Below are 115,343 nucleotides of genomic sequence, written 5' to 3'. Positions count from 1 at the left end.
CTGTATTACCATTTAAATTTACCGGCAATCGAATAGGTCCAACTAGATAAATCGAACTTTCATCAGTCTTAATAACTTTAATTTTATCTTTTAATACATTTACTACATCATTAGATATTTCTTTCACATTTGGCATTCTATATCCTCATTTCTCCAAAACATAATAGTATCTCTATAGTATTCTTAGTAGATTACTTTTCGTAAGTAATTATATTTTAGTAATCAATATTTGTCAATTACATTAGACTAAAAGAGCCTTGCAACTAATGCAAGGCTCCAATTGCTATTTAGTTCATCGAAAGTTTTTCAAATACTGTATGGAATGCTTGAATTGTTTTTTCTATATGCTCTACAGTATGTGCGCTCGAGAGGAATAATCCTTCAAACTGAGAAGGTGGTAAATAAATTCCTTCTTCTGCCATAAGACGGAAATACTTAGCGAATAATTCTAAATCAGACGTTTTCGCTGTATCAAAGTTTACCACATCTTCATTTGTTAAGAAGAAACCGATCATTGAACCTGCACGATTCACTGTATGTGGAATATTATATTTTGTCGCTGCTTCACGGAACCCTTTTTCAAGTATATCCCCTAGCTCGATAAAATAATCATATGTTTGTTCATTTAAACGTGTTAATGTCTCGTAACCAGCTGTCATAGCTAAAGGATTACCTGATAATGTACCTGCTTGATAAACTGGCCCAGCTGGTGCAATCATTTCCATGATTTCACGTTTACCGCCAAATGCCCCTACAGGAAGTCCTCCACCTATTACCTTGCCTAAACAAGTTAAATCAGGTGTAATACCATAATAGCCTTGTGCACAGTTATATCCTACACGGAAACCGGTCATCACTTCATCAAAGATTAATACAGTTCCGTTTTTCTCCGTTAGTTCGCGTAATCCTTCTAAGAATCCTTCTACTGGAGGAACAACACCCATATTACCAGCTACAGGCTCTACGATTACAGCTGCCAAGTCGTCTCCAAAGTTTTCAAAGACATGACGAACGCTTTCTAAATCGTTAAAAGGTACGGCTATTGTATTTTTAGCCACTGACTCCGGAACACCAGGACTATCAGGTAAACCTAGTGTTGCAACACCAGATCCCGCTTTTATCAGTAAGCTATCTCCATGACCATGATAACTACCTTCAAATTTCAAAATTTTGTTGCGACCAGTAAAACCACGCGCTAAACGAAGTGCACTCATCGTTGCTTCCGTACCAGAAGAAACCATTCGAACCATCTCGATGGATGGAACACGATCCATTACTAGTTTAGCTAATTTATTTTCGATTAAGGTAGAAGCACCAAAGCTTGTTCCTGTTTCTGCAACCTGTTGAATTGCTTTCACAACATTTGGTTCCGTATGTCCTAAAATAAGTGGTCCCCATGATAACACATAGTCAATATATTCATTGCCATCGATATCTTTTATAATTGCACCTTTTCCACTCTCCATGAAAATAGGATCCATATCGACGGATTTAAACGCACGTACGGGGCTATTTACGCCACCGGGCATTAATTCCTTTGCTTCTGTAAATGCCTGTTTAGACTGCTCATATGATTTTATCATTATTTCCCCTCCAACCAACGGGCAACATCTTTAGCATGATAGGTTAAGATCATATCTGCTCCTGCACGTTTCATTCCTGTTAGTGTTTCAAGCACTGTTTCTTTTTCGTTGATCCAGCCATTAATTGCCGCTGCTTTTACCATTGCATATTCTCCAGATACATTGTAAGCAACAATCGGTGTAGCAAATGTATTTTTTACATCACGAATAATATCTAAGTATGCTAATGCTGGTTTTACAATTAGGAAGTCTGCTCCCTCTTGTACGTCGGATGAAGCTTCACGTATTGCTTCCATACGATTAGAATAATCCATTTGATACGTTTTGCGGTCACCGAATTTTGGTGCTCCGTCTGCCGCTTCACGGAAGGGTCCGTAATATGCCGATGCATATTTTACCGCATAAGACATAATAGGTATATCCTTATACCCTGCTTCATCTAAACCAAGGCGAATTGCAGCTACAAAGCCGTCCATCATATTGGATGGAGCAATAATATCTGCACCAGCTTCTGCTTGGCTTATAGCAGTTTTTGCTAACAAATCAAGCGAAGGATCATTTAAAATACGTTCGTTTTCATCTACTACTCCACAATGTCCGTGGTCTGTAAATTCACATAGACAAGTATCTGCTATTACTATTAATTGCGGATGACGCGCTTTAATTTGACGAATTGCTTCTTGTACAATTCCGTGATTATGATAAGCCCCAGATCCAACTGCATCTTTTTCCGCAGGTAGCCCGAATAAAATAACAGATGGAATTCCTAAGTCTACTACTTCATCTACTTCCTCATTTAAACGGTCAAGAGAGAATTGGAAAACGCCTGGCATTGAAGATACTTCGTTTTTAATATTCTCGCCTTCCATTACGAATATAGGATAGATTAAATCTTCCTTATGTAAATAAGTTTCCTTAACCATTGCTCGAATTCCAGCTGATTGTCTTAAACGACGATGACGTTGAAAAAATAATTCAGTCATTGCACTCTTCCTTTCCATTCCGCTAATTTAACAATTACATCTTTTAAGGTATAAGTTTCTGGCATAACCTGCACAGTTACATTTATAGATTCTAAATAATTCTTGGTAATATGGCCAATTGCACATACAGTTGTATGATTATACCCAAAGGAAGCCCCAATGCTGCGATGATACACTTCGGCGGTAGAAGGACTTGTGAAGATAATTGAACATTTTTCCTTGTTCTTTAATAGATTCTCCACTTTTTCTTTGTTTTCCTCTAACTCAACTGTTTCATAAATAGTCCATTCCTGTACATGATTGGACAGACCATTTTTTATTGTATCTTTTGCAAGATTTCCTTTAACAAATAAGCATCGCGCAGTGGAGGATACAACTTCCGGAAACTCCTGCACAAAAACATCTGCACTAAATATAGTAGGAGTAAAATTGACTGAAAGACCTAAGTCTTCAATGGCACTTGCAGTTTTTGTACCAACTACTGCAATTTTAGCTGTAAAAAAACTGGCATCTAGTTGGTATTTTACCATTTTCGAATGAAATGCCTTTACACTACTTTGACTAGTAAAGATAAGCCAATCATATAAGTTACAACTCTGTAAAAGGCTCAAATCATGAGAACTAACTATTTCCTTTGTAGCAATCATCGGAGCAATAACTGCATTCCCACCAAATCTTTTCACAAGATCTGATGCTTCCGTTGATCTAAGAATGCCAGTAAAAATGACATTCTCGCCTATCAAAGGAGTTTTATTAGACATTCAAATCGGCCTTCACTTGTTGGATTAAATCGTATGCTCCTTGTTCGGTCATAATACTTGCAAGTTCTTTCCCAAGTCTAGCTGCATCCATTCCAGTTAATACTTCTTTGAATACGACGGATGCATCCGGTGCTGCAATTAGTCCAGTCATCGTAATTTTACCATCACTAATTGTTGCATGGCCTGCGATTGGCACTTGACATCCACCGTCCATTGCAGATAAAAATGCACGCTCTGCTTCTATTGCAACCCATGTATCATGGTCAGATAGTTTGCCAAGCTCATCGATTAATTCTTGATCATCCGCGCGACATTCAATACCTAGAGCCCCTTGTCCAACTGCTGGGATGCAATCCTCCGTAGTTAAGTATTCTGTAACGACCTCATCGCTCCAGCCTAAACGTTTTAAACCTGCTGCAGCTAAAATAATCGCATCATACTCGCCATCTTGCAATTTTTTCAAACGTGTCTCTACATTACCACGAATCCATTTAATCTCGATATCTGGTCTTAACAACAATAACTGAGCACTTCTTCTCAAACTACTTGTTCCTACTACCGCTCCTGTTGGAAGGTCAGCGAATTTCACATGTCCTGTAGATATAAAGGCATCCCGTTCATCCACACGTTTTGGAATACATCCCATTACTAAACCTTCAGGTAATTCAGAAGGCATATCTTTCATACTATGCACTGCAAAATCGATCTCTTTGTCGTAAAGAGCTTGTTCTATTTCTTTTACAAAAAGTCCCTTACCTCCAACTTTAGAAAGCGTAACATTTAAAATTTGGTCACCCTTTGTCACAATCTCTTTCACTTCAAACTCAAAAGGTGCCCCCATATCTTTCATCTGTTGAATGAACCAATTTGTTTGAGTTAATGCTAACTTACTTCGTCTAGATCCTACAATAATTTTACGCAAAAATGCCGCTTCCCTTCTTTAATACCAAATATGGAATTGTGATAATCGACTACCTAATAAGAAATTTATCAAAACAAATAGAAAGGCATAAATATGTATCCAAGCATAATTTGTCCCTATAATCTTTGCTGACTTTCTTATCAATAAAACAAGAATATAAATCACTAACACTATAAAAGAATTGACTATCTTTATATCATAAAGTGGAAAACCCTCTAATGATATATATGCCCATTCTAACCCAAGAACTAAACTTACAAACAATAATGGAATTCCTGTTAAAATGGACAGACTCATTCCGTTTGCAGCTTGTTGCAGTGAAGGCAATCGTGTGAATTGTTTTGTCCATTTTTTTTGTTTTAGCACTTTATATAAGATTAAGTATAATGTCGAAAAAACAAATGATAAAGCAAAAGCTGTATAAGCTAATAATCCAAACATAATATGGATGAATAATAATTCCGATTTAAGATTATCTCCTACTAACGATTGAGACATCGGATTTGGTGCAAACGTATGTATCGTCATAAAAATAAACCCAATCAAATTCATAAAGAATGCTGGAAGGTCCAATCTAAATCCTAACTGTAAAACAAGCGAGAGCATAATGATGAGCCAAGCATAAAAGTATATCCCTTCGAACAACGAAAGAATTGGAAAACGCTTCATCTCTACCATATACATAACTAAAAACATTGTTTGTAATGTACCAACCGCAAAAAGCAACCATACAGCTAACCGATGTGCTCGTTGATCCTTTTGTAAGTAATCTATAAAGTAAAAGACAAGGCTTATAGCTTGAAGAATGACCATAATCTCATGAAGCCTTGTCATCGTCAGATCAGTCATGTTATTCTCCTTTTACATAGTAAAAAGGCGTTTGTAATATCTATTTGTCTCCATACAGATATTAAAACGCCTCCTTTACTTAGTTATATAATAAATTCTCTTTTAAATTTTGCGAATCCATTAAAGTTTGCTTTAAATTGATTTTTGCTTTTTCTGCTTGCATAGCAACTTCCTTTTGTACATCTTCTTCTATACCAAAGATTTGTTGGAATAGTTGAAGCTGTGCAGCAGGATCTTTTGCTACTGATAATTCTTTTACTTGTAAAATTGGTTCTTTTAATAGCTGATTGACAATTGATTTAGTATGCTTATTTAATATTTTACGTTCACGATCCGTTAAATTAGGCATTTTGTTTTCAATTGACGCCATAGTTTCAGACTGAATCGTATTCGCTTTTTGACGTAAAGCCGAAATAATAGGTACTACTCCAAGCGTCGTTACCCAGTCATTAAACTGTTCAATTTCCGTTTCGATCATGAGATTAATCTGCTGAGCAGCACGTTCTCTTTCAGCTAAGTTAGCTTCCACGATTCCTTGTAAATCATCAATATCATACAAGAACACATTAGCAAGATCGCCTATACGTGGATCTAAATCACGTGGTACAGCTATATCTACCATGAACAAAGGCTTCCCTTTACGAAGACGCTCTACAAATTGCATTAGTTCAAGATCAATTACAAATTCAGTTGAACCAGTTGAACTGATAAGGATATCAGCTTCTAATAATGCACATTGAAGCTCGTCCATCGGTTTAGCATTGCCGTCAAACTTAGAAGCAAGCTCCTTAGCTTTCTCAAAAGTACGATTAATCACCGTTACCTTTTCAGCTCCGCTACCATGAAGATTTTGGATCGCAAGCTCGCCCATTTTCCCAGCACCTAAAATTACGACGTGCTTATGATTTAGTGAACCAAATATTTTCTTCCCTAGCTCTACTGCTGCATAAGAAACGGAAACAGCGTTTTCTCCAATTGCAGTCTCTGCATGTGCACGTTTGGCAAACGTGACTGCCTGTTTAAATAATTGGTTGAAAACAGTTCCTGTAGTTCCGTTTTCTTGTCCATTTAGGAAGCTTTTCTTCACTTGTCCTAATATTTGTGTTTCCCCAAGTACCATCGAATCGATGCCCGCTGTAACGCGGAACAAATGATTATTCGCTTGGTCATCCTCGTGAACAAATAAATAGGTAGATAAACTTTCTAACGGAATATCAAACCAATTCGCTAAAAATTGCTTTACATAGTATTTACCCGTATGAAGTTGATCTACAGTAGCGTAGATTTCCGTACGGTTACAAGTAGATACGATGACATTTTCTAATATACTTTTTTGGTCTTGTAGTGCCTGCATCGCATTAGGTAACTCCGCTTCTACAAACGACAGTTTCTCCCGAATTTCGACAGGAGCAGTACGATAATTGACACCAACCACGATTGTATGCATGGAATAGGTCTCCCCTTCACGTTCAATTCATTAATCCAATTATATCATAGCTTCACGCTAGTTCCTTGCTTATTTGTGAACAACGTATGAAATCTTATTTAGAATTATTATAAATTAATAATAACAAACAATATTCGTCAATTCAAACATTCTGATTCAAATAATAAAAGTAGGACAATTCAAACAATATAAACGAATGTAAGCTTGGTATTCCCTGAATGGATAGTTTTTAATCTTTCATCTATGTACTTTCATAAAGAACTTAATAAGGTAGAAATTCCAATTAGGTAGATCTATGCCATTTAAGTTCTCTATCTTAATGTTAGGTGAAACAACCAAGGAATCTTTTGGTGGCTTTTAATGTCCTTAAAAAAGCAAGTCCTTGATCGACATATATCGCTCAAGAACTCACTCACTAAAATTCAATACTATTATTTATAAAGATAGTTACTATACTATCCATTAACCGGAAGTAGTCTTAGTCTAAAATTCTACTTTCAATCTCAGCCCAAGCTGCATCGAAACCTAAACCAGTGTCAGAAGAAAAAACAATTAATGGATCTGTTTTATCCATTTGCAGTTCATCTTTCACTATTTTTTTATGCTTATCCCATTTCCCTTTAGGAATTTTGTCAGCCTTTGTAGCAATAACAATACAAGGAATATTATAGTGCTTTAGGAAATCATACATCATACAGTCATCACCTGTAGGTGGATGTCTTAAATCCACTATTAAAACAACTGCTTTTAAAATGTTGCGAGAGGTAAAATAAGTTTCAATCATTTTACCCCAAGCAGCACGTTCTGTTTTCGATACTTTAGCATAACCGTAACCAGGTACATCGACAAATATTAAAGACTCTTCCAATTTGTAAAAGTTCAATGTTTGTGTTTTACCTGGTTTAGATGAAATTCGGGCCATACTTTTTCGACCAATCATCTTATTGATAAAAGATGATTTTCCTACATTCGACCGTCCAGCTAAAGCTATTTCAGGTAAATCACCCTCTGGATATTGCGCTGGTCTTACTGCACTGATTAATAATTCTACATTATGAATTTTCATAATTATGCCTCCTCTAGAGCCAGTTGAAGCACCTCTTCAGCATCGGAAACAAAATGGAACGTCAATACTTCGCGAACACTTTCTGGTATATCTTCAATATCGCGCTCGTTGTCTGCCGGACAAATAATAGTCGTCAAACCTGCACGATGTGCACTTAGTGTCTTTTCTTTTAAACCGCCAATCGGTAATACTCTACCTCTAAGCGTTACTTCTCCTGTCATACCTACTTCACGTTTAATAGGTCGCTTAGACAATGCCGAAACAAGAGCTGTAACTATAGTAATTCCAGCTGAAGGTCCATCCTTCGGAACAGCACCCTCCGGAACGTGAATATGGATATCCTTGTTTTTATAAAATGTTGGATCAATTCCAAACTCTTCTGCTTTTGAACGTACATAAGATAATGCAGTCTGCGCAGATTCCTTCATCACATCACCTAGCTTACCAGTCAATTGGAGCTTGCCAGTTCCAGCAGATAACGAAACCTCAATTTGAAGAGTATCACCACCAACAGTAGTGTAAGCAAGCCCTGTTGCTACCCCTATTTGGTTCTCTGTTTCCGCTTGACCATACCTAAATTTACGTTTACCGATAATGTTTTCAAGATTTTTCGTTGTAATAGAGACTCTCTTTTTATCACCTGAAACAATTTGAAGAGCAGCTTTACGACAGAGATTTGCAAGTACTCGCTCTAAACTACGGACTCCCGCTTCTCTTGTATAATGTCGGACTACATCTAGTAAAGCATCGTCTTTCAGTTGTAGTTGACCTTTTGTTAGACCATGCTCTTTTAACTGTTTAGGCAATAAATGATTCTTTGCGATAGAGAGCTTTTCTAACTCCGTGTAACCAGCAATGGAGATAATCTCCATACGATCACGTAAAGGCCCAGGAATAGTACTTAAATCATTTGCAGTAGCGATGAAAAGAACATTTGAAAGATCGTATGTCTCTTCGATATAATGATCACTAAAAGAATTATTTTGCTCAGGATCTAATACTTCTAGCATCGCAGCGGAAGGATCTCCTCGGAAGTCATTCGACATTTTATCGATTTCATCCAGTAAAAACAGCGGGTTAATCGTTCCTGCTTTTTTCATCCCTTGAATAATGCGACCTGGCATTGAGCCTACATAGGTTCTTCGATGTCCACGAATTTCCGATTCATCTCGAACACCACCAAGTGAGATACGCACAAAGTTACGCCCTAAAGACTCCGCAATGGATTTTGCCAAGGAAGTTTTACCAACACCTGGAGGACCTGCTAAACAAAGAATTGGACCTCTTAAAGATTTAGTTAACTGTCTAACAGCCAAATACTCTAACACACGCTCTTTGACAGATTCTAATCCATCGTGATCTCTATCCAATATTTTTTCAGAACGCTTTATATCTAACTGATCTTCCGTTGATTTAGACCAAGGAATAGAAACGATCCAATCGATATAGTTACGTATAACCCCACTTTCTGGAGCCTGCGTAGGAAGTTTTTCATAGCGATCTAATTCTTTTAACACATTCTTTTTCGTATCTTCAGGTAAACCTGCTGCTTCAATACGCTTTTTGAGTTCGGCTACTTCCCCGGTTTTACCTTCTTTATCGCCAAGTTCGGTTTGAATCGCTTTCATCTGTTCACGAAGATAGAACTCTTTTTGTGTTCTTTCCATCGCATTTTTGACTCGTGTATTAATCTTCTTTTCCAAGTCTAATATTTCTTGTTCATTGTATAAACGACTTATTAACCATTCTAAACGTTCTTTTACATCCATTATTTCTAATATTTCTTGTTTACCAGAAATTTTCAATGGCAGATGTGAAGCTACCATATCCGCCAAACGACCTGGTTCTTCAATATCAGTTACTGAATTGAACGTTTCTTCGGAGACACTCTTAGATGATTTTGAATACTTTTCAAAATTATGTACTAGCGTACGCATAAGTGCCTCGTCTTCTTGATCCACTTTTTCTGGCTCAATAAATGCAGTAACGGCAACCTCGTCGAATGTATCAAGATGATTAAAATCATCCCAAATACCACGTTGTAATCCTTCTACTAAAACCCGCATTGTACCGTTTGGTAATTTCACCATTTGTTTTACTTTTGCAATGATACCTACATCATACAGATCTGCCATATCGGGTTTTTCGATGGTCATATCTCTTTGAACAGATAGAAATAACTTTTCCTCTCGAATCATCGCCTCGTTGAGTGCAGCTATAGAACGTTCACGTCCTACGTCTATATGTAAAATCATCGTAGGATAAACAAGTAAGCCTCTAAGAGGCAACACTGGATAAAATACTTTATTTTCTTTAGTCATTTGGGTAGTCACCTCCAACTTATTCTGTCCGTAGTTTCATCAATAATGCTTGTTATAAAAAAAGTTCCTTTGAAGTTGAAAAAGCTGACATCCTTGCATGCGCTAAGCACGCGCAGATGGAAGCCAGCTTTTTCAATGGCTAATTAAGCCGATGTTTTTTCATTATCTTTATCTAATTCTGTACCATCCTCTAATAATAACTTAGGTTTGGCTTTATCTGTAATAGATTCTTTCGTTATGATACATTCGACAATGTCATCTCTAGATGGCAATTCAAACATTACATCTAGCATGATGTTTTCAATGATTGAACGTAGACCACGTGCACCAGTTTTACGTTCAATTGCCTCTTTAGCAATAGCTATCAATGCATCATCTTCAAATGTTAACTTCACATTATCCAACTCAATCATTTTTTGATATTGCTTAGCAAGAGCATTTTTCGGTTCTGTTAGAATTTGAACTAATGCACTCACATCTAACTGCTCTAAGCTTGCAAGTACTGGCAGACGTCCGATGAATTCTGGTATTAAACCAAATTTCAATAGATCCTCTGGTATTAATTGCGAAAGTACTGAACCTTCAGCAACTTCTACTTTGTTCGGATCAGCTCCGAAACCAATAACTTTTTCACCTAAACGACGTTTGATAATTTGTTCGATACCGTCAAAAGCTCCACCCACAACGAAAAGAATATTCGTTGTATCAATTTGTAAGAACTCTTGGTGCGGATGCTTACGGCCGCCTTGTGGAGGTACGCTTGCAACAGTACCTTCTAATATTTTAAGAAGTGCTTGTTGTACACCCTCACCAGAAACATCTCGTGTAATAGAAGGATTCTCTGATTTACGAGCTACTTTATCAATTTCATCTATATATATAATTCCTTTTTCAGCACGTTCGATATCATAATCAGCTGATTGAATTAGTTTTAAAAGGATATTCTCAACATCTTCCCCTACATATCCTGCTTCTGTTAACGAAGTTGCATCTGCAATTGCAAATGGTACGTTAAGAATTCTTGCAAGTGTTTGGGCTAGCAATGTTTTACCACTACCAGTTGGACCTATTAATACTATATTTGATTTAGCTAATTCTACTTCGTCAATGACACTATTGGAATTAATGCGTTTGTAATGGTTATAAACTGCAACTGCAAGTGATTTTTTTGCTCGTTCTTGTCCAATTACATATTCATCTAATATAGCTAAAATTTCTTTTGGTTTTGGAACTTCTTTAAACTCTACTTCTTCTTCAATTCCTAGCTCTTCTTCTACGATTTCAGAACAAAGGTCGATACATTCATCACAAATATATACGCCTGGTCCTGCTACTAGCTTACGAACTTGTTCTTGTGGTTTACCACAAAAAGAACATTTTAAGTTCCCTTTTTCATCATTGAATTTGAACAAAATATTCACCCCTATTCAAGCAATTATGTTACAAGATTCTCATCAAGTAATCAAATAATACGTTTAAGTATGTTTTTAATATTGAAAAATCTATGTATATGATAGAACAAGGCACAGTTCTGAATGCTGTACCTTGTTCTATTAGTATTAACAACGTATGAATTTAAAATTAAGAAATCTTAGCGTTTTCCACTAAGAATTCAACTGTTTTTTGGAAACGTAAGTCGTTTGCAAGAACGTCTGTACCACCAAGTGCACGTTTAATATCTTCAAGCTTCATATTGAACTGTGCGCTCATTTTTTCAAGTTCTGCATCGATATCTTCTTCAGTTGCTTCAATTTTCTCTGCTTTAGCAATTGCTTCAAGTGTCAATGAAACTTTTACGCGACTTTTAGCATCTTCTGTCATTTGAGTACGTAATGCTTCTTCGTCTTGACCTGAGAATTGATAGTAAAGATCCAAGTTCATACCTTGTTGCTCTAAACGTTGACCAAATTCTTGTAACATGCGGTCCGTTTCAGATTTGATCATTGCTTCAGGAATATCAATTGTTGCATTTTCTGCAGCAGCTTCTACTAATGTATCACGTAGTGTTTGAGCAGCTAATTGTTTTTTCTCTTCAGCAGTTGCTTCTTTTAGCTTAGTACGTAAAGCGTCGATACCTTCTACTTCAGCATCTACTTCTTTAGCAAAGTCATCATTAAGTTCAGGTAATTCTTTACCTTTAACTTCTTTAACAGTTACTTTAAATGTAGCAGATTTCCCTGCTAACTCAGCAGCATGGTATTCTTCTGGGAATGTTACTTCAACATCTTTTGCATCTCCAGTTTTAGCACCAACTAATTGTTCTTCGAAACCAGGAATGAAAGAATTAGAACCGATTTCTAGTGGATAATCTGTTCCTGCTCCACCTTCAAAAGCTTCTCCATCAACGAATCCTTCGAAGTCGATTACTGCAGTATCGCCATCAACGATGGCATCTTCTTTTACTACTAATTCAGCTAAACGAGTTTGATTACTTTTTAATTGCTCGTCGATTTCTTCGTCAGTAACAGTTTCTTCTAGTTTAGTTACTTCAAGACCTTTATAGTCTCCTAGAGTTACTTCTGGTTTTACAACAACTTTAGCAGTGAATACTAAAGGTTGTCCTTTTTCCATTGTTACGATATCGATTTCTGGTTGGTCTACTGGATCAATTCCAGCATCTTCAACAGCATGGCCATATGCATGTGGCAAGATAATATCTAAAGCTTCTTGGAATAATGATTCCACACCATACATTTTTTCGAACATTTGACGAGGCATTTTCCCTTTACGGAAACCTGGTACGTTAATTTGTTTAACTACTTTTTTAAAGGCTTGATCCAATCCTTTTGATACTTCTTGTGCAGTAACTTCTACAGTTAATAAACCATTATTACCTTCTTGTTTTTCCCATTTTACAGTCTGATCCATTGACATATATTCTACCTCCAAATAATAATTTACAATAATTTAGCACCCTGCATATACTTATACAGCGCAGTTTTTCACTAATTATATTGACAACTTGTATATTATAGCATAGATGAATAGAGTTTCAACATTATTCCTAACTCAAAACTTCTACTGATTTTTCCAGTTCAATGAGTAACTGAAAGAACTCATCAGGCTCCAATTCACTATTCCCAAATAATGCATCTACATATTCCATGTATTTATTAGCTACTGTTTCATTAGTATATCCTACCCAGTCAAACGGAAACAAGGTATAAGCATGGCGATGAACCATTTCCAAGGTCATTTCAAGCTTAGTGGGATCTTTGGATAAGGAGTTCTCCATATATTGTTTGATAGATTCTACTCGATCAACCGCTGTGCTTTCTGGAGGTGCTGTCGGAATAACCGTTTCCTTAAACCCGAACTTTTCTACGGTAACCTCAGTTTGTACTCCCGCTGCTCCAAGAAGTAAAAGAGCTAGTGATTTAATAGTAGGAATGATATCAGAGCTTTCGATGATTGTAATGATATCCTCCGATATGACCATTACATCTGTTTGGAATGCCATTTGTAATAATTGTTCTTGTTGTCCATAAGGTAGTTTTTTAAAGTTCACTAATTTAAACTGGTCGTTGTCCATTTGAATGTGGACCTCTTCATCTACTGAGAAGGTTGTGTCTGATAACATCTTGATGCTTAGTTCTTTAAGCTGTTTAAAATTTTTCTTCTGCTGAAAAGTATAGGTGGAATCCTTCATTAATCCATCTAATACTTCGTTTAACTGATTGTATTCTTTTAGGTCAAGTAATATTGTCAAATATAATTCTATAACCTGTTCAAAAAAAGGAGACTTTTTTTCGTAAAGAGTTTCACATATTTTCTTTGCGTCTGTAGCTCTTCCTGTTTCTAGCAAAGATAAAATGTAGACACTTTGGACCATGTCACTCAGTTCCTTATATTTGTTAGCCTCGTCAAAACAAGAGACCGCTTCCATAAAGTTATTCTCTTCCGCAAATTTAAGTCCCTTTTCAACATAGTTTTCGATCATTCCAGGGAATAAAATGACGTTTTCATCCTTCATAATCGGATGATTCTTTTTTTTCATTATAATTCGCCACCTTCACTAGCTTATGTATGTACTCAATTATATACACTATATCATTTATTCTAGATACACCGATACAATCTTATTGAAATTTTGAATCGAACAAAGAAATGCGCCTAGTCGGGAAAGGATCTAGGGAATTCAATTTCTTTTTTTACTTCATCATTTTTACTTGCTTGCTCTTATGTAGTGATGAATCTTCAGCCTATCGTTTCTCTTCATTTTTGGTTAGTCATTTGTTTACTCTCCTTTTGTTCGTATTTAATAACTTGCCTTACTTAATAGATTCCCGATACTTATAGTTATAAACAATCTAAAAGTGTTGACCTTGCACGAGAGTATATTTAAGTCTCTCCATTTATTTCATATTCAAAAGGACAAACCGCATTTCCACGATTTGCCCTTAGTATTAAGCTATTTATAACTTTCTTTTTTTACCTTATCCTCATAAAACACATTAAAGTCAGGATCAACAATCCCTATATTTAAGTACCTTGCTTTATAATCACGAAGCAGTTCAAAGAATTTTTTACTTAAGAAGAGTATTACTATTAAGTTAACAAACGTAGGGATGGCTGTCGTAATATCAGCAAAATACCAAACAGCTTTCCCAGGCATATCATTCATTACTGCATAAATTACCATTAATGACCCTGGAATTGGATATAACCATTTAAATAAGGTTAAAATTTTGTACTTTAATGCAAGCTTCTTTTCATTATTAAATAAATGCCTTAATATTATTTCATAATACGTATACCAACCTGTAGAGGTTGTTAGGCCGAATAAGAAAATGGAGATAGTTATTATATATCTACCAATTTCCCCAATTCCAATCTCAAATGCAGATAATGTTAGAGCTGCTCCATCCAAACCTGAAGACCAAACACCTGTTATGATTATCGTAAACGCAGTGATAGAACATACAATCATCGTATCTGCGAATACCTCCATAGCACCCCACATTCCTTGCTTTATCGGATGGGAAGTTTTTGCGGTTGAGTGAATCATTGGTGAAGTACCCCAACCAGCCTCATTACTATACACGGCACGAGCAACCCCCATGCGAATTACCTGAGCAATGGCTGCCCCTGTAAATCCTCCTACTGCAGCCATACCAGAAAATGCGCTATCGAATATTAAAGAAAAGACCGGAATAATTTCTGTATAATTTTTAAAAATAATATAAAGTCCAGCAATTACATAGAACATACACATAAACGGGACTAGCAAGGAAGCAATCTCACCTATCCGTTTAATGCCTCCATAAATAATAATATATATAATAGTCAAATAGATAAAGGAGGCAGGAATCATCCCAATATTGAACGTGGAGCTAACTGCTTCTGAAATCGTATAATTTTGAAGGGTTATAAAGAAAGTTGTGAAAATACCTACACCAAATAGAATGGCAGGAACCTTCCAAAATTTAAAGTTCTTTTCCTCTCCAAGCCCTTTTTCCATATAATAAGTTGGTCCGCCATAAGGATTCCCTTTTTCGTCCGTATTTCGGTAGTACACAGATAAAGTTACTTCCACTGTTTTTGTTATCATACCTAGTAGTGCAGTAATCCACATCCAGAAAACGGCTCCAGGTCCACCAATTGCAATTGCAGTAGCAACACCACCGATATTCCCTACCCCAACACTTCCACCAATGGCTGTAGCAACAGCTTGAAATGGTGTTAATATCCCTTTGGAATCCTCAGATTTTTCTTTCTTACCAAAAAGCTTACCAAATGTTTCTTTAAAAATATGTGGTAAATAACTAAATTGAAACAATTTACTTCCAATTGTAAAATAGAGCCCTACAAAAAGAACAGTAAATATGAGCGGTAATCCCCATAACCAGCCAACAATGGTCTCCAGTAATGCATCCAACAGTACAACCCCTCTCCAATTTTTTAGTACTTATTTTTGATACTTTATTTCTCCACCAATAACGGTCATTTCAATTTCGGTTGTTAATAATTGATCAGGATTTTCCATTCGAAATGGATCATGGGATAAAACGGTCATATCACCTAACTTTCCCCGTTCCAATGTTCCTTTCACTAATTCTTCATTGGTTGCATAGGCACCTCCAACCGTGAACAGTTTAATAGCTTCGTATATAGTCAGCTTTTCTTTCACATTATAGCCGTCATGACTTTCTCCAGACTTCCTTCTAGTTAAAGCAGCATGAATACCCAATAGAGGATTTAAAGGTTCAATTGGAGCATCTGAACTACCTGCACATATTACACCTGAATCTAATAAACTTTTAAAAGGATACGCAAATTTTGCTCTTTGTTTTCCAATTCTATCTTCAATCCAAGGATAATCACTAGATACAAATTTAGGTTGCACATCGACTATTCGATGACTATTGCTTAACCTTTGTATTAATTGTTCATTTAATAGGGAAACATGTATCAGCCTATCGCGGTATTTGGTCGTTTTAAATTGATCTAATATATTAAGGACATCCACTAATGCTTGATCTCCTATCGTATGTATTGCTACTGGCATTTCTTGCAGTCTAATGTTCCGTATAAGTTGGAATAAGACTTCATTATCATACATTGCGTTTCCAACGTTATCGGGATCATCTATATAAGGCTCCGATAGATGTGCAGTCCTTCCACCTAATGCACCATCTGCAAATAATTTTATAGCACCTATCATCACCTTGTTATTTCCAAATCCGGTGGACAATCCGATGTTTTTCATTTCCTCCAAATAATCATAGTCTATTAAAAGATTACTACGAGGTCCGATTCCATCATGATTTATAAGTTCATCAAATAATTTGTAGGTTTGTTGGGCTCCTCCAAGATAATTTGGATCATTCGTATGAATACTCGTTAACCCGAAACTTATGGCCTTTTGTAAGCCGCATTTTAAGGCAATTTTTAACTGCTCATAGCTTTTCTTTGGAATATGTTTGGAAACAATGGTTGACGCAGTTTCTAGCAATAATCCGTTAGGCTTTTTCGTAGTAGAATTTAGAACGACCGTCCCCCCATAAGGAATAGTCATATGTGGGTGATAACCACTTATTTTGAAAGCAGTACTATTAACCAATGATGCATGTCCACAAATACGAGGCAAATAAAGTGGAATATTTAACGAAACATAATCGAGCTCTTCAATAGTTGGTATTCTTTTATCTAGAAAGGTATTTTCATCCCAGCCTCTTCCTAAGATCCACTCACCAGGTTTCATTTTAGTTGCCCAATTCTTGATGGAATCCAATAATTCATCTGCAGATCTTACATGAGTAAGATCTAGTTCTTGAGAATTGATACCAACACTAGAAATATGCAAATGACTATCTATTAAGCCAGGCAAAACTGTCCGCCCTTCCAAATCGATAATCTTAGCTCCATTTCTTCCCCATAGTAGTAATATCTCTTCATTGGATCCCATATCAATTATTCGTTCATTATTCATTAGGATTGATTGCACCATAGGTTCTTTCGGATTCATCGTATATATCTGACCATTGATAAAAATAGTTTTCACTTTCATCTCCTCCTTCTTTTACTATATATTATAAAAACATTTTAATAAATCAAAATATTCGGTCTTATATAAAGGGATTATATGAAGTATTTGAAGAATGTAGAACCACTCTAATTAAGCCAGATAACAGGTTGTCCATTTGAGCATGAACGTCTTTAAAACGTAGTGGTAGCATCTTAACAGTAAAGATTTTCACATATTTTCTTGCGCCACTGCTACGATCTTCAGAGAAACTTTGAATTGAACAAAGAAAATGCTCCTAATCGACAAATGATTAGAAGCATCTCTTATAACATCTCTATATTATCTACGTAAGTTACTATCTTCTTGTGTACTAATTGTATCTTCTTTGTAGTTTCCTTCTTCTTGCTTTTCATGTTCTTTTTCTTTTCTTTTATCTATTTCTTCAATTTTGCTTGGCTGCTCTTGAGTAGTGTTTGGATCTTCATCGTTTCGTATTTCGCGGTCTTGGTTAGTCATTTTTTATTCTCTCCTTTTTACAAAATTAATAAATGATTATATCTAGTAGATTCCCTGTATTTATAGTTATAAACAAAATAAGAGCATTTTTTAGTAATGCAATTATTATTAAATAATTTTAATTGCGTTGCCTATCACTAATTGCATTAGAGGAATTACCCACACCAGATTTATTAATCACTGACTTAGAGACAGCTATTTATACATCTGATTGCATAAAATGAAAAAAGGCAATCCCAAACGATACTTAGGATTGCCTTTTAACTATGCTGTTTTTACATCTTGGTTTTCTGACAGAATCTCGTATCGTTTTAAATCCGCTAAATATAACCTTTGATAAGACGTTAAACAATGTTTTCTTACGTTGCTTAAAGTAGAATGATCTACAAAATTAAAGTCTGCGTTAAGTCGTTCTGCATTCCTCCACGCTGTCTCTTCAAATATAATATTCATCTCATGTTCTTCCATTATCATACTAAGTAATTCTCTATCGTTATAGATTTCACTCACTAAATTACTATTTTTAGTACGAAAGATTTCAATTGTCCGCTCCAATGATTCAAGCAATGCTGCTCGATCCACTGCATGACCTAATTCATGAATTGTTAATGTTTTTATATATGAATCCAAGGAAAGAGGCGCCTCTATTTCTTCCCAAGCACTTATTAAGCGAGTAAAATCGACACCTATATAGTGTCCAATGAAATTGTAACTCATATTTATACCAGATTCGTCCGGCCTAATTTCCAAATCAATATTAACCGTTGTCATAATGTATTGGATAATCTCTTTTATATAATCATTAGTGTATCTATTTAACATTTATCTTTTTAACTGCTCCTTGCTCTGTCTGGTTTTACTCTTTCAACAAGATACACTATAGAACAATAGGGATCTAATTTCAATTGAAAAGTTTAAGAAAATATAAAAATGCACAAAGCCAAATGGACTTTGTGCATCGCCTAAATTGTATTTTCAATTTCAGTAATTATGATTATTAAAAATTATATTTGTCTGCATCTCTTTGTTTGTTTTCTCTTTCAGCTTCCTCAAAAACACTATCATCAATCTCAATTGGTCTTTTCCGAGCTTCTCCGCCCTTACGACCTAATTCTTCATAAAACTTATAGTCTTGATTATTGGAGGTTGCTTCCCCGCCGTTATGTCCCGCATCATTAACTGACCTATTTGGATTACTGTTTTTGTTGCGATTGTCCTGGTTGTTTGGCATTTTTATAATTCCTCCTTTAATATTTTCGAGTTTTTTAGGCTCACTCCTTACATTCCCATAAAGAAATGAATTAAACCTAAAATTCTTTATTTTATTGTACATATCTATGAAAGTTAAGGTTCTTTTAATAGAGGTCTTTTTTCAGAGGCATTGTAGTCCCATTTTTTCCTCCACCCAATAATAATGAGGTAATGGACTACTTTTTAAAAAAATTACTTCCCTCAAATTGGTTTTGGTGATAAGATACGAAGGTAGGTAATTTCGGTGCGTAAATTAGTATGATCGAATCTTAAATACATAAGTACAATAATCATGCACCCTATTTGGGTAATACAGGTCTCAGTAGCTCAGCTGGATAGAGCAACGCCCTTCTAAGGCGTCGGTCGGGGGTTCGAATCCCTCCTGGGACATACAATAACAAAAAAGAAGTCCAAAATTGGACTTCTTTTTTTCTAACTAAATATATTCTTTAGATGCCACTTGAAATATGGCTTGTTCTCTTCATATCGAGCAATTTTCTTTTTAGGTGAGATATTGTATATTAAATAATCTTCTTCTGGAATGGAGGAGGATATATGTAATCTGCCTTGTCCATCGAACGCAATATATCCTTTACTATATAAAGCATCATGATTACAACAAAGGAGTATACCATTAAAAGGATTTATCCTTTCAATATGAGTACTATCTTTCCATGGTTTAGAGTGACTTGCTTGAAGTAAAATAGGTAATTCAATATCGCACAAAGCACATTTATTCGCCCATAATGGTAATAAGTCTTTCCTAAACTTTTCATGACCTTTTCGAATCATTAATTTAACTTCAGATTCCATTTCCGCAATCATGGGAATAAAGTTATTATGCTCGGTTCGACGTACAGTTCCAATGGCTAATTCCAGTTGCTCCACATCTACACGGTATATGTTTAGATCACTAATAAGTTCTAGTAATTTTATTACAAGTTGCTCATTACATGGATATAAATAGCCTGGGTTTCCATTACCATCTTGTTGAAAAGGTGAATACTTAATCGGAAGCAGTGGTGATATCTCATGAAAGTTTGATAGTACATTTAGAGGCTCTTCTAATTCATAGTAATCCAGCTCTACTAGATAGTCGTTATCAGACGTGTTCTTTTGACTTTCTATATCTAACGTTTTAGATATTACATGACAATCCGTTTTAGCCACACTAATTGCCACAATATAACCTTTGACATAATGAAAGATTCTGTCCCCGACGTTTATCTCCTTCATCCTTAGCCAAGAATGAGGTTCTTGGCCTCCACTATCTTTTTGTGGAGATGTGATAATACCTAGTTCTCTTTCCACTTGATATGTTTCTCCTTGCATGACAACAAAGCTTTGCATTTATTCTACACTCCCTATAATACAGTCCAATTCAAATCTCACAGTAAAACCCGTTACTATTCTTAATGTACATCATTTCATTTCAATGGATTCTTAATCCAATTATAGCATTTCGACTATGATTGAGTTACTTTTTATAAAATGTTAGAAATAAAAAAAGGGTTCAAGTCACTTGGACCGAAGCCCTGACATAATCCCTTCCTAATTACAAACCCCTATTTCCACCTATTTACATATGTCCCATGTATACTTATAAGTATTCGCTGAAAGTTGATTTTACTAGGGTTTATAGTTTAATTCTATATTTAGATTTATTTATTTTTAAATATATGAACCCGATGAACAATTATATCTTGTCTTGCACTCTATTTACAAATTTTGTATTTTTAACTATTAAGAAAAACAGATAAATCCAAAGCTATCAAAAATACTCCCATATCTAAAACTAAAACTAATTCCAAAAAGTCACGGGTAAGGGTTATTTCATTAATAACCCAGTACTTCTTATATAATGTGCAACATTTTAATCGAGTACTTTTAACCTGGAAATAACTGGGCATTTTGTTCTATCGGAATATTAAAGCTACAGAGCTTATTGAGTAAAATCTGATATCTTCCGAATCTCATTCAGCTCTTCAAGTCGTGTGGAATCTTCTTCGAAATATTGAACAAGATTTTCAATTTTTATTATAGAACTCTTACTCATATGATGCTCGATTCCTTCAACATCCTTATATATATTTTCTTCATTAACCCCAATAATTCTTAAAAATCTTTCTAACAATTCGTGTAGGTGTACTAGACGTTTCCCCATATCGGTTCCTTTTAGAGTTAATATTAAGGGTTTATATTTTTCGTAGACTAAATATCCCCCTTTATCGAGTCTTTGAACCATTTTTGTGACTGATGAAGGATTAACCGACATAGCCTCGGCTATATCTGAAACTCGCGCGTAGCCCTTACTTTCGATGAGCAAATAAATTTCTTCAAGATAATCCTCCATGCTTGGTGTCGGCAATACAGGCCCTCCTTTACAATTGCACCATCAAAATTTCACTCTATTGTATGATTTCTTTTTGAAACTATAAATTAATTGTCCCTTGTACGGAAATCATATCAATATATTTTCATATGCTTATTTTTTATTTTTCTGTTAATCCACTTAAAATAATATCAATATTCCATTCCATCATTTTTATATAGGTGTCTCCGTCCTCCCCTGGTTTACCAATGGAGTCAGTAAAAATCTTCCCAAAAATCGGTACTCCGGTTTCATTAGAAACCATTTCCATGCTACGAGGGTCTAAACTTGTTTCAACAAATAAGACAGGGTTTGTTTTCGAACGGATAAAATCAACAACAGCCTTTACTTGCTCAGGTGACCCTTGGTTTTCTGCGTTAATTTCCCAAATGTAGGCAGCTTCAAAACCATATGCTTCAGAGAAATATTTAAATGCCCCTTCGCTTGTAATCAATAGTCGTTGCTCTTGGGGAATTTTACTAAAACGTTTAACAGCCTCCTGATGTAGTTTCTCCAGCTTCAAGATATATTCTTTCGCATTTTTTTCATAAACATCGGCATGTTCTGGGTCGACTTTTATCAACCCATTTTTCACATTCTGGGCATACTTAATACCATTACGAACGTCTAACCATGCATGCGGATCTTCTTCTGATTCTTTTCCCTTGGATGTCAAATGTTTCGGCTCTACTCCTTCACTTAAACGAAATACCGGTGCCTCAATTCCCGTTTTACCTGCAGTAAGCAACAACTTTTCAAACCAGGAGTTCCCTCCTTCTAAATTTAGACCATTGTAAAAGACCGCATCTGCATCCGTTGTTAGTTGTACATCCTTTGGAAGTGGATCATATTCGTGTGGATTAGAACCAACTGGAGCCAAGGTATGAACTTCTACACGATTCCCACCAACATTCTTCACGATATCGTAGATAATTGAGTACGTGGCAATAACGTGAATTTTATCATTTTTATCTTTCACTGAATTCACGGATTCTTTTCCACAGGCTGCAAGAAAGAACACCAAGGCAAGACTCATAATAAATGGTAAAATTTTAAAAAATTTCATCTATATCCTCCATTTTATATTATTAACGAGATAGCATTTCTCTTTTTCTAATGTTCTTAATAGCACGCCACACCAAGCCTTTTTTTGGTGAAAATACAAATGCAAGAATAAATAGTACTGTGGCTGCAAGCACTATTGCGGCACCTGATGCTAAATTATAGGTATAGCTGAAATACAATCCTAATATGGACGATAACACTCCGATACCAGCCGAGAGGTAGAGCATAACCCAAAGACGATTTGTCAACAAGTATGCAGCCGCAGCTGGAGTGATGAGCATTGCTACAACAAGCACAATCCCAACTGTTTGGAGGGAAGCAACTGTTACCAATGTCAAAAGTGTCATTAAGAAATAATGAATAACTCTTGTTGGTAACCCATATGCCGCTGCCATAGTTGAATCGAACGAACTGACAAGCAGTTCTTTGTAAAAGGCATACACGCATACTATAACAAAAATTCCGATAAGCAATGTTGACCACATTTCCGATGGTCGAACCGCAAGGACGTTTCCGAATAAAATATGATACAAATCCGTACTACTTTTCATAAGTGTAATCATAATAATCCCAGACGCAAATGCAGCAGTGAACATAATTCCAATAGAAACATCATTTTTAATCCGACTGTTCTGACTTATAAAACCAATACCAAGTGAGGTCAACACCCCGGTAAATACAGCTCCAAAAAAGAAGTTAATACCAAGCATATAGGACAACGCAACACCTGGTAGTACGGCATGAGAAATCGCATCTCCCATCAGAGCCATCCCTCTCAAAATAATAAAACAACCGATCACCCCGCAAATAACACCTACCATAATGGAGGTAGTAAGTGCTTTTTGTAAAAAGCCATAATACATAAGTGCATCAATAAAATTTATCATGCTTTCGCCTCCAGATTTGTCAAAGGGGAAAATTGAATGTTATAAGCCTTTTCTAGTACTTCTGGTTGAATAACTTTCTCAACCACTCCGAAGTCAATGAGTTCTTTGTTCAAAAGGATTAGTTCATTGAAATATTCCTTGGCTTTTCTTAAATCATGATGAACGACAACAACGGTTTTTCCAAGATCACGAAGTTGCTTCAATATCAATATAATCGTTTCTTCACTCGTAACATCGACACCAACAAATGGTTCATCAAGTAAATAGATTTCAGGCTCTTGTGCCAATGCTCTTGCAAGAAACACTCTTTGTTGTTGACCACCAGAGAGTTCTCCAATTTGCCGATTGCGAAATTCTGTCATTCCTACTTTTTCCAAACATTCATATGCAAACGCTTTGTCTATTTTCTTCGGGCGTTTAAATACACCTAATTTTGGATATGTGCCGAGTAGCACGGTATCAAAAACAGTAATAGGAAAATCCCAGTCAATGCTGCTTCGTTGTGGAACATAAGCTACTTTTGTCCTCATTTCCTTAATCGTCTTACCTAGAATAGCAACCTCACCTTTTTCCTTTTGAATAAGGTTTAATAACGCTTTTAATAATGTCGACTTTCCTGCACCATTTGGTCCAATAATACCTACTAACTTTCCTTCTTCAACTGTGAAACTGACATTTTTCAAAGCCTCGCTACCGAAGTAGGACACATATAATTCTTTTACAGCAATGGCTGTCTTCACAAATAACCCCTCCTACGCTAATGTTTAATACTCGAAATTTGCACAAGGGCAATTTTCTTTACGCAATATTCTTTCCCTAAGGAAACTTTTAGACTAAAAAAAAGCAAACTATTTGTTAATGATGTTTGGAAAGTACATTTTTATCTTTTAAGTATATGAAGCTCAACTCATATTAGTTCCTCCAATACTAATATTAAAAAAATAAATACACTATTTTAAGAAAATGATCGTCGTCCCATTTATTAAGCGTACGAATTTTTGTTTCCATAAAGACTATTCCAGCTTAAATATTGTTACCAGTTACCAATTTTTTTACTAATTATGACTACCGATGCTTTATCAATTATTCTTGAATTAACCCTCTGTTTACCGTTTGATCGTGAAATAACATAATACTAGCTAAACCAATATTCACATCAAACGATCTTAATTTTTGTCATAACAAAAAAATCTCCATTCAATTGAAAGATAATACCATATTTTACTTAGCATAAAATAAGTGAGATAAAAAAAGGGATCAAGTCTCTTGGACCGTAGTCCTGACTTAATCCCAAATTCTATTTACTATGTATTTCTACTCTAAAATATTATGTCCCAGGAGGGATTCGAACCCCCGACCGACGCCTTAGAAGGGCGTTGCTCTATCCAGCTGAGCTACTGAGACAAGTACTCCCCCACCTAAACTGATAGGAAAGACAAGATTTATTATATAATGATAATGAAGTTAAGTCAATACTATTTCAAAAAAATTATAAAATAACTTTTTCAAGCAATTTATGTTCATCCGAATAAAACAAAACGGTCCAAATTTCCTCATTTCTCTCAGCAATTGCGTAGCTCTTTTCTTTCCGTCCACGGGGTTGCTGAAGACTGCCTGGATTGATAAATAGAATACCTTGCTGCATTTCTGCTCCTAATAAATGCGAATGTCCAAAGCACACGACCGATGCTTGTACCTCTTGCGCTCGATAAAATAGTGGCATTAAAGTAGATTTCACATTGTATTTATGACCATGAACGACTAATACTTTAGTATCCTCAACCGGAAATAAATCCTCTAAAGGAAAACGATCGTCTATATCACAATTACCACGAACAATATGCACTGGGTTGTCAGTAAAATAATTCGCATTTAACTCGCTATCTCCACAGTGGATAATTGCATCTACCTCACCTTGATGGCGCTCAATTACCTGTTCCATTATTTTGGTAGCACTATGGGTATCGCTCATAATCAACAATTTCATTTTACTCACCTATCCTTCAGAAATTATATCTTCCAAAACGAAAGAAAGTTTTTTTATTGCATTGCCGCGATGAGAAATAGCTCCTTTTTGTTCTGCTGTAAGTTCCGCCATCATTTTTTGTTCAGAAGGCACATAAAAAATTGGGTCATACCCAAATCCATTTGTTCCTTTTCTTTCAGTCCCTATAAATCCTTCACACGTCCCTCTGACAGTGAAAGGTTCTTTGTTTGGGGAAGCAACAGCGATTGCACATACAAATCGAGCTGTTCTTTCTGATTCTTTGGTGCCTTCTAGCTCTTTTAGCGCTTTATCTATATTTGCTTCATCACTTTTCTCTTCACCAGCATAGCGAGCCGAATAGATCCCTGGGCGTCCATCTAGTGCATCAATTTCTAATCCACTATCATCTGCGATAACCATTGACTGTAAATGGTTTGCTAGCGAAGTAGCTTTTAATAGTGCATTTTCTTCAAAAGTCGTACCCGTTTCTTCTATATCCATTTCTTCCGCCACATCATGGAGTGTTTTAACTTCATATCCAAGCGGGTTAAACAATGCTTCAAAGTCTTTGGCTTTTCCTTTGTTTTTTGTAGCTATAATAATCTGTTTCATTTGATATCTCGTCCTTTTTTATAAATTTGTAAGCAGCTTCCATTCTTGTAGCACGATATTAGCTTCTTTTGTATAACGCCCAATAAGCAAAAGAAGACCCCGCTATTCGAGGATTCTCAAGCTAACAGGGTCATTTAAATGAAATTGTTCGAATATCTACATTCGGTATTTCTAACCATTTTTCTACAATCGTCTTAAAAATAGGTACAGAACCAGTTGTGTAGAAAATTGGTGTTTCCTTTTGTTGATCCGGATTATTCAATTTATGATATTGTAAATACTCTTGAACATCATGCGCAGTTTCTTCTGCAGATGAAAGTACCTTCACATGTTCTCCAACTGCCTCTTCAATATGCTTTTGCAACAGCGGATAATGTGTACAACCTAAAATGACAGTATCAAACTGCTCTTTTTTTAATGGTGATAATGTTTCCATCACCATATTCCGAGCAAAATCACCTTCGTATTCATTACTTTCCACAAGCGGGACAAAAGTGGGACATGCGAGTGGAATCACTCTACTAGAGGAATTTAAATGCGCAATTGCCTCCTCATATGCACCACTTTTAATCGTACCGCTTGTACCTAGCACTACTATTTCATTACTTTTTGATGCTTTAATCGCCGCTCTAGCTCCTGGGAAAATTACACCTATTACAGGAAAAGGCATCTTCTTACTTAACGAATTAAGAGCGACTGCAGTTGCGGTATTGCATGCAATTACAAGCATTTTAATATTCATCTTCGCAAGAGCATTTGCCAATTGCCACGTAAATTTACGAACTTCTTCACTTGTTCTAGGTCCATACGGGCATCTAGCAGTATCACCAATATAAATTATTTTTTCATTTGGTAGTAGTTGCATAATTTCTTTTGCAACCGTTAATCCACCAACTCCAGAGTCTATAACACCAATTGGGGCTTTCACGTTAATTCCTCAGTTCTTCATCTCTTGATGTAATTTTTCTAATAATATTGCTAAATTTGCAACTTCAGCCTGATCGAAATGTTGAAGTACATCCTCTAAATACTGTTGTCGTTTATCTATAACCTCTTCTATGATTCGAGCGCCCTCTTCTAATAAATGTATACGAACAACACGACGGTCTTGTTCATCTCTTATACGCTTTACAAGTTCACTTTTTTCCATACGATCGATTAAATCCGTTGTTGTACTAAAAGCTAAATACATTTTATTGGATAAATCACCGATAGTCATATCACCCAACTCTAGTAACCATTGAAGCGCTACAAACTGTGGAGGCGTAATAGTATAAGTACTTAGTATTTCTCTACCCTTTTGTTTAATGATTCCAGATATATGTCGAAGCTCTTTTTCTAAAAAAGCAACTTGATCCTGGTCTAACATTGTCTTATTTATATCTTCTGCCATCTATTCCTTCACTCCTCAAAACAATAACCCTATTTCTATTATTGTGACGTGTTATGAGGAAAATGGCAAGGAATCATATCAATTTAACGATAGTTCACCTAATCGTAATAATTCTACAATCGCCTGTGACCTACCTGAAACGCCCAGTTTTTGTATTGTATTTGAAATATGGTTCCTTACTGTTTTTTCGCTTATCGTTAACAAAGTTGAAATTTCTTTCGTAGAATTATCTTCTACTAATAATTGAAAAATTTGACGTTCTCTACTTGTTAAAATCGAACGATGCTGTTTATTGTCGTACAATGCCATAGCCCCCTATCCACTCTCCTACTAACGTATGTAGCATGGGGATGGTAGGTGACGGCTAGTTAATACTCTTTTGAAAAACTTCTCGTTCCTCTTCAGACCACTTTGCTGCACGACCAGTTTTCTTCTCAATTTGAACAATAGAACCACGTCCAGTAAAGACGATTTCATCCTTATCGTTCTTGGCCATATAATGGATATCCACTGAAGAAGAGCCTATAGAATTTGCCTTCACATAAATGCGGAGCTTTTCGTCAAAGAATACTTGTTTTACATAATCACATTGCAAGTCAGCGACGACTGGTATTTTTTCTCCCTTTGGATTTAACCAATCATTCATAAGCTGTATATGCTTGAAGTATTCAATACGAGCATATTCAAAATAAGCAAAAGTCACCGTATTATTTAAATGACCATACATATCTGTTTCCGAAAAACGCACACTTACTTCCGAATAAAAATGGAAATCAGATTCCCATAACTCCATATCTTCTATGTATTTAGCTCTCATATAATTACCTCTCCTTTAAAATGAATGAATATTCATTTATTGTAACAGAGATAGAAAAAATCTGCATAGAATAAAAATATTCTACACAGATTTCCTGATTTTATCTATTGTCTAGCTTCAGAGCCTTCCCCTCATGGTTAAATGGGAATCTTTTCCGTCCAAACAAGTTGGACTGCAAATCTTCCCATTTACTTGTCGGAGGCCCACAGGAAGCGGGTCATGCAGTCGTTGCGACAGGATGTCGAGTACTTAGACTGTATACCTCTCAAAGGCGCTTACGCATTTCTATTAATCAACCATACGGTCGCTTCCGAAGAAGTCTTTGAACATTTGAACAGTTGTATCACGGTTCAAAGCAGCGATGGAAGTTGTTAGTGGAATACCTTTTGGACAAGCAACTACACAGTTTTGTGCGTTACCACAGTTTGCAAGACCACCGTCTCCCATAATTGTATTTAGACGCTCATCCTTGTTCATAGAACCAGTTGGATGTGCGTTAAATAAACGTACTTGTGAAAGTGGTGCTGGTCCCATAAAGTTAGAACCACTGTTTACGTTCGGACAAGCTTCTAGACATACACCACAAGTCATACATTTAGACAATTCATATGCCCATTGACGTTTGCGTTCTGGCATACGAGGTCCTTCTCCAAGATCGTATGAACCATCTATTGGAACCCATGCTTTTACTTTTTTCAAAGAATCAAACATGCGCGAACGGTCTACTTGTAAATCACGTATTACTGGGAATGTTTTCATTGGTGCCAATTGAATCGGTTGTGTCAGTTGATCGATTAAAGCCGAACAAGATTGACGTGGACGACCGTTTATAACCATTGAACATGCTCCACATACTTCTTCTAAACAGTTCATATCCCAAGTTACAGGACTAGTAGCTTTCCCATCTACATTTACCGGATTTTGACGAATTTCCATTAATGCAGAAATAACATTCATATTTGGACGGTAATTTACTTCAAATTTTTCAAAGTAAGGTGTAGATTCAGGTGTATCTTGACGTAAAATTTCAAATTTCACTTTTTTTGTTTCCGTTGCTGTAACCATTATTAATTATCCCCTTTCGCAGAATAATCGCGTTTACGAGGTGTAATAAGTGATACATCTACTTCTTCATAATGGAATACTGGAGCTCCTGTAGCTGGATCAAATTTAGCCATTGTTGTTTTCAAGAACTCTTCATCATTACGTTCCGGAAAATCAGGTTTGTAATGTGCTCCACGGCTTTCATTACGATTAAGCGCACCTAATGTAATAACGCGTGCTAAATATAACATATTTTTTAACTGACGTGTAAATGATGCACCTTGGTTAGACCATTGTTGTGTATCATCCATATTAATATTTTCAAAACGTTCAAGAAGTTCTTGGATTTTCTTGTCTGTTGCTTCAAGTTTGTCGTTATAACGAACAACCGTTACGTTATCTGTCATCCACTCACCAAGCTCTTTATGAAGTAAGTACGCATTTTCCGTACCTTTCATAGACATAACCTTGTCCCACTTCTCTTGTTCCAATTTAAGTTCAGCTTCAAAGATAGAATCATCCATGTCAATAGCATGAGTTTTTAAATGACTCATATATTTAACTGCATTCGGTCCTGCAACACTTCCGCCGAATACGGCAGAAAGTAAAGAGTTAGCTCCTAAACGATTAGCTCCATGCTGTGAAAAATCACATTCACCTGCAGCAAATAATCCAGGAATATTAGTCATTTGATTATCATCTACCCACAGTCCGCCCATAGAATAATGAACTGCTGGGAAGATTTTCATAGGTACTTTACGAGGGTCATCACCTGTGAATTTCTCGTAAATTTCAATGATACCACCAAGTTTAACATCTAGTTCATGTGGATCTTTATGTGAAAGATCTAGATAAACCATGTTTTCTCCGTTGATACCAAGTTTTTGGTTAACGCATACATCAAAGATTTCACGTGTTGCAATATCACGAGGAACCAAGTTACCGTATGCAGGGTATTTTTCTTCTAAGAAGTACCAAGGTTTGCCGTCTTTATAAGTCCAAATACGACCACCTTCACCACGAGCAGATTCAGACATTAATCGTAATTTATCGTCACCAGGAATGGCAGTTGGATGAATTTGAATAAATTCTCCGTTCGCATAATATGCTCCTTGTTGATATACGATTGATGCAGCAGAACCAGTGTTGATAATAGAGTTAGTAGTTTTCCCGAAAATAATCCCAGGGCCACCAGTAGCCATAATTACAGCATCACCACGGAATGCTCGAATTTCCATAGTTAGAAGGTTTTGCGCTTTAATACCACGACATACGCCTTCGCTGTCTTTAATTATTCCAAGGAATTCCCATCCTTCGAATTTCGTTACTAAACCATCCACTTCAAAACGACGAACTTGTTCGTCCAGCGCATAAAGAAGTTGTTGACCAGTTGTTGCACCAGCAAATGCTGTACGGTGCATCATTGTCCCACCAAAACGGCGGAAATCTAATAATCCTTCAGGTGTACGGTTAAACATAACACCCATTCTATCAAACAAACTTATAATTCCAGGTGCTGCATCTGTCATCGCTTTAACTGGTTTTTGATTTGCTAAGAAATCTCCACCATATATAGTATCATCTAAATGTACTGCAGGAGAATCGCCTTCACCTTTAGTATTTACAGCTCCGTTAATTCCGCCTTGTGCACAAACAGAGTGTGAACGTTTTACTGGAACGATAGAAAATAGGTCTACGTGCGTGCCATCTTCGGCAGCTTTCATTGTTGCCATTAAGCCAGCTAATCCACCGCCGACAACAATCAGTTTACTTTTTGCCATGCTATTCTCACTCCTCAATTTAATAGTAGTTGAACGACTTTAAAGTTTCTTAAACGAATGCTAGAAGAGCTTGTACGCCAACTACAGATAACGCTAAGAAGATAATTAATGTTACATAAGTAACAATTTGTTGTGATCTTGCAGATTGTGTAATACCCCAGCTAACTAAGAATGACCAAATACCATTAGCTAAATGGAAAGTGGCTGAAACAACACCTACAATATAGAAACCTAACATCCATGGGTTAGATAAAATCTCTGCCATCATGTTAAAATTAACTTCTTTTGCTCCAATAGCAGCTTGGAAACGTGTTTCAAAAACATGCCAAGCGATAAATACAACTAAGAAAATGCCAGTAAATCTTTGTAATATAAATAAATAGTTTCTCAACGTTCCAAATTGCTTCGGATTATTTTTTGCAGTAAATGCAATGTAAATTCCGTAAAATGCATGGAACATTAATGGAATATAAATTACGAAGATTTCTAACATTAATCGAAATGGTAGACTCTCCATGAAGTGAGATGCACTATTAAATGCTTCTGCTCCTCTTGTAGCAAAGTGATTTACTACTAAATGCTGCGCTAAAAACAGACCTACCGGTATAATACCAAGTAAGGAATGCAGTCGACGCCAATAAAATTCGCGATCGTTCGACAAAACAATTACCCCCTCAAATTTCTGACTGAAAAGAATGAAAACTATCTCAAAAAAGCAAAAGTTCTCAAAAATTTCACATCATCAAGTTACGTATTTATGACATATCCATTGTACTCTCATCATTTTGGAGCGTCAAGGTATCTTTCCTTATTTTAAAATGGATTCCTTTACCTTTTTCGGATAATAAATTGTTAAATTAATCACAATCTAATCAAGTCCCCATTTGTAATTTTTTTATGATAAAATAAATAGGCAATATTGATTTTTGGAAAGAAGGGTTGCTACTTGAATGAAAAGGAACATTCACATGTAACTTCCTTTGGATATGAGTTACTAAGAGACCATGTGCTTACTTCTATTCTCGGAAAACATGAAAAAGATATATTATATTGGGCAGGGAAAGATTTAGCCCGCAAATTTCCCCTATATTCATTGGACGAAGCTATCACTTTTTTCAACGAAGCTGGCTGGGGCACTTTACATTTAGAAAAAACTACAAAAGACTCCGCTTTCTATACGCTAAGTACATATAATCTACCTCAGAGTGGTCAAAGTAGAAGTCATCGATTAGAAGCAGGCTTTTTAGCTGAACAACAACAAAAGATTACTGGTTTTTTAACCGAATGTTATGACGAAGAAGTAAAAAAGAATGGCCTTGTCTCTTTGCAAATAAAATGGGATTCTAAAACAAAAGGGTAACGGGATAGTCGCATACGACTTTTCCTGTTACCCCTCTTTAATAGTGAAACTATTGTGAAAACCTTTTTAACAGATTCAAATAGTTAATAGAAAATGAATTTTAACATAAAAATATTATACGGATTGATGAGTTAGTGCAAGTTCAAATTCATCATGTAAGGCATTTGCTGCTTCGATCATATTTTGTTGGGGTACAACGACTGACACTTTTATCTCTGAAGTACTTACCATTTTCACAGGAATATTTTCTTTTCTTAATCGATCAAACATTTGAGCTGCTACCCCGGGATTCGATACCATTCCCGAACCGACAATAGAAACCTTTGAAAGACCAACTTCAAAATCTGCGAAAGTAAAGCCTAGTGCTTGTTTGTGTGTCTCTAAAACTGTTATCGCTTCAGACAAGGATTCCTTTTTAATAGAAAAGGATACTGCAGGTTTCACCCCTTCTACTATCGACTGCACAATAATATCTACGTTTATATGATTTGCTGCTAAAGTCGTAAAAATAGAAGCGAGAGAACCATTAAAAGGTATTTCGTATTCTATAGTCAATCGGACGATATCTGATTCAAATGCCACTCCACGAACTACTAAATTATTTTCCACATCTACTTCCTCCTTCAAAATCGTTCCTTCTCCATCTTTAAAGCTCGGGCGCACTCTTAATGGAACCTTATAATTTTTAGCAAATTCAACTGCACGTGGATGTAATACTCCCGCACCTAAATTAGCGAGTTCCAACATTTCGTCATATTCAAGCTGTTCCAGTTTACGCGCACTTTCAATATAGCGAGGATCAGACGTGTAAATACCGTCTACATCTGTATAAATATCGCAAATTTCTGCTTCAATAGAAGCAGCAATAGCTACAGCAGTTGTATCAGATCCTCCTCTGCCAAGTGTAGTAATCTCTCCTGCTTCAGATATTCCTTGAAAACCAGCTACAATAACTACTTTATTCGCTGCAAGTAATCCATCAATTTTTGAAGGATCCATTTTCATTACTTTTGCATTTCTATGTACACTATCTGTTATCAGACCTGCCTGAGCACCTGTGAGAGAAATGGCTTCTACTCCAATTGCGTTTAACTTGAGAGAAAGCAATGCCATTGTAACTTGCTCCCCAGAAGATAAAAGCATGTCCATTTCACGTTTGGACGGTGAATCTGCTAATTCGAAAGCCAATTTTGATAATTCATCTGTCGCTTTACCCATTGCGGATACAACAACCACAATATCATGACCATTTTCTTTTTCACCTTTTACCCGATTAGCAACATCTGTAATCTTTTCAGTTGATTCAACCGAAGTACCGCCAAATTTCATTACAATTTTAGTCATGATCATCCGCTCCCTTATTAACTGAAAGGATTAAAAAATGCTTTTCACATATTGTGAAAAGCATTGTCTCATACACGGTCCAAAAAATCTGTCCATGTGAGATAGCCCTCCAGAATATCAAATTCTGACAATCCTACATCTATTAAATGCAGAACCAACAACAGAATAGGAAAAGCTATTCTATGTTTCGGCGAAAAACCCTTTCTTCAGCTATTCTAGGAACTTTCCTTCCTCCTGCTGAGTACTGATGTCTAATCGCACCTCTATCTTCACTTATAATAGTGAATATTAAATTGTTACAACCATAACATATGATTATTCAGAAGACAATACATTTTTCTGATAATGGTCAATTACTAAATCTGCTTGCTTACTCGGTAATCCTGCTGCCATTAACTCTTCTTTGCTAGCAGCTTGTATTTTCTTTAAAGAACCAAATTGTTTTAGTAATAACTTTTTCCGTTGAGGACCAATCCCTTCAATACCATCTAGAGAAGATGCAATTGTGTGCTTTCCACGCTGTTGTCTATGGAATGTTATAGCAAAACGATGGACTTCATCCTGAATTCGTTGGAGCAAATAAAAACCTTCGCTAGTCCGCTTCATCGGTATTATCTCCAAAGGATCACCATAAATAAGTTGAGAAGTCTGATGCTTGCCGTCCTTTGCAAGCCCAGCAATCGGTATATCAAGACCTAGTTCATCCTCAATAATTTCGCGCGCTGCCTCTATTTGCCCTTTTCCACCATCAATGATTACTAAATCGGGTAGTGGTAAATTCTCCTTCAAGACTCTTGTATATCTTCGCCGTACAACTTCACGCATAGCACCATAATCATCATGTTTGGCAGCCGTTTTTGTCTTGTATTTACGATAATCTTTTTTGCTTGATCTACCATCAATAAATACAACCATTGCAGATACAGCATCTGTACCATGAATATGCGAGTTATCGAAAGCTTCTATACGCATTGGAGGTGCAATCCCCATGGAATCACCAAGCTGTTCAACTGCCCCAATCGTTCTCTCTTCTTGTCTTTCGATTAAATGAAATTTCTCCGTAAGAGCTATTTTTGCATTTTTTTCTGCTAACTCGACTAGATTTTTCTTTGTGCCTCGTTGTGGAACGAAAACTTTCATTTCTAGAAGATTTGAAGCTAAGTCAAGATCCGTAGTTAATGGAACATAAATTTCTTTTGGTTTAATATGCTCTGGCTTCGCATAGAACTGACCTAAAAATGTGATGAATTCCTCTTCTGGATCCCGGAAGATCGGAAATAATGACACATCTCTTTCGATAAGCTTTCCTTGTCGGATAAAAAATACTTGAACACACATCCAACCTTTATCAACATGGAAACCAAATATGTCTCTGCTCGTGAAATCATTCATCGTCATTTTTTGTTTTTCCATCACTTGTTCGATATGTGAAATCTGATCACGATACTCTTTTGCTCGTTCGAATTCAAGTGTCTCAGCAGCTGAATTCATCTTTTGAACCAATTCTTTTTTCACTTGCGTATGCCCACCATTTAAAAAGCTGGCTATTTCTTGAATAATTGTCTCATAAGTATTCTCTTCTACTTTTTTCACACATGGCGCTAAACATTGTCCCATATGGTAGTATAGACAAACTCTATTCGGCATTTTTTGACATTTTCGAAGTGGATATAGACGATCTAGAAGTTTTTTTGTTTCATGTGCCGCATGAGAGTTGGGATATGGACCAAAGTATTTACCCTTATCTTTTTTCACCTGTCTTGTAATAATCAGACGAGGATCTTTTTCAGCAGTAATTTTAATGTATGGATACGTTTTATCATCTTTTAACATAATATTGTATTTTGGATCATGCTTTTTAATAAGGTGGAGCTCCAGTATTAAAGCTTCCAACTCAGATGATGTGACGATATATTCGAAGTCAACAATTTCTTGCACTAATCGGAGTGTTTTACCATCGTGTGCTCCTTTAAAATATGAGCGTACACGATTTTTTAATATTTTAGCTTTGCCGACGTATATAATAGTTCCTTGTCGGTCTTTCATCAAGTAACATCCTGGTTCATCCGGTAGGATGGAACATTTTTGTTCGATCAAATTATTCATATTATCACCTGTTTAAAAAAACCGGGTACTATGTAGCACCCGGTTTTAGATTATGCGTTTTTTTCTACAAGTTGTACTAATGCTTCTTTTGGTTGGAAACCTACTGCTTTATCAACAGGTTTTCCATCTTTAAATAATACTAATGTTGGAATTGACATAATACCGAATTGACTAGCAGTAGCTTGGTTTTCATCCACATCTACTTTTACGATTTTAACTTTATCGCTCATTTCAGCATCCATTTCTTCTAGTACAGGAGCAATCATTTTACAAGGTCCGCACCATGTTGCCCAAAAATCTACTAATACTAAACCTTCTTCTATATCTGTGTTAAATGTTTGATCTGTTCCATGAACAATTGCCATATTAAAATTCCTCCTTTATCTACTATGTAATGATTATAACAGACAGAAATACCAACATCTACATATTAGCTTGAAAGTAAATCTTAGCATACCAGAAACAGTCAAAACATTGGAACAAAATTGAAACGACTATAGCTCCATCGAATTGTGGAAGAGTTTTTATACAAGAGAAAACAAAATAAATATATAAAAAATTTCAACTTTGACAAGCACAATATTTTAATCAGTTTTACACAAAAAGGCTGCCCAAAAGTTTTTCTTTTGGACAGCCTCATCTATTATTATGCGTTTACTTTAAGTTTTTTGAACTCTTCAGTAAGCATTGGAATAACTTCGAATAAATCTCCTACGATTCCGTAGTCTGCAACTTTGAAAATGTTTGCTTCTGGATCTTTGTTGATCGCTACAATAATTTTCGAGTTAGACATACCAGCTAAATGCTGTATCGCTCCAGAAATACCTGCTGCAATATAAAGGTCCGGAGTAACTACTTTTCCAGTTTGACCGATTTGTAATGAATAATCACAATAATCCGCGTCACAAGCTCCACGAGAAGCTCCAACTGCTCCACCTAATACATCTGCAAGCTCTTTTAAAGGTGCAAAACCTTCTTCACTCTTTACACCACGACCACCAGCAATAACAACTTTTGCCTCAGATAAATCTACACCTTCAGTAGATTTACGAACTACTTCTTTAATAATCGTACGCAGGTTTGTAATGTCTACAGACATAGATGAAACGTCCGCTGACTTACTGTCATCTTTTGCAAGTGGAGCAATATTGTTAGGACGGATAGTGATAAATTCAATACCATCCTTCACTTTAACTTTTTCAAAGGCTTTACCAGAATAGATCGGGCGGATATATACAGCAGCATCGCCTTCACCCTCGATAGAAGTTACGTCTGATACCAAACCAATTTGAAGCTTGCTTGCAATTTTAGGAGATAAATCTTTCCCAAGTGCTGTATGACCAAAAACAATTGCCTCTGGATTTTCTTGCTCAATCACCGCTAACAATGCTTGACCATAGCCATCTGAAGTATATTGTTTTAAATGTGGATGCTCCACAGTAATTACACGATCAGCGCCATATTTACCAAGCTCAGTAGCTAGTTCTCCCACTGAATCTCCTAATAGAACACTAACAACTTCTCCGCCGCTTGAAATTTGTTTAGCAGCAGCGATTGCTTCATATGATACATTACGAAGAGCACCTTCACGTGCTTCTCCTAATACTAATACTTTTTTAGACATGCTATTTTCCTCCTAATATTAAAATTAATTCGATTCAAATATGCCTTGGCATATCTTTTGTGTACAAAATAATCTCTTCTGAATAAGTTAAACGACTTTCGCTTCTGAGTGTAGTAAATGAACTAACTCTTTTACTTGATCAGCTAGCTCGCCTTCTAATACTTTTCCAGCTTCCTTTTTAGGAGGTAGGTAAATTTCAATTGTTTCTGTTTTTGCTTCTACATCATCTTCATCTATATCTAAGTCATCTAATTCCACTTCTTCTAAAGGCTTTTTCTTTGCCTTCATAATTCCTGGAAGAGATGGGTAACGAGGTTCATTTAGACCTTGTTGCGCAGTAACTAATAATGGTAAAGAAGTTTCTAATACTTCTGTATCTCCTTCAACATCACGTTTAATCGTAACAGTAGTACCATTAATCTCTAAGTTTGTGATAGTAGTTACATAGTTAATACCTAAACTTTCAGCAACACGTGGTCCTACTTGTCCAGACCCTCCATCAATCGCTACATTACCTGCTAATATTAAATCTGCATTTTTATCTTTTAAGTATTCCGAGATAATATGTGCAGCTGTAAATTGATCTAACTCTTCTACATCATCTTCAATATTTATAAGAACCGCTTTATCTGCGCCCATTGCTAATGCTGTACGAAGTTGCTTCTCAGCATCCTCTCCACCCATCGTAAGAACTGTTACTTCTCCACCTTGAGCGTCACGAACTTGAATTGCTTCTTCAATTGCATACTCATCGTATGGATTAATGATGAACTCGGCACCATCTTCTTGAATTTTTCCCCCGCTAACAACGATTTTCTCCTCAGTATCAAACGTACGCTTTACTAATACATAAATGTTCATTTAGATATCCTCCCAATGTAAAATATTATTTACCTTTAAATACAGGTTCTCTTTTTTCAATAAATGCAGAAATACCTTCTTTCGCATCTTCTGAAACAAATACAGTTCCAAAAGCATTTGCTTCTGCTTTCACACCTTCATAATAAGATGCTGGTTTAGCAAACTGAAGCATTTCTAATGCGTTTTTGACAGCAATAGGGCTCTTCTTCGCAATTTTCACTGCAAGCTTGCTTGCCTGCTCGAATAATTCTTCTTCTGGGTAAGCATGATTAGCAAGTCCTAACTGAGCTGCCTCTTTACCACTAATCGGATCACTTGTTAGCAACATTTCTGCTGCTTTCGCAAACCCAACATAGCGAGGTAGTCGTTGTGTTCCTGCAAAGCCTGGTATTAAGCCTAACTGTAACTCAGGTAATCCGAGCTTCGCATTATCAGCTACAAGTCGAATATGACAACTCATCGCAAGCTCCAGTCCTCCACCAAGTGCAGCACCATGAATTGCTGCGATTACAGGTTTCGAGAAAGTTTCCACTCTTTCGAAAATTGTTTGCCCACTTGCAGCAAGCTCAGAGAATGCAGCTCCTGATGTAATAGAAGTGAATTCTTTAATATCAGCACCTGCAGAGAAAAATCTACCTTCCCCTTTGAGCAAGATTGCTCGAACGGCATCATCATTTTCTACTGCATCTAGCAGCTCATTTACTTCTAAAATAACCCCTCTTGCTAAAGCGTTTGCTGGCGGACGATTCAGAATGACGGTAGCTACGCCGTCTTCTATAGTCCATGATAGAAATTCCATCTTCCCACTCCCCTTCGTTAACCTTTCACACCATTTAACAATAGACGATGTACTTTACCGGTCAGATCAACTAAGTTGTATTTATGCTCGTTCATGACCCAAGTAGTAGTCGTCTCATCAATTGTACCAAAAACCATTTGTCTTGCTAAGCGAATATCAATCGTACGATCAAATTCGCCTTGCTCTATTCCTTCCTTTAAAATGGTATCTAACAATACTAAGTAATTTCTTAAAACTGCATTTATTCGTAATCTCAACGCTAAATTGGCTTGTCTCAATTCCAACTGGGTGACCGTCGCTAAATGATGATCACTTGATAACACTACGAAATGATTTTCAATCATTTTATATAGCTTTTCGGAGGAACTAATTTCCTGTTGAATAATTTCTTTTAAATTGTGTGCAAATATCTCCATTTTTTCTTCAAAAACCGAGACTAAAATTTCTTCTTTGTTTTTAAAATACAAGTAAATTGTCCCATCAGCTACTCCAGCTTGTTTAGCTATTTTAGAAACCTGTGACTGGTGATATCCATTTTCAGCGATAACAATAATTGCCGCGTCAATAATTTGCTTATACTTTGGTTTGTCCTTCTTCATTATGAATTCACCACCAATTGTTCAATTACCTCAAAGAATTATTCGTCTAGATTTTGAAATGTATAAGGTCTGCATATACAGTTAAATAGCTATTGTCGTATGAATACGGTTCTCGTCCTTTTCCAATGACTCCAAAATCTCTGACATTCTTCAGAGGCTTTTACTTTATTTAGATAGTTTAAACCTTTATTTAAATAAAATAAAAATATGAATGATGATTCATTCATATTTTTATATTATATTCAATTTTGTCGATTGTCAATAATCAATTAACTTTGTACCGTTACTTTTTGTTTCGCTTTCTCTTCTTCTATTAAAGTTCTTCTCAAAATCTTACCTACTGCAGTTTTCGGAAGTTCCGCTCTGAACTCGTAAATTCTTGGTACTTTAAACGCTGCTAAGTTTTCACGACAAAAAGTATTTAACTCCTCTTCTGTCACAGAAGCTCCCTCTTTAAGTACGATAAATGCTTTTACCGTTTCCCCTCTATATGGATCTGGCACTCCAGCAACAACACATTCTTGAATTGCAGAATGTTCATATAGAACTTCTTCAACATCCCTCGGATAGATATTATAACCACCCGCAATGATTAAATCTTTTTTGCGATCAACTACATAAAAGTAACCGCTTTCATCCATATACCCCAAATCACCAGTTAAGAACCAACCATCACGCAGAGTCATTGCAGTATCTTCGGGACGATTCCAGTATCCCTTCATCACTTGAGGCCCTTTAACTGCTATTTCTCCAATTTCCCCAAATGGTAATGGTGTTGTTGAATCGACTGCGAAAATCGCTGCTTCTGTATCTGGCCAAGGAATTCCTACTGAGCCTTTAATACGATCTTCTGCATAAATTAGGTTCGCATGTGTCACTGGAGAGGTTTCTGTTAAGCCATATCCCTCTACCAATCTACCACCAGTAACTTTTTCAAACTTTTCTTGTACCTCTAATGGTAAAGGAGCAGAGCCACTTAAACAAGCTACAATTGAAGATAAATCATATTTTTGTATATCTGGATGATTCAATAATCCAATATAAATCGTTGGAGCTCCTGGGAATATCGTTGGTTTTTGCTTATCAATTGTTTTTAGTGCAGTTTCTACATCAAATTTAGGTAACAATACCATTCTATTACCTAGCATAACAGAAAAGATTAATACAGTAGTCATTCCATATACATGGAAGAATGGAAGAACTCCTAATATACTTTCTTCGCCTTCTATTGCCTTGTAATTCCACGCCGTACACATAGTAGTATTTGTTACTAAGTTTTTATGCGTAAGCATAACTCCTTTTGGAAATCCTGTTGTACCACCAGTATATTGTAAAAGTGCTATATCCTCGTCAAAATCAAAAGACATACTAATCGGTTCAGCTTTTCCAACTTTCATAATTTCAGTGAATAGATGATTGATGCCTCGATGCTCTACCTTTACACTAAACCCATATTGTTTCTTCTGGATAAAAGGATAAACAAGATTTTTAGGAAATGGCAGGTAATCTTTAATACCAGTAACAATAATATTCTCTAGGCTCGTATCTTTTAAAACTTTTGTAACCCGTGGATATAATATATCCATAGCTAAAATAACTTTTGCACCAGAGTCCTTCATTTGATAAGCTATTTCTCTTTCCGTATAAAGAGGATTTGTTTGAACAACTATTGCCCCCGCATATAGTGCTCCATAATATCCGATTACCCCTTGTGGACAGTTCGGTAGCATAATTGCTACTCTATCTCCTTTTTGAATGCCAATGGATTGTAAATAGTTAGCAAATTTTAAAGAAGACTCATATAGCTCTTTGTACGATAAATCTCTCCCCATGAAATGTATCGCAATTTTTGTCGGAAATTTCTTATACGCTCTCGTCAGATATTCTTGAACAGGAATGTGTTCATAGTCAAGCGTATGTGGAATTTCTGGTGGATATTGTGCTAACCACGGCTTTTCAGTCATATTAATGCCCCCTTTGTTTTTAATAGCGTGAATATTCCTATTTTTAATTATAGAGAAAAATGAATGACAATTCAATTCTTTATTGAAAAGAGTTTTCAAAGTTTTCTAGTCTAATAGTTTTATCTGCTTTTTAAAAAACTAATCCTTCCTTACTACAATATAAATACCTTACTTAAACGCACTTTTGACCGTCTTTTTCTCGTTTAAAACAGATATTTCTTTCTCACGCTTAACATAAAATATAAAAAGACTGCAAAGTTCACTTCTTTATCAATAAGATGAAAAGTGTTACATCACAGTCTTTAAATACGTTATTAAGTTATTATATTAATTTGTTACGACATATATTATACCTACTAAGACAAAAAGTAAGCCAACAGCCAATAAAATTTTCGACAATTTTTCCATTTCAACCGCTCCTAAGAAATACTTGCACCAATAACAAATGATAGCCCAACAGAAATAACTAGTGAAATAAATCCAATTGAACGATTATCGTTTTCGATTTCCTTATCAACATTAAAGGTTGGCGTTAAAAATTCAAACAATAAGTAAGCAATTATTAATAGTGTAAAACCAAATAAACCCCAACCAACCATTTCGAATAATGAGTTATGTTGTTCAATGGAATACCTAAATATATTACATACACCAAAAATTTTCCCACCAGTAGCAAGTGCAACTGCTACATTACCTTTTCTTATTTCTTCCCAATTTTTATACTTCGTGACTAATTCAAAAATAACCATCGAAACGAGTAAGCATAAAATTACCACACTAAAATAACCTGCAGACTCTACGAGTGGGTTTGACCAAAAACTGGATAGAAGCATGTTTAAAACCCCTTTTACACTTTCCCTTCTATACGGAGAGCCCGCAAAAAAGTTTCATTTTTTCTACTTTATTTTAGTTCAACAACCGTTACACCATGCCCACCTTCACCAGCTTCACCGAAACGATAACTTTTCACGCGAGAATGGTTTTTCAAAAACTGTTGTATTGCTTGTCTTAACACACCTGTGCCTTTTCCATGAATAATAGAGATTCTTGGGTAGTTTGAAAGAAGTGCATCGTCTAAATACTTTTCTGTACGCATGATGGCATCCTCATAGCGTTCTCCTCGAAGATCTAACTCTAATTTTACATTAGTGTCTCTTCCACGGATTGAATTCACTGAGACAGTTTGCTTTTGTTTTTCAGGTTTTACAAACTCAAGGTCAGATTCGTCTAATTTCATTTTTAGCATACCAATCTGAACAGACCACTCTGTCTTAGACAATTTCTCAAGTAGAGTCCCTTTTTGTCCGAAGCTCAATACTTTCACTTCATCTCCAGATTTCAACTCTTTTGCCATTTCGTTTAATTTCTTTTGCTTCTTCAATACTGGATTATCTGGTAAAGCAGCATCTAAACGCTTTTTAGCATCGATTAGTTCATGCTCTTTAACGAAGTTATGTGTATTAGACTGCATTTTCCGCAGTTCACTTATGATATCTTCTGCTTCTCGTCTAGCTTCATCTACAATTTTCTTCGCTTTATCTTTTGCTTTTTGTTCTAGTTTTTCTTTGCTCTGTTCTAGTTCTGCTAATCTCAGTTCAACATCCGCTTTAACTTTACGTGCTTCTACTAAGTGGGCTTCCGTTTCTTCTGCATCTTTTTCTGCTTGTCGACGACTGTTCTCCAGAGATGCAATCATAGAGTTCACTTCACCACGATCTGTCCCTGTAAAAGTTTGTGCTTGGTTAATAATATATGCTGGTAACCCAAGTCGCTCGGAAATTTCAAAAGCATTACTTCTACCAGGCACTCCTATTAACAGTTTATAAGTTGGACTTAACGTTTCAATATCGAACTCAACGCTTGCATTAGCAACGCCAGGTCTATTGTATCCATAAGCCTTTAGTTCAGGATAATGTGTTGTAGCCATTACTCGAGCTCCGGTCCCATGTACTGCATCCAATATAGAAATAGCAAGTGCAGCACCTTCTTGAGGATCGGTTCCTGCTCCAAGTTCATCAAATATGATTAATGATTTATCGTCATACTTTTTTAAAATATCCACAATATTAACCATATGAGAAGAAAAAGTACTTAAACTTTGTTCAATAGATTGCTCATCTCCGATATCTGCAAAGACCGATTCAAATAATGCCACTTCTGAGCCATCCAACGCAGGAATAGGTAGTCCACTTTGCGCCATTATTGTACAAAGTCCAACTGTTTTCAGAGTAACTGTTTTACCCCCAGTATTCGGCCCAGTGATGACAATAGTGGTAATGTCTTTGCCGAATTCAATCGTATTTGGCACCGCTGTTTCCAGTGGAATAAGTGGGTGTCTAGCCTTTACTAAACGAATATATCCCTCGTTATTGATGATTGGCATCGTACATTTTTGGGCTTGACCATATTTTGCTTTAGCTAAAATAACATCAATTTCTCCTAGTACACTTACTAATACAAAAATATCATGACCAACTATTTCTACTTCAGCTGTCAATTTGATAAGGATACGATTAATCTCTTCCTGTTCTTTCACTCTTAAACTTCTGATATCATTATTTATTTGCACTACTGCTGAAGGTTCCACAAACAATGTTTGTCCAGAAGAGGATTGGTCATGGATAATTCCACCGTAATGACTACGATACTCGGATTTTACAGGAATCACATATCGATCATTTCGGATAGTAATAATCGAATCTGATAACATTTTCGCAGCATTTGCCCCTCTAGTATAACTTTCTAGCTTTTCACGCACACGACTTACTTGAATGCGTAATTGTTGGCGAATAGAACGCAAAGTACTACTTGCGCTATCTAACACTGCGCCGTTTTCATCAATACAATCATTAATCTCATGTTCAAGGGCTGTTAAAATCGGAATAGCCTCTTTTTTCTCTATAAAGTGGGGGATCTTCACATCTTCGGATTCCGCTACATTTTCTAAAAATTGGCGTAAGATTTTACTAGCTCTAATAGTACTTGCGATCTCCATTAGTTCTGTTGGACTAAGCATACCCCCAATTTGGGCACGTTTAGCATGAGGTCGAATATCTGTCATCCCACCCATTGGAACATTGCCACGTAACCGAAGTATTGTCATTCCTTCATCCATTTCCTCTAACAACTTTTTCACTACTGTAAACTCAACGGAAGGAATTAGATTATCTATATGGCTTCTCCCAATAGATGAAGTACAATAATTGGAAACTTCATCTCTAATTTTAAAATATTCTAATGTCCTTAATGCTCTTTCAGCTATCAACTGAGTCACCTCCTAATTATTTCTGTATATATTCTTTAAACTTCTCCAACGACCAAGTGTTCACTATATTTTCTTTGTGTAACCAGGCTTTTTGTGCATAACGTACACCAATATCCATATATTTTAGCTGATCGATATGATGCGCATCTGTGTTTATCGCTATTGGTACGCCTTTTTCTTGGGCTAACTTTAAGTATTCCGTATTCAAATCGAGACGATAAGGACTAGCATTTAACTCTAAAATCTTACCGTTTTCCTTAGCCCATTTTATCAGTGTAGGAACATCTGGATTATAACCATCTCTTTGTTCGATTATTCTTCCCGTTGGATGGGCAATCATGTGTACATATGGGTTTTTCAACGCATTTAAGAGTCTTTCCATAATCTTTTCTTGCGGCTGGCTAAAACTTGAATGGATAGAAGCTATAACAAAATCTAGTTGTGAAAGCACATCATCTTCAAAATCGAGTGAACCATCTGGTAGTATGTCCATTTCGGTTCCCGTAAATATTTCAATATCAGTGTACTTTTCGTTTAGAGAGTGAATAATATCTATTTGGTTTAATAATCTTTCCTTCGAAAGTCCGTTAGCAACTTTGAGATAATTAGAGTGATCAGTAATCACCATATGTGAGTAGCCTTTTACTCGGCAAGCTTCAACCATTTCTTCTATAGAATGAGCCCCGTCCGACCAAGTGCTATGCATATGAAAATCGCCTTTTATATCATTTAACTTCACTAATGAAGGCAGCTGATCTAATTTGGAAAATTCCGATCCATCTTCTCGAACTGTTGGAGGTATGAAAGGCAAATCAAAGTAAGCATAAAAGTCTTCTTCCGATTCAAAATGCTCTACACTTCCATCCGCTAATTCCACACCATATTCACTAATTTTCTTTCCTTGGTCTTTAGCAATTTGACGCATTTTTATATTATGGTCCTTTGAGCCAGTGAAATGATTTAATGCAGAAGCAAATTGTTTTAGTTCCACTAGTCGGAAATCGACATCTATTTCGACTTCTACATCTAGCGTGACAGAAACTTTCGTATCTCCAGCTGCAATTATTTTCTGTACAGGAAGTATTTTTAACAATTCTTCTCTAACTTCTTGAGGAGAACTTGTAGCGATGATAAAGTCAATGTCCTTACTCGCTTCTTTAACTCTTCTATAAGACCCGGCAACAGAAAACTTATCAATTAAAGCTATAGAAGCCAATTTGTGTTCGATAAGATCTACGATAGGTTCAATTTGCCATACAGCAGTTCTTTCTGGTTTAGACTGAAGGTTCACTATTTCTAGTAATATTTTTTCTTCAGTCTTCTTAGCAAATCCAGGAAGACTTTGGACTTTACCTTCTTCACATGCAAGCTTTAACGCATCAATGGAATCGATATGTAATTCCTTGTATAGCTTGGCAATTTTTTTACCACCAAGTCCAGGTATTTTAAGCATCGGAAGTAATCCACTAGGAACTGTTTGTTGTAATTCTACAAGCAAAGAAGATTCTCCTTTAGTGATTAAATCCTCTATTACAGCTCCTGTTGCTGCTCCAATCCCTTTTAAGGAGGAGATATTATCCATTTCAGAAAGGCTTCGGTCATCTAATTCCAACACCTGTGCAGCCTTTCGAAAGGCAGATACTTTAAAAGGATTTTCACCTTGCAATTCCATATATAAAGCTATTCTTTCTAATGTTTTAATAATCGTCTTCTTATCCAACGAAAACACCTCTTTCTTCTCAATTAACCAATATAGCTAACTTCAAAAAAACTTCCCTCTATTGAGAGAAGTTACTTTTCAATATAAATATACCACCAATTTTTAACCATCTCCGACAGGATAGGCGTGTGTTCTAACATCCATCCAGTTAAAACTGAACCTGATATTAAATTTTGAATCATATCGATTGGTAAAAGAGCAAGTACATACAATAAGACAAACATAATAAAATAAAATTCAATAAGTCCTAAAACTGCACCCACCATATTGCTTATAAACCCTAAAATCGGTAAATACTTCAAAAAATCAAACATAGATGCAATCATTTGCAAGGCGAACTTCACCACGATAAAAATGAGTGCAAAAGCAATAATCCGATAAAAAGTTTGTGCTAAATCTAAACTCTCCACGGCGATTGTCAATTTAGCACCAGCCGTTACAGCAGGAAACGGAATCCATAAAACAAATTTATCTGCAAGTGGTTTATAATAAGAATAAGCCACTACTAATGCAATGATAAAGCCAGTCATGTGGATTAGTTGAACGATTAACCCTCGTTTTGCGCCAGTGATTAAACCACCGACAAGTAATATTAATATAATTATATCTAACATGTTTTCAGTCCTTTAATCTTTTCAATTCTTCTTCTAAGAGTTCTAATTGTTCTTTTACTTTTATGTAATCATTTACAGCATTCACAGCTGTGAGTACAGCAAGTTTTGCAATATCTAGTTGACTATTATGTGAATTTATTTCTCTCATTTTATCATCAACCATTGAAGCTACTAGTCTCATATGGCCTGACGATTCAGAACCTACCATTTTATAATTCTGTCCATATATATCAACCGAAATTCGTGTTTTTTCTTGTTCTGACAAAGCCATAACCCTCCTCAGAAAATCCTAATACTAATAATAACACGAAATAGATTGCTATGTGAAGAAAGGAACGAACGAATGTCAAATACAGTCTTATTATTGAAACCAAACGAAATCGAAAAAGTTAAATCGCATTATATGAAATTTAAGGTAGAGAGGTCTGCTCCTGGGGTTATTTTTGCAGCAAAGCTTGCAGATACAGCCATTACTATTTATAAATCTGGCAAGGTGATGTTTCAAGGAAACGGTTCTACGCGCGAAGCTTCCCTTTGGGGTACAAGTTCGACTAAAACTACAACAACTGGTGCGAAGGGAGATCTTTTACCTCCTAACTTTGCAACCTTATCGGTTCTAGGTTCAGATGAAACTGGTACTGGAGATTATTTTGGTCCCATTACAGTTGCAGCATGTTTTGTCAGTTCAGAACAAGTCGAGCTAGTTAAAGCTTTAGGAGTGAAGGATTCCAAAATGCTTACAGATGACATAATGCGTAAAATGGCACCTGACTTAATGGCGACTTTAACACATAGTGTCCTCGTATTGAAAAACGAAAAATACAATGACATACAGTCTCGTGGGTCGTCTCAAGGTAAGATAAAAGCACTTATGCATAACCAAGCATTAAAGCATGTACTGAAAAAAATGGACTCAGAAAAACCGGCATATATATTAATCGATCAGTTTGCGGAGCGCGGTATTTACTATAATCATATTAAAACGGAGAAAGAAATCGTCCGAGAAAATGTTTTGTTTTCTACAAAAGCAGAGCAACTTCACGTATCTGTTGCAGCAGCATCAATCATAGCGAGATATGCTTTCTTGAAGGAAATGGATCGTCTGACCGAAATAGCGGGTACGACGATACCTAAAGGAGCAAGTGCTAAGGTTGATGAAATAGCAGCGAAAATTTATTTGAAGCATGGAGAAGAGTTTCTCAAGTCTATTACAAAGTGGCATTTTGCCAATACTGGGAAAGCGATTAATATGGTGAACAAGAAACGATTTTAGCTTGGGAGTTGTACAACATGAAAGTTATTGGGGAAACAGAGCGATTATATTTATGTGTATTTGAACAATCACATGTGGAAGCCGCTCAGCAATTTTGGGGGGACGAAGAAGTCATGTCACTATGTGATGGGCCTTCTGCACATGAATTACTTCCCAAAGTTATAGAGGGATATCGTAAATTACATGAAGATAGAGGTCTATCCGTTTATGCAGTAATAGAAAAAGAATCGGATCTAGTAATAGGAGCAGCTGGTTTTAATCCAACTGATTCGACGGGAGTAATAGAGTTAATTTATCATTTTAGTAAGAAATCTTGGGGAAAAGGTTTTGCAACAGAAGCAGCTGCAGCTTGCCTTAAGCTAGCTAAAAACAAAGGAAATATTAGAATAATCACTGCATCAGCAGATCCACAAAACATAGGTTCATTAAAGATTTTAGAAAAAATCGGGTTCACCTATGTGAGTATGAAGTGGTTTGAGGATACAAAACAAGAAGAGCCTTATTATGAATATTTAATGTAATCTACAATTTATACAAAGTAAATTTGGGTAATTTTAAATAATAAATTTAGATAACACAAAACCATTCAAATGCATAACATGTATAAGTGCGTGTTTAAATAGCGATGGAGGTTTGAGTATGGTAAATTTTCAAGCTTTTCAGGGTACCGTTACCAGGATTAGTGATTTTATGATAGGGGCTAATGGTGAAGGCGAAGGTTGTTATACATTAATGTCGGTTGATAATGGCAACGGAAATTCAGTAAATTTCGTGGTGTCCCCCGCTACTTATTTTGTAGACCATGCGGTGGTAGCAGTGGGTGATAGGGTAACTGGATACTATGATGGAGATGCCCCTGCTCCTCTGATTTACCCACCACAGTACCAGGCACTTATTATAGTAGAAGAAAATACAAATCGAAATGTTAAAGTGGACTTCTTTAATAGCCAATTGGAAAGCAGTGATGGACAGTTAAGACTAAATGTAACACCATATACTCCAATATTATTGACTAATGGTCAGCCTTTTACGAAAAGTCCTGCGAATCGAAATTTAATTGTTATTTATGGTCCAACTACAAGAAGTATACCTGCCCAGACCACACCATATGAAATTATCGTTTGGTGTTAAACTTTCTGGGGAAAATCTGGATCCAATTTTTTTTGCACGAAATGTTAATTACATTTCGTGCTTTTCCTTTTCACAAAGATACTTTAGGAATACTTTTATACCAGTGGAGTGCTTGTTTTTCAATCTCTTTGGCTAATTTATCTTTCCCATTAATATAAGCGTCAATGTCATATGGAAATTGCTCTGCTAGTGCTTCTTTTAAATCTCCGTACTTTCTTGCAATAATAGAATGTACTCTTAAAAAGTCCCGAAACACAAGATGTCTTTCAATTTCAGGATTACCCAATTCATACATATGGACATGATGCGTTCGATTATCTCCACCTTTTTGGAAGTATCTACGACCAGGAAGTCCATTTTCACCTTTAGGTTCATAACCAATCGCAATCATTGCGCTGTTATAAGCGTCAATTTTTCTTATATCTCGGACTATAGGCATCATATCGATAATTGGTTTTGAACTCAATCTTTCTACAGACGTGCTTCCAATATGATGGATAATTTGAATCTCCATGCCGAAAATATGTTGAAGAAGAATTGCTTCCTCATCAAACTTTTTCTTCCAATCCTCTGAATATGCCACTACCTCCACTTTACGCATTTAAATCTCTCCCTTTTAAAGAAGTTTCGTTAATAGTTCCTTGTGAACTGAGGAATAATTAAGTAAGCCAAAATTATTTCTTACAACACTAGTAGTAATTTCATTTGCTTGATGCCATGCCAAGTTGTACATGCTTTGATCAACCCAACCGTTTATTAATGCCTCTTCCAGTTCATCTGCATCCTGTTGAATAATCTCTCCCGTAGGAAATACGATAATATCTAAAAACAAGTCATCCCACCATGGAATATTATGCTCTATTCCTATTTCGTTGCAAATATCGATATACCACTGAATCACTTTCCCATTAGCATCAAACATAGTAGTTACAGAATAATGTTTTCCTTTAGGAAAGTGTTGTAACCACATAAATCCATCATCTACAATGCACACACTTTTTTCATCATACTTCACCCATAAGGGCTCCGCCACCAGAACCATGTTAAGAAGTGTTATATATCCAGTGAATTCCTCTTTATCCACATAAGATTGTGCATACTCTCTCTTCTTAATCCGCTGCCAATCTGAACGATCCCCATATCTTCGTTTTAACATGCCTACCCCCTAATCAATTCAGACAAATTAAGTACTTAACTTCTCTTTTAATAGAAATTATAGCAGATTTATTATTCTAACTTATTAGTTAATTTAAATTCCATAGTTTATTCTATTAAAAACGGCTATTTACCATTTAAATCAGTTACAATAATTAAGTTAATAATTGAAATCATATTTTATTTGTTTTTTAGAAAAGGAGAATTCTTCTTGAAGGTACATGTTTTATTAAAGGGATATAATTTTTTGTTTTTTGGTTTGCTTGCAGTTTTTATACCGTTCTTGCCTGTGTATTTAGGGGAACAAGGATTATCTACAAGTGAAATAGGGATTATCGTAGGTACTGGGGGTTTTGTAACTTTAATAGCCCAACCGTTGTGGGGGTTCGTCAGCGATAAAACAAAAACAATTCGCAAGGTGATGTTGCTACTTGTTGGATTGACTGCTATTTCGGGTTATTTTTTATTTAACTTCGATAACTTTGTATTACTAATTATTTTTGCGTTGTTAGTTTATTTTTTCCTTATGCCACTTGATCCATTAACGGAGAGTTTAAATTTTACTGTTTCAGAGATGGCCCGTATTAGCTATGGATCTATCCGTACATATGGTGCACTTGGCTATGCCATTTTGTCTTTAATTGCTGGGTTTACAATGGATTATTTTGGAGTGAGTAGTCTATCTATTTTATTTGTACTCTTGGGGCTTCTCTCATTTGGAATTGTTTGGTTTATGCCGGATGTGCAAGCTTCCCCAAAACCTGTGACGATAAAAGGATTGAAACAAGTATTACGTAACAAAGAGATGCCTCTATTCTTAGCATTAGTATTCATAAGCTCTGTCCCTGCACGTATGAACGATACATTTCTAGGAATACATATCAAAGCACTGGGAGGAGATACATCCTTAGTAGGGATTGCTTTTTTCTTAGCAGGTGGTAGTGAAATCATTATTTTTGCACTCAGCTTTTGGTGGCTTCGAAAAGGTAAAGAGTTGGAGATTATTACGATCGCTACCTTCTTTTACTTCTTACGTTTTTTTATATCAGGCTATGTCACAAACCCTGTTACTCTAACTGTCCTACAAGTATTACAAATGTTAACATTCCCTATTTTCTACACCGCCGCTATTCAATATTTATATAATATTATGCCTAAGGAATGGCGAGCTACTGGACAAACTGTTTTAGCATTATTATTCTTTGGCTTATCTAGTATTATTGCGTCATATGCAGGTGGTTTCCTCTATAAAGAATTTGGTGGGCAGTCTTTTTACTTTATCATTTCAGCAATGTCCTTCATCGGAGTCTTATTTGGAATACTACTGACTATACGGAAACATAAAATAAACGGATGATTATTTTATGTGAAAATGGGTATTAAACATATATAGAGTTGAAATTAGTACCTTTTACTAAACTTTCTTTATGGAAAGAGATTTTGGTGGGAGGTGATTAATTGAGAAGAGCCTATGGAGTTAAAAAGCTATCTTTATATTTAGATACCGTAGGATATCCACTTACTGAAGAGGAAATCGACATACTAATTATAAAAAGAGAGATTCCTCATTTAAAACCAATGGCAAATATGATCGTTTTCAATTTAGATCATGTGGATTGGTGGATTAGTCATAATCTACCTCCATCCAAATGATAAGCCCTGCGAAAGCAGGGTTTTTCATTTGGATGGAGGTTTTTTCCACCTAACTAATCATTGTTTCTTTCGAAGGTAAAAATTTCGAGAAAGCTATTGTCATAATAACTGATGCAAGGACACCCCATAATATTCCTATTGTTAAAGAAACAACTGCTCCAGCCAAAATACCAGTACGTGCTCCCCAAACAGAAACACGACTATTTCTTGTTCCCATTTCAAAGGCAGAGGTTTTCTTATTCTTCCATATTAACCCTACTATTAATACCGGAACAACTCCACCACCGGCCATCGAATATGCAAGAGAAAATAAGTCAATAATAGAATCTGCCCAAATAGCAGTAACTATCGTGAACATACCAAACACAACCACACTAACTCTTGTTAACTTAAGATAAAATGCATCTTCTTTTTCTTTCATATTTGGAATAACCAAATCATTGATGATTACAACAGCAGCAGAATGAAGAAGAGATGAAGCGCTAGAAATGGCAGCCATGAAAATCATGATAAAGAAAGCCAACGCTGCAAATTGCGTCATTTCTTCTAATATCAACCACGATATAGCATTTTTGGCATCGAGCGTGGGATTTTGAATCTTAACTATCAACCCACTAATAGTTGCTAGAATCGTAAAGATAATTGCAACAACCCCACTGATAAGCATGGCACGACTTGCTGACTTAGAACTTTTAGAAGCAAAGCAACGTTGCCAATACACTTGTGCAGCTAAGACACCCAACGTTCCTGTCACAAACAGCGTTAACACTTCCATTACAGATAAATTCATTTGAATTAGTTCACCCGATCCAACATCTGCTAAACCCGATTTAAGAGTCGAATAGCTAAAATCAATTCGATTAAATACTTGAAAGTAAAACCACACTGCTATTGCGATAAGAATTGCTCCTTGAATAAGGTCTGTCCATACCACTGAATACATACCACCTACAGCTGTGTAAATGATAAACACTGCCGAGAATACTAATATCATTAGAATAGGATCAGCCCCTGTAAAAGTCGAGAACAAGGCACCCATACCCATAGCCTGGCCACTGACCCAAGCAATCATAATAGATGAAGTCAAAATGGCAACTAGACTTCGAGTGATACGATCGCGTACGATTAAATCATTCATCATTTCTGCTAATGTTTTGTATGTAAATTTTGCAGCAAATCCCGCAAATACGAGAGCAAATATGATTTTGGCTCCTTGCTCACCAATAACAAAAGGTATATTAGCTATCCCAATCTCATATCCCTTAGATGAATGACCAACAAAATTTCCAACGCCCATAATAGTAGCAATATCAGTAAATAATAATAAGAAAAAAGGCAGTGTCCCTCCAGCTATCGCATAATGAGCAAAACTTGCGTCCGCCTTCTTTTTAAAGAAAAACGACATACCAATAAAGAACAAAGATAATATAATGGTTATCGTCCATGTCCAAAAACCTAATCCCATAAAACCCCTCCCCTTTTTTCTATTCCCTATGCACCGCACAATTCAAACACTATTCTGAATTATTTTTAATTGATAAAAAAAGAGCAGCACCATTTGGCACTGCTCTAAATGTATTCATTATCCTCTTAACTCTGCTCCTGCTTTTTCAGCAAGTGCTTTTAATACTTTGTTATGAGCATTTACTACTTCTTCATCTGTAAGTGTACGCTCTGGATCGAAATATGTTAGGGAGAATGCAACCGACTTCTTGCCTGGTTCCATTTTTTCTCCTTCATATAAATCGAATAGATGTACATTTTTAAGTAATCTACCACCAGATAAATGGATAATTGCTTGCAGTTCTCCGGTAGCTTTTTCACTATCTACGACTAATGCAATATCACGTGAAATGGACGGGAATTTAGAAACTGGTGCATAATACAATGCTTCAACTTCTTTGTTTAGCACTTTGGCTAAGTTCAATTCCAATACATAGGTTTCTTTTAAATCACGAGTTTTTTGCTCTGATGGATGTAATTGAGCGATTAACCCAATTTCCTCTCCAGCTAATTTGATAGAAGCAGTACGTCCAGGATGTAACCCGTCTACTTCAGTACGTTCAAATACAACTTCTTTTGAAAGACCAAGAAGTTCCATTAATCCTTCTACAATTCCTTTTAACACAAAGAAATCAACTGCTTTTTTCTCACCCTGCCAGCTATGATCTAACCATTTACCAGAAATTACTGCTGCTAGATGCTCTTGCTCATGAGGTAAACCTGATTCTGTTTCACCTAAGAAAACAGATCCTACTTCATAAAGCGCAACTGTATCTGCTTGGCGCGCTGTATTATATGTTACTGCTTCTAGTAGATGTGGTATTAAGCTTTGACGAAGGATACTACGATCTTCACTCATTGGCATTAATAACTCGGTTACAGGAGCAGTTTCTAAAGCAAATTTTTGAGACATTTCTTTAGAAGTTAATGAATACGTAATCGCCTGGTAAAGACCTGCACCTTCTAAATAGGCACGTACTTGACGACGTTTTGCTTGGTAAGATGATAATCCGCCTGGTTTAGATTCCTCGACTGGTAAAGTCATTGGGATTTCATCATAGCCATACATACGAGCAATTTCTTCTATTATATCTTCTTCAATTTTAATATCTTGACGACGAGTTGGCGCTTTAATGTACAAAAGACCATTCGCTGCTTGGTAGTCAAATTTCAATCTAGTTAAAATTGATGTCATATCCTCTAAGGATATTTTCATCCCTAAACGGTTATTGATGAAGTCCGGAGATACAACCACTTCAGCTGGAGTTTTGTCTAGCTCATCAACCATTACTGAACCAGCTAACACTTCTCCTCCTGCTAACTCTGCAAGAAGACTTGCTGCACGTTCTGCCGCAAGAATTACACGGTTAGGATCGACACCTTTTTCAAAACGCGCACTCGCATCACTGCGTAGGTTGTGATCTTTTGAAGTTTGACGAACTGATCCGCTAGCAAAGTATGCTGACTCGATAACTACCGTTGTCGTATCATTATGAACTTCCGAATTAGCCCCACCCATTACACCGGCAATGGCAATTGGCTCTTTACCGTTTGTAATAACTAAATGATTTGATTTTAATGTACGTTCTTGATCATCAAGGGTAACAATTTTTTCCCCTTCACTTGCAAGACGAACAACAATTTCTTTCGTTTCTAGACGATCATAGTCAAATGCATGTAGAGGCTGACCGTATTCCATCAATACATAGTTCGTAATATCTACTACATTATTATGTGGACGAACACCTGCAGCCATTAAACGATGTTGTAACCAAAGTGGTGATTCTTTCACTTGAATATTCTTCACAACTTTTGCAATATACATTGGATTTTCTTCCATTGCCTCTACTTTTAAGTTCAAATAATCAGAGGCTTTTTCATTGCTTTCCGAATAAGATGCTTCAGGATACTGCATATCCTCAGATAAAATTGCACCAACTTCATAAGCTACTCCGAGCATACTTAATGCGTCCGAACGGTTAGGCGTTAACCCAAGTTCTAAAACTACATCATCTAAGCCTAGTAATGGGAGTACACTTTCCCCTGGAACTGCTGTTTCCGGAAGAACATAAATTCCATCCGCATACGCTTTAGAAACAAGGCGTCCTTCAATCCCTAATTCTTGAAGCGAACAAATCATACCGTTTGATTCTTCTCCGCGAAGCTTGGCTTTTTTAATCTTCATGCCGCCTGGAAGTACTGCTCCTGGACGAGCAACGATTACTTTTTGTCCTGCTTCTACATTAGGTGCTCCACAGATAATTTGAGTAGTCTCTTCGCCAACATCTACCTGACAAATATTCAGCTTATCCGCTTCCGGATGTTTCACTTTTTCTTTTACATACCCAACGACAACATTTGTCATTCCATGAGAACGATCAATCACAGCATCCACTTCAATACCTGCACGTGTGATTTTCTCTCCTAAATCTTTTGGATCTAACCCTTGTGTATTTACATATTCTGATAACCATTTCGTCGAAACTAACATGTCAAATTCCTCCTTACACTTCTGTTCGGTGGAATTGCGATAAGAAACGCACATCATTCGTATAGAAATGACGAATATCTTCCACTCCATATTTCAACATTGCAATACGTTCTGGACCCATACCAAATGCAAATCCAGAAAGTTTTTTAGAATCATATCCAGCCATCTCTAAGACGTTTGGATGAACCATACCTGCACCTAAAATTTCAATCCACCCTGTTTTCTTACAAACGTTACAACCATCGCCGCCACATTTAAAACAAGAAATATCCATTTCAACCGAAGGCTCTGTGAATGGGAAAAAGCTTGGGCGCAGACGAATTTCACGATCGTCCCCGAACATTTTCTTCGCAAATATAGAAAGAGTACCTTTCAGGTCGCTCATTCGAATATTTTCACCGATTACAAGCCCTTCAATTTGTGTGAATTGATGTGAGTGCGTTGCATCATCATTATCACGACGATACACTTTACCAGGGCATATAATTTTGATCGGTTGCCCTTCTTTTGCTTCCATCGTTCTTGCTTGAACTGGAGAAGTATGTGTACGCAGTAGAATATCCTCTGAAATATAGAAAGAATCCTGCATATCACGAGCTGGATGACCTTTTGGTAAGTTCAACGCTTCGAAATTATAATAGTCTTTCTCTACTTCTGGACCTTCCGCAATTTCATACCCCATGCTGATAAATAAATCTTCAATCTCTTCTACTACACGAGTAAGTGGATGATGATTTCCAGTCTTAATAGGGCGACCTGGTAATGTTACATCAATAGATTCTTTTTCTAGCTGTTCATTAATAGCTTGTTCTTGAAGTAAAGTCATACGAGCTTCTAATACAGTAGTTACTTCTTCACGTACTACATTTACTAGTGCCCCCATTTTTGGACGCTCTTCTGCTGGAAGTTTACCCATTCCTTTTAGAAGGTCCGTAATCGGTCCTTTTTTCCCTAAATAGGCAACACGCACGTCATTTAGTTCTTTGACGCTCGCTGAAGCTTCAATTTTTTGTAGTACTTCTTCTTTTAACTGTTGAAGTTGTGCTTCCATGTTAATGATCTCTCCTTAATCAAATTCGCCTTGTCTGATTGGACAACAAATTTTGTACCTTATCTCGCTAAGAAGTATCCCTTCTCAAAATATGTACAAAATAAAAAATCCCCGCCCCTATAAAAGGGACGAGGACTAATTTCGCGGTACCACCCTGATTATTGCACAAAAACAGTGTGCAATCACTCAATTCGACTAACGGCTCTACACCGGCACACCTTTACAGCAATTGCTGGTCCCGGTGGCAGCTAACGGGGTGAACTTCTATATGCATTCTCTAGTTACACTTTCAGTCAAGGTGTAAAATCCCTTATGTCGAATTGGCATATATACTTTTCCCGATGACAGCTTTTATATATCATATTACATCTATTATACGGACTTTAGTATTTTTGTTCAAGTCTGATTTATTTTAAAGTAAGGCCATATAACAGAATTCCAGTAGCTACTGCAACGTTTAGTGATTCTGCTTGTCCCAATAGAGGAACGATAATATTTTGATCGGTTTGCTCGAGAAGCTCTTTGTTCATACCACTACCTTCATTTCCAACGATTAACGCAAACGCATCCACTTTTTTCACTTCATGAAAAGGAGTAGAATTTTCAAAAGCTGTGCCAAATACGGTTACTTTTCGTTCTTTCAACTTCTCAACCCAGTCAGGAAGATTTCCTTTAATAATTGGCAAATGAAAATGTGATCCTTGTGCTGACCGTAACGTTTTTGAATTATAGGCATCTGCAGATCCTTTTCCAAGAATAACAGCATCAATCCCAGCAGCATCTGCAGTCCGAATCATTGTACCGATGTTCCCTGGATCCTGCACAGCATCTATTAACAATAGACGACTCCAGTTATCATGCTCTTCTTCCTTCACAGTTTGTTGTTTACAATGTGCAAATATACCTTGTGTATGCTCTGTTTCCGCAAGTTCTTTCTTAATCACATCATTTATTTCGACAATTTCTAAATTGTCTACATCCCAATTGTTAGGAATTTCACTATTATCACTGATCATGATTGTTAACACATTTTCTTTTTGTTTTATCGCTTCTTCAATTAGGTGATAACCTTCTATTAGAAATTCGCCACTTTTATCTCGTTCTTTGCGTACGCTTAATAATTTTTTCCAATGCTTTACTAGCGTATTTTGGGGTGATTCAATTCGTTTCATCTATATGTAACCGCCTTTTTTATATAAGTGTAACAAAATCATGTATAACTGGCGAGAGTTTGGGGAAGATAATTGCGAGGAGTGATGAAAATTGGATTTTCAAATTAGAGAAGCGATAACTGCTAATATGAAAGGTCACACTGCATCAGACATTCGCGGTGTAGTAGAAGATGCTATCCAAAAAGGCGAAGAACATTTACTACCTGGACTTGGTGTATTTTTTGAGAAATGGTGGAACATGACAGACGAATCTAACAAACAATCTGTATTAAACGAATTGGCAACTGCATTTGCAAAATGAATGAAATTCCGTGGAGATAAAAAATCTTCGCGGAATTTTTGTTTAGTCAAAATATTTTTAAAATTAAATAAAACGCTTACAACACTATTACACTAGTTTTTAAAGTCAATATGCAATATATTAATTTACTTTTATATCCATATAATACAATTTCCTTAGTTTACCTTTTCATTATTAATGATTATAATCATTTTATTGGAATCCTTCTAAATATTCTAATAAATATATCATTCTATTAAAGAGGCGAATAAAGTGAGTACATCTATTGAAAATATTTTACCTAAACTAAAAAAAGTTTTAAAAGAAGACCAGGTTTCAATCAATCTAACCGTAAGAGAATTACATAGCAAAGATGAGTCGTATCATGAGATATGTCTTCCTGACATAGTTGTATTTCCGAAAAACACGAATGAAGTTAGTGAAATTATGAAACTAGCCAATCATTATCAGATTCCCGTCGTCCCTTTTGGACGTGGTTCCAGTTTAGAAGGTCATATAATTCCGTATGATAACGGAATTACAATTGACTTCTCTTTAATGGATAAAATATTAGAGGTGCGAGAAAATGATTTACTAGTAAAGGTACAACCTGGGGTGACACGTTCACAATTAAACAAAGAACTAAAAAAGTATGGACTGTTCTTCTCCGTAGACCCAGGAGCAGATGCAACACTCGGTGGAATGGCTGCAACTAATGCAAGTGGGACTACAACTGTTAAATATGGTGTCATGCGTGATCAAGTTCGTGATTTAGAAGTTGTCCTTGCAGATGGAACTGTTATACACACGGGAAGTTTAGCGGCAAAATCAGCATCTGGGTTCCACTTAAACGGACTATTTGTTGGCTCGGAAGGGACACTTGGTTGTTTTACTGAGTTAACACTAAGAGTATACGGGATACCTGAATTTACTACTGCAGCTCGAGCAGTATTCCCTTCTGTTCAAAGCGCGGTAGAAGCCGTCACTTCTATTTTACAGACTGGAATTCCAATAGCACGCGTAGAATTAGTCGACGAAGAATCGATTCGCCAAGTAAATCGTTTTAGCGAAACGAATTATGTAGAAAGCCCAACCTTATTTTTAGAATTTGACGGAAATGAGGCAGGACTAAAACAAGATGTCGAGTTTACAAAAGAAATAATGGAAGACCATGGCTGCGTGGATATTCAATTCGAAACGGATAATACAGCACGGACAAAGCTTTGGGATGCTAGACATAACCTAGCTTATGCTTATATTCACGGGAATGTCGGCAAAAAGATGATGGTTACCGATGTGTGTGTTCCTATTTCGGAACTAGCTGATGCAGTCGTATATGCACGTAATGAATTAAGCTCGATTGGACTCATAGGCGGACTTACTGGGCATGTCGGAGATGGAAATTTCCACGCGATTCTGATGATTGACATGACTGATGCAGCGGAAGTTGCGAAGGCAGAATCTTTCAATGAAAAAATTGTTCATTATGCTTTGGAGCGTAACGGCACTTGTACAGGTGAACACGGCGTTGGTATTGGCAAACAAAAATACCAAGCTTTAGAGCACGGAGCAGCCTTACAGGTGATGGAAAAAATTAAAATAGCTCTCGATCCAAATAATATATTAAATCCCAAAAAAATCGTAAATATAGAAAGTTAGGTGTATAACATGAAATTGTTAGAGTCCATTAGTAATTTTGCAGGTAAGTATTTTGCTTTTCTCGTAATTATTGTTGCAGTTGTAGCATTTTTAATACCGGAAACATTTTTACCATTTGGAAAGTATATTACGATTTTACTAGGTATTGTTATGTTTGGGATGGGTTTGACTTTAAAGGCTGTCGATTTCAAATTAATCGCAACACACCCTAAACCAGTAATATTCGGCGTAATTGCACAGTTTCTAATAATGCCAATTACCGCTTTTGCCATTGCATATTTGTTGAATTTGCCTAGTGAATTAGCAGCCGGACTAGTATTACTTGGTTCTGTACCCGGAGGGACTGCATCTAATGTAATGGTTTATTTGGCTAAAGGTAATGTTCCACTTTCTATAACGATGACATCCTTCTCCACGCTGCTAGCTCCTTTACTAACACCAGCATTATTGCTTTTATTTGCAGGACAGTGGATGCCAGTAAATGCAGTTGATATGTTTAGGTCCATAATACAAGTAATTATTGTTCCAATCATCCTTGGATTATTAGTGAAGAAGTTGTTCCCTACTGTTGTAGAGAAGAGTATAAACGTAGTACCCTTAATTTCAGTATTAGCAATTATCACGATTGTTTCTGCTGTTGTTGCAGGAAATGTAGATAATATTGCTTCTGCTGGGTTACTAGTATTTTTAGGAGTATTCTTGCATAATGGAGCAGGCTTACTGCTAGGATATTATGCCGCAAAAATCATGGGATTATCGGAGTTAGATCGACGAGCAATTTCTATTGAGGTAGGCATGCAAAACTCTGGATTAGGAGTAGCACTTGCAACCGCTCATCTAGGACCACTTGCAGCACTACCGAGTGCATTAGGTGCTGTATGGCATAATATTTCTGGACCGATCTTAGCCACTTACTGGTCTAAACGTCCTGTGAAGGAAGAAGCAAAAGAGAACACTGTAAATTCTAGTGACAGCACAACAACAAAAGCCCAATTTGAATAAACTTCATTATTTTGAGTAGAGTGCAGGCCACTATACTTTTTTATTGGACTGGCCGAGTTGTATTGCCTAAACAAGATAATTCGATAGTGAAATGAAGCATAAAAAAAATGTCTTAATCGTCGACATAATCGACAACTAAGACATTTTTTATGTAATAAAGAGTGATTCAGCGTCTCCCGAATCACTCTTCCTATGTAGTGATGAAGCTATCCATCTTGATAAGCAGCATCACGGAAATATTTATACTTACAAATGAATAGACATACCCTGCCTTCTCCATTTGGTGAAACCTTTTTAAGCCATAACCGATGCAAGTACTGCTTTTTGTGCATGCAAGCGATTTTCTGCTTGTTGGAAAATATAAGAATTAGGACCATCAATTACAGAGCTCGCAACCTCTTCCTCACGATGAGCAGGTAAGCAATGCAAAAACATATAATCGTCTTTTGCATTTGACACTAATGCATCATTAATCTGGAAGTCTTTAAAATCAGCCAGTCTTTTTACCGTTTCATCTTCTTGACCCATCGAAGTCCAGACATCTGTATATACAACATCCGCATTAACTGCTGCTTCAATTGGATCATTCGATACGAACAGCGACCCACCATTTTCTAAAGCAATTGCCTTAGCTTTTTCTAGTATTTGCTCATTAGCTTCATAGCCAACTGGTGTTGCTACCGCAATATGCATTCCCATATTGGCAGCTGCTATCACAAGTGAATGTGCGACATTGTTTCCATCCCCTATATATGCAAGCTTCAAGCCAGCGGTATATCCTTTCACTTCATGAATCGTTAAGATATCTGCAAGTGCCTGGCACGGGTGAAAAATATCTGTTAATCCATTAATTACAGGAATACTAGCATGCTCGGCAAGTTCTTTAACCATCGCATGTGAATTTGCACGGATCATGATTCCATCTAAATAACCAGATAATACGTGCCCTGTATCATATACAGATTCGCCACGCCCAATCTGTAAATCACGTGCATTCATGAACATACCATTACCACCTAGCTGCTTCATGCCTACTTCAAAGGAGATTCTTGTTCGGGTTGAATGTTTCTCAAAAATCATCCCTAAAGTTTTACCTTCCAATAAAGGAGGACATTTACCAGCCTTCGTCAACATCTTCAAGTCAACTGCTAACTGGATTAGGTCCGTTATTTCCTCCTTAGAGTAATCTAAAAGTGTTAATAGGTCTTTCCCCTTTAAACTATCCACTACTTTTAAATTCACCCACTCAAGTAACTTCATTTATAAAAACTCCTTTTTCCGTATATTTATGTAATTTTTATTATATGTCTGAATAAATATAAAGTCAAGTGTATTTATATACATTAATTAAATTTAAATTCCTTCCTATTCTTTTCGCCTCTTTATGCTTCCTACTTCATGGTTTTACTTCATTTTCTATTTTGGAAAATCTAATGAATACCTAAAAATATGTGGCAAGAGAAGAAGCGCATAACAATAACAATAAAATAAAAAAGGGAATCGCGTGAGCGGTTTCCCTTTTTTATTTAAACCCATAGTTAATAAAAACCCTAAAATATCTCTTTACAAAATAGAATGGAATTTTATTATTTCTATTCTTTCACACTTGTCGGTGTAGCTTCTTTTACAATAATGATACCATCATATGCCTCATTCGGCGTCATTTCTATTGTGTAAAACATCTTTAAAAATTTATACCACATGCGGAAATCATCGCCGATGTTTGCCATCTTTTGCTCCTTCGAAACTATCTCCTCTAAATCACCGGACTCACTCGCCTTTTCAAAATCCACGTAAAAAATATTTGATTCCACCTCTTTGAAAGCATCTACTAAAGCATTGTGATTTTTCACTTTATAATTTTTACGATCTCCAGAGCTGCTATTTTTTGACTGAAAATTGCTCTCTATAAAATCCGTACCAATTGCAAAATACTCATCCCCGTATAACTCATCTAAATAATTGCCCATCGATTTGTAGCCGGCTAATGACGCAGAAGTTTTTTCTATATGTCCATTATGACCGTTAAAAAATACTTTCTCGTTACCTCTGGTTGCTTCAAATTGCATAATCCATTGCATATTGTCCGTCAAATACTCATCTCGCAGCTGCATATAATCTTTATCATTTAAGAACAATTGCGTACGCTGCTTCATGATTTGTGCGTATTGTAGGGCAAAAGTGTACATTTCCTTTGTTGATTTTCCCACATAAGCTGCTACATTCGATTGTAAATCTAGAATTATCTCATCTATTGTTTGCTTGGTCTCGTTTAACTGTTCCGTAGTTAACTCACGCATTTTCTCATTCGAGACATGTTCAAGTTTTAATTCATAATTTTTAAATGCATCTTGGTTTACTGTTTTGTAGTATTTAAGCACTCCTTCTTTACTGTAGTTATAGCGCTGCATGTCATTTCCATAAAAGTAAACCTTCTCTTGCTCGTTAACTGAAGCGTTATAATCATGCAGCCATTGAACAAGTTCGACCATTTGCTCTGTTTGATAAATACCATAGTCTAGCGTATTTACTGCCTCTTCGGCGGTACCATTTCCATGTAAAATGAATTCGTTTATTTGCTGCCCACCTCCAAAGTCGCCTTCTATAACAAATACGCGGACGTTTTCATGTTTAATTAGCGTTTTAAATACTTCTTTTTTCAGCTCTTGAAATTCCACATTCCCATGTGTTGCCTCTCCTAAACCGATCAGCTTAACATGATCCGGGATATCCATAGCATCCACTGTTGAAATATATGATTCTGCATTATCAACCGCTTTGCCACTGCTACATCCTGCCAAAAAAATAGAAAGCAAGATAGCAGCACATACTAAATAGCTCTTATTCAACATTATTATCATCCCCTTAAACTGCTTTCCTTTGAAAATATAAATACCCTCCGACAAAAAATAAGATAAAACTTCCGCCTACAACGGTTAATAATTGTACCCAAGGAACGTAAAAGGTATCTCCGGTTTCTCCCCCGATATACATCATTAAAAATGGCTGTGCCCACGGATAGAAAGAACTAAAACGCTCAGAGTTTACGACAAGTATAGTAGGCAATGTAAGAATCACATTAATGGCAAATGGCGCTGCAAAGCTCTTGAACAGTATGGACATCCATAACTGTAAAGCAATTAATGGTAAAGTCGCTACCCATCCTCCAACTAAGCTTTTCCAAACAATCACCATTGGGAAAGGATCAGTGAATCCCTTTATCATTCCGACTATGTATACAGCGACAAAAAATAATACTTGCATAACTAGGACTAGCACTATTAACAATACATACTTCGCGATGAATACCCTTCCTCTTGTCACAGGTAATGCCAGTAGCTGTTTCCACCCACCTGCCTGATGTTCGTATCTACAAATAGCACTTGCTAAAACTCCTGTTATCAAAGGTAAAAATAGTAAAGCATAGGTTAAATTCATAGATAGCAAGGACAAATACCACTCATTGATTTCAAAATCCTCATTAGAAAATCTGCTTGTGAATCCAAGGAATATACCAATAATCGGTACAGTCAAGATGATGAACATAATCTTTGAATGTCGAAACTTAAACCATTCCGATTGTAAAATCGATACCATTTATTTCACATCCCTTCTCGTAAAGTCGAGCATTCCAACAATATACAATAGTGTGCCTACTCCGATTCCAAGCATGACATTGATCAATGGTTCATCCCACTCGTTCATTAAAGAAGGCCACTTCCAAATCATCCAATCAGGTAATATAAAAGCAGAGTACGCAAATATAACACCTAATACCCCTGTCGTAATCGGAATTCCTTGATTTTGGCTCACAGAGGCAATCCAGAGCTGTAATGCAAGTATAGGCAACGCTGCTAAGTATGGATAGAAGCTATACTTTAATAACTCCAAGTAAGGTATTTGATCTCCTAAGTTTAATAGAATGCCATAGCCTAAAGAAAATACCCCTAACAGAAGCGAAGATACAAATAACAAGCTACCAAGTACCATGAATTTCGATAAATACACACTCATTTTGGAAACAGGCAATGAAATCAGCTGCTTCCATGCGTTCGTTTCATTTTCTATACTTGCCATAAATGAAGTTAAAATCGCAATTCCCAAAACCAGTGCTAGTGGGGTAAAGGAATGTACATATTCTAAAAAATATCCCCAATCATCATCACTTTGGTTTAGCAAATAATCCTTTCGAACTCCGTAGTTGACCATCTGCAGCGCAATAACTCCGAAGGGACCTAAAAATGATAGGAACCATAGTCCTTTTCGTTTAATCTTCAAAAAATCTGCCCGTAAAAGTTTACCGATCATATGACCTTCTCCCTTGTGGTCATTTGGAGGAAGATATCTTCCAATGATCTTTTTTCCTCTTCTACACGGTAAATAGAGTAGCCTTCATGTACAAGAGTATGGATCGCCTTAGCAACTTTTCCATCGGAATGCTCAGACAATAAAATAATACCGTCCTCCCAATCTGCTTTTATACCATTGCCTAATAGTGAACGCCACGCTTGCTCGCTGTCACTAACCTTTAATAAAACCTTTTGCTGGGCATACATGCGCAAACTTTCGATGGAATCCTGATAAATCATTTTCCCTTTCGTAACGATTCCAACTGTCGTCGCCATTTGGTCGATTTCTGTTAATAAATGACTGGAGATTAAAATGGTCATTCCAGTTTCCGCAGGCAGCTGTTTGATTAGATTACGAATTTCTATAATGCCTGATGGATCTAGTCCATTAGTTGGCTCATCTAAGATTAGTAACTCAGGACTGTTTAATAGGGAAGCGGCAATCCCTAATCGCTGCTTCATTCCTAGGGAAAATCCTTTTACCTTTTTATTTGCAACCTCAGTCAATCGAACTATTTCTAATACCTCATGGATTCTCGTTTTAGGAACGCCTAGTATTTTTCTTAATGCCTCTAAATTTTCATACGCAGTTAAATGCGGATAATAGGACGGGTTCTCTACTAGGGAACCCACTCTTTTTAAAATATTTATTTTTTCTTTATTTAAATCCTTTTCAAAGATTTGAATCGTTCCAGACGAAGCTTTCATCAAGCCTAAAAGCATACGAATGGTTGTTGTCTTCCCCGCTCCATTAGGTCCTAAAAATCCGTATATTTCTCCTTTACGTATTTTCATATCTAGCCCTATCACGGCACTCTCCTTCCCAAAACGTTTGGATAGATTGGTTGTCTGTACTACATATTCCATTTCCCTCACCTCATTATCTATGTTAGAGATAGAATGTTAAAACTAGGTAAGGGGTAAGGTTAAATTTTGTTTAAAAAAACCGGGTAAAAAAACGCCCGGCCATAAAAAAGGTGTACTTGAAAGGCCCACCTTTCAAATACACCTTCACTTGTATTTCTTTATTTTGATAGTTGTTCCCTTTTCACCGGATTCAATATCCCAATCCAGCTTCATGCCCTTGACCATCATATCAACAATGGACAAGCCGATACCTGCTCCCGCTTCGTTGGATGCGTTTTTCATTCCATTTCCTCTGTCTAAAATGACGATTGCATCATAGAGATTGGTAGATTCTGTTTTGACACAAATATATCCGCCTTTTTTTGCGTGGCGAAGCACATTTTGCAATAAGTTATCTACTATGCTTCCTAACCAAATCGGGTCAATCTCCCATTTGTTTTGCTCAAATGGAACCAGATGGACTTCCACTTCAAATCCTTCCTTTTCGAAGACGGGGTACCATAAAGCTAAACTTTCTCGGATGTAGCGAAGAACGTCCATTTCCTGTGATTCAAATTTATATTTACTAGCCATGAGCAATGTATACGACATCAAGTTTTCCATTAGCCTGTCAATATTCACAACAGAAGCTTCCAACGACTTAATCGCTTTTTGACCATCCTCTGATAAACTCTCTTTAGCAATAGAATAGGTTTGCGCCCTCACCTTTGTTAAAGGGGTACGCAAATCATGAGAAAGATTAGCAATCAGCTCTCGACGTAGCTGTTCCTCCTGCTGTTCTCGCTGTTTACTTTCCCTCAGCTCACATACCATTTGATTGAACGTTTTTTCAAGCTGTCCAATTTCGTCCTTCTTTTTCAGTGCAATCTCGATCGGTAGCCCATCCACGTCCCGTATTTCCATGGCCTCCTGCAAGTGTAATAAACGCTTTCTAATACTACGAAAGAATAAAAAGGAAACCAATATAAATAGGAAAATGATAAAAACAATACCAAACACGAAAATGATTCCATATCGATCATAAATATGTGCTAGCGGCGGATCAAACTCGGACCTCGGCATCTCCAGTACAACGAAACCATTGCTTTCTTCTTGCCCGACAAACGCAATAACCGTAAATGGGTCTCCCCCATAATGCTCTTTTATAAATTTAGCTGTATATGCAGATGACCACTTGGCCGGCAGCTGCTCCATCACGTCTTCTTGGTTAGCGAGCGTCCCTTGACCGTCCACCCAGAACATCGATGCTTTTGGATGCTGCTGTTTCCAATTGTCAAAATGCTGTTGAATAGACTCACTTGTAACGTTTTGCAAAGCGTTTGCTTCCTGATGCCATTTCCCCTCAATTTCACTTTCAACTAGCATATCTTGCATTTGGATTGGATCCTCTCCATTTTTGGAAATACCAAACACAAATAACGCGATAATTAAGTAGGAAATTTGAACAATGAAGAGAGCTAATAAAATAAGGAACATATACTTTGCTAATAATGATTGGAAAAAACGCTTCATATTTTTACCCTATACCCGATTCCACGAATCGTTTCAATGATAGTTGGTTTTGCTGGGTTCCTTTCAATTCTCTCTCGTAAATAACGAATATGCACCATCAACGTCTTATCTCCCTCGATATAACGCTCTCCCCATACTCCCTCATACAACTGCTCTTTCGTTAGTATTTGATTTAAATGACGAACGAAAAACTGCAAAAGTTGATACTGCTTACCCGTTAATTGAATTTCCTCATCCGTCTCTTGATCAGCAATTCTCATATCTTTTGTATAAACCATCAAATGCTGAAGCTTTAATACATCATCATTCTTTTGGTATCTCCGTAACAATACCTCTACACGTGCTGCAAGCTCATCCGGATGAAACGGTTTAGTTAAATAATCATCTGCAAAATTTAGACCCTCTATTTTATCTTCCACCGCAGTTCGCGCAGAAAGCATTAAAATAGGCAGGTCTCCCTTTTCTTTTTTCATACGTCTACCAATAGAAAAACCATCTAACCCAGGAATCATCACATCTAAAATAGCCATATCCACTTGTGAAATATACTTTTCCGCATCCTCCCCAGATTTCAGCCATGTCACCTCATACCCTCTCTCCGTTAAATCCTTTCTCACCCAGCTCCCTATATCAATTTCGTCTTCTATGTAAAGAATATGTACCATTTTCATCCTCCTTAGTTTTTGACTGTGATTGGCTCGTCGGTTATTTATCACCATAGTGGTGCGCAAAATTTATAAAATTGGACTTACGATACACTCAATTAAAAGGCATTCTCAAATTAGAGAATGCCTTTTATAAAATATAGTCATAATTCTCTAACCCCTATTCTAGGATTAATATTATTTACTATAATAGCTATATCCCACTCCTCCTCGCTAGATATGTAGGTTATCTCTTTTAAATGCGCTCCAGTATTGGTTTAAATTACCATAACTATAACATATATTTTATTTGAATTGAAAGTTTATTTTCATTACTATTTCCTTTATACACTATCATTACGTGTCATTCGATATAATCGAAGATTTTCTGTAATAAATCACTAATTTAACAGTTGAATAAATGTCTTATTTTAATTCACATCTAATAATTCAGTTCTTTTAGACACGCAAAAAACCTTCCGACATTGTCAGAAGGTTTTTTGCATTTTGTCCTAAAATTTTGCGAATCAGCCTTACCCTATAAACACCTACATTTAATCGAAAGTTATTTTGTTTACTGCATCGCGATCTAATTTTTTTATAACTTCAACGATTAGTTTTACTGTATTTTCATAATCATCTCTGTGCAAGATTCCTGCATGAGAGTGTATATAGCGAGTAGCAACTCCAATCGCTAGAGAAGGAACACCATTTACAGAAATATGCATAGAACCTGCATCAGTTCCTCCACCTGGAATCGTTTCAAATTGATAAGGTATATTATACTCATCTGCAGTATCCGTTACGAAATCACGTAACCCTTTGTGGGAAACCATGGATGCATCAAACAATACGATTTGAGGACCCTCTCCCATTTTGCTTGTCGATTCTTTTGCCGTAATTCCAGGAGTGTCTCCAGCTACACCTACATCTACTGCAAAGCCGATATCTGGTTTAATTTTGTTTGTAGTTGTTTTCGCTCCTCGAAGGCCAACCTCTTCTTGGACATTTCCTACTCCATAAACGATGTTTGGATGTTTTTCATCTTTCAGTGCTTTTAATACATCGATTGCAATTGCACAGCCAATACGATTATCCCAAGCCTTTGCTAAAAGAAGTTTTTCGTTGTTCATGACTGAAAACTCAAAATAAGGAACTACCATATCTCCTGGTAATACGCCCCATTCCATTGCTTCTTCTTTAGAAGATGCACCTATATCAATGAACATATCTTTTACGTCAGCTGCTTTTTTACGAGCTTCTGGAGATAGTATATGAGGAGGTTTTGAGCCAATAATACCAGTAATTGTATCCCCTTTACGCGTTACAATTGTTACTCGTTGCGCTAGCATAACTTGAGACCACCAACCACCTACTGTTTGGAAACTCAAGAATCCTTTGTCATCAATCTTGGAGATCATAAATCCTACTTCATCTAAATGTCCTGCTACCATTATCTTAGGACCATTCGGATCTCCAACTTTTTCTGCAATAAGACTGCCTAAATTATCGTATTCAATTTTATCTGCGAAAGGCGCGATATATTTTTCCATCACTTCTCTTGGTTCACGCTCATTACCAGGAATTCCTTTTGCATCTGTTAAATCTTTTAACATCGTTAATGTTTCATCTAGCTTCGGCATTATTTCGACCTCCTAAATATATGTACCATTTAATTATATTCTAAATTAATGGCATTTTCAAAATTTAAAACACCTCAGTCAGCTCCTGCTCCACCACCGCCACCACTATCTCCTCCCCCTCCGGACGAATCTCCTCCAGAAAATCCGCCATCAGAAGAGGACGTCGAATCTTTGGTCCACCACCAAGACTTTCTAACAAAGTCTATAGGATCTGTACTTGCGAGTAACACTGTAGCAAGGGGAATAGTAAATTTCTCAACTGGAATAGCAATATTTTTTCTGCCTAGTAAATAAGCTCTAACTAGCCATTTTTCTTGTTCGATTTCATTCAAATTAGTTGGTATGCCATTCTTTAACTCTTTTCTATAGAATCGTACTGCATCTTTTGCTCGCACAGCATTCATCGAAAGAATATACTTTGGTAATGCCAGGTAAAACATAATAAACAATAGCAGTAACCCAATGATTGAATTGACTGCATCTTCATTGCCAATGGATAGGGAAAAGAAAAACAACAGTACAATATATATACTGAAAAATAATGTGGAACGTTTCTTTATCCATAGTATGACTAAGAAAATAATCGTAAATACTCCAATACAAGCAATGGCTAAATTGCTTTGTACATTAGCGTAATATGCCAACATAGTAATTATTGAAACTATTAGTGTAGCTAAAGTGATAATTAGCAATGGAATTCTACTATTAATAGCTCGCGCCTCTTCTAGCTCTTTTTCTACTAAATGATGCCACTCTGCTTGTTTCTTTTTAAAGTTTTTTACTTTAGTATGAAAGTATTTTGAGTTCTTATTATCCCTCGCGGCCCCTGCAGCATCATGTAAATGAAATGCCCACTTCCTAGATCCACTTCTAGTGACAAAAAGCCAACTAATCATTTGTTTTTCAAATATAGCAGTTGCTGTTTCCCCTTTTGTAAGCCTGAAATCTAGCGTTTCTTCAGGAGCTTTTGGATCATCTTTAAAACGAAGAGCAGACTTTGCTAGTTTTACCTTAACTGCCCCTTTTTCTACTAATGAAAAAAGACCTGCAAGGAAAGCTTTTGGATGGGTTTTCCCACATTTATCTACAAAAAATAAATATAATATATCTGTACTTAAAACTTCATCGCTACTTCCTTTTCTCCAAAAATGTCTTTGTGGTAAGAATAAGAGAAAGCTCACAATAATGATTAGAATTCCAAAGGTCACTTTCGGTATGAAGGAGAAAATTTTATCCATGTAGGAGATTCTTTTATTCCACTTTTTTTGTTCATCTATTTCATATGTCAATGCGTCTTTGTAAGATATCGATGCTTTAGATTTTTCGGTTAGCGAAATCTGGTCAGCTGGAAATATTAAACTAGTTTTCGTTTCAGTATAGGCTCTTGACATATGACTATAAAACCGAATCCCAAAAGTATTTTTTTCCGTTAACCCTTTTACTTTATTATACAAAACACCTTCAAACTTATTCGTTTCAACTGTTTCCGGTAAAATATAATCAATCGTTACATTAAAGTAATCCTGATCATGTGCCTCTCCATCTTCAAAGTAAACAATATCCAGCTCATTATAATTGTCGTAAGCAGTGACAGCATTTTTAAGTGTATAGGCATACAAAAATGATACTTGTTGATCACGAAGATCTATTCCCGAATAGAATGTTCCCTTTTCTTGAGTCACTTCCAAGGGTGTCATCAAAGACTGTTCTATAAACCCAGGTTCCAAGTTTACTTGACCAAGCTTATACGCATAAAATTCCTCTACGTTTTTTCCGTGATCTTCAGGGAAAGAACGACGTAAATTAAAAAATGCCCCTTTAAAATTGTATGTAAACACTTCATTTACTAAAAGATCTCCGTTTGGCTGAATCCAAGATTTTATATGTACCCTTTCAATGGCATAGGACTTTGCTTCCGCTACTAGCCCAAAAGAGAGAGAGATTAATACTAATATAATAGAAACAAGAAACCTTTTCATCAATTACACCACCATTCCATGACATGTTGCTATTTTACGGTTTGTCTGTGAAAAGGTTTCAACTTTCAACTAATATTAATAACCGTTTTTTTGTCGTTCATAATTCATTTCATTTTTTGCAATATAAGCCTGTAATACATCCGCACTACTAAAACCTAATTTTCCAGCAATTGCTCCGTACATGATCCACACTTTTTCGTAGTGAATTTTCGTTGGTTCTTCCAAAAATGTCAAAATAGATTTATTGGTACCTATGAAAAGGGCAGTTAAATCACCCTCTATATCCTCAAGTGGCCACTCCTCTAAATCTTCTAGCTCTTTCTCTATACCCAGAGATAATATAAAGTGAATCGAATCGACATATTCCTCTAATATAACACTACGTTCGGAAGGTCCTTTTTCACTCCAAAATTTAAAACATCTCGTTTCATTTGCTAATTCGGCAAGTTCCACAATTAGTGCCAGCCCTTTTTTTATAAAAACATCCTCTTTCACTTGCTTGTTAGATTGAATATATTGGTCTAAAGCACGCTGCATCGTAAAAAGTTTATGTAAATTCATCATTTCCTCCAAATATTTTAATTTATTTTGAAACCAAACTACCTCTTCTATCGTATAGCAAGTACAATGTATTTTACAAGGAGGACATTTGAGATGTTCTATATCTTAAGATTGTTTATATTGGCACTGATTATATACGTTTTTTATAAAATCCTTCGCTATCTATTTGACCCTATGCGTAAACTAGATGAAGCATATGAGAAGGAACAATATTATTTTTATGATGAGGTAAAAAATGTTCGTAAAAACTTCTTTATCACATATAAAGGTGCCCTATTTGAAGGCGAAAAATATTTAGGTACGACTGACCAAGCATTCGAAGTCGTTTCTATTTTCATATGGACTAAGGATCCCGCTAAACTCCAAGGTTTGACGAAAGATGACTTACGTTTTTTACAAAATGAAATTAAGATGAATTATCCAGATGCCAAGATCAACTGGAAAAGCCCTATCGAGCAATTAATGCAAGATGAATAGAAATATAAAAAAGTCGGTTGAGAAATTTCAACTGACTTTTTTTGTTTAAGCGATAATTTTAATTTTTTCACTACACGGATGTGCGCTTGCCCTACGCAAGAGCCTTCAAAGTATGACTTGTATGACTTACCTCTATGGAAATTCTATAACTCCTTTGCAGAATCATCAGTCCCCCCTTAGATAACTGACAATTCCAAAAACTAATTGACGTATGTTTCCATGAATATTACTATAAAGAGGAACCTAGTGTTCATTCTTGATCTCTAAGGAGGATTAAAAGATAATGATACTGTTTTTACAAAATTACTTTCAAAATTAATAAATTCCCCGAGAGTATTGTGTTTACAATGTTACTTTGCCATTTGCAATACTACATTTGAGGGAGTTTTAAAAATGAATGATAAAATAATGAATAATACGGATAAAACAAATCTGCAATTGCTTTTAGACAAAGCAATTGAATTGCGTGAAGAAGGACGCGCTAAGCAAGACCAAGACATTCTGAAAGAAGCCCGTACTCTACTTTTAGAAATGGTCGCTACCTATCCAGATCACGCTGAAGTCAACTATCAGACGGGTATTGTTCATGATAACACTGGATATTCGAAGGAAGCTATCCCCTATTATGTAAGGGCTCTCGAGCTAGGTCTCACAAAAAAAGATCTTCAAAGATGTTTACTAGGTCTTGGCAGTACCTACCGAGCTTTGGGGTACTATCCAGAAGCAATTGAAACTTTACGACGAGGTGTGACAGAGTTTCCCGAACATCGCGGACTACAAATTTTTTACTCAATGGCTCTATACAATTCCAAAGACTATAAACAAGCAATGGAAATTGCTTTGACTAACTTGATGGAAACAACGTCTGATGAAAGTCTTCAGTACTTCAAAAGAGGAATTTCCTACTATGCTCAACACCTTGACGAAACCTGGTGATAATTGAAAATTATTAAGCCAGAGATTCTAATTCGTTCTCTTTTAAGATTGTGAAATAACCTATTTTTATGCAATTAAAACGCAGTAATTCGTGAATGAATTCCTGCGTTTATTTATTTATAAAAAGTTTTTTATAAGAGGTGTTTTCGATTTTGTACTAGTCAATGCTCGTGGTCCTCTACTTGTTCCTTCATGACGCTTAAGATTGTGAAGCTTTCAACGGGGGGATCTTGCTGACACCCTTCCAGTGTATAGGTGAATAATTGCTGTCCCTCCTCTGATACTAGCTCCGCACAGGTTATGTTCACTTTAGCAGGGTTGTCTCCCCGATCCTTATTTTTTGAACGATCAATTTCCAAATCGAATAAAGATCCGTCGAAAGTTAAATTGTACAATGTTGGGTCTCCTTCCAGCGTATAATTGGTAATCCTTACGGAGGCCCCTTCTTTCGCTTCGATGTTGTCCAAGAATCGTTCAAAGCGCGGGAAATTGTAAACAGGTCCATGCATATTAATGACATCGCCGTTTTTAACCGCTGTTTCGCTATCATAGGAACAAGCGGATAATATACATGTTCCGAGAAACAGTAGTAGATACAAAAGTTTTCGCATTTTAATCCTCCCATGGTATCCATGATATATCACCTTCAATGTATGCGCTAAACCATGAATCTATCCCGTAGCAATGCATAAAAAACATTTCAGAAGGCGGTTTTTATGTTACTTTCCGCAAAATGTCATATACTGTTCACAGACAAAATAGCATCATTCTAAGCTTCTTTAGTACTATTGGCATCATTGTCGGCTTATTCACACCAAAAAACCGCCATGAACCCTGGCCATCCTTCATTTTCAATAAGCTCTTAAAGGTCATTAAATTAGTGGCGCTCAACACAGTTCTGTCTGCTCTGCGGAAACCAGTGCAAAAAAAAGACAGCCTCTATGCAATAATAGAGCTGTCTGTTGTGAATATGTAAAATATCAAAAATGCATATAAAATCAGTAGCATCAAAAAGCCTACTCGAAAATTTGTATGCTTCGTTTTATGGCGAAATAATTGCATTCCAACATACGCACCGATTCCTCCACCCATAATTGCAAGTGTCCAAAGGGTTTTTTCTGATATACGTTGGCCATGTTTTTTTGCCTGTGATTTGTCGTAACCCATTACAAAAAAAGCAATAATGGACATGATTAATATGAAAACAAGAATAACATTTGTCATATTTTCTGCTCCCTGTACAAAAAAAGCTGATAGAATCTCTATCAGCTTTTTTAACTTAAATTATTTTGCGATTGCTTTTTTAGCTAAATCTGCAAGTTGTGTAAATGCTTGAGTATCAGTTACTGCAAGATCCGCTAACATTTTACGGTTAACTTCGATTTCAGCTAACTTCAATCCGTGCATTAAACGGCTATACGAAAGACCGTTCATACGTGCTGCCGCATTGATACGTGTAATCCATAATCTACGGAAATCACGTTTTTTGTTACGACGATCACGGTATGCATACATGAATGATTTCATTACTGCTTGGTTAGCAACTTTGTATAATGTATGTTTAGAACCGTAATAACCTTTTGCTAATTTTATAATTTTTTTACGACGATTTTTAGTTACTGGTGTGCTTTTTACGCGTGGCATGATTCATTACCTCCTGCTATCTGTTATTATTTCATGTAAGTTAATAAAGTTTTGATACGTTTGTAATCGCCTGAAGATGCTACTTTAGATTTACGTAGTTTACGTTTAGCTTTAGTAGACTTGTTAGCGAATAAGTGGCTTCCAAAAGCACGGTCATGTACTAATTTTCCAGTTCCGGTTTTTTTGAAACGCTTTGCAGCTCCACGGTGAGTTTTCATTTTCGGCATGTCGAATTCCTCCTAAACAATTGTACTCTTTATTGTTTCTCGTTTTTTGGTGCAAGCACTAAAAACATACTACGGCCATCCATTTTCGGTTTTGACTCGACAGTGGATACTTCCGTACAAGCTTCTGCAAATCTATCTAAAACTCGTTGTCCAATCTCTTTATGAGTGATGGCACGGCCTTTAAAGCGGATAGAAGCTTTCACTTTATCTCCTTTTTCAAGGAACTTTATCGCGTTTTTCAATTTCGTTTGGAAATCATGTTCATCTATTGTTGGGCTCAAACGAACCTCTTTCATTATGATGATTTTTTGATTTTTACGAACTTCACGATCTTTCTTTTGCTGCTCAAATTTGAATTTACCATAGTCCATGATACGAGCGACCGGCGGCTTGGCTTGAGGAGCCACAAGGACAAGATCCAAATTTACACGACCTGCAATTTCAAGTGCTTCGTTACGTGTTTTTAATCCTAATTGATCGCCGTTCTGATCAATAACTCGTATTTCGCGTGCTCGAATGCCATCGTTTACATACATGTCTTTGCTAATAATGATCCACCTCCAAATAGTGTCGCGAATACATGGTTTGGGCATAAAGTTCATAAAAACGAACTAGTTACACCGTTTTGATCCATAAAAAAAGCAGACAGACATATGTTGTATGTCTGCCCGCCGATATGAGTACATGTAGAAAACTACATGTTACAGTCGATCACATGCTTACCAGTCAACAACACTTGTAGGTGTCAAACAGGTGAGAAGCGGGCAGCCTCTTCTTATACCGCAAACTTGTATTCAATAACCTTAATAACTATAGCATGTTGATACATTCATGTCAACACTAAATCTATTAATGTGCTACTTCTTCTTTCAAACGTTCTAAGAACTCCGCAAATGGAATACTTTCTGACTGTTGTTCTCCGTATTTACGAACGTTAACATTACCAGCTTCTAGCTCTTTATCTCCTAGTACAAGCATATACGGTATTTTTTGCATTTGAGCCTCGCGAATCTTGTAGCCTAGCTTTTCTTCACGGTCATCCATTTCAACACGGAGACCTGCAGCTACTAGTTGCTCTTCGATTTGTTTTGCAAATTCAAAATGCACTTCATTGGAAACAGGTATGATTTCTACTTGAACAGGAGCCAACCAAGTTGGGAATGCACCTTTATACTCTTCAATTAGGAATGCCACAAAGCGTTCCATTGTCGAAACTACTCCACGGTGAATAACAACTGGACGGTGATGCTTGCCATCTTCTCCAATGTAATTTAAGTCAAAGCGCTCTGGTAATAAGAAATCTAGTTGAACAGTTGATAAAGTTTCCTCTTTACCAATAGCAGTTTTTACTTGAACATCTAATTTGGGACCGTAGAATGCTGCTTCATCTTCAGCTTCAAAATAATCTAAACCAAGCTCGTCCATTGCTTCTTTTAACATATTTTGTGCTTTTTCCCACATCTCATCATTATCAAAGTATTTCTCTTTGTTTTGAGGATCACGATAAGAAAGGCGGAAGGAATAGTCTTCTAAGTTAAAGTCTTTATAAACTGAAATAATTAATTCCACGACTTTTTGGAATTCTGATTTAATTTGGTCTGGACGTACAAATAAATGTGCATCATTCAAAGTCATACCACGAACACGTTGTAGGCCTGATACGGCACCTGACATTTCATAACGATGCATAGTTCCTAATTCGGCAATACGCAACGGAAGGTTTCTGTAAGAATGCATTCCGCTTTTGAACACCATCATATGATGTGGACAGTTCATCGGACGTAGCACTAATGTTTCATTATCCATTTCCATCGGTGGAAACATAGAATCTTGGTAATGATCCCAGTGACCAGAAGTTTCATAAAGCTCTTTCGAACCTAATACCGGTGTATATACATGTTTATAGCCAAGTTTTAACTCTTTGTCTACAATATAACGCTCAATAACACGACGGATAGTAGCTCCGTTTGGTAACCAAAGTGGAAGACCTTGACCAACTTTTTGTGAAGTTGTAAATAATTCTAGTTCTTTCCCAATTTTACGGTGATCACGTTCTTTTGCTTCTTCTAGCATATTTAAATGATGTGTAAGCTCTTCTTTTTTAAAGAATGCTGTACCATAAATACGTTGAAGCATTTTGTTATCACTATTTCCACGCCAGTATGCACCAGCAATACTTAATAGCTTGAACTCCTTAAGCTTACCTGTTGACGGCACGTGAACGCCACGGCAAAGGTCAAAGAAATCTCCTTGCTCATAAATAGAAACTTGTTCTCCCTCGGGGATTGCTTCTAAAAGTTCTACTTTGTATTCATCTTCTTTAAATTTGTCAAAAGCAACCTGACGAGATACATCATGACGAATGATTTCAATATTTTCATTAATAATTTTTTTCATTTCTTTTTCGATTAACGGTAGGTCTTCTGCAGTAATCGGTACTGGTGAATCAATATCATAGTAAAAACCATTTTCAATAACTGGCCCAATACCTAGTTTAACATCTTTGAAAAGGCGTTTAACTGCTTGTGCAAGTAAATGTGCCGAGCTATGGCGTAAGATTTCTAGCGCTTCGTCAGATTCAGGAGTTATGATTGAGATATCTCCATCCTCCATTATTGGTGATTTAAGATCGATTAGTACGCCACTAAGTTTTCCGGCAAGTGCTTTTTTACGTAATCCAGGACTGATCGATTGTGCTATTTCTTCTGTAGTTGTCGAAACAGGAAATTCCTTCACCGCTCCATCTGGAAACTTCAATTTAATAATTTCTGCCATTTTGAACACTCCTTTTATAATTAGAAAAGCGCAAGCGCCCGTTTTTAGCCCCGACAAGCACTGGAGCTAGACATTGTGAAAACAACAAAAAAACCCCATCCCTAGAAAGGGACGAGGTTAAAGTCGTGGTTCCACCCTTCTTCTGTCTATCCATTACTTAAGAAGTAATGATGAATGAAATAGACGAAGCTCTGCATCGGCTAACGGGCCGGTGACCGGTAATTGCTATATAAATTCACAATCACTGCTCGGAGGTGGTAAATCGATTGCCGATACTTAAGAAGCTTACAGCCAAGGCTTCTCTCTCTTAAAAGTCGTACAAACTGATTGTTGTCCTCTTCTTTGCATTTTAACTATTCTTATGAAAATAATTATACGCCACAGAAAAATCAATTGCAAGATAGAATCAATTTTCGCCCTGCCGTCTCCCTCTTTTTCATTAACTTTCTCTCCAATTTTTACCTTGAAGTGAGATTGGTGTCGTAAGTGCTTTAATCCGTTCCATAATTCGACCAGCTTTTACTACTTCCTTTTCCCCACGCTGTGTGAAAGATAAATGATGTTGTAATTCATCATAATTGAAGTTAGAAGACATAAAAGTTGGCAGTTGTTCCGACATTCGGTAATGCAGGATTGTCCCTAGTATTTCATCACGGGTCCAACTCGACATAATCTCCGCTCCAATGTCATCTAACATTAAAACAGGAGCACGTTTCACAAATTCAATCTTCTCAGCAAGCGAATGATCTTGAATCGCTTGTTTCATTTCTCTTAGAAATTCAGGTACATATACAACAACCGAATGAATATGTCTAGCGGCTAACTCATTTGCCAAAGCACCAAGTAAATAAGATTTCCCTACACCAAACTTCCCGTAAATATATAAACCTTTAGTTGGAAGTACGTTTGTACGCTCCCATTCATTCAAAAAGTCTTTAGCTGCGCGAACAGCAACTACCCTACTGCCATCCTCTAAATCTACTCCGGCAAGCGTTGCTTCCATAACCTCTTTAGGCATATGAATACTGTTAATCATGGAAATAACTTTCTTACGCTCGTCTTCAATAATGCCTCGTTTGCAACGAACAAAATTATTATCTATCAAATTTCGGTCAAGGACTAGTTTAGGTTCATACCCCTTCATGTAATTCTGACACTGATCTAGCGATGGACAAGAACCACAATCATGGGATTGAGAAATAAATTCATATAACTTACTCAAACTACGATCGACTATCTCTTTATTAATATCTGAGGCGTTCTCCTCTAGAAACTTTTGCACTCTCGTGTCTTCCAAAACTTCTTTTTTCATATCGTTAAGTCGTGTAGTAAATTCAGGAGATATAACTCTTTTTAAGGTTTCATTTATACGTTCCACTTTTGCCACCTACCTTTTCAGCATGCCTAGCTCTGCTAATAATTTTTGCCGTTCTTCATCAATATTTTGTATTCCATTTGTATTTTTACCAGTTGATTTTTTCGTTTCTCCATCTTTTTTATAAAACCAATCAGGCACTTTTTCCTCGCGAGTCGGTTTTTTAGTATATGTTTTTTGTGGAGAACCTTCGTTTTTCCATTTTACATATTGTTCATGTTCGTTTCGAGCAAGCTCCATTGCTTCTTTGGCTGTTTTGACATTCTTCCTCATCCAATGAGAAGCAATTTTCTCTGCATAATTTTTCGTGAGTTTCATATCTGTACGAAGTAATACATATTGCAACAATACATTTACAACTCCAACTGGCATTTTAAAATGAGTAACAAAATGATTCGCCAACTGAACGTCTGCAAGAATTGGTTCTTTCCCATTCGCAATATCTTTTAATACAGATATCGGAGGCGTTGTTTCTAAATAATGTATTAACTCACCTTCTTTTGTTAAAGGCCCCGTAGGTTCAGAAGGTACAGTTTTTTTCTCAATCTTTTCAATAATAGGCGCTACTTTCGAAACAGTCAGCTTGTAATAATCTGCACACGCTTTCTTTAATCTCGCTTCGGATAAATGCAGATCATCATCTAACGCTAGTATAACAACTTTTTGCATTTCCACAGGACTTAAATTATATAAAAAAGAGAGTTTTGCAATTACTTCTTTCGCTTCTATTGTCATCGCTGATTTAGGCACTAATTGTTCTGAAAGACCTTCTTGAAGTAACGAAAAGTCAAAGTCATTATAATAAAAAGGAACAGAAGACTTTCTTTCCTTCGATTCGAAATCTTCATCGTAAGATACAGTATTATTCATTTTAGTAGACGGTTTAAATACATCAACAAAAGTTCTAGAGACGTCCGTGAAACCGTCATTCCAATTAGAACTTAGTATAAATCGATTACGTAGTTGTTTAAAGGCATTTTCTCCTACTTTATTGAGCAAAAACATAGAAAGTAATGGATCCTTTAAAAATGACTCAGCATCTAATGGTGCTGCAAGTTCATAATGGAATACACTTCCATCCTCCATTGTTTTTTTCCAAGTACGGAGAAGACCAATTGCTTCCAGAGCAAGACGGGCCTGAAAAATTTTCCCTATTGGCATTCCAAGGACATTCATCAGTTGATAATGTGACCATCGCTCTTTATCATTATGTTCTCCGTCTGCCCAAAGTGTTAAATACAAACTTATGCTTTCTGCTCCAACTAACGGTTGATAAAACAAAGTTAACAATTGCCGATCATAATCTGATAAAGAATATGGTAAGCGAATCATATACAAATCTGCTGGCTGTAGTTCTTTATATAACATCGACAATTGTATCTACTCCTTTATATTGATAAGTATTAAAATAATGCTATTTATAAGGAAGGGTTTTTCTTTAAAATTTCCTTTAATTCATCGATAAATACATTTATATCTTTAAATTGGCGATAGACGGAAGCAAAACGAACATAAGCTACTTCATCTACTTCTGCTAGCTGGTCCATGACAATCTCTCCGACGTCCTCTGACCTAACTTCTGCATTTCCCATTCTTCGCAATTCTTTTTCTATAGAGAAAACAATATTTTCTAGTCGTTCTAACTCCACTGGTCTCTTTTCACATGCACGAATTAGCCCACGCAATACTTTTTCTCGACTGAACTCTTCTCGAGAACCATCTTTTTTAATAACGATTAATGGTGTTTCTTCTACTTTTTCGAATGTGGTAAAACGAAACCCACATTCTTCGCACTCTCTTCTTCTTCGGATTGCCTTATTGTCATCCACAGGACGAGAATCGACAACTTTTGTGCCATTGTATTGACAAGTTGGGCATCTCATATAGATCTCTCCTAATTCTTCACGGTATTTTTATGTATGTATCTATTATAACAATATTCTTCTATAAAATCGAAAAAGCAGAGGAATCACTCCTCTGCTCACTCAGTCAGGTATAAATTTATTACGCTTGAACTGTCAAACGTGATGCAGGCTTTTTAACTGGTCCCATACCACGTGGCATTTCTAACGTTTCGCGAATTCCAGCATTAAGAGCATCTGCAATATAGTTAGCTGCGATTGATGGATCCAAATCACCACATGTATACACATCAATGCTCGCATAACCATGCTCTGGAAAGCTGTGAATCGTTAAATGCGATTCGGAAATAATAACGACTCCACTTACACCTTGTGGCGCAAATTTGTGAAATGCAACTTCTCTAACTTCTGCACCAGATTTTAGTGCAGCATCAACAAATGTTTGTTCGATAAATTGCATATCGTTAAGTTTGTCGAAATCGCACTCCCATAGTTCTGCAATAATGTGACGTCCCATTGTTTCCAATGTCCGTTTCCCCCTTTGATAAGTTTATTTTTAACCTCAAAGTTGACTACCACGGGGGAAAGTTAGTCCAAAGAGGTCCTAACCCTTTAAGTAGTCGGTGTTCTAATAAAGTAACACGATTCTCATTATATGTTGTTTTACAGAATTATGCAAGAACTAATAAATCCTCTTTCTATCAGCTAGAAAGAGGATAAGATAATTACAGTGATAAAGCTACTTTTTTAGTAAGGTCCACTACTCTAGCAGAGTAACCCCACTCGTTATCATACCATGCAAGAACCTTCACTTTACGGTTACCAATTACCATAGTAGTTAACCCATCTACTGTAGTAGATAATGTAGAAGTATTAAAGTCGATTGATACTAGCGGCTCCATCGTAATTCCTAAAATCCCTTGCATTGCCCCTTCAGATGCTTTTACAAAAGCATCATTTACTTCTTCAACAGTAACATCCTTCTGTAAATCTACTACTAAATCTACTAAAGAGACATTCGGAGTCGGCACACGTAACGCCATACCATGAATTTTCCCTTGAAGCTCAGGTAACACAAGTGAAAGTGCTTTCGCAGCGCCAGTAGAAGTTGGAATGATTGATTGGCCACAAGCACGTGCACGTCTTAAATCTTTATGAGGATTATCGAGATTGTTCTGATCGTTTGTATATGCATGAACAGTCGTCATTAACCCATTTTCAATACCAAATGTATCATTTAATACTTTAACTACAGGTGCTAAGCAATTTGTAGTACAGCTAGCGTTTGAAATAATATGGTGAATCGATGAATCTAATTTATCATCGTTAACTCCCATAACAATTGTGGCATCTTCGTTTTTTGCAGGAGCTGTGATTATTACCTTTTTCGCACCAGCTTCGATATGTGCTTTAGCTTTTTCTCCATCATTAAATTTTCCAGTAGATTCAATTACAATATCCACGTTTAACTCTTTCCAAGGTAAATTTGCTGGATCTCGATCATCCACAATTTGAACACGCTGACCATCAATGATTAGTGCGTTTTCTGCTAATGAAATATCTCCAGTGAAAGTACCATGTGTAGAATCATATTTAATAAGATGTGCCAACGTCTCTAATGGGTATCTCGCATTTATCGCTACCACATTTAAATCCTCTTGTGCTATTGCTTGACGAAAAACCATACGTCCGATACGTCCAAAACCATTAATCGCTACTGAAACTGTCATGTGAAAAGTCCTCCTGTAACTGTGTGATACTTAATTGTTTATAACCTTGAATTAGTATAACACATTTTCTTTATTGTGTAGCCCCTAAAGTATATATTATAAATGTTAGTATTTTCAAATAACTTTGCAGTTGGTTACAGAACAACTGAAGTTGGGAAAGTGAAAACCTGTTACTATAGTTTCTTGTTGGCTATGATTCGAATTATTTCTCTACTATTACCGAGTATTTTTAAAAGGCTGTTTATGACTAACGTCACAAACAGCCTTTCTTTTTCCGAAAATATGATGGCATTTATCTGCAAGCAAATCCTCTTCAACAATACTATTTAGGAATAATAGAAGAAATTTTTCCTTCTACATAGAAAAAGCATCTGAAGATACAAATTCAGACGCTTCTCTTCTTCTTTATTTCCACTTGCGAAAAAATAGTATCACTTTTCGAATTCTAATGCTTAAAATGTTATTAACTAACCTTTAGTTTGTTTGCTCCCAAATCGCCAATACTTTTTGCAATTGTTGTTTTGTTTCCTCGATGGTTTCATTATTATAAATAACCGCATCCGCACCTTCTTCTTTAACAGACAAAGGTAATTGTGATTGAATACGTAATCTGGCTTCTTCATGTGTAAAACCATTTCGAGCCATCAATCTTTCTAATTGTTTTTGTTCAGTTACAGTCACAACAAGGATTTTATCGACAAAAGATTGTAATCTACTTTCAAAAAGCAATGGTATATCCATAATAATTACTGGATGCCCTTGTTGCACAAGCTGTTGCCTTTGCACTAACATTTCTTCCCGGATAGCAGGATGCATAATATCATTTAACTGCTTACGTTTGGAAGGATCTGAAAAAATTAATGCCCCTAATTCTTCCCTATTTAACGTTCCATCCTCATGGATAACTTGTGTACCAAATACTTCTTTAATTGTCTCTAGAGTCGCAGTTCCTTTTTCAACTACTATACGCGCGACAAGATCTGCATCAATAATGGGAAAGCCCATTTCCGATAACATATTCGCAACGGTGCTTTTCCCACTAGCAATACTTCCCGTTAATCCAATAATCATCTGGTTGCTCCCTTATTTTTGACATGCTGGGCAATAGGTAGATGTCCGACCACCGATTGTCTTCTGTTTCGTTTTCGTGCCACAGAATCCACATTCCTTTTTGCCATACATTTGAAGTCTATTTTGCATATTTCCTGCTCCGCCATTAATAGTACGATAATCAGAGATCGTACTACCCCCATTTTCTATACTATCAAGTAAGACAATTACAATTTCTTGAAACAAATGAATTTTCCGCTCTCTACTAATTCTTTTTACTGCCCGAGCCGGATGTATTTTCATACGAAATAATGCTTCTGTTGCATAAATATTGCCACAACCAGATACAACATGACCATCCATGATAAATTCTTTTATTGCTTTATTTTCGTATTTTGGCAATGCACTCATATGCAGAAAATGATCTAATGCATGCTGATCAAAAGGCTCAGGTGCCATTAATAGTAGAGGTGGGTAGTCCGCTTCTGTTTCTAAGAATCGCAGTTCGCCAAACCGTCGGATATCCGAATAGACTAACAGATCCCCTTCTTCAAAATAGATGGTAACATGCGCATGCTTTCTAAACTTAACTTCTGTAATTTCATGCAAGTTTTTCACAGAAAACCATGCCCCTGACATGCCCAAATGCGATACAAGCATATAAGGGAGTCCATCCTTTAGAAGATGAAAATAAATATATTTGGACCTTCTTTCTAGATGGTCGATCTTTGTGCCAGGCAAAGCTAGACAAAACTGCTCTACATCTAACCCTTTAATAATTGCTTCTTTACCAATTGCTTTGGAATTATAAATGGTTTCAGAAACTTCTACTGACTTAATAGTCTTTCCAGTTACAATTGGTTGAAGGGCGCGTAATACGCCCTCTACTTCTGGTAATTCCGGCATACAAGTTACCCCCTACTTCGTGTCATACCAAGATGAACCAAAGGCATAATCCACTTTCAAAGGTACAATCAGTTTAATAGCGTTTTCCATAACCTCTGGCACTATTTTTTCTAGCATTGCAATTTCCTCTGGTGGAGCCTCAAAAATTAATTCATCATGTACTTGTAGTAGCATTTTGGTCTGCATATTTTCTGATATTAATCTTTCCGCCATATCGATCATTGCTTTTTTAATAATATCGGCTGCACTCCCTTGAATTGGTGTATTCATAGCAGTACGTTCTGCAAAACTGCGGAGATTAAAGTTAGAACTTGTTATTTCAGGCAAATATCTTCGTCTATTCAAAATTGTTGTAACGTAGCCTGTTTGTTTCGCATCATGAACGATATCATCCATATATCCTTTTACACCTGGGAAGCTATTTAAATAATTCTCGATAAATGTCGCCGCTTCTTTTCTAGTAATATCTAGGTTTTGTGATAAACCATAATCACTAATACCATACACAATCCCAAAGTTAACTGCCTTAGCAGCACGGCGCATATCGGACGTTACTGCTTCCTGCTCCACATGGAATACATCCATAGCCGTTTTAGTATGAATATCCAGATCATTATTAAAAGCTTCTACCAGGTTTTCATCCTTAGACATATGGGCAAGAACACGCAATTCAATTTGAGAGTAATCCGCCGCAAACATTACCCATCCCGGTTGTGAAGGAACAAAGGCTTTACGTATTTTTCTACCTTCTTCTAAACGAACTGGTATATTTTGAAGGTTTGGATTGATCGAACTCAAACGCCCAGTTGAAGTTAAGGCTTGTTGATATCGGGTATGGATCTTCCCATCATCTTCATGAATCTCTTTTAATAATCCTTCGATATATGTGGAATTGAGTTTACCTAATTGACGATATAGTAGAATTTGCTCAATTATTTCATGTTCACTTGCTAGTTTTTCCAAAACATCTGCTGCAGTTGAATAGCCCGTTTTTGTCTTTTTAATAGGGGTAAGACCAATTTTTTCAAATAGTATTACACCTAATTGTTTAGGTGAATTAATATTAAACGTTTCACCAGCTAACGCATAAATGTCTTGTTCAATCGCTCGTAACTTAATATTAAGCTCATGACCCATTTCTACAAGAATTTGTTTATCCACCAGTACCCCATCTGATTCCATCGTACCAAGGATAGATGCAAGCGGTAGCTCTATTTCTTTATACAACGCATATTGTTCATTTTCTTCCAGTTTTACTTCTAACTTTTCTTTCAAGTCCCAAATAGCCCTTGCCTTTCTTACGGCATGTTCTGCAATTTTCTCGATTTCGGGTGCGGTTTTTTTGGCACCTTTTCCATAAACACTATCGTTTGTCAGCAAGTTAAAATATCCAAATTCTTTTGCAATAGCCGCAACATCCTCTGAAGAAATAGCAGGATTTACTATATACGCTGCTAAAAGAAGGTCGAATTCCACTCCATGTACGTTCACATTATGTTTTCTACTCACTGCTTGTGTCGCTTTGGAATCTGCTAAATACTTTTTATTCGTAGCATTTTCTAACCAAGAACAAAAATCCTTCGATTGAAAAGCTATATCAGCAGGAGCAAAATAACCCTTTTCTCCATCTGATAAAGCAATACCTAATAATTCGCTTGTATGATATTGCCCATCATACATTTCTAAATGGACTGACATTACTTTATCTAATATTGTAGAGTCAATTTTTTCAACAATCTCGAATGCAACTTCTGTAGTTTCGGATTCCTCTGAAATATAGTCAGATTTCTCGAGAAGAGTTTTAAAAGCTAGTTCCTTCCAAACTTCAATTACTTCTTCCATATTAGGACCAGTATATGAAAGATCGTCTATAGAAATCTGTATCGGTGCAGCTGTTTCAATCGTAGCTAATGCCTTACTCATAATTGCCTGCTCTTCGTTGGCGATGAGTTTTTCTTTTAGTTTAACGCCACTAACTGTATCAAGTGCTTTATATAAATCCTCAACCGAACCATGTTCTTTTAAAAGCTTAATAGCTGTTTTTTCTCCGACACCAGGAACTCCTGGAATATTATCAGAAGCATCTCCCATTAAACCTTTCATGTCTATAATCTGTAATGGAGTTAAGCCATACTTTTCTTGTACATGTTCAGGTGTATATTTTTCAATATCGGTAATGCCTTTTCTTGTGATATACACAGTTGTTTTATCTGTAGCTAGTTGTGTTAAATCTTTATCACCTGAAACAATTACAACTTGCTGCCCTTTTTCGTCTGCTTGCTTACTTAAAGTACCGATAATATCGTCTGCCTCATACATTTCCAGTTCGTATCGCTTAATACCATAAGCATCGATTAACTTACGTATATAAGGGAATTGTTCCGATAGTTCTGGTGGTGTTTTTTGTCTTCCACCTTTATAATCGCCAAAAGTAGAGTGACGGAAGGTCGTTTTACCGGCATCAAATGCCACGAGCATATGAGTAGGATTTTCTTCATCCATAATTTTTTGTAGCATCATTGTAAAGCCATATACTGCGTTTGTATGTATTCCATGTTCATTTGTTAATAAAGGTAGGGCAAAAAAAGCTCGGTATGCCAAACTGTTGCCGTCTAATAATAGGATTTTCTCGGTTGACAAATACATTCACTCCTTAATAATAAAAACCGTCATTCCCTATATCTTACCATGACAGTAAGGAGAATGACGATTCATATACTATTCTAGATAACCTGATAGGATGTTTGCATATGGTGAATCAGAAGGGATAATGATCATCGTTTCACTTCCAATTGTTTTCTTATAAGATTCTAAAGTTCTGTACAGTGAATAGAACTCGGGATCCTTTGAAAAACTTTGGTTATAGATTTTTGCTGCCTCTGCATCCCCTTCAGCCGCTATGACAGATGCTTCTTTATTGGCAGATGCCAACATTTCACGAACCTCGCGATCAGTTTCCGCTTCAATTCTACGTTTATCTGCATCTCCGGTAGATAGGAATTTTTGAGCAATACTTTGTCTTTCTGAAATCATTTCATTGTATACAGATTGCTCATTTTCCAGAGGAAGATCTGTTCGTTTAATACGAACATCTATTACTTCAATTCCATAGTTATCTTTTTTCAATAACTCATTAACATGGTTTGTTATTTGATCATTCAAACTACCACGAGATGAATTTTCATCATTAATAATTTCACTATATTCTAATTGACCTAGCTCCGAGCGAACAACTGAGTAGATGAATTCCTCCATACGGGAGCCAGCTCCAACTAATGTACCCGCACTAGAGATCATCTCTTTTGGATTTACCACTCTCCACACTGCGTAATTATCAATAATGATTCGACGTTTGTCTTTCGTATTTATTTCTGCCTCAGATATATTATAATTCATTTGATATTTAGGTACTGTAGTGACAGATTGAACGAATGGTATTTTCATATGAATTCCGGGATTTTGTTTAATGTCTTTGATCTCCCCGAACTGACGAATAACTTTAAATTCTCCCTCTTTGACCACATAGATATTCGCAAGGGCGATAATGAACAAGACAAAAACTAAGAAGATGGCGATAAATGACTTCGTGTATTTTTTGTAATCTATCGGTTTTTTCTCTTTAGGAGCTTTACTTGCTTTGTTATCTACAGTCTTAAACTTTGCTTCTAGATTGGAGAATGGATTTTTGTTTTCAGTCATTACTTTCCGCTCCCTTCTTCTGTTTCTGTCTCTGTTTCAGTTGTAGTGCTAGCTGGTGGAGTTGCTTGTTTAGTTGCTTCTAGTGATTGAAGAGGGAGATATTTCATCGTCCCACCATCATCATTCATAATATACAAATTAGCATTTGGTAGTACTGCATCTAATGTCTCCATAACTAAACGCTGTTTTGTAATCTCTTTGTTATTTTGATATTCTACATAGAGTTTATCAAATAGTGCTATATCCCCTTTTGCTTGTTCTATACGAGCGGTTTTATACCCATTCGCGTTAGATATAATCGCATCTTTTTCACCTATTGCTTCACTTAACTTTTGGTTCTTGTATTTATCGGCCTGATTTACTTTTGTATTTTTCGTTTCTTCAGCGTCCGTTACCGCTGTAAATGCTGAACGAACTTCTGCATTGGGAAGCTCCACATCTTGTAGCTTCACTGTTAATACAGAGATACCAATATCGTACTTTTCTATTAACGAGCGTAGCAAATCATTTGTATCACTCTCAATTTGAGCTTTCCCAGATGTTAACGCATCATCTATTTTAGAGTTCCCAATAATGGAACGTATCGAAGCTGAAGTTGCATCATGAAGTAGTTCTCTTGGATTTTCCGCGTTAAATAAATATGATTTAGGATCTGTTATTTTCCATTGAACGACTAAATCCGTTAATACAATATTGTCATCCCCTGTAATCATTTTTGTATCCTTATCAAATGATTCGATTTCTCCATCTGCAGATTGGCTATAACCAAATTTCAGACTAAACGTTTCTTTAGACAGTTTTTCTACTGTTTGAATTGGCCATGGCATTTTAAACTTCAATCCCGGATCCACTATTGGCTCACTCGCTTCACCAAATGTGATGACGATTGCTTGTTCCGACTCATCTACCGTATACCATGAAGTAAAAACAGCAGAAATTAACATAATGCCCATTAAGCTCAAAGCGATAATAGTTAATAATCTTTTAGTACTCATATTATTTCCTCCTTTTTATGTATACTTCCTTTTACGGTTTAAGTTGGTAATTAGTTTCAAAATTAATAGAATACTTGTTTCCTTTACTTTTCTTGGGTTTTGTTTTTTAGTTGGAATAGGTTATTTGAGCCAAATAAAAAAAGCTAGCAAAAATGCTAGCTTTTTAGGTACATCGTTTGGAAAAGGGGTCTTTTTAAATATAGCAAACAATTGTAAACCCCTTGTGAATAAATTGTAAATATTTCCTTACCAATTATTATTTTTATACTTCTTATAATAATTGAACTGACGAGCAACTAAAAATAATTTACGCGTAAAATGCTTGTCCTTCTTGTAGAAAAGTGGATTTCCCCATTTACCAGACCTCAAGAGCATTCTAACCTCTTGTTGAATCTCTTCATTTTCAACAAATTTCTTTAATACTATTTTAGGTACTACCGTAAACAAATAATGCTCATTCAACAAAGTAAGGGCTTTTTCCTTTTGATAAATAACATCATCCACAAAATATCTAGCCATATTATGTCCAAGAGCAGTTGTATAATAACTAGAACGACCTTGTCTAATATTTACTTCAAATACTTTGAACTTGCCATCTCGCTCATCAAATTTTAAATCGAAGTTAGCAAAACCTACATAACCGACTGCTTCTAAAAAGTGCTGTAGCTTTTTCATTAGTTCCTCATTATATCGAGTAATAAGCGCTGTATAGTTACCAATAGCAGTTACAGTATGCTCTTGTAGCACCACTTGTGCAAGAGTGCTAAGTTCAGCTTTACCTTTAGAATTCATATAAAATACGGAATCCCACATATATGTATCATCGCCTGGGATGTAATCCTGAATGATCAAGTCTTCCGTATAACCACTTGCATTTACTTTTTCTAAAATATCATCTAGCTCCGCTTTAGACTCTACTCGATAAACTTTTTGCTGGCCAGGAAACTTGTTTTTATAATACATCACACCATTACTTGGTTTTATGATTAGCGGATAGAGTACTTCCTCTGTAAATGCCGCTTTTTTTGCACATGAATAATAATAAGTTTTCGGTGCATCAATTCCATGCTCTTCACAAAGCTTATAGAAATTTGATTTCACCAATAGATTGTTCATTAATTCTTCTGACATATAGTTAAAAACATACATTTTCTTTAAAGCATCGGCATTTTCAATTATTAATCGCACATAAAAATCATTTGTTCCTATTAATAGCAATTGCTTATCGTTTGTTTTATATTTTTGTGCGACTTCAGAAAGTACTTGAACAAATGCAGATTTATCCCATAAGTTTGGCTGAATCTCAATATGTTCAATCACACTGCTCCATTTAGTAAAAGACATTTCTTCTTTACCTACTAATATTGGCTTAATATTGTATTCCTCATGAAAAGAAATTGCCATATTATAAGCATTCATATCTGTCCCAATAATTATTGGGATAAAGGGTTGGTTATTCATAATTACCTCCGTTATCTTTTAACAAGTGGAATAGATACCGTAAAGACAGTACCTTTTCCTACTTCACTATCTACTTCTAGTAAGCCATGATGCGCTTCCACTAGATGCTTAACAATTGCTAAGCCTAGCCCAGTTCCTCCCGAGTTTCTGCTCCTAGCTCTATCTACGCGATAAAAACGCTCGAATACTCGGTTAATCTCTTCTTTTGCAATTCCAATTCCTTCATCCTGAATACGTATTACTCCACACTTTTTAGTCTGACTAATGGTTATAGTAACAGTTTTATCTTCAGGGGAATAAGTCAGTGCATTCATCAATAAGTTCATCGTTATTTGGATTAAACGATTTAAATCACCTAATACAAAGACTGGCTCTTCAGATATTATCTCCAGGCGCATATTCTTTTCCTCAACAATATGACTAGTCATTTCTTTACTTCGCGCAACGACATCCAATAAGTTGACCTTTTGTAAGTCTACTTCATATCCTACTTGTTCCACTTTGGAAAGATCTAATAAATCATTAATGAGCATTTGAAGTCTATTGCTCTCTTTATGGATTATCTCTAGGAAAGAAAGTAAAGTTTCTTCATTTTTATACGCCCCATACAATAATGTTTCGGAAAAACCTTTAATACTAGTAACAGGTGTCTTCAATTCATGCGAAACATTTGCTACAAAGTCTTTTCTAACTTGCTCCAGTTTCACAAGCTCTGTCACTTCATGCATGACTATCACTATCCCAAGCCATTTTCCATGTTCACCGATGACAGGAGCTCCGTAAGCATCCATATAATAAGTATGTATGTTTTTCTTAATGGATATTTGTTCCCGGCTAGAAGCCTCAGTTAAAAATAGTTGATCAATGAAATCTTCAATTTTTTTAGGAAGCCCGATTTTATTAAATAGCTTTCCATCCACATCTTTAAACGAAATATCAAGCTGCTTAAGAAACGAACGATTTACGATCGTAATATAACCATTCCGATCGATCATTATGAGCGCACTACCCATATTCTCGATTAACGTTTTTAACCTCTCTTTTTCCGTTTCCCTCATGACCGATATATCATGTAGGCTGCGTGCGAGTATATTAATAGAGTTGCTTAGCTTCGACATTCCAGAAAATTCATCTTCAAATGCACGAATTCGATAATTACCTCTAGCTAATTCCATAGCGGTTTCTGTCAGATGCTCGATTGGCTGAGCATACTTTTTGAAAATACTAGAACCTAAAAAGAGTGCAATGAGAAATGTAACAGCTAAAATGATAAACAAAAAAATCCATAAGGAATGAGGTTCAAGCATCTCCGCTTGGTAAAAAGAAGTAGCTATCGTCTCACTAATATCCCTCTGTTCATCACCTGTGAGTCCTGTAGTTGCTAAGTCTTTAGATAGTTCTTCTAATTTAATATTAATGACCTTTTCGGAAGCGTTTTTTGCATAAATAGGAAAAAGCTGCCCAAGTACTAGTCCTAGACAAGCTAATATTAACCCTATCATAATAGAATAAGTTCTAAAAAGTTTGGAATGAAATGATTTCATTAGCTCTTAGGCTCCTCAAACTTATATCCTAATCCTCTAATTGTTTTAATGAAATGAGGTTTTCTACTATTAACTTCAATTTTGTCTCGTAAATGGCTAATATGTACATCTACTATGCGAGTGTCACCTGCAAAATCATAATTCCAAACGGCACTTAATAGCTGATCTCTTGTTAAAACTCGATTTTTGTTTTCGATTAAATAGACAAGTAATTCGAATTCTTTTGGCGTAAATTCAATGACCTCATTGTTTAAAAGTACTTCGAAACGTTCTGGAAATACTTGTAGTGGACCGAAAGTATACATTTCTTCTTTTGTTTTCTCTTGTTTTTTCTCAGTAGAAATGCCAGAACGACGAATCATAGCTTTAACTCGTGCTGTTACTTCTCTAGGACTGAATGGCTTGGTCATATAATCATCTGCACCTAGTTCAAGACCTAATACTTTATCGAATTCTTCATCTTTAGCTGTTAACATGATTATTGGAATTTGCACCTTCTTAATACGAAGCTCTTTACAGACCTCCATGCCATCCATATGGGGCAACATCCAATCCAGTAAAATCACATCGGGCTTTTCTTCCAAGGCTTTATTAAGCCCCTCTAAGCCATCATTTGCTGTTATGACTTCAAAGCCTGCTTCTTCAAGATTATATTTTAAAAGAGTTACGATTGAACTTTCATCATCCACAACTAATACTTTTCTCATTTTATCGGCCTCCAAGGTTGATTTGAAACCCCCATTCCAAATCGATGTTAGCTACAATATTTGTTACTTTTCTATAATCGGATGCAGTACAGGAAATTCGCCATCCATAACACTTTCATTTTGAGCTAGCATTGTACCTTATACTAATTCTATATTAACAATAAACCAACGCAAAGCGCAAGGTGATGATAGGACCTGTTAAGTGTTGGAGAACTTATGGCTAAAGACACTTTATCAAGCAGTAAGCTATTCTTTTTTCCCCAATAAAAAATCGAGTAGGTTTCCCCACTCGATTCACGACAATTATATTATGCTAAGACTTTCATAACCGCCTGAACGGCTTCTGCTGATTTGTTTAATAATGCTTTTTCTTCTTCTGTTAACTCAAGTTCGATAATTTTCTCGATACCACCAGCACCCAATACTGTTGGAACACCAAGGTAAATTCCATCCATACCATATTCACCTTCTAAATATGCAATAGATGGTAATACTCGTTTTTGGTCTTTCAGAATTGCTTCAGCCATTTCTACTAAAGATGCTGCTGGAGCATAATAAGCAGAACCATTACCAAGAAGATTTACAATCTCCGCTCCACCTTTACGAGTACGATCTACAATTTCCTCTAAGCGAGTAGCATCAATTAAAGTTTCTAATGGAATTCCACCAGCGAATGAATATCTAACTAACGGTACCATATCGTCCCCATGCCCACCAAGTACAAACCCAGTTACATCCTTTACCGAGAGGTTTAATTCTTTCGCAACGAATGTTCGGAAACGAGCAGTGTCAAGTACTCCCGATTGGCCAATTACACGTTCTTTTGGAAGGCCAGATTCCTTATAAACTGTATAGGTCATTGCATCCACAGGGTTCGTTAAAACTAAGATTGTCGTATTCGGAGAATATTTTACGATTTCAGATGTAACAGATTTCATCACTTTTTGATTTGTCTGCACTAAATCATCGCGGCTCATTCCTGGTTTACGAGCGATACCAGCGGTAATAATTACTAAATCCGAGTCTTTCGTATCTTCATAACTAGAAGTGCCAATGATATCAGCATCAAAGCCTTGGACGGGTCCAGCTTGTGCCATATCCAAAGCTTTACCTTTAGTAGCATTTTCGGATTGTGGAATATCTACTAAAACAATATCACCAAGTTCCTTTTGAGCAAGTAGAAAAGCAGTTGTTGCACCTGTAAATCCGCCACCAATTACTGAGATTTTACTTCTTTTCAATGTCATTAGAAAACACTCCTTTAGTTCATTATTAGTAGAATCCGGCAATAAGATTCCTGTTCTATATGGTCAAATCCTAATTCGACATATGATTTTACCATTATATTTACTATGTCTACTCTTACCATCTAAGCGGTAAGCTATGCCCTCTCTTATACGCCTTCGTGACCAACATCCTGTTGGCCTGAGGAGGCTCGGCCTGGCTCGCGGAAAGCGGCCACCTGAAGCGAAGATCTGCATTATTATTTATTCTGAAACATCTTGAATCCAGTATTCAATGCACATTTTTAAATATTTCTTGTCTATTAAAGAAAAGGAAGGGAATATTCCCTTCCTTTAAACCAAGATTCAATTGATATTACATGTTTTTAATAAGTTCATCAGCGAACTCAGAACATTTAACTTCTTTAGCGCCATCCATTAAACGAGCAAAATCATAAGTTACCACTTTAGCAGCAATAGATTTCTCCATTGAATCCATGATAAGTTTAGCAGCTTCGTTCCATCCTAAATGCTCAAGCATTAAGACACCTGAAAGAATAACAGAAGATGGGTTAACTTTGTCTAAACCAGCATATTTAGGAGCTGTACCATGAGTAGCTTCAAAAATAGCATGTCCAGTTACATAGTTAATGTTCGCTCCAGGAGCAATACCGATACCACCAACTTGTGCAGCAAGTGCATCAGAAATATAATCTCCATTTAAGTTCATTGTAGCAACTACATCAAACTCTTTTGGACGAGTTAAAATTTGTTGTAAGAAGATATCAGCAATAGAATCTTTCACTAAGATTTTACCAGACGCAAGTGCATCAGCTTGTGCTTTATCAGCAGCTTCAGTTCCTTGCTCTTCTTTAATTTGATCATATTGGTTCCATGTAAATACTTTATCACCAAATTCTTGTTCTGCTACTTCGTAACCCCAAGTTTTGAAAGCACCTTCAGTGAACTTCATGATATTCCCTTTATGAACTAAAGTTAAAGAAGTACGACCTTCTTTAATAATATAGTTAAGAGCAGCACGAACTAAACGTTTTGTACCCTCTTCAGAAATAGGTTTGATACCAAGACCTGAAGTTTCTGGGAAACGAATATTTTTAACTCCAAACTCAGTTTGTAAGAAGTTGATAAGTTTTTTTGCTTCGTCTGTACCTTGTGCATACTCAATACCAGCGTAGATATCTTCAGTGTTTTCACGGAAAATAACCATATCAGTATCTTCAGGACGTTTAACCGGAGATGGAACACCAGTGAAATAACGAACTGGACGTAGGCAAGTGTATAGATCAAGTTCTTGACGTAATGCTACGTTTAATGAACGAATTCCTCCACCGATTGGTGTAGTTAAAGGTCCTTTAATAGCGATTAAATATTCATTAATAACATCTAAAGTTTCTTGAGGAAGCCATTCGCCAGTTTTATCGAATGCTTTTTGACCAGCAAGAACCTCTTTCCATTCAATTTTCTTTTCGCCATTATAAGCTTTTTCTACTGAAGCTTCTAATACACGTGACGCTGCAGCCCAGATATCTGGACCCGTTCCGTCTCCTTCTATAAAAGGAATTACCGCTGTGTTTGGTACGTTAAGTACACCGTTTTCTACTGTAATTTTACCTGTTGTCATTTGTTATTTCCTCCTACCATCATAATCATAGGGCAGTAAACACAAAAGTGTTTAAGCCCTATCTTACTAAGATAATACTACTATTATCTTTCTTCAATTGGAATATACTTTTGCATTCCAGGTCCAACATATTCTGCACGTGGACGGATTAAACGATTGTTTGCATATTGCTCAAGAATATGGGCACTCCAACCAGATACACGTGATACTGCAAAAATAGGTGTAAATAGATCATGATCAATTTTCAACGAATGATAAACAGATGCAGAATAGAAATCTACGTTTGGTGGTAAATTCTTTTGTCCTGTAACTATTTCTTCGATACGAATAGACATATCATAAAGTTTAGACTCACCATTTAGTGTAGTTAGTTTCTGAGACATTTCACGTAAATGTTTTGCACGTGGGTCTCCTTTTCTATATACACGGTGACCGAATCCCATAATCTTAACTTTGTTATCTAATTTATCTTTGATATAAGCGTCCACATTATCAAGTGTACCAATTTCTGTTAACATTTTCATTACTTGTTCGTTTGCTCCACCATGCAATGGTCCTTTTAAAGCTCCAATAGCTGCTACTACACCAGAATAGATATCTGAAAGTGTAGCTACACATACGCGAGCTGTGAATGTAGAAGCATTTAACTCATGATCTGCGTGTAAAACAAGTGCTTTATCAAACGCTTCAACTTCTATATCCTGTGGTAATTCTCCGTGTAACATGTATAAGAAGTTAGCTGCATATCCCAAATCTGCTTTAGGTGCTACAGGCTCTAAACCTTGACGAACACGTGAGAAAGCTGTCACTAATGTCGGCATTTTTGCTTGTAATTTAATAGCTTTTAAGTAATTTGCTTCGTCGGACATATCTTCTGCTGCATCATCATATAATGCAAGCATAGAAACTGTTGTTCTAAGAGCTGTCATTGGGTGTACGTCATTGATAGGGAATGTTTTGAAATGATTCAAAACTTCTTGTGGTACAGCCATATTGTCAGCTAATTGCTGTTTCAATTCAGCTAATTCTGTCGCATTTGGAAGACGTTTATGCCAAAGCAAGTAAACTACCTCTTCAAAGCCCGCATTATTTGCTAAATCATCAATATCGTATCCAACATATGTAAGTGTATCATCGATGATTGAACTGATTGACGTCTCTGCCGCTACAATTCCTTCTAAACCTTTAGTTGTTGTCATATCATAGTCTCCCCTTTACAACATAAATCTACTGATCAAATCTTTATAAATCAGAAGAATTATATGTATATATTAATGTTCCTAGCATTGCTTACTTAATCAGTATAATCAATTTTGGCGTTTTTGTGAATGAAAACGCTTAAGTTTGTTGAAATTTATCTTTAAATCTCCTAATTAATTGAAAAGATTGGATGAAAATGATTACTCTACAAGAAAATAAAAAAGATTTCTTATTACAATGGCTACCATTTGGAATAATTATACTAATATCATTTGTTGCTTACCCTCTCACTTTGGCAATTATTGGAGGTTATTTTCTTTTTCCCTTAACTAATTTATTACATAAAAAATTTAAACTCCCAGTTTTCTTAAGTGTTTTACTCACAGTTATTTTAATATTAGGTAGTTTTTTAGTCGTATTATTTTTTCTCATTCAGACATTTATTGATTTAATACCATTTTTACACGAGCATGTTGTTTTGTTGCCAGTGATGGAATTACAAAGTCATCCTGTATTTACGATGTTTGAAGGTAAATTTCAAACAATACTAAATAAGCTATTGAATGATTTATTATTAAACGTAACCCATTTACCATCTTATTTTTTTGAAATCTTTTTGTTTAGTATTGGATTGTTTTTTTCCTTGTTCGAATCTATAAAAGACCGCGAATGGTTTCTAGTTTACTTTCCCAAAAAAATGAGAACTCTTTGCCACAGAGCCTTGCTTAAATCTTCTACTGTAGTAAATCAGTTCATTCACGTGGAGCTTAAACTATTTGTTTTAACGTTCATTTTAATTGCTATTGGATTCTCGGTACTAGGATTGCATAACCCAATTAAATATGCTTTTCTAATCTCTTTAGTCGATAGTATTCCTTTTTTAGGTACAGGCTTGATATTGATTCCGTTAAGTATTTACTTCTTTTTAATGGAGATGCAAATGGTAGGCACAATTGTCTTGCTTTTATACCTTTTTGTTCAGTTAACCAGACATATCGTCGAATCAGTACTCTGGTCCTCCACCACACAAATAAAGGCTGTCCACGTCTTTTATTTGAGCGCAGCAGCCATTTTAATCTTTGGTTTTATAGGAATTTTGTTTAGTCCATTTATTTATCTATTCGCCCACAAATGGGAGAACTTTACGAAGACTTCATCACAATAACTTGACCGTTTTTCATCTTCTTGCGAATCCATCTATAAACAAGCGGTTTAAATAAATTACGGGTTGGAGCAAACAAAAGCATGAACCCAATAATATCGGATATAAATCCTGGAAGTACAACTAAAATAGCTCCGATAAATATACTTATACCATTTATGGCAGCTTCACCGGGCGCTTGATAGTTTTTAACGCTTTCCGATACTTCACGAAATGCTTTTAGGCCCTGTCTTTTTGCAAAATATCCGCCAATTACACCACTTGCAATGATCAATAAAAATGTGTATCCCGCTCCAATAGTTTTCCCTGATAACATGAGGAGATACAATTCAATCGCCGGGATTAAGATAAACAAACCAATAATCCATTTCATCATTTCACCTTCCTTTAATAAATGCGCAGGGCATCTTCTATGTTCATAACCTGTTTCCAGCGTTTCCGAAATACTCTGTACAGATTGGTTGCTATACTATTATCGATTAATTTTTGAAAGGCTGGTCGTGACTGATGTCACAACCAGCCTTTCTTTGCTCGGTAATCTTATGCCATCTATCTGTCCGTCACCATTCAAAAACTTTGGCAAACAGGCAAGAGCGCTGTAAAGAAAATCAGCAGTATTCTTGGATAAATACCTTATATACTAAAAGCTATTTTTCATTCAATAAAAGCCCCACCTTTTATGGTGAGGCATCTTCTTAAATTATGCTTGCACGACCATGATAGATAAAACCACTTTCGGCATCTATCGTTAACTCTTGGCCATTTCTAATAAGTGTCGTAGCATCTTTCACTCCAACGATTACTGGTACCCCTAAGCTAAGTCCAACGACTGCGGCATGGCTAGTTAAACCACCCTCTTCAGTGATTAAACCTCTGCACTTTTCGATACTCGGAACCATATCACGATCAGATCCTAATGTCACAATAATGCTATCTGTTGTATCTTGTCCTGCTAATTCTTCTGCACTATTCACAACTATTGCTTTTCCGAATGCAGTATTCTTACCAATACCTTGCCCTCTTGCAACTAAGTCTCCAATAACATGAACCTTCATCAAGTTAGTTGTGCCTGCTTCTCCTACAGGTACTCCGGCAGTTATCACTACTAGATCGCCATGAGTAACATATTGATGTAAAATACTTTCCTCCACAGCATCCTCTAAAACCTCATCTGTAGAGTGAGCTTTTTTCCCTACAATCGGATATACTCCCCAAACTAATGTAAGTTTTCTAGAAGGAGTTTCTGATGAAGTTACCGCGATTATTGGAACTCCCGGTCTAAATTTAGCAATCATTTTAGCAGTATATCCACTTTCAGTTGGTGCAATAACTGCTTTTACTTTCAAGTTAATCGCTGTGTGCGCAACCGCTTGACCAATAGCATCAGTTAAGTTTACATCGCGTGCTTTACTAATCTTTGTAACATTTTCACGATAATCTACTGCATTTTCAGTACGACGAGCGATTTTATCCATTGTTTGCACAGACTCTACTGGATAAAGTCCCGCAGCTGTTTCTCCAGAAAGCATAATCGCATCCGTTCCATCAAAAATAGCATTTGCGACGTCACTTGCTTCTGCACGAGTAGGTCTCGGATTACGTTGCATAGAATCGAGCATTTGAGTAGCTGTGATAACAGGTTTTCCAGCCTCATTACATTTTGCAATTAGTTTCTTTTGTACTAAAGGAACTTCTTCTGCTGGAATTTCTACTCCTAGATCTCCCCTTGCAACCATTAAACCATCAGATACCTGAATAATTTCATCAATATTATCCACGCCTTCTTGGTTTTCGATCTTCGGAATAATTTGAATATGTGCTCCATTATTTTCTTCTAGCAGTTTGCGAATTTCTAACACATCTTTTGCACGGCGAACGAAAGAAGCAGCAACAAAATCTACATCCTGCTCAATACCAAAAAGGATATCCTGCGCATCTTTTTCTGTCATGCCAGGTAATTGTACGGATACACCAGGTACATTTACACCTTTATTGTTCTTTAACGTTCCTGCATTTTGAATAAAAGTGGAGATAATTCCATTCTCTTTATCAATTTTTTGAACGATTAATTCAATAAGGCCATCATCTAGAAGAATAACCGAGCCTTCGTTAACATCCTCGATTAATTTATCATAAGAAATAGAGAAACGTTCAAGAGTACCTAACACTTCTGTCATCGAAATCTCAATAGTTTCTCCAGACTGAAGCTCAAGCGCACCATTTTCCATTTTATGTGTACGGATTTCTGGTCCTTTTGTATCCAATAATATCCCAACAACTTTACCTATTCTTTTAGAAACTTTACGAATCGTTTCAATTCTTGCTGCATGTTCTTCATGATTACCATGCGAGAAATTTAATCTGGCAACGTTCATTCCAGCATTTATTAATTTCTCTAACATTTCTTCTGATTCACTTGCGGGTCCAATTGTACATACAATTTTAGTTTTTCTCATAGTACATTCCTTTCTTTAAGGGCAATATATTTCCTAATTAAATGGATAATTCTTTAGATAATTGATACATAGACATATCAAATTCTTCATGATTATCAAAAGCTTCATTCATATCATAGTCTACCACTTGATGATTCTGGATGCCAATCGCACGCCCACCATTTCCTGCTATTAAAACCTCAACCGCTTTAGCGCCAAATAAACTTGCTAACACTCGGTCACGGCCCGTTGGGGAACCTCCACGTTGGATATGTCCAAGTACGGAAACTCGTGTTTCAATATCTGCTAGGTCTTTAAGCTTACTAGCAAATTCTGCACCACTCATCACACCTTCAGCGACAATAATTATACTATGCTTTTTCCCACGTTCCGAACCGCTTTTTAGACGTTCGACAATCTCATCCATATTTATCTCTACTTCAGGAATAATAATAGTTTCAGCTCCACCAGCAAGGCCAGCCCATAATGCCAAGTCTCCAGCGTCTCTTCCCATTACCTCTACGATAAATGTTCGTTCATGCGATGTAGCGGTATCTCTAATTTTATCAATACTCTCAATCACCGTGTTTAAAGCTGTATCAAAACCTAAAGTATAATCCGTACCTGGAATATCATTATCGATTGTTCCAGGAATTCCTACGCACGGAAAACCACTTTCTGTAAGCTTCATAGAACCTCTATAAGAACCGTCCCCGCCGATAACTACTAATCCATCAATACCATGTGCCTTTAGCTGCTCTATTGCTTTTTGTTGCCCCTCCTCCGTACGGAATTCCGGACATCTAGCAGAAAACAGTTTTGTTCCACCTCTTTGAATAATATCCCCTACAGAACCTAAGTCTAAAACTTCCATCTTACCATCGATCAGTCCTTGGTAACCATGGAATATACCGACTACTTCAAGCCCTTCATAAATAGCTTTTCTTACAACCGCTCGAACAGCAGCATTCATGCCGGGAGCGTCTCCTCCACTTGTTAACACACCAATTCTCTTCATCTTTTTCCCTCCAAACAACGAATTTCATATTATAAGCTTATCACGAAATGAATTAAAAAAAAATGCGTCGTTCTTGACGCATTTTATTCATTAAATTCTCCAATGTTTTTGAACTTAATATATCTATTTTCGATTAGCTCATCGGGAGTTAATTTCTCTAATTCTATCAATGAGTTAATAAGGGTTTCCTTCATATATTCCGCCTGTGCTTCTATATTTTTATGAGCTCCCCCATGGACTTCTTGGATGACAGTATCAATAATCTCCATCTTCTTTAAGTCTGGAGCTGTAATTTTCATCGCTTCTGCAGCTTGTTTCGCCAAAGATGCATCCTTCCAAAGAATAGATGCTGCTCCTTCAGGAGAAATAACCGAGTACGTAGAGTTTTCTAGCATATGAATATGATTAGCCACACCTAATGCTAAAGCTCCTCCACTACCACCTTCTCCAATAACAATACTTATTACCGGTACTTTTAAGCCAGCCATCTCCACTAAGTTTCTAGCTATTGCTTCACTTTGTCCTCGCTCTTCCGCAGCTTTCCCAGGATAAGCACCTTTCGTATCAATCATACATATAATGGGACGCTTAAACTTTTCTGCTTGTTTCATTAATCGTAATGCTTTTCGATATCCCTCTGGATGAGGCATACCAAAATTACGTTTAATGTTCTCTTTTGTATCTATCCCTCTTTGATGTCCAATAATTGTTATTGGTCTTCCTTCAAATAAGGCAATTCCCCCAATTATCGCTGCATCGTCTCCGTAAAGTCGATCTCCATGGAGTTCCATAAAGTCTGTACATAATAATTGAATATAATCTCTTGTAGTAGGACGACTCGGATGACGAGCGACCTGAACACGGTCCCAAGGCTCCATATTTTCATAGATTTCATGTTCTAACTTCTTAAGTCTAGCTTCTAGATGAATGATTTCAGCTGACATATCTACATCAGCACTAGCTGTATATTCTTTTAACTCTTCTATTTTTGTTTTTAATTGGACGATTGGTTCTTCAAAAGGTAGTACTTTTATCATTTTGTGACCTCCTTAGTCGTATGAAGATGGACGATGGAAGCTACTTTTTCTCGCATCTCTTTACGATGAATAATGGCATCTAGCTGACCATGATTCATTAAAAACTCAGCTGTTTGAAAATCCTCTGGCAGTTTTTCGCGCACTGTTTGTTCAATCACTCGTCTACCAGCAAACCCGATTAAAGCTTTAGGTTCAGCGATATTAATATCACCTACCGAAGCAAAGCTCGCAGAAACTCCACCCGTTGTAGGATGGGTAAGAATAGAAATATAAAGTAGTCCATGATCACTGTGTCTTCTCAAGGCAACAGACGTTTTCGCCATTTGCATTAAGGACAGAACGCCTTCTTGCATTCTTGCTCCTCCACTTGCAGTGTAAATAATAAAAGGAATTCCTAGCTCTGTCGCTTTCTCCACAGCTCTTGTAATTTTCTCTCCTACTACTGAGCCCATTGATCCCATTCGGAAATGTGAATCCATAATCGCTATGGCGACCTGTTGACCATCTAACTTTCCAATTCCAGTAAGAACAGCCTCATTTAAACCAGTCTTTTGTCCATCTGCTTTTATCTTTTCCGTATAACTTGGGAAATTCAATGGATTAACTGTTTCTAAATGATCATCCATTGATACAAATGAATCTTCATCTAAAAATATGTCTACTCTCTCCCAAGCAGTCATTTTCATATGGTGATCACAAGTAGGACAAACCTTTAAATTCTTCATCAAGTCTTTTGTAAATACATTTTTTCTACACTCAGGGCATTTCATCATTATGCCTTCTGGTACATCGTTTTTTGCTTTTTCAGTTGGTATAGTGGCATATCTTTTCTTTTGGTTTTTTCTAAATATATCTCGAATACTCATTTATACATCTCCCCTATTAAGCAACAAGAGCCATTCATTATAAAGAGATAACGCTTGTTGTTGTTCTCCATTTTGCAAAGCCATCAAAAGCTGAATCCAAATAGTTTTCTCTTCTAAACTCATATTTTCTTGGTAAGGCTCTCCTGCAAACTGTTTTAATAAAAACCATATTTTTAAACCTAATCGATTATCGGAAATGATAATAATCTCTCGAATGATATCTTCACGAACTACGTCTTCTTCTATCAGTTTTTCTTTAAAGGCGTCCCATATATGTAGAGCATAAAGTCTCTTGGACATACAAATTGTATGAATTGCATCCTTCTCTAATGCTTCTCGCGTTGTATGCACATCTTCCTTCGATTTAGATTCTTGAAGGATAAATGTAGATAACAGCTCGACTAGCCGATGCTTTCGATAATCCGATAAAAAGGTACCTTCTCCTCGGCGTGTTTCTATTAAACCGAGTAATTCTAAGCTCCTCAGCGCTTCCCTAACGGTTGACCTACCTACTTGAAGTCGCTCAGCTAGTTCCCTTTCAGATGGCAATTTACCACCAACGGAAACATTTTCATCTGCAATGAGCTGTCTCAACTGCTTTACAATTTCTAAAAACATTTTTTTAGGATTATTCGTTTGGTCCATTACGCCTCACTCTTCCATAAATTACAAAGTGGTCAGACCACTCATAATTATTAGCATACAAAAGATTTGTTCAAACGTAAAGAAAAAACTGCATAATAATCTATGCAGCTTAGTTCTCTATATATTTAGTAATGATTTGAGAACGACCATTTCTACGTTCTGACTTCCCTGAAATAACGAGCATCTCTTGCTCTTTTAATAATGCGTTGAACTTTGCATATTCCTCTGGAAATAACGTTACCGATAGACTACCCGTATCATCCTGTACTGTTAGAAAAGCCATTGCTTCTCCTTTTTTTGTCCGAATACGTTTTATGTCTTGAATAATTCCCACTATTTTCACTTGGATATCTTTTGTTGCCTGCAAAACATCCCAAATATCAACGAGTTTATCATTTAATATTTTCTTTTTAGATACAGTAGGATGCTCCGAAAAGTATTGACCCAAAACTTCTTTCTCAAATTGCAATTTCTCCATTATTGGAAGAGGTTCGGATTTAATATGTTTAGACTTTCCAAAATGAGAAGCATCTCCACCAAACAAATCAGATTCTTCTGTAGGACTTATCAATTCAGCATATTTAACAGCTGCATCTAAAGTCGATAATAGAGTGGCTCTATCGTAACCAAATTCATCTAAAGCCCCAGCTTTGATCAATGGTTCTACATTTTTTCTAGTAAAATAAACTGCAGATAAATCGGAGGCAAGTTCAAAAATATCTTCCCACTGTGATTCTCTTTCCTTGCGTTGTTGTAATAATTTTTGAATAAAATTATGGGAAACGCCTTTTATAGCTTGTAAACCGAAACGAATACCTCCGCTTTCCACTGTGAAAAAGCGTTGACTACTAAATATAGATGGAGCGAGAATAACCATGTCTTTTTGTCTCATTTCCATCATTAGTTCATTAATTTTCACTTGGTTTCCTGTAGCAATGCTTAATAGTGCACTATAAAATGCTACAGGGAAATGGGCTTTTAAATACGCCATTTGAAAAGAAATTACACTATAGGCGACAGCATGACTTTTTGGAAAACCATAGTCAGCAAATCGGACGATTAAATCATAAACTGCTGTCGCAGACTGATCTGAATGCCCTTCTTGAATTGCTTTTTGAACAAAGTGTACACGTTCACTTTGTAAGACTTCTCGATTTTTTTTGCTCACAGCTCTGCGTAACAAATCAGCTTCCCCGAATGTAAAGCCAGCCATTTTGGAAGCAATTTGCATTATTTGCTCCTGGTAAACAATAATGCCATATGTTTCTTTTAAGATTGGCTCTAATATGGGATGTTCATACGTTACTGGTGCTTGACCAGCTTTTCGCTTGGCGTATAAAGGAATGCTATCCATTGGCCCTGGTCGGAATAGTGCATTCACTGCAACAACATCTTCAAACTTAGTTGGATTGATTTGTTTAAGGGCTTGACGCATTCCAGCCGATTCTAATTGAAATACCCCTGTAGTATCCCCTTGCTGCAATAACTGAAAGGTCAGTTCATCATGGAGCGGTATTTCCGCTAACTTGAATGGGTCAGATTGTCTATAATTAATGATCTTTAAAATTCTTTCAATAATCGTCAAATTTCGCAACCCTAAAAAATCCATTTTAAGTAAGCCGACTTGTTCTACTTCTTTCATTGGCCATTGGGTCAAATAGATATCCTCATGCCCACTTTGAATAGGGATAACATCTACTAGAGACACTGGTGATAATACTATACCCGCTGCGTGTGTGGAGGCATTTCTAGGTAACCCCTCTAAAGCTAGTGCCACCTGAAACCATTTTTTTCGGATTTCCTCTGTTTGTATAAATTCACGTAATTTCTCAGACATATCAAATGCTTCTTTTAACGTGATCCCAGGCTTTGCGGGTATGAAAGAAGAAATAGCTTCTAAAGTGGTAGATTCAAATCCAAACACTCTAGCAACCTCTCTTGCTGCTGCTTTTGCAGACAATGTACCAAATGTAATTATTTGAGAAACATAGTTCTGGCCATATTTCTTTACGACATATTGAATAACTTCCATCCTTCTAGAATCCGCAAAATCGATGTCAATATCCGGCATTGTGATACGTTCAGGATTTAAGAATCGTTCAAATAGTAAACCATATCGCAGGGGATCTATATCTGTTATATTCAAAGAAAATGCTACTAGTGAACTGGCAGAAGACCCACGGCCAGGTCCAGTTAATATATTTTGTTGTTTTGAAAATTTCATGAAGTCCTGAACGATTAAAAAATAATCCTCATAATGCATTTGGTTAATAATGGACAGTTCGTAATTTAAACGTTCAACATATGGCTTCGTAATTTCTTTTATCCGTTTATTCAATCCCTCTTCACAAAGTTCTCTTAAGTAATCCTTAGAATTTTTCGTTTCGGGTAATGGGTACTTAGGCATAATAGAAGCAGACTTTTCAATAGAGACATTACAACTATTTAGCATTCGCTCCGTGTTTTCAATCCATGATGGGGCATCAAAAAACCATTCACTCCATTCCTCACTAGAAAGTATGTGAAGGGAGTCTGTAGATGGTTTTAAGCGAGTGTGATCATTCATTTTAAGTGATTGATCCATTGCATTTAACACTTCATATGCAAAAGCATCTTCTTTTTCTATGTATCGACTCATATGGAAAGCAGTAATAGGTATAGTTAACTGTTCACTGTACTGGATGATGGTTTCTTCATGCTCCATTTTTTCCCCATTTGGGCGTTCTATTGCTAGATAAAATTGACCATTCCCAAAAATCATCTGTAATTCGCTAAGCAGCTCAAGCTCTGTGGAAGACTCTCCTTTGTAGACAGCGATTAATCCATTTTTATATGCTTCTAACCATCTTTTGGGGAGCACTGTAATTTCTCTTGTCTCGATACTGCTCGATATTTTCAGCAAATTTTCATATCCATTATTATCTTTTGCATAGAGCACCAAACTTACAATACCAGTTTCAAGCTGTACATTAACAGTGAGACCAAGTACGGCTTTAATCTGTTGTGCATGTAATGCATGCCAAAAAGGCAGTAAACCATACAATCTACTATTTGTAATGGCTGCTGCCCCTGCATTATTTTGTTTTAACTTTTGTATAAGTTGTTCCAACTGAATTGTGCTTTTCAGCATATCCGCCGATGTCACAATTTGTGGATATACTGTTTTCATATTAACACCTCAATTTACAGCTTTTTTAAATCTTCTATTACTAATGCAGCTTCTTCCCATGTCTTTACAGCAGCTCCCGAGGCAAGTGGATGTCCTCCGCCACCATACTTTTTGGCTATTCCATTAATAACCGGACCTTTTGAACGCAGTCGAACTCGAATTTCTGAAGAATCTTCTATAAAGAAAACCCAGCATTTCATGCCCTTTACATCAGCTAATGCACTAACCAGTAAGGATGCTTCTGATTGGTCGACTTGATACTTTTGTAGAATTTCTTTCGTAAGTTTAATATGACCTACACCAGTTTCATCCATTTCAAAATTAGCATATACATAGCCTTTTAGCTGAAGAAGATTCCGTTCGACTTCATACATGCCATTAAATAAATTCGTACTATCAAAACCATATGTAAGTAATTCTCCTGCAAAATCCATTGTCTGTTTAGTTGTACTTTGGAACATGAATCTACCTGTGTCTCCTACTATTCCTGCAAATAATAATCGTGCAATGGACGCATCCATTTTCCACTGTTTATAGTTTTTTGCTTCTTCGAATAGTTCACAGATCATTTCACTTACCGAACTTGCCTCTGTATTTACCCATAGTAAATCGCCATAAGCATCATCATTAGGATGATGATCTATCTTCACAATATAACTTCCTAATTTATATCGGTCATCATCAATTCTTTCGGTATTTGCTGTATCTGTGACAATGATTAAAGCATCCTGAAAGTCCTCATCAGAAACCTCGTCAGGGTGAGCTAGGAAATTTAGCGTTTCATCATGGGTTCCAGTGGCAAAGACTTTTTTCGATGGATAATTTAGCTGAATGAGTTCTTTTAATCCTATTTGGGAACCATAGGCATCTGGATCGGGCCTAACATGCCGATGCAATATAATTTTTTCGTACTTCTCGATTGTGTCTATGATTTGTCTTTTCATCCCATATAACCTCGCTTGTCTGTTTTTTCTATTCGCATTTTTCCACTTTTCCCTTTACAATAGATAACAGCTTAACTTTTAGATGGAGGGTCATTATGCTTAATATACTATTAGTAGCAGTTATAGTAGTTACATTTGTTTGGTATTTTTATTTTAAAACGAAGCAATTCCGTACACCACTGCCAATACGCAAAAAATGGCTTGGCGCAAAAGCTTCCGTATGTCTAGGAGCATTTTTATTGTTTTTTGGTATTAACTTTCTAATCGTTTATCAATCTTCTATAACATATGTCGTTGCCGGTCTGTTTATTTTACTTGGAGCTTATTTCACATATCACAATGTAAAAGTAGCCAAACACTACGGGCAATTTGTAAAAGAAGAATTATCTATAAATCAATGATGCAGCTAAATTAGCTGCATCATTTTTTTGTCCTATGACTAGAAACAATTACAAAAAAAGATTGAAATGCTTATCTTTCTAATAACTGATAAGTGACCATAGCTTTTCCAACTAGTAATTTATCATTGAAGATTTCGATATCCATCTTCGCAACTTTTCTGCTCAGTTCTAATACTTTCGCTTGAATGCGTAGAATACTTTCAAGCTGAATTGGTTTCGTATAGAAGATGGTCATATTCTCAACGACACTTTCCCCACGTTTACGAATTTTCAATGTTTGTGCCCCTGTTTCCGTTACTAATATCGTAAAAGCTCCATTGGACATAGCACCGTAATGATCCGTCATTTGAGGTGTAACGACAAATTCAAATATAAAATCCTCTGTAGAAATAATTTTTATTTGCTGTTTAACAATATCATCTATCGTTTCGCCATTTTGTGGTTGTCGAGCTGCAGCCTGTAATGCTTTTAAGACATCTTGTCTACTGATGACACCCTCCAAATAATTGGTATCTCGCACAACAGGTAAAAGGTCTACACCTTCCCAAATCATTCGATGACTTGCTGACGATACACTTGTTTTCATCGTGACGGAAATAGGATTTTTCGTCATAACTTTTTCAATCGGTTCATTGTTAGATTTACCAATGACATCTCTAGCTGTTATTATTCCTACTAATTTCTTCGACGCATCCACTACCGGGAAAACACCGTGCGTTGTACTATTATTTAGTACTCGGTATTGTTTCACTTGATCAGTAGCGTATAAATACGACGTTTCTTGTAGCGGAACATATATATCTTCGATTAATAACACATCTTTTTTTATGAGTTGATCATCAATTGCACGATTGATCATTGTCGCCACAGTGAATGTATCATAACTGGTAGAAATGACGGGAAGCTCTAGTTCGTCCGCTAATCTTTTGGTGTTCTCAGTTACATCAAATCCACCTGTAACAAGAACTGCAGCACCTGCTTGTAACGCAGTCTCATGAACCTTTAATCGATTCCCTGCTATTAACAGATTGCTCGGCTCTACATACCGCATCATGTCTTCTAGTTGCATTGCCCCAATCACAAACTTGTTTAACGTTTTGTGCAATCCGGTTTTTCCACCCAATACTTGACCATCCACAATATTTACTACTTCTGCATAGGTTAAACGCTCGAAATTTTCTTTTTTCTTTAGCTCGATGCGAATTGTCCCTACTCGTTCAATAGTGCTGACTATTCTTCTCGTTTCTGCCTCTTTAATCGCACGATAGGCTGTCCCTTCACTGACAGTTAAATCCTTTGCAATTTGTCTAACGGATATTTTATCGCCTACTGGAAGTTTTTCTATATATGCTAGTATCTGTTCATGTTTTGTTGTCATGTAGTCACATCCAAACGATTATTATACGTTTATTGTACCACATAAGCCTTATTTTCTAGTCACGAATCCATTGAACGTAATCACCAGCACTCAACACTTGTACTTCTGCAGTTTCTACAAGGTTCTTAAATATTTGAGGATCCTGTTTTATAGGTGGAAACGTATTATAATGTACCGGTACAACAATTTGAGGTTTTAGTAGCTGTACCGCGTATGCTGCATCCTCTGGACCCATTGTAAAATTATCTCCAATTGGCAGGAATGCAACATCTATATTATTGCGTTCACCGATTAGTTTCATATCTCCAAACAAAGCCGTATCGCCTGCGTGATAGATAGTTTTGCCCTCCGATGTGAAAAGTACTCCAGCAGGCATTCCGCCATAAATAATTTCTCCATCTTCTGTTGTAAACGAGCTACTATGAAATGCTTGCGTGAATTTTACTGTTCCAAATTCAAAATCATAAGATCCACCTATTCCCATGGCATGCACATTAATGCCGAATGATTCTACATAATTGGCAAGTTCAAATGTTGCGATTACCGTGGCATTATTTCTTTTTGCCAAATCTACTGTATCTCCTAAATGATCATTGTGACCATGCGTCACTAAAATTACATCTACTTTCTCTTTGGCCGCATCTAAATCAGTTTGTCCATTTCCGGTGATAAAAGGATCTATTAAGATTGTGTGTGTATCGGTCATAATTTTAACTACCGAATGTCCGTGATAGCTGATTTCCATATTGTGTTCTCTCCTTTTGAATCATTATTTAAAAGTAGTACTCCTTATAATTCATTCAACGTAGATGTCAGAAATCCTTTATTCTGATATGCTTATAGTATTAAATTTAAAAGAGGTGCCCATATGAATCAAACAGAAAAAATACAATCCTATCTACAAACACATCAAATTGATGCAGCATTTATCACTACTCCAGATAACGTTTTTTATTTTACTGGATTTAAAAGCAATCCCCATGAGCGTCTTTTAGGTGTAGCCATCTTCAAGGAAGCTGCACCGTTTATCATTTGTCCTAAAATGGAAATTCCAGATGCAAAAGCAGCAGGTTGGAATGGAGAAATAATTGGACATCAAGACACGGACAATGCATGGGATATCTTAGTACAAAAAATGAATGAAACGGCTAGTAATATTCAAAGCCTAGCGGTTGAGAAATCACATATGACAGTTGAAAGATTAGAAGCACTAGAAGAACGACTTTCAAATCTGCAAATTTCTAGAATCGACGAAAAAATCAATGACCTACGTGTTATTAAGTCTGAAGCAGAATTAGTCAATATGCGTAAAGCGGCCGAGCTTGCGGACTATGCAATTGAAGTTGGTTGCAAGGAAATTGCAGAAGGTAAAACGGAGATTGAAATATTAAATGCCATTGAATTGGCCGTAAAAGAAAAAGGAGCTGCACAGATGTCATTTGACACAATGGTGTTGAGTGGTCCTAAAACAGCTTCACCTCACGGAACTCCTGGTGACCGTAAAATCCAAAAAGGAGATTTCATTCTTTTTGACTTAGGCGTAGTGTATAACGGCTATTGCTCAGATATTACGCGTACAGTAGCATTTGGAGAACCTTCTCCAGACAAACGCGAAATTTATGAAACAGTACGTCGTGCAGAAGAAGCTGCGGTGGCGGCAGTAAAACCAGGCGTTACTGCTATGGCGCTTGATAAAACTGCAAGAGATATTATTACAGAAGCTGGTTACGGAGAATACTTTACCCATCGTCTAGGACATGGACTTGGAATTTCTGTCCATGAATTCCCTTCGATAACTGGTGTGAATGACATGAAGCTAGAAAAAGGAATGGTATTTACAATCGAACCTGGAATATATCATCCTGATATTACCGGCGTTCGTATTGAAGATGATGTAGTAGTGACAGAAAGTGGCGTTGAAGTGTTAACGAAGTTTCCGAAAGAATTACAAATTTTATAAGATATCTATCAAAGCACTGCGAACATGCAGTGCTTTGTTTTTTTAAAATGCTTTAACAAGCGGCCACATTCTTACCTCGATCTGTTTTGAATAATGCAGGACTACACTGTCATTCTCTACAACAATACCTCGACTACTAAGCATTGTATTTTCTTTAATATTTGCTTCTGCCAGTTGAAGTTCCCATGGGTGATGTAAAATGTCACATCGTAATGGAACTCCTTTGGGGTTTAGTGTATATAAGCAGTAACGTTCCACGAGCCACTCTTCGAAAGAACCTTTTTCTGCAAAATATTTCTCAGATACTGGACGATAATCTGCCACAAACCGAGCATCCTCAGATTTTCTTACACTCTCATATTCAATCATATCCCCTTGCTTTTCGACCTTCATATTTGCACGAACATATGGTAAGTGATAAAAAGTTCTAGCAACTTTTATCGCAAGTAGATTTGTGGCGTCCAAACTAAAAAAATATACTCCTGGTTTACCATCGATTGTTACATATGTTCGAACATTCAATTCTGGAAATTTATCAGTTCCTGGAATAGGAGGTAATCCACGTAAACGAATATCTGTCATATGGAATGGTACTACTCCGACCCAACACACGCCATCATAAGTGTCCAATGGGAATATGTTAGGAACTAGTTTTCGTAAGACATTAAAATTGACTGGAAAATGAGCAAAAAGCAAATCATTCCAAGTTTGTTTCATTGTCCAAGGCATATTTGGCAATGGCCATAATCTGTGTCCATCATCCCAGTTCGTTTCTTTGGATTGTTCTTTATAATCTGTCATTATTAATAGCTCCTATTCAGAAATGATATTTTCACAAAAATAGTAAGTATCCAACATATGCAAATACTAAGCCCCCTACATAAGTAATAAGAAAATACATAAGCCAAGTTTTAGGATATTTTTGCAGGGAATATAGTTCTTTATTTAATGTAGAGAAAGTCGTCAGAGAGCCTAGTAATCCTGATCCAATAAAAACCATATAAGTTTCGCCCGCTTGACTACCTACCAATAAACCAAGCAAAAATGCCCCTACTAAATTAACTAATAGTGTACCAAATGGGAAGGAACCACTTGCGCTTTTGTTTAGTTTTTTGGAAAGGATATATCGTAGATTAGCACCGATAAATCCCGCAATACCAACTAAGATGAAACTCATGGTCCCACCTCTTTTTTCCACCCAAGATTGCTCATCATAATTCCACCTACAATACTTACTGTCATATAAAGAATGGCAATACCAATTTGGTTAGCTTCTATCATCGTGATCGTTTCCACACTGAATGCTGAAAAAGTTGTAAAAGATCCGAGAAAACCTGTACTAATGGCAGACTTTAGCTTACTCGAAAATCGGAGCCTTCTAGACATTAGATATGCCAATGCATAACATCCAATCAAGTTTACCAGTAAAGTTAAAAATGGAAAACCTGAATCATGTACCATAATAATACTAATAGCATACCTTGCAACCGCCCCTAACGAACCTGCAAGTCCTATGTATAAATACATCAATAATATCGCCCCATTAACTAGAAATCACTCAAAGCATAAT

At 36.4% G+C, this 115,343-nt stretch carries 109 protein-coding genes, 2 tRNA genes, 1 riboswitch and 1 other annotated feature (1 of these 113 only partly in view); of the genes, 15 read left to right on the top strand and 96 right to left on the bottom strand.

Going from position 1 to position 115,343, the window contains the following annotated elements:
- The 17 genes from BM260_RS08855 to BM260_RS08780 form a co-directional block, all read right to left on the bottom strand.
- Positions 1-136, bottom strand: partial view of a GTP cyclohydrolase II gene (locus BM260_RS08855; protein WP_093536984.1) — the 5' portion only. It extends 623 nt beyond the left edge of the window; 136 of the gene's 759 nt are visible here — the first part of the coding sequence; it begins with the start codon at positions 134-136; its stop codon lies off the left edge, out of view.
- Positions 137-287: 151 nt separating this feature from the next.
- Positions 288-1,583, bottom strand: a complete 1,296-nt coding sequence (hemL, locus tag BM260_RS08850; RefSeq protein ID WP_093536983.1) for a glutamate-1-semialdehyde 2,1-aminomutase — start codon at positions 1,581-1,583, stop codon at positions 288-290.
- A complete protein-coding gene (hemB, locus tag BM260_RS08845; protein WP_093536982.1) occupies positions 1,583-2,566 on the bottom strand; it encodes a porphobilinogen synthase in 984 nt (327 codons plus the stop codon). The genes hemL and hemB overlap by 1 nt, the downstream gene beginning before the upstream one ends.
- Complete coding sequence (locus BM260_RS08840; protein WP_093536981.1) at positions 2,563-3,327, bottom strand: uroporphyrinogen-III synthase; 765 nt, start codon at positions 3,325-3,327, stop codon at positions 2,563-2,565. The genes hemB and BM260_RS08840 overlap by 4 nt, the downstream gene beginning before the upstream one ends.
- A complete protein-coding gene (hemC, locus tag BM260_RS08835; protein WP_093536980.1) occupies positions 3,320-4,249 on the bottom strand; it encodes a hydroxymethylbilane synthase in 930 nt (309 codons plus the stop codon). The genes BM260_RS08840 and hemC overlap by 8 nt, the downstream gene beginning before the upstream one ends.
- A gap of 18 nt (positions 4,250-4,267) precedes the next feature.
- Positions 4,268-5,098, bottom strand: coding sequence for a cytochrome c biogenesis protein CcsA (gene ccsA / locus BM260_RS08830; protein ID WP_093536979.1), 831 nt, complete (start codon positions 5,096-5,098; stop codon positions 4,268-4,270).
- A 79-nt stretch (positions 5,099-5,177) separates the two neighbouring features.
- Complete coding sequence (gene hemA / locus BM260_RS08825) at positions 5,178-6,545, bottom strand: glutamyl-tRNA reductase (RefSeq protein ID WP_093536978.1); 1,368 nt, start codon at positions 6,543-6,545, stop codon at positions 5,178-5,180.
- Positions 6,546-7,023: 478 nt separating this feature from the next.
- Complete coding sequence (gene yihA / locus BM260_RS08820) at positions 7,024-7,611, bottom strand: ribosome biogenesis GTP-binding protein YihA/YsxC (protein ID WP_093536977.1); 588 nt, start codon at positions 7,609-7,611, stop codon at positions 7,024-7,026.
- Between the two features lie 2 nt (positions 7,612-7,613).
- A complete protein-coding gene (gene lon / locus BM260_RS08815) occupies positions 7,614-9,932 on the bottom strand; it encodes an endopeptidase La (protein ID WP_093536976.1) in 2,319 nt (772 codons plus the stop codon).
- A gap of 143 nt (positions 9,933-10,075) precedes the next feature.
- Complete coding sequence (gene clpX, locus BM260_RS08810; RefSeq protein ID WP_093536975.1) at positions 10,076-11,344, bottom strand: ATP-dependent protease ATP-binding subunit ClpX; 1,269 nt, start codon at positions 11,342-11,344, stop codon at positions 10,076-10,078.
- Between the two features lie 169 nt (positions 11,345-11,513).
- Positions 11,514-12,800, bottom strand: coding sequence for a trigger factor (gene tig / locus BM260_RS08805; RefSeq protein WP_093537082.1), 1,287 nt, complete (start codon positions 12,798-12,800; stop codon positions 11,514-11,516).
- A gap of 136 nt (positions 12,801-12,936) precedes the next feature.
- Positions 12,937-13,929: a hypothetical protein gene (locus BM260_RS08800; protein ID WP_093536974.1), complete on the bottom strand. Its 993-nt coding sequence runs from the start codon at positions 13,927-13,929 to the stop codon at positions 12,937-12,939.
- Between the two features lie 414 nt (positions 13,930-14,343).
- Positions 14,344-15,810 (bottom strand): alanine/glycine:cation symporter family protein, encoded by a 1,467-nt coding sequence (locus tag BM260_RS08795; RefSeq protein ID WP_093536973.1) that lies wholly within the window; start codon positions 15,808-15,810, stop codon positions 14,344-14,346.
- A 30-nt stretch (positions 15,811-15,840) separates the two neighbouring features.
- Entirely contained in the window at positions 15,841-17,442 is a 1,602-nt protein-coding gene (locus BM260_RS08790; protein ID WP_175496241.1) for an amidohydrolase, read from the bottom strand.
- Positions 17,443-17,739: 297 nt separating this feature from the next.
- Positions 17,740-17,916: a hypothetical protein gene (locus tag BM260_RS18410; protein WP_175496240.1), complete on the bottom strand. Its 177-nt coding sequence runs from the start codon at positions 17,914-17,916 to the stop codon at positions 17,740-17,742.
- Between the two features lie 264 nt (positions 17,917-18,180).
- Positions 18,181-18,687 (bottom strand): integrase, encoded by a 507-nt coding sequence (locus tag BM260_RS08785; RefSeq protein ID WP_245762676.1) that lies wholly within the window; start codon positions 18,685-18,687, stop codon positions 18,181-18,183.
- 226 nt (positions 18,688-18,913) lie between these two features.
- Positions 18,914-19,147, bottom strand: a complete 234-nt coding sequence (locus BM260_RS08780; RefSeq protein ID WP_093536970.1) for a hypothetical protein — start codon at positions 19,145-19,147, stop codon at positions 18,914-18,916.
- A gap of 336 nt (positions 19,148-19,483) precedes the next feature.
- Between BM260_RS08780 and BM260_RS08775 the strand changes: the two genes are divergently transcribed.
- Positions 19,484-19,557: transfer RNA gene (locus BM260_RS08775), tRNA-Arg, on the top strand.
- A 42-nt stretch (positions 19,558-19,599) separates the two neighbouring features.
- Here BM260_RS08775 and BM260_RS08770 read toward each other — a convergent pair.
- The 15 genes from BM260_RS08770 to BM260_RS08700 all read right to left on the bottom strand — a co-directional run bounded on the left by BM260_RS08770 (position 19,600) and on the right by BM260_RS08700 (position 31,785).
- Positions 19,600-20,517, bottom strand: a complete 918-nt coding sequence (locus BM260_RS08770; RefSeq protein WP_093536969.1) for an HNH endonuclease — start codon at positions 20,515-20,517, stop codon at positions 19,600-19,602.
- 592 nt (positions 20,518-21,109) lie between these two features.
- Positions 21,110-21,535, bottom strand: coding sequence for a transcriptional regulator MntR (mntR, locus tag BM260_RS08765; protein WP_093536968.1), 426 nt, complete (start codon positions 21,533-21,535; stop codon positions 21,110-21,112).
- Positions 21,536-21,659: 124 nt separating this feature from the next.
- Positions 21,660-22,604 (bottom strand): metal ABC transporter substrate-binding protein, encoded by a 945-nt coding sequence (locus tag BM260_RS08760; RefSeq protein WP_093536967.1) that lies wholly within the window; start codon positions 22,602-22,604, stop codon positions 21,660-21,662.
- A 22-nt stretch (positions 22,605-22,626) separates the two neighbouring features.
- Complete coding sequence (locus BM260_RS08755; RefSeq protein ID WP_093537081.1) at positions 22,627-23,487, bottom strand: metal ABC transporter permease; 861 nt, start codon at positions 23,485-23,487, stop codon at positions 22,627-22,629.
- Positions 23,487-24,230 carry a metal ABC transporter ATP-binding protein gene (locus tag BM260_RS08750; protein WP_093536966.1) on the bottom strand — a complete coding sequence of 248 codons (744 nt, stop codon included), beginning with the start codon at positions 24,228-24,230 and terminating at the stop codon, positions 23,487-23,489. The genes BM260_RS08755 and BM260_RS08750 overlap by 1 nt, the downstream gene beginning before the upstream one ends.
- Before the next feature lie 590 nt (positions 24,231-24,820).
- Positions 24,821-24,894: transfer RNA gene (locus BM260_RS08745), tRNA-Arg, on the bottom strand.
- 85 nt (positions 24,895-24,979) lie between these two features.
- On the bottom strand, positions 24,980-25,477 hold the full coding sequence (locus BM260_RS08740; RefSeq protein WP_093536965.1) for a metallophosphoesterase family protein: 498 nt from the start codon (positions 25,475-25,477) through the stop codon (positions 24,980-24,982).
- A gap of 9 nt (positions 25,478-25,486) precedes the next feature.
- Positions 25,487-26,089, bottom strand: a complete 603-nt coding sequence (locus BM260_RS08735) for an XTP/dITP diphosphatase (protein ID WP_093536964.1) — start codon at positions 26,087-26,089, stop codon at positions 25,487-25,489.
- A gap of 130 nt (positions 26,090-26,219) precedes the next feature.
- Positions 26,220-27,017, bottom strand: coding sequence for a glutamate racemase (gene racE, locus BM260_RS08730; RefSeq protein WP_093536963.1), 798 nt, complete (start codon positions 27,015-27,017; stop codon positions 26,220-26,222).
- Between the two features lie 9 nt (positions 27,018-27,026).
- Positions 27,027-27,482, bottom strand: a complete 456-nt coding sequence (locus tag BM260_RS08725; RefSeq protein ID WP_093536962.1) for a MarR family winged helix-turn-helix transcriptional regulator — start codon at positions 27,480-27,482, stop codon at positions 27,027-27,029.
- A gap of 78 nt (positions 27,483-27,560) precedes the next feature.
- Positions 27,561-27,785, bottom strand: a complete 225-nt coding sequence (locus tag BM260_RS08720; RefSeq protein WP_245762675.1) for a helix-turn-helix domain-containing protein — start codon at positions 27,783-27,785, stop codon at positions 27,561-27,563.
- Positions 27,786-27,846: 61 nt separating this feature from the next.
- Positions 27,847-28,299: an acyl-CoA thioesterase gene (locus BM260_RS08715; RefSeq protein ID WP_093536960.1), complete on the bottom strand. Its 453-nt coding sequence runs from the start codon at positions 28,297-28,299 to the stop codon at positions 27,847-27,849.
- A gap of 288 nt (positions 28,300-28,587) precedes the next feature.
- On the bottom strand, positions 28,588-29,364 hold the full coding sequence (sdhB, locus tag BM260_RS08710; RefSeq protein ID WP_093536959.1) for a succinate dehydrogenase iron-sulfur subunit: 777 nt from the start codon (positions 29,362-29,364) through the stop codon (positions 28,588-28,590).
- Positions 29,365-29,366: 2 nt separating this feature from the next.
- A complete protein-coding gene (gene sdhA / locus BM260_RS08705) occupies positions 29,367-31,124 on the bottom strand; it encodes a succinate dehydrogenase flavoprotein subunit (RefSeq protein WP_093536958.1) in 1,758 nt (585 codons plus the stop codon).
- Between the two features lie 49 nt (positions 31,125-31,173).
- A complete protein-coding gene (locus BM260_RS08700) occupies positions 31,174-31,785 on the bottom strand; it encodes a succinate dehydrogenase cytochrome b558 subunit (RefSeq protein WP_093536957.1) in 612 nt (203 codons plus the stop codon).
- Positions 31,786-32,070: 285 nt separating this feature from the next.
- On the opposite strand from BM260_RS08700, the gene BM260_RS08695 reads away from it, so the two are divergent.
- Entirely contained in the window at positions 32,071-32,484 is a 414-nt protein-coding gene (locus tag BM260_RS08695; protein WP_093536956.1) for a YslB family protein, read from the top strand.
- A gap of 114 nt (positions 32,485-32,598) precedes the next feature.
- Here the strand turns inward: BM260_RS08695 and BM260_RS08690 are convergent, their stop codons facing one another.
- The 13 genes from BM260_RS08690 to zapA form a co-directional block, all read right to left on the bottom strand.
- Positions 32,599-33,828, bottom strand: a complete 1,230-nt coding sequence (locus BM260_RS08690) for an aspartate kinase (protein WP_093536955.1) — start codon at positions 33,826-33,828, stop codon at positions 32,599-32,601.
- Between the two features lie 94 nt (positions 33,829-33,922).
- A riboswitch (Lysine riboswitch) is annotated at positions 33,923-34,102 on the bottom strand.
- 41 nt (positions 34,103-34,143) lie between these two features.
- On the bottom strand, positions 34,144-35,934 hold the full coding sequence (gene uvrC, locus BM260_RS08685; RefSeq protein WP_093536954.1) for an excinuclease ABC subunit UvrC: 1,791 nt from the start codon (positions 35,932-35,934) through the stop codon (positions 34,144-34,146).
- Positions 35,935-35,984: 50 nt separating this feature from the next.
- A complete protein-coding gene (trxA, locus tag BM260_RS08680; RefSeq protein ID WP_093536953.1) occupies positions 35,985-36,299 on the bottom strand; it encodes a thioredoxin in 315 nt (104 codons plus the stop codon).
- A gap of 281 nt (positions 36,300-36,580) precedes the next feature.
- On the bottom strand, positions 36,581-37,558 hold the full coding sequence (locus BM260_RS08675) for an electron transfer flavoprotein subunit alpha/FixB family protein (protein ID WP_093536952.1): 978 nt from the start codon (positions 37,556-37,558) through the stop codon (positions 36,581-36,583).
- Between the two features lie 87 nt (positions 37,559-37,645).
- Positions 37,646-38,419 (bottom strand): electron transfer flavoprotein subunit beta/FixA family protein, encoded by a 774-nt coding sequence (locus BM260_RS08670; RefSeq protein WP_093536951.1) that lies wholly within the window; start codon positions 38,417-38,419, stop codon positions 37,646-37,648.
- 25 nt (positions 38,420-38,444) lie between these two features.
- Entirely contained in the window at positions 38,445-39,218 is a 774-nt protein-coding gene (locus tag BM260_RS08665; RefSeq protein WP_093536950.1) for an enoyl-CoA hydratase, read from the bottom strand.
- Between the two features lie 17 nt (positions 39,219-39,235).
- Entirely contained in the window at positions 39,236-39,817 is a 582-nt protein-coding gene (locus BM260_RS08660; RefSeq protein ID WP_093536949.1) for a TetR/AcrR family transcriptional regulator, read from the bottom strand.
- 269 nt (positions 39,818-40,086) lie between these two features.
- Positions 40,087-41,781 carry a long-chain-fatty-acid--CoA ligase gene (locus tag BM260_RS08655; protein WP_093536948.1) on the bottom strand — a complete coding sequence of 565 codons (1,695 nt, stop codon included), beginning with the start codon at positions 41,779-41,781 and terminating at the stop codon, positions 40,087-40,089.
- 419 nt (positions 41,782-42,200) lie between these two features.
- A complete protein-coding gene (locus BM260_RS08650; RefSeq protein ID WP_093536947.1) occupies positions 42,201-42,614 on the bottom strand; it encodes a DUF350 domain-containing protein in 414 nt (137 codons plus the stop codon).
- A 68-nt stretch (positions 42,615-42,682) separates the two neighbouring features.
- Positions 42,683-45,046 carry an endonuclease MutS2 gene (locus tag BM260_RS08645; RefSeq protein WP_093536946.1) on the bottom strand — a complete coding sequence of 788 codons (2,364 nt, stop codon included), beginning with the start codon at positions 45,044-45,046 and terminating at the stop codon, positions 42,683-42,685.
- Between the two features lie 16 nt (positions 45,047-45,062).
- The gene (gene polX / locus BM260_RS08640) at positions 45,063-46,766 is read right to left on the bottom strand and encodes a DNA polymerase/3'-5' exonuclease PolX (protein WP_093536945.1); all 1,704 of its coding nucleotides are present in this window, start codon (positions 46,764-46,766) and stop codon (positions 45,063-45,065) included.
- A 71-nt stretch (positions 46,767-46,837) separates the two neighbouring features.
- Positions 46,838-47,380 (bottom strand): CvpA family protein, encoded by a 543-nt coding sequence (locus BM260_RS08635; protein ID WP_093536944.1) that lies wholly within the window; start codon positions 47,378-47,380, stop codon positions 46,838-46,840.
- 4 nt (positions 47,381-47,384) lie between these two features.
- Positions 47,385-47,645, bottom strand: coding sequence for a cell division protein ZapA (gene zapA, locus BM260_RS08630; protein WP_093536943.1), 261 nt, complete (start codon positions 47,643-47,645; stop codon positions 47,385-47,387).
- Between the two features lie 78 nt (positions 47,646-47,723).
- Here zapA and rnhC point away from each other — a divergent pair, with 78 nt between their 5' ends.
- The 3 genes from rnhC (at position 47,724) to BM260_RS08615 (ending at position 49,784) form a co-directional block, all read left to right on the top strand.
- A complete protein-coding gene (rnhC, locus tag BM260_RS08625; protein WP_093536942.1) occupies positions 47,724-48,653 on the top strand; it encodes a ribonuclease HIII in 930 nt (309 codons plus the stop codon).
- A gap of 17 nt (positions 48,654-48,670) precedes the next feature.
- Positions 48,671-49,174, top strand: coding sequence for a GNAT family N-acetyltransferase (locus BM260_RS08620; protein WP_093536941.1), 504 nt, complete (start codon positions 48,671-48,673; stop codon positions 49,172-49,174).
- A gap of 118 nt (positions 49,175-49,292) precedes the next feature.
- A complete protein-coding gene (locus BM260_RS08615; RefSeq protein ID WP_093536940.1) occupies positions 49,293-49,784 on the top strand; it encodes a hypothetical protein in 492 nt (163 codons plus the stop codon).
- Between the two features lie 70 nt (positions 49,785-49,854).
- On the opposite strand, the gene BM260_RS08610 is transcribed toward BM260_RS08615, so the two are convergent.
- Positions 49,855-50,385, bottom strand: coding sequence for a GrpB family protein (locus BM260_RS08610; RefSeq protein WP_093536939.1), 531 nt, complete (start codon positions 50,383-50,385; stop codon positions 49,855-49,857).
- Positions 50,386-50,400: 15 nt separating this feature from the next.
- Positions 50,401-50,940: a DUF402 domain-containing protein gene (locus tag BM260_RS08605; protein ID WP_093536938.1), complete on the bottom strand. Its 540-nt coding sequence runs from the start codon at positions 50,938-50,940 to the stop codon at positions 50,401-50,403.
- A 210-nt stretch (positions 50,941-51,150) separates the two neighbouring features.
- Between BM260_RS08605 and BM260_RS08600 the strand changes: the two genes are divergently transcribed.
- Both BM260_RS08600 and BM260_RS08595 read left to right on the top strand, forming a co-directional pair.
- A complete protein-coding gene (locus tag BM260_RS08600; RefSeq protein ID WP_093536937.1) occupies positions 51,151-52,296 on the top strand; it encodes an MFS transporter in 1,146 nt (381 codons plus the stop codon).
- Between the two features lie 101 nt (positions 52,297-52,397).
- The gene (locus BM260_RS08595) at positions 52,398-52,592 is read left to right on the top strand and encodes a hypothetical protein (RefSeq protein WP_093536936.1); all 195 of its coding nucleotides are present in this window, start codon (positions 52,398-52,400) and stop codon (positions 52,590-52,592) included.
- Between the two features lie 49 nt (positions 52,593-52,641).
- Here the strand turns inward: BM260_RS08595 and BM260_RS08590 are convergent, their stop codons facing one another.
- The 4 genes from BM260_RS08590 to BM260_RS08575 form a co-directional block, all read right to left on the bottom strand.
- Positions 52,642-54,057, bottom strand: a complete 1,416-nt coding sequence (locus BM260_RS08590) for a sodium:solute symporter family protein (protein WP_093536935.1) — start codon at positions 54,055-54,057, stop codon at positions 52,642-52,644.
- A 117-nt stretch (positions 54,058-54,174) separates the two neighbouring features.
- Positions 54,175-56,586 (bottom strand): phenylalanine--tRNA ligase subunit beta, encoded by a 2,412-nt coding sequence (pheT, locus tag BM260_RS08585; RefSeq protein WP_093536934.1) that lies wholly within the window; start codon positions 56,584-56,586, stop codon positions 54,175-54,177.
- A 13-nt stretch (positions 56,587-56,599) separates the two neighbouring features.
- On the bottom strand, positions 56,600-57,637 hold the full coding sequence (pheS, locus tag BM260_RS08580; protein ID WP_093536933.1) for a phenylalanine--tRNA ligase subunit alpha: 1,038 nt from the start codon (positions 57,635-57,637) through the stop codon (positions 56,600-56,602).
- A gap of 121 nt (positions 57,638-57,758) precedes the next feature.
- Positions 57,759-57,992, bottom strand: a binding site (T-box leader).
- Positions 57,993-58,044: 52 nt separating this feature from the next.
- Positions 58,045-58,809 carry a TrmH family RNA methyltransferase gene (locus tag BM260_RS08575; RefSeq protein ID WP_093536932.1) on the bottom strand — a complete coding sequence of 255 codons (765 nt, stop codon included), beginning with the start codon at positions 58,807-58,809 and terminating at the stop codon, positions 58,045-58,047.
- Between the two features lie 91 nt (positions 58,810-58,900).
- On the opposite strand from BM260_RS08575, the gene sspI reads away from it, so the two are divergent.
- From sspI to BM260_RS08560, 3 genes are all read left to right on the top strand, one after another.
- Positions 58,901-59,110 carry a small acid-soluble spore protein SspI gene (gene sspI / locus BM260_RS08570; RefSeq protein WP_093536931.1) on the top strand — a complete coding sequence of 70 codons (210 nt, stop codon included), beginning with the start codon at positions 58,901-58,903 and terminating at the stop codon, positions 59,108-59,110.
- A 252-nt stretch (positions 59,111-59,362) separates the two neighbouring features.
- A complete protein-coding gene (locus BM260_RS08565; RefSeq protein WP_093536930.1) occupies positions 59,363-60,748 on the top strand; it encodes an FAD-binding oxidoreductase in 1,386 nt (461 codons plus the stop codon).
- A 9-nt stretch (positions 60,749-60,757) separates the two neighbouring features.
- Positions 60,758-61,750 carry a bile acid:sodium symporter family protein gene (locus BM260_RS08560; protein ID WP_093536929.1) on the top strand — a complete coding sequence of 331 codons (993 nt, stop codon included), beginning with the start codon at positions 60,758-60,760 and terminating at the stop codon, positions 61,748-61,750.
- A gap of 294 nt (positions 61,751-62,044) precedes the next feature.
- Here the strand turns inward: BM260_RS08560 and argF are convergent, their stop codons facing one another.
- From argF to BM260_RS08510, 10 genes are all read right to left on the bottom strand, one after another.
- Positions 62,045-63,010: an ornithine carbamoyltransferase gene (argF, locus tag BM260_RS08555; protein ID WP_093536928.1), complete on the bottom strand. Its 966-nt coding sequence runs from the start codon at positions 63,008-63,010 to the stop codon at positions 62,045-62,047.
- A 332-nt stretch (positions 63,011-63,342) separates the two neighbouring features.
- Positions 63,343-64,602 carry an erythromycin esterase family protein gene (locus tag BM260_RS08550; protein ID WP_093536927.1) on the bottom strand — a complete coding sequence of 420 codons (1,260 nt, stop codon included), beginning with the start codon at positions 64,600-64,602 and terminating at the stop codon, positions 63,343-63,345.
- 13 nt (positions 64,603-64,615) lie between these two features.
- Positions 64,616-65,347, bottom strand: coding sequence for an ABC transporter permease (locus BM260_RS08545; RefSeq protein WP_093536926.1), 732 nt, complete (start codon positions 65,345-65,347; stop codon positions 64,616-64,618).
- A complete protein-coding gene (locus tag BM260_RS08540; protein ID WP_093536925.1) occupies positions 65,348-66,058 on the bottom strand; it encodes an ABC transporter permease in 711 nt (236 codons plus the stop codon).
- Positions 66,055-66,966, bottom strand: coding sequence for an ABC transporter ATP-binding protein (locus tag BM260_RS08535; RefSeq protein ID WP_093536924.1), 912 nt, complete (start codon positions 66,964-66,966; stop codon positions 66,055-66,057). The genes BM260_RS08540 and BM260_RS08535 overlap by 4 nt, the downstream gene beginning before the upstream one ends.
- A 144-nt stretch (positions 66,967-67,110) precedes the next feature.
- Positions 67,111-68,478, bottom strand: a complete 1,368-nt coding sequence (locus BM260_RS08530; RefSeq protein WP_093536923.1) for a sensor histidine kinase — start codon at positions 68,476-68,478, stop codon at positions 67,111-67,113.
- The gene (locus tag BM260_RS08525; RefSeq protein WP_093536922.1) at positions 68,475-69,143 is read right to left on the bottom strand and encodes a response regulator transcription factor; all 669 of its coding nucleotides are present in this window, start codon (positions 69,141-69,143) and stop codon (positions 68,475-68,477) included. The genes BM260_RS08530 and BM260_RS08525 overlap by 4 nt, the downstream gene beginning before the upstream one ends.
- A 533-nt stretch (positions 69,144-69,676) precedes the next feature.
- Positions 69,677-70,765 carry a M42 family metallopeptidase gene (locus BM260_RS08520; protein ID WP_093536921.1) on the bottom strand — a complete coding sequence of 363 codons (1,089 nt, stop codon included), beginning with the start codon at positions 70,763-70,765 and terminating at the stop codon, positions 69,677-69,679.
- A gap of 74 nt (positions 70,766-70,839) precedes the next feature.
- On the bottom strand, positions 70,840-72,744 hold the full coding sequence (locus tag BM260_RS08515) for a DUF2207 domain-containing protein (RefSeq protein WP_093536920.1): 1,905 nt from the start codon (positions 72,742-72,744) through the stop codon (positions 70,840-70,842).
- Between the two features lie 75 nt (positions 72,745-72,819).
- The gene (locus BM260_RS08510) at positions 72,820-73,305 is read right to left on the bottom strand and encodes a dUTP diphosphatase (protein ID WP_093536919.1); all 486 of its coding nucleotides are present in this window, start codon (positions 73,303-73,305) and stop codon (positions 72,820-72,822) included.
- 93 nt (positions 73,306-73,398) lie between these two features.
- Here BM260_RS08510 and BM260_RS08505 point away from each other — a divergent pair, with 93 nt between their 5' ends.
- Positions 73,399-73,782, top strand: coding sequence for a sigma-w pathway protein ysdB (locus BM260_RS08505; protein ID WP_093536918.1), 384 nt, complete (start codon positions 73,399-73,401; stop codon positions 73,780-73,782).
- 393 nt (positions 73,783-74,175) lie between these two features.
- Positions 74,176-74,718: a tetratricopeptide repeat protein gene (locus BM260_RS08500; protein WP_245762674.1), complete on the top strand. Its 543-nt coding sequence runs from the start codon at positions 74,176-74,178 to the stop codon at positions 74,716-74,718.
- Positions 74,719-74,879: 161 nt separating this feature from the next.
- Here BM260_RS08500 and BM260_RS08495 read toward each other — a convergent pair whose 3' ends face one another.
- From BM260_RS08495 to citZ, 22 genes are all read right to left on the bottom strand, one after another.
- Positions 74,880-75,329: a DUF4362 domain-containing protein gene (locus tag BM260_RS08495; RefSeq protein WP_093536917.1), complete on the bottom strand. Its 450-nt coding sequence runs from the start codon at positions 75,327-75,329 to the stop codon at positions 74,880-74,882.
- Between the two features lie 328 nt (positions 75,330-75,657).
- On the bottom strand, positions 75,658-75,942 hold the full coding sequence (locus tag BM260_RS08490) for a DUF1294 domain-containing protein (protein ID WP_093536916.1): 285 nt from the start codon (positions 75,940-75,942) through the stop codon (positions 75,658-75,660).
- Positions 75,943-76,002: 60 nt separating this feature from the next.
- A complete protein-coding gene (gene rplT / locus BM260_RS08485; protein ID WP_093536915.1) occupies positions 76,003-76,362 on the bottom strand; it encodes a 50S ribosomal protein L20 in 360 nt (119 codons plus the stop codon).
- A 26-nt stretch (positions 76,363-76,388) separates the two neighbouring features.
- On the bottom strand, positions 76,389-76,589 hold the full coding sequence (gene rpmI / locus BM260_RS08480) for a 50S ribosomal protein L35 (protein WP_093536914.1): 201 nt from the start codon (positions 76,587-76,589) through the stop codon (positions 76,389-76,391).
- Between the two features lie 29 nt (positions 76,590-76,618).
- Positions 76,619-77,140, bottom strand: a complete 522-nt coding sequence (infC, locus tag BM260_RS08475) for a translation initiation factor IF-3 (protein WP_217646099.1) — start codon at positions 77,138-77,140, stop codon at positions 76,619-76,621.
- Between the two features lie 298 nt (positions 77,141-77,438).
- Positions 77,439-79,364 carry a threonine--tRNA ligase gene (thrS, locus tag BM260_RS08470; protein ID WP_093536913.1) on the bottom strand — a complete coding sequence of 642 codons (1,926 nt, stop codon included), beginning with the start codon at positions 79,362-79,364 and terminating at the stop codon, positions 77,439-77,441.
- A 439-nt stretch (positions 79,365-79,803) separates the two neighbouring features.
- Positions 79,804-80,742 (bottom strand): primosomal protein DnaI, encoded by a 939-nt coding sequence (dnaI, locus tag BM260_RS08465; RefSeq protein ID WP_093536912.1) that lies wholly within the window; start codon positions 80,740-80,742, stop codon positions 79,804-79,806.
- A 9-nt stretch (positions 80,743-80,751) separates the two neighbouring features.
- A complete protein-coding gene (locus BM260_RS08460; RefSeq protein WP_245762680.1) occupies positions 80,752-82,107 on the bottom strand; it encodes a replication initiation and membrane attachment family protein in 1,356 nt (451 codons plus the stop codon).
- A gap of 50 nt (positions 82,108-82,157) precedes the next feature.
- Positions 82,158-82,622: a transcriptional regulator NrdR gene (nrdR, locus tag BM260_RS08455; protein ID WP_093536910.1), complete on the bottom strand. Its 465-nt coding sequence runs from the start codon at positions 82,620-82,622 to the stop codon at positions 82,158-82,160.
- Positions 82,623-82,743: 121 nt separating this feature from the next.
- Positions 82,744-83,127: an adenosylmethionine decarboxylase gene (gene speD / locus BM260_RS08450; protein WP_093536909.1), complete on the bottom strand. Its 384-nt coding sequence runs from the start codon at positions 83,125-83,127 to the stop codon at positions 82,744-82,746.
- 199 nt (positions 83,128-83,326) lie between these two features.
- Complete coding sequence (locus BM260_RS08445; protein ID WP_093536908.1) at positions 83,327-84,331, bottom strand: glyceraldehyde-3-phosphate dehydrogenase; 1,005 nt, start codon at positions 84,329-84,331, stop codon at positions 83,327-83,329.
- Between the two features lie 474 nt (positions 84,332-84,805).
- On the bottom strand, positions 84,806-85,402 hold the full coding sequence (gene coaE, locus BM260_RS08440) for a dephospho-CoA kinase (protein ID WP_093536907.1): 597 nt from the start codon (positions 85,400-85,402) through the stop codon (positions 84,806-84,808).
- A 12-nt stretch (positions 85,403-85,414) separates the two neighbouring features.
- Positions 85,415-86,287, bottom strand: coding sequence for a bifunctional DNA-formamidopyrimidine glycosylase/DNA-(apurinic or apyrimidinic site) lyase (mutM, locus tag BM260_RS08435; RefSeq protein WP_093536906.1), 873 nt, complete (start codon positions 86,285-86,287; stop codon positions 85,415-85,417).
- Positions 86,288-86,299: 12 nt separating this feature from the next.
- Positions 86,300-88,927 carry a DNA polymerase I gene (gene polA / locus BM260_RS08430; protein WP_093536905.1) on the bottom strand — a complete coding sequence of 876 codons (2,628 nt, stop codon included), beginning with the start codon at positions 88,925-88,927 and terminating at the stop codon, positions 86,300-86,302.
- A 78-nt stretch (positions 88,928-89,005) separates the two neighbouring features.
- On the bottom strand, positions 89,006-89,986 hold the full coding sequence (hflC, locus tag BM260_RS08425) for a protease modulator HflC (RefSeq protein WP_093536904.1): 981 nt from the start codon (positions 89,984-89,986) through the stop codon (positions 89,006-89,008).
- The gene (hflK, locus tag BM260_RS08420) at positions 89,986-90,981 is read right to left on the bottom strand and encodes an FtsH protease activity modulator HflK (RefSeq protein ID WP_093536903.1); all 996 of its coding nucleotides are present in this window, start codon (positions 90,979-90,981) and stop codon (positions 89,986-89,988) included. The genes hflC and hflK overlap by 1 nt, the downstream gene beginning before the upstream one ends.
- 246 nt (positions 90,982-91,227) lie before the next feature.
- Entirely contained in the window at positions 91,228-92,442 is a 1,215-nt protein-coding gene (locus BM260_RS08415; RefSeq protein WP_093536902.1) for a carboxylate--amine ligase, read from the bottom strand.
- Positions 92,443-92,453: 11 nt separating this feature from the next.
- A complete protein-coding gene (gene pnpS / locus BM260_RS08410) occupies positions 92,454-93,986 on the bottom strand; it encodes a two-component system histidine kinase PnpS (RefSeq protein WP_093536901.1) in 1,533 nt (510 codons plus the stop codon).
- Complete coding sequence (locus tag BM260_RS08405) at positions 93,986-94,693, bottom strand: response regulator transcription factor (RefSeq protein ID WP_093536900.1); 708 nt, start codon at positions 94,691-94,693, stop codon at positions 93,986-93,988. Before BM260_RS08405 ends, pnpS begins: the two co-directional genes overlap by 1 nt.
- A gap of 308 nt (positions 94,694-95,001) precedes the next feature.
- On the bottom strand, positions 95,002-95,940 hold the full coding sequence (mdh, locus tag BM260_RS08400; protein WP_093536899.1) for a malate dehydrogenase: 939 nt from the start codon (positions 95,938-95,940) through the stop codon (positions 95,002-95,004).
- Positions 95,941-96,292: 352 nt separating this feature from the next.
- Positions 96,293-97,558: an NADP-dependent isocitrate dehydrogenase gene (gene icd, locus BM260_RS08395; RefSeq protein WP_093536898.1), complete on the bottom strand. Its 1,266-nt coding sequence runs from the start codon at positions 97,556-97,558 to the stop codon at positions 96,293-96,295.
- Positions 97,559-97,641: 83 nt separating this feature from the next.
- On the bottom strand, positions 97,642-98,757 hold the full coding sequence (gene citZ / locus BM260_RS08390; RefSeq protein WP_093536897.1) for a citrate synthase: 1,116 nt from the start codon (positions 98,755-98,757) through the stop codon (positions 97,642-97,644).
- Positions 98,758-98,954: 197 nt separating this feature from the next.
- On the opposite strand from citZ, the gene BM260_RS08385 reads away from it, so the two are divergent.
- Positions 98,955-99,923, top strand: a complete 969-nt coding sequence (locus BM260_RS08385) for an AI-2E family transporter (protein WP_175496239.1) — start codon at positions 98,955-98,957, stop codon at positions 99,921-99,923.
- Here the strand turns inward: BM260_RS08385 and BM260_RS08380 are convergent.
- The 8 genes from BM260_RS08380 to BM260_RS08345 all read right to left on the bottom strand — a co-directional run bounded on the left by BM260_RS08380 (position 99,901) and on the right by BM260_RS08345 (position 110,034).
- The gene (locus tag BM260_RS08380) at positions 99,901-100,296 is read right to left on the bottom strand and encodes an FxsA family protein (protein WP_245762673.1); all 396 of its coding nucleotides are present in this window, start codon (positions 100,294-100,296) and stop codon (positions 99,901-99,903) included. The two genes, BM260_RS08385 and BM260_RS08380, sit on opposite strands and share 23 nt — an antisense overlap.
- A 319-nt stretch (positions 100,297-100,615) precedes the next feature.
- Positions 100,616-102,376, bottom strand: a complete 1,761-nt coding sequence (gene pyk, locus BM260_RS08375; protein WP_093536894.1) for a pyruvate kinase — start codon at positions 102,374-102,376, stop codon at positions 100,616-100,618.
- A 37-nt stretch (positions 102,377-102,413) separates the two neighbouring features.
- Positions 102,414-103,373, bottom strand: coding sequence for a 6-phosphofructokinase (pfkA, locus tag BM260_RS08370; RefSeq protein WP_093536893.1), 960 nt, complete (start codon positions 103,371-103,373; stop codon positions 102,414-102,416).
- Between the two features lie 83 nt (positions 103,374-103,456).
- Complete coding sequence (gene accA, locus BM260_RS08365; protein ID WP_093536892.1) at positions 103,457-104,410, bottom strand: acetyl-CoA carboxylase carboxyl transferase subunit alpha; 954 nt, start codon at positions 104,408-104,410, stop codon at positions 103,457-103,459.
- Positions 104,407-105,276, bottom strand: coding sequence for an acetyl-CoA carboxylase, carboxyltransferase subunit beta (gene accD / locus BM260_RS08360; protein WP_093536891.1), 870 nt, complete (start codon positions 105,274-105,276; stop codon positions 104,407-104,409). Before accD ends, accA begins: the two co-directional genes overlap by 4 nt.
- Positions 105,277-105,921 carry a FadR/GntR family transcriptional regulator gene (locus BM260_RS08355; RefSeq protein WP_093536890.1) on the bottom strand — a complete coding sequence of 215 codons (645 nt, stop codon included), beginning with the start codon at positions 105,919-105,921 and terminating at the stop codon, positions 105,277-105,279.
- A 109-nt stretch (positions 105,922-106,030) separates the two neighbouring features.
- Positions 106,031-109,090 carry a DNA polymerase III subunit alpha gene (dnaE, locus tag BM260_RS08350; protein ID WP_093536889.1) on the bottom strand — a complete coding sequence of 1,020 codons (3,060 nt, stop codon included), beginning with the start codon at positions 109,088-109,090 and terminating at the stop codon, positions 106,031-106,033.
- Between the two features lie 14 nt (positions 109,091-109,104).
- Positions 109,105-110,034, bottom strand: a complete 930-nt coding sequence (locus BM260_RS08345) for a DHH family phosphoesterase (RefSeq protein WP_093536888.1) — start codon at positions 110,032-110,034, stop codon at positions 109,105-109,107.
- Positions 110,035-110,129: 95 nt separating this feature from the next.
- Between BM260_RS08345 and BM260_RS08340 the strand changes: the two genes are divergently transcribed.
- Complete coding sequence (locus BM260_RS08340; RefSeq protein WP_093536887.1) at positions 110,130-110,435, top strand: YtpI family protein; 306 nt, start codon at positions 110,130-110,132, stop codon at positions 110,433-110,435.
- A 70-nt stretch (positions 110,436-110,505) separates the two neighbouring features.
- Here the strand turns inward: BM260_RS08340 and BM260_RS08335 are convergent, their stop codons facing one another.
- Positions 110,506-111,813: a DRTGG domain-containing protein gene (locus tag BM260_RS08335; protein WP_093536886.1), complete on the bottom strand. Its 1,308-nt coding sequence runs from the start codon at positions 111,811-111,813 to the stop codon at positions 110,506-110,508.
- A 55-nt stretch (positions 111,814-111,868) separates the two neighbouring features.
- A complete protein-coding gene (locus tag BM260_RS08330) occupies positions 111,869-112,558 on the bottom strand; it encodes a metal-dependent hydrolase (RefSeq protein ID WP_093536885.1) in 690 nt (229 codons plus the stop codon).
- Positions 112,559-112,681: 123 nt separating this feature from the next.
- Here BM260_RS08330 and BM260_RS08325 point away from each other — a divergent pair, with 123 nt between their 5' ends.
- A complete protein-coding gene (locus tag BM260_RS08325; RefSeq protein WP_093536884.1) occupies positions 112,682-113,773 on the top strand; it encodes a M24 family metallopeptidase in 1,092 nt (363 codons plus the stop codon).
- 42 nt (positions 113,774-113,815) lie between these two features.
- On the opposite strand, the gene BM260_RS08320 is transcribed toward BM260_RS08325, so the two are convergent.
- The 3 genes from BM260_RS08320 to crcB form a co-directional block, all read right to left on the bottom strand.
- A complete protein-coding gene (locus BM260_RS08320) occupies positions 113,816-114,502 on the bottom strand; it encodes a YqjF family protein (RefSeq protein ID WP_245762679.1) in 687 nt (228 codons plus the stop codon).
- A 103-nt stretch (positions 114,503-114,605) separates the two neighbouring features.
- On the bottom strand, positions 114,606-114,950 hold the full coding sequence (locus tag BM260_RS08315; protein WP_093536882.1) for a fluoride efflux transporter FluC: 345 nt from the start codon (positions 114,948-114,950) through the stop codon (positions 114,606-114,608).
- Entirely contained in the window at positions 114,947-115,300 is a 354-nt protein-coding gene (gene crcB, locus BM260_RS08310; RefSeq protein ID WP_093536881.1) for a fluoride efflux transporter CrcB, read from the bottom strand. Before crcB ends, BM260_RS08315 begins: the two co-directional genes overlap by 4 nt.
- Between the last annotated feature and the right edge of the window lie 43 nt (positions 115,301-115,343).

Origin of the sequence: Psychrobacillus psychrotolerans (genome assembly GCF_900115805.1) — a bacterium.
Classification (GTDB): domain Bacteria; phylum Bacillota; class Bacilli; order Bacillales_A; family Planococcaceae; genus Psychrobacillus; species Psychrobacillus psychrotolerans.
The sequence above is the reverse complement of the archived record's forward strand: the minus strand, read 5'-3'. Positions and strand labels throughout refer to the sequence as shown.

What these genes read in the sequence shown, in the direction of transcription:
- hemL (WP_093536983.1), bottom strand. Translation starts at nt 1,583, where the DNA reads ATGATAAAATCATATGAGCAGTCTAAACAGGCATTTACAGAAGCAAAG.
- hemB (WP_093536982.1), bottom strand. Translation starts at nt 2,566, where the DNA reads ATGACTGAATTATTTTTTCAACGTCATCGTCGTTTAAGACAATCAGCT.
- BM260_RS08840 (WP_093536981.1), bottom strand. Translation starts at nt 3,327, where the DNA reads ATGTCTAATAAAACTCCTTTGATAGGCGAGAATGTCATTTTTACTGGC.
- ccsA (WP_093536979.1), bottom strand. Translation starts at nt 5,098, where the DNA reads ATGACTGATCTGACGATGACAAGGCTTCATGAGATTATGGTCATTCTT.
- hemA (WP_093536978.1), bottom strand. Translation starts at nt 6,545, where the DNA reads ATGCATACAATCGTGGTTGGTGTCAATTATCGTACTGCTCCTGTCGAA.
- yihA (WP_093536977.1), bottom strand. Translation starts at nt 7,611, where the DNA reads ATGAAAATTCATAATGTAGAATTATTAATCAGTGCAGTAAGACCAGCG.
- lon (WP_093536976.1), bottom strand. Translation starts at nt 9,932, where the DNA reads ATGACTAAAGAAAATAAAGTATTTTATCCAGTGTTGCCTCTTAGAGGC.
- tig (WP_093537082.1), bottom strand. Translation starts at nt 12,800, where the DNA reads ATGGATCAGACTGTAAAATGGGAAAAACAAGAAGGTAATAATGGTTTA.
- BM260_RS08800 (WP_093536974.1), bottom strand. Translation starts at nt 13,929, where the DNA reads ATGAAAAAAAAGAATCATCCGATTATGAAGGATGAAAACGTCATTTTA.
- BM260_RS08790 (WP_175496241.1), bottom strand. Translation starts at nt 17,442, where the DNA reads ATGAAAGTGAAAACTATTTTTATCAATGGTCAGATATATACGATGAAT.
- BM260_RS18410 (WP_175496240.1), bottom strand. Translation starts at nt 17,916, where the DNA reads ATGACTAACCAAGACCGCGAAATACGAAACGATGAAGATCCAAACACT.
- BM260_RS08785 (WP_245762676.1), bottom strand. Translation starts at nt 18,687, where the DNA reads ATGACAACGGTTAATATTGATTTGGAAATTAGGCCGGACGAATCTGGT.
- BM260_RS08780 (WP_093536970.1), bottom strand. Translation starts at nt 19,147, where the DNA reads ATGCCAAACAACCAGGACAATCGCAACAAAAACAGTAATCCAAATAGG.
- BM260_RS08770 (WP_093536969.1), bottom strand. Translation starts at nt 20,517, where the DNA reads ATGCAAAGCTTTGTTGTCATGCAAGGAGAAACATATCAAGTGGAAAGA.
- BM260_RS08760 (WP_093536967.1), bottom strand. Translation starts at nt 22,604, where the DNA reads ATGAAATTTTTTAAAATTTTACCATTTATTATGAGTCTTGCCTTGGTG.
- BM260_RS08740 (WP_093536965.1), bottom strand. Translation starts at nt 25,477, where the DNA reads ATGAAATTGTTGATTATGAGCGATACCCATAGTGCTACCAAAATAATG.
- BM260_RS08735 (WP_093536964.1), bottom strand. Translation starts at nt 26,089, where the DNA reads ATGAAACAGATTATTATAGCTACAAAAAACAAAGGAAAAGCCAAAGAC.
- BM260_RS08725 (WP_093536962.1), bottom strand. Translation starts at nt 27,482, where the DNA reads ATGGCAGAAGATATAAATAAGACAATGTTAGACCAGGATCAAGTTGCT.
- BM260_RS08715 (WP_093536960.1), bottom strand. Translation starts at nt 28,299, where the DNA reads ATGAGAGCTAAATACATAGAAGATATGGAGTTATGGGAATCTGATTTC.
- sdhB (WP_093536959.1), bottom strand. Translation starts at nt 29,364, where the DNA reads ATGGTTACAGCAACGGAAACAAAAAAAGTGAAATTTGAAATTTTACGT.
- sdhA (WP_093536958.1), bottom strand. Translation starts at nt 31,124, where the DNA reads ATGGCAAAAAGTAAACTGATTGTTGTCGGCGGTGGATTAGCTGGCTTA.
- BM260_RS08690 (WP_093536955.1), bottom strand. Translation starts at nt 33,828, where the DNA reads ATGACTAAAATTGTAATGAAATTTGGCGGTACTTCGGTTGAATCAACT.
- uvrC (WP_093536954.1), bottom strand. Translation starts at nt 35,934, where the DNA reads ATGAATAATTTGATCGAACAAAAATGTTCCATCCTACCGGATGAACCA.
- trxA (WP_093536953.1), bottom strand. Translation starts at nt 36,299, where the DNA reads ATGGCAATTGTTCATGGAACAGATCAAACATTTAACACAGATATAGAA.
- BM260_RS08675 (WP_093536952.1), bottom strand. Translation starts at nt 37,558, where the DNA reads ATGTCTAAAAAAGTATTAGTATTAGGAGAAGCACGTGAAGGTGCTCTT.
- BM260_RS08670 (WP_093536951.1), bottom strand. Translation starts at nt 38,419, where the DNA reads ATGAACATTTATGTATTAGTAAAGCGTACGTTTGATACTGAGGAGAAA.
- BM260_RS08665 (WP_093536950.1), bottom strand. Translation starts at nt 39,218, where the DNA reads ATGGAATTTCTATCATGGACTATAGAAGACGGCGTAGCTACCGTCATT.
- BM260_RS08660 (WP_093536949.1), bottom strand. Translation starts at nt 39,817, where the DNA reads ATGAAGAAGGACAAACCAAAGTATAAGCAAATTATTGACGCGGCAATT.
- BM260_RS08655 (WP_093536948.1), bottom strand. Translation starts at nt 41,781, where the DNA reads ATGACTGAAAAGCCGTGGTTAGCACAATATCCACCAGAAATTCCACAT.
- BM260_RS08650 (WP_093536947.1), bottom strand. Translation starts at nt 42,614, where the DNA reads ATGCTTCTATCCAGTTTTTGGTCAAACCCACTCGTAGAGTCTGCAGGT.
- BM260_RS08635 (WP_093536944.1), bottom strand. Translation starts at nt 47,380, where the DNA reads ATGTTAGATATAATTATATTAATATTACTTGTCGGTGGTTTAATCACT.
- rnhC (WP_093536942.1), top strand. Translation starts at nt 47,724, where the DNA reads ATGTCAAATACAGTCTTATTATTGAAACCAAACGAAATCGAAAAAGTT.
- BM260_RS08620 (WP_093536941.1), top strand. Translation starts at nt 48,671, where the DNA reads ATGAAAGTTATTGGGGAAACAGAGCGATTATATTTATGTGTATTTGAA.
- BM260_RS08615 (WP_093536940.1), top strand. Translation starts at nt 49,293, where the DNA reads ATGGTAAATTTTCAAGCTTTTCAGGGTACCGTTACCAGGATTAGTGAT.
- BM260_RS08610 (WP_093536939.1), bottom strand. Translation starts at nt 50,385, where the DNA reads ATGCGTAAAGTGGAGGTAGTGGCATATTCAGAGGATTGGAAGAAAAAG.
- BM260_RS08605 (WP_093536938.1), bottom strand. Translation starts at nt 50,940, where the DNA reads ATGTTAAAACGAAGATATGGGGATCGTTCAGATTGGCAGCGGATTAAG.
- BM260_RS08590 (WP_093536935.1), bottom strand. Translation starts at nt 54,057, where the DNA reads ATGGGATTAGGTTTTTGGACATGGACGATAACCATTATATTATCTTTG.
- pheT (WP_093536934.1), bottom strand. Translation starts at nt 56,586, where the DNA reads ATGTTAGTTTCGACGAAATGGTTATCAGAATATGTAAATACACAAGGG.
- pheS (WP_093536933.1), bottom strand. Translation starts at nt 57,637, where the DNA reads ATGGAAGCACAACTTCAACAGTTAAAAGAAGAAGTACTACAAAAAATT.
- BM260_RS08575 (WP_093536932.1), bottom strand. Translation starts at nt 58,809, where the DNA reads ATGAAACGAATTGAATCACCCCAAAATACGCTAGTAAAGCATTGGAAA.
- BM260_RS08560 (WP_093536929.1), top strand. Translation starts at nt 60,758, where the DNA reads ATGAAATTGTTAGAGTCCATTAGTAATTTTGCAGGTAAGTATTTTGCT.
- argF (WP_093536928.1), bottom strand. Translation starts at nt 63,010, where the DNA reads ATGAAGTTACTTGAGTGGGTGAATTTAAAAGTAGTGGATAGTTTAAAG.
- BM260_RS08550 (WP_093536927.1), bottom strand. Translation starts at nt 64,602, where the DNA reads ATGTTGAATAAGAGCTATTTAGTATGTGCTGCTATCTTGCTTTCTATT.
- BM260_RS08545 (WP_093536926.1), bottom strand. Translation starts at nt 65,347, where the DNA reads ATGGTATCGATTTTACAATCGGAATGGTTTAAGTTTCGACATTCAAAG.
- BM260_RS08540 (WP_093536925.1), bottom strand. Translation starts at nt 66,058, where the DNA reads ATGATCGGTAAACTTTTACGGGCAGATTTTTTGAAGATTAAACGAAAA.
- BM260_RS08535 (WP_093536924.1), bottom strand. Translation starts at nt 66,966, where the DNA reads ATGGAATATGTAGTACAGACAACCAATCTATCCAAACGTTTTGGGAAG.
- BM260_RS08530 (WP_093536923.1), bottom strand. Translation starts at nt 68,478, where the DNA reads ATGAAGCGTTTTTTCCAATCATTATTAGCAAAGTATATGTTCCTTATT.
- BM260_RS08525 (WP_093536922.1), bottom strand. Translation starts at nt 69,143, where the DNA reads ATGGTACATATTCTTTACATAGAAGACGAAATTGATATAGGGAGCTGG.
- BM260_RS08520 (WP_093536921.1), bottom strand. Translation starts at nt 70,765, where the DNA reads ATGCCGAAGCTAGATGAAACATTAACGATGTTAAAAGATTTAACAGAT.
- BM260_RS08515 (WP_093536920.1), bottom strand. Translation starts at nt 72,744, where the DNA reads ATGAAAAGGTTTCTTGTTTCTATTATATTAGTATTAATCTCTCTCTCT.
- BM260_RS08510 (WP_093536919.1), bottom strand. Translation starts at nt 73,305, where the DNA reads ATGAATTTACATAAACTTTTTACGATGCAGCGTGCTTTAGACCAATAT.
- BM260_RS08505 (WP_093536918.1), top strand. Translation starts at nt 73,399, where the DNA reads ATGTTCTATATCTTAAGATTGTTTATATTGGCACTGATTATATACGTT.
- BM260_RS08500 (WP_245762674.1), top strand. Translation starts at nt 74,176, where the DNA reads ATGAATGATAAAATAATGAATAATACGGATAAAACAAATCTGCAATTG.
- BM260_RS08495 (WP_093536917.1), bottom strand. Translation starts at nt 75,329, where the DNA reads ATGCGAAAACTTTTGTATCTACTACTGTTTCTCGGAACATGTATATTA.
- BM260_RS08490 (WP_093536916.1), bottom strand. Translation starts at nt 75,942, where the DNA reads ATGACAAATGTTATTCTTGTTTTCATATTAATCATGTCCATTATTGCT.
- rplT (WP_093536915.1), bottom strand. Translation starts at nt 76,362, where the DNA reads ATGCCACGCGTAAAAAGCACACCAGTAACTAAAAATCGTCGTAAAAAA.
- rpmI (WP_093536914.1), bottom strand. Translation starts at nt 76,589, where the DNA reads ATGCCGAAAATGAAAACTCACCGTGGAGCTGCAAAGCGTTTCAAAAAA.
- thrS (WP_093536913.1), bottom strand. Translation starts at nt 79,364, where the DNA reads ATGGCAGAAATTATTAAATTGAAGTTTCCAGATGGAGCGGTGAAGGAA.
- BM260_RS08460 (WP_245762680.1), bottom strand. Translation starts at nt 82,107, where the DNA reads ATGTTATATAAAGAACTACAGCCAGCAGATTTGTATATGATTCGCTTA.
- nrdR (WP_093536910.1), bottom strand. Translation starts at nt 82,622, where the DNA reads ATGAGATGCCCAACTTGTCAATACAATGGCACAAAAGTTGTCGATTCT.
- BM260_RS08445 (WP_093536908.1), bottom strand. Translation starts at nt 84,331, where the DNA reads ATGACAGTTTCAGTAGCGATTAATGGTTTTGGACGTATCGGACGTATG.
- coaE (WP_093536907.1), bottom strand. Translation starts at nt 85,402, where the DNA reads ATGATTATTGGATTAACGGGAAGTATTGCTAGTGGGAAAAGCACCGTT.
- mutM (WP_093536906.1), bottom strand. Translation starts at nt 86,287, where the DNA reads ATGCCGGAATTACCAGAAGTAGAGGGCGTATTACGCGCCCTTCAACCA.
- hflC (WP_093536904.1), bottom strand. Translation starts at nt 89,986, where the DNA reads ATGACTGAAAACAAAAATCCATTCTCCAATCTAGAAGCAAAGTTTAAG.
- hflK (WP_093536903.1), bottom strand. Translation starts at nt 90,981, where the DNA reads ATGAGTACTAAAAGATTATTAACTATTATCGCTTTGAGCTTAATGGGC.
- BM260_RS08415 (WP_093536902.1), bottom strand. Translation starts at nt 92,442, where the DNA reads ATGAATAACCAACCCTTTATCCCAATAATTATTGGGACAGATATGAAT.
- pnpS (WP_093536901.1), bottom strand. Translation starts at nt 93,986, where the DNA reads ATGAAATCATTTCATTCCAAACTTTTTAGAACTTATTCTATTATGATA.
- BM260_RS08405 (WP_093536900.1), bottom strand. Translation starts at nt 94,693, where the DNA reads ATGAGAAAAGTATTAGTTGTGGATGATGAAAGTTCAATCGTAACTCTT.
- mdh (WP_093536899.1), bottom strand. Translation starts at nt 95,940, where the DNA reads ATGACATTGAAAAGAAGTAAAATCTCAGTAATTGGTGGCGGATTTACA.
- icd (WP_093536898.1), bottom strand. Translation starts at nt 97,558, where the DNA reads ATGACAACAGGTAAAATTACAGTAGAAAACGGTGTACTTAACGTACCA.
- citZ (WP_093536897.1), bottom strand. Translation starts at nt 98,757, where the DNA reads ATGACAACAACTAAAGGTTTAGAAGGAATTGTAGCGGCAGAGACGTCA.
- BM260_RS08385 (WP_175496239.1), top strand. Translation starts at nt 98,955, where the DNA reads ATGATTACTCTACAAGAAAATAAAAAAGATTTCTTATTACAATGGCTA.
- BM260_RS08380 (WP_245762673.1), bottom strand. Translation starts at nt 100,296, where the DNA reads ATGATGAAATGGATTATTGGTTTGTTTATCTTAATCCCGGCGATTGAA.
- pyk (WP_093536894.1), bottom strand. Translation starts at nt 102,376, where the DNA reads ATGAGAAAAACTAAAATTGTATGTACAATTGGACCCGCAAGTGAATCA.
- pfkA (WP_093536893.1), bottom strand. Translation starts at nt 103,373, where the DNA reads ATGAAGAGAATTGGTGTGTTAACAAGTGGAGGAGACGCTCCCGGCATG.
- accA (WP_093536892.1), bottom strand. Translation starts at nt 104,410, where the DNA reads ATGATAAAAGTACTACCTTTTGAAGAACCAATCGTCCAATTAAAAACA.
- accD (WP_093536891.1), bottom strand. Translation starts at nt 105,276, where the DNA reads ATGAGTATTCGAGATATATTTAGAAAAAACCAAAAGAAAAGATATGCC.
- BM260_RS08355 (WP_093536890.1), bottom strand. Translation starts at nt 105,921, where the DNA reads ATGGACCAAACGAATAATCCTAAAAAAATGTTTTTAGAAATTGTAAAG.
- dnaE (WP_093536889.1), bottom strand. Translation starts at nt 109,090, where the DNA reads ATGAAAACAGTATATCCACAAATTGTGACATCGGCGGATATGCTGAAA.
- BM260_RS08345 (WP_093536888.1), bottom strand. Translation starts at nt 110,034, where the DNA reads ATGAAAAGACAAATCATAGACACAATCGAGAAGTACGAAAAAATTATA.
- BM260_RS08340 (WP_093536887.1), top strand. Translation starts at nt 110,130, where the DNA reads ATGCTTAATATACTATTAGTAGCAGTTATAGTAGTTACATTTGTTTGG.
- BM260_RS08335 (WP_093536886.1), bottom strand. Translation starts at nt 111,813, where the DNA reads ATGACAACAAAACATGAACAGATACTAGCATATATAGAAAAACTTCCA.
- BM260_RS08330 (WP_093536885.1), bottom strand. Translation starts at nt 112,558, where the DNA reads ATGGAAATCAGCTATCACGGACATTCGGTAGTTAAAATTATGACCGAT.
- BM260_RS08325 (WP_093536884.1), top strand. Translation starts at nt 112,682, where the DNA reads ATGAATCAAACAGAAAAAATACAATCCTATCTACAAACACATCAAATT.
- BM260_RS08320 (WP_245762679.1), bottom strand. Translation starts at nt 114,502, where the DNA reads ATGCCTTGGACAATGAAACAAACTTGGAATGATTTGCTTTTTGCTCAT.
- BM260_RS08315 (WP_093536882.1), bottom strand. Translation starts at nt 114,950, where the DNA reads ATGAGTTTCATCTTAGTTGGTATTGCGGGATTTATCGGTGCTAATCTA.
- crcB (WP_093536881.1), bottom strand. Translation starts at nt 115,300, where the DNA reads ATGTATTTATACATAGGACTTGCAGGTTCGTTAGGGGCGGTTGCAAGG.